This is a genomic window from Branchiibius sp. NY16-3462-2, assembly GCF_001594145.1.
In the GTDB taxonomy this organism is placed as follows: domain Bacteria; phylum Actinomycetota; class Actinomycetes; order Actinomycetales; family Dermatophilaceae; genus Branchiibius.
Window position 1 is genome coordinate 112,988 of the sequence record NZ_LVCF01000040.1, and the last position, 111,772, is coordinate 224,759.

The 111,772-nt window shown below is 67.4% G+C and carries 121 protein-coding genes and 2 tRNA genes (2 of these 123 cut by a window edge); 48 read left to right on the forward strand and 75 right to left on the reverse strand.

What is annotated here, in order from left to right:
- From AZH51_RS13965 to AZH51_RS13980, 4 genes are all read left to right on the forward strand, one after another.
- Positions 1–580, forward strand: the final stretch of a protein-coding gene (locus AZH51_RS13965) for a hemolysin family protein (RefSeq protein ID WP_291525314.1). 770 nt of this gene lie to the left of the window's left edge; the window shows 580 of its 1,350 coding nt (coding positions 771–1,350); the start codon falls outside the window, past its left edge; it ends in the stop codon at positions 578–580.
- Positions 577–1,599 carry a hemolysin family protein gene (locus AZH51_RS13970; protein ID WP_291525316.1) on the forward strand — a complete coding sequence of 341 codons (1,023 nt, stop codon included), beginning with the start codon at positions 577–579 and terminating at the stop codon, positions 1,597–1,599. The genes AZH51_RS13965 and AZH51_RS13970 overlap by 4 nt, the downstream gene beginning before the upstream one ends.
- Positions 1,600–1,675: 76 nt before the next feature.
- Entirely contained in the window at positions 1,676–1,834 is a 159-nt protein-coding gene (locus tag AZH51_RS13975) for a hypothetical protein (protein WP_291525318.1), read from the forward strand.
- Positions 1,831–2,682, forward strand: coding sequence for an oxaloacetate decarboxylase (locus tag AZH51_RS13980; RefSeq protein WP_291525320.1), 852 nt, complete (start codon positions 1,831–1,833; stop codon positions 2,680–2,682). Before AZH51_RS13975 ends, AZH51_RS13980 begins: the two co-directional genes overlap by 4 nt.
- Positions 2,683–2,740: 58 nt before the next feature.
- Here the strand turns inward: AZH51_RS13980 and AZH51_RS13985 are convergent, their stop codons facing one another.
- Positions 2,741–3,853: an FAD-dependent oxidoreductase gene (locus AZH51_RS13985; RefSeq protein WP_291525323.1), complete on the reverse strand. Its 1,113-nt coding sequence runs from the start codon at positions 3,851–3,853 to the stop codon at positions 2,741–2,743.
- A 75-nt stretch (positions 3,854–3,928) separates the two neighbouring features.
- Between AZH51_RS13985 and AZH51_RS13990 the strand changes: the two genes are divergently transcribed.
- Positions 3,929–4,390 carry a MarR family winged helix-turn-helix transcriptional regulator gene (locus AZH51_RS13990; protein WP_291525324.1) on the forward strand — a complete coding sequence of 154 codons (462 nt, stop codon included), beginning with the start codon at positions 3,929–3,931 and terminating at the stop codon, positions 4,388–4,390.
- 67 nt (positions 4,391–4,457) lie between these two features.
- Here AZH51_RS13990 and AZH51_RS13995 read toward each other — a convergent pair.
- The 8 genes from AZH51_RS13995 to AZH51_RS14030 all read right to left on the reverse strand — a co-directional run bounded on the left by AZH51_RS13995 (position 4,458) and on the right by AZH51_RS14030 (position 10,598).
- Positions 4,458–4,530 (reverse strand) — tRNA-Asn (locus AZH51_RS13995).
- A gap of 65 nt (positions 4,531–4,595) precedes the next feature.
- Positions 4,596–5,117 carry a hypothetical protein gene (locus AZH51_RS14000; RefSeq protein WP_291525326.1) on the reverse strand — a complete coding sequence of 174 codons (522 nt, stop codon included), beginning with the start codon at positions 5,115–5,117 and terminating at the stop codon, positions 4,596–4,598.
- Positions 5,114–6,985: a DNA primase gene (dnaG, locus tag AZH51_RS14005; RefSeq protein WP_291525328.1), complete on the reverse strand. Its 1,872-nt coding sequence runs from the start codon at positions 6,983–6,985 to the stop codon at positions 5,114–5,116. Before dnaG ends, AZH51_RS14000 begins: the two co-directional genes overlap by 4 nt.
- 4 nt (positions 6,986–6,989) lie before the next feature.
- Entirely contained in the window at positions 6,990–8,069 is a 1,080-nt protein-coding gene (locus tag AZH51_RS14010; protein WP_291525329.1) for a nitronate monooxygenase, read from the reverse strand.
- On the reverse strand, positions 8,066–9,295 hold the full coding sequence (locus AZH51_RS14015; RefSeq protein WP_291525330.1) for a deoxyguanosinetriphosphate triphosphohydrolase: 1,230 nt from the start codon (positions 9,293–9,295) through the stop codon (positions 8,066–8,068). Before AZH51_RS14015 ends, AZH51_RS14010 begins: the two co-directional genes overlap by 4 nt.
- Positions 9,292–9,738, reverse strand: a complete 447-nt coding sequence (locus tag AZH51_RS14020) for a hypothetical protein (RefSeq protein ID WP_291525332.1) — start codon at positions 9,736–9,738, stop codon at positions 9,292–9,294. Before AZH51_RS14020 ends, AZH51_RS14015 begins: the two co-directional genes overlap by 4 nt.
- The gene (locus AZH51_RS14025; protein ID WP_291525334.1) at positions 9,738–10,010 is read right to left on the reverse strand and encodes a DUF2277 domain-containing protein; all 273 of its coding nucleotides are present in this window, start codon (positions 10,008–10,010) and stop codon (positions 9,738–9,740) included. The genes AZH51_RS14020 and AZH51_RS14025 overlap by 1 nt, the downstream gene beginning before the upstream one ends.
- An 18-nt stretch (positions 10,011–10,028) precedes the next feature.
- Positions 10,029–10,598 (reverse strand): DoxX family protein, encoded by a 570-nt coding sequence (locus tag AZH51_RS14030; RefSeq protein WP_291525335.1) that lies wholly within the window; start codon positions 10,596–10,598, stop codon positions 10,029–10,031.
- Positions 10,599–10,712: 114 nt separating this feature from the next.
- Here AZH51_RS14030 and AZH51_RS14035 point away from each other — a divergent pair, with 114 nt between their 5' ends.
- Entirely contained in the window at positions 10,713–11,546 is an 834-nt protein-coding gene (locus tag AZH51_RS14035; RefSeq protein ID WP_291525337.1) for a sulfurtransferase, read from the forward strand.
- On the opposite strand, the gene dusB is transcribed toward AZH51_RS14035, so the two are convergent.
- The 7 genes from dusB to AZH51_RS14070 form a co-directional block, all read right to left on the reverse strand.
- Positions 11,543–12,709, reverse strand: a complete 1,167-nt coding sequence (gene dusB, locus AZH51_RS14040; protein ID WP_291525339.1) for a tRNA dihydrouridine synthase DusB — start codon at positions 12,707–12,709, stop codon at positions 11,543–11,545. The genes AZH51_RS14035 and dusB overlap by 4 nt on opposite strands.
- A gap of 10 nt (positions 12,710–12,719) precedes the next feature.
- Entirely contained in the window at positions 12,720–13,379 is a 660-nt protein-coding gene (locus tag AZH51_RS14045; RefSeq protein WP_291525340.1) for a CE1759 family FMN reductase, read from the reverse strand.
- Complete coding sequence (locus tag AZH51_RS14050) at positions 13,376–14,509, reverse strand: LLM class flavin-dependent oxidoreductase (RefSeq protein WP_291525342.1); 1,134 nt, start codon at positions 14,507–14,509, stop codon at positions 13,376–13,378. The genes AZH51_RS14045 and AZH51_RS14050 overlap by 4 nt, the downstream gene beginning before the upstream one ends.
- A 208-nt stretch (positions 14,510–14,717) precedes the next feature.
- Positions 14,718–15,323 carry a response regulator transcription factor gene (locus tag AZH51_RS14055; protein WP_291525343.1) on the reverse strand — a complete coding sequence of 202 codons (606 nt, stop codon included), beginning with the start codon at positions 15,321–15,323 and terminating at the stop codon, positions 14,718–14,720.
- On the reverse strand, positions 15,320–16,510 hold the full coding sequence (locus AZH51_RS14060; protein WP_291525345.1) for a sensor histidine kinase: 1,191 nt from the start codon (positions 16,508–16,510) through the stop codon (positions 15,320–15,322). The genes AZH51_RS14055 and AZH51_RS14060 overlap by 4 nt, the downstream gene beginning before the upstream one ends.
- Positions 16,511–16,522: 12 nt before the next feature.
- Positions 16,523–17,320: an ABC transporter permease gene (locus tag AZH51_RS14065; protein WP_291525346.1), complete on the reverse strand. Its 798-nt coding sequence runs from the start codon at positions 17,318–17,320 to the stop codon at positions 16,523–16,525.
- On the reverse strand, positions 17,317–18,264 hold the full coding sequence (locus AZH51_RS14070) for an ABC transporter ATP-binding protein (protein WP_291525348.1): 948 nt from the start codon (positions 18,262–18,264) through the stop codon (positions 17,317–17,319). The genes AZH51_RS14065 and AZH51_RS14070 overlap by 4 nt, the downstream gene beginning before the upstream one ends.
- A 97-nt stretch (positions 18,265–18,361) precedes the next feature.
- Here AZH51_RS14070 and AZH51_RS14075 point away from each other — a divergent pair, with 97 nt between their 5' ends.
- Positions 18,362–18,679 (forward strand): DUF6703 family protein, encoded by a 318-nt coding sequence (locus AZH51_RS14075; protein ID WP_291525349.1) that lies wholly within the window; start codon positions 18,362–18,364, stop codon positions 18,677–18,679.
- Here AZH51_RS14075 and AZH51_RS14080 read toward each other — a convergent pair.
- From AZH51_RS14080 to AZH51_RS14115, 8 genes are all read right to left on the reverse strand, one after another.
- Positions 18,676–19,479, reverse strand: coding sequence for an ABC transporter permease (locus AZH51_RS14080; RefSeq protein WP_291525581.1), 804 nt, complete (start codon positions 19,477–19,479; stop codon positions 18,676–18,678). The genes AZH51_RS14075 and AZH51_RS14080 overlap by 4 nt on opposite strands.
- A gap of 50 nt (positions 19,480–19,529) precedes the next feature.
- The gene (locus AZH51_RS14085) at positions 19,530–20,441 is read right to left on the reverse strand and encodes an ABC transporter permease (RefSeq protein ID WP_291525350.1); all 912 of its coding nucleotides are present in this window, start codon (positions 20,439–20,441) and stop codon (positions 19,530–19,532) included.
- Complete coding sequence (locus AZH51_RS14090; protein ID WP_291525351.1) at positions 20,438–21,607, reverse strand: ABC transporter ATP-binding protein; 1,170 nt, start codon at positions 21,605–21,607, stop codon at positions 20,438–20,440. The genes AZH51_RS14085 and AZH51_RS14090 overlap by 4 nt, the downstream gene beginning before the upstream one ends.
- Positions 21,607–22,848 (reverse strand): PotD/PotF family extracellular solute-binding protein, encoded by a 1,242-nt coding sequence (locus tag AZH51_RS14095; RefSeq protein ID WP_291525352.1) that lies wholly within the window; start codon positions 22,846–22,848, stop codon positions 21,607–21,609. The genes AZH51_RS14090 and AZH51_RS14095 overlap by 1 nt, the downstream gene beginning before the upstream one ends.
- Positions 22,849–22,987: 139 nt before the next feature.
- On the reverse strand, positions 22,988–23,791 hold the full coding sequence (locus AZH51_RS14100; protein WP_291525354.1) for an isoprenyl transferase: 804 nt from the start codon (positions 23,789–23,791) through the stop codon (positions 22,988–22,990).
- Positions 23,788–24,519 (reverse strand): DNA repair protein RecO, encoded by a 732-nt coding sequence (gene recO / locus AZH51_RS14105; protein WP_291525356.1) that lies wholly within the window; start codon positions 24,517–24,519, stop codon positions 23,788–23,790. Before recO ends, AZH51_RS14100 begins: the two co-directional genes overlap by 4 nt.
- A gap of 146 nt (positions 24,520–24,665) precedes the next feature.
- Positions 24,666–25,373, reverse strand: coding sequence for a VOC family protein (locus AZH51_RS14110; protein WP_291525358.1), 708 nt, complete (start codon positions 25,371–25,373; stop codon positions 24,666–24,668).
- Positions 25,374–25,744: 371 nt separating this feature from the next.
- The gene (locus tag AZH51_RS14115; protein WP_291525359.1) at positions 25,745–26,665 is read right to left on the reverse strand and encodes a phosphotransferase; all 921 of its coding nucleotides are present in this window, start codon (positions 26,663–26,665) and stop codon (positions 25,745–25,747) included.
- A 99-nt stretch (positions 26,666–26,764) separates the two neighbouring features.
- Here AZH51_RS14115 and AZH51_RS14120 point away from each other — a divergent pair, with 99 nt between their 5' ends.
- Positions 26,765–28,297: an NAD(P)/FAD-dependent oxidoreductase gene (locus tag AZH51_RS14120; RefSeq protein ID WP_291525360.1), complete on the forward strand. Its 1,533-nt coding sequence runs from the start codon at positions 26,765–26,767 to the stop codon at positions 28,295–28,297.
- An 11-nt stretch (positions 28,298–28,308) separates the two neighbouring features.
- Here AZH51_RS14120 and AZH51_RS14125 read toward each other — a convergent pair whose 3' ends face one another.
- Positions 28,309–28,680, reverse strand: coding sequence for a TraR/DksA family transcriptional regulator (locus AZH51_RS14125; protein ID WP_291525361.1), 372 nt, complete (start codon positions 28,678–28,680; stop codon positions 28,309–28,311).
- Between the two features lie 54 nt (positions 28,681–28,734).
- On the opposite strand from AZH51_RS14125, the gene AZH51_RS14130 reads away from it, so the two are divergent.
- Positions 28,735–29,352 (forward strand): DUF5701 family protein, encoded by a 618-nt coding sequence (locus AZH51_RS14130; RefSeq protein WP_291525362.1) that lies wholly within the window; start codon positions 28,735–28,737, stop codon positions 29,350–29,352.
- A 46-nt stretch (positions 29,353–29,398) separates the two neighbouring features.
- Here AZH51_RS14130 and AZH51_RS14135 read toward each other — a convergent pair whose 3' ends face one another.
- Positions 29,399–30,010, reverse strand: a complete 612-nt coding sequence (locus tag AZH51_RS14135; protein WP_291525363.1) for a LysE family translocator — start codon at positions 30,008–30,010, stop codon at positions 29,399–29,401.
- A gap of 1,576 nt (positions 30,011–31,586) precedes the next feature.
- Between AZH51_RS14135 and AZH51_RS14140 the strand changes: the two genes are divergently transcribed.
- The 4 genes from AZH51_RS14140 (at position 31,587) to AZH51_RS14155 (ending at position 35,012) form a co-directional block, all read left to right on the forward strand.
- Positions 31,587–32,381, forward strand: coding sequence for a trans-aconitate 2-methyltransferase (locus AZH51_RS14140; RefSeq protein ID WP_291525365.1), 795 nt, complete (start codon positions 31,587–31,589; stop codon positions 32,379–32,381).
- Positions 32,382–32,509: 128 nt separating this feature from the next.
- Positions 32,510–33,139 (forward strand): alpha-ketoglutarate-dependent dioxygenase AlkB, encoded by a 630-nt coding sequence (locus AZH51_RS14145; RefSeq protein ID WP_291525367.1) that lies wholly within the window; start codon positions 32,510–32,512, stop codon positions 33,137–33,139.
- Between the two features lie 18 nt (positions 33,140–33,157).
- Positions 33,158–34,396, forward strand: a complete 1,239-nt coding sequence (locus AZH51_RS14150) for a chloride channel protein (protein WP_291525369.1) — start codon at positions 33,158–33,160, stop codon at positions 34,394–34,396.
- 1 nt (position 34,397) lies between these two features.
- On the forward strand, positions 34,398–35,012 hold the full coding sequence (locus AZH51_RS14155; RefSeq protein ID WP_291525371.1) for a class I SAM-dependent methyltransferase: 615 nt from the start codon (positions 34,398–34,400) through the stop codon (positions 35,010–35,012).
- Between the two features lie 43 nt (positions 35,013–35,055).
- Here the strand turns inward: AZH51_RS14155 and AZH51_RS14160 are convergent, their stop codons facing one another.
- The 5 genes from AZH51_RS14160 to AZH51_RS14180 form a co-directional block, all read right to left on the reverse strand.
- Positions 35,056–35,682: a response regulator transcription factor gene (locus tag AZH51_RS14160; protein WP_291525373.1), complete on the reverse strand. Its 627-nt coding sequence runs from the start codon at positions 35,680–35,682 to the stop codon at positions 35,056–35,058.
- Entirely contained in the window at positions 35,679–36,401 is a 723-nt protein-coding gene (locus AZH51_RS18755) for a sensor histidine kinase (RefSeq protein ID WP_367188055.1), read from the reverse strand. Before AZH51_RS18755 ends, AZH51_RS14160 begins: the two co-directional genes overlap by 4 nt.
- A gap of 487 nt (positions 36,402–36,888) precedes the next feature.
- The gene (locus tag AZH51_RS14170) at positions 36,889–37,626 is read right to left on the reverse strand and encodes an ABC transporter permease (protein ID WP_291525377.1); all 738 of its coding nucleotides are present in this window, start codon (positions 37,624–37,626) and stop codon (positions 36,889–36,891) included.
- Entirely contained in the window at positions 37,623–38,537 is a 915-nt protein-coding gene (locus AZH51_RS14175) for an ABC transporter ATP-binding protein (RefSeq protein ID WP_291525379.1), read from the reverse strand. The genes AZH51_RS14170 and AZH51_RS14175 overlap by 4 nt, the downstream gene beginning before the upstream one ends.
- A 34-nt stretch (positions 38,538–38,571) precedes the next feature.
- Positions 38,572–39,819, reverse strand: coding sequence for an aminotransferase class III-fold pyridoxal phosphate-dependent enzyme (locus AZH51_RS14180; RefSeq protein ID WP_291525381.1), 1,248 nt, complete (start codon positions 39,817–39,819; stop codon positions 38,572–38,574).
- A gap of 44 nt (positions 39,820–39,863) precedes the next feature.
- Between AZH51_RS14180 and AZH51_RS14185 the strand changes: the two genes are divergently transcribed.
- A complete protein-coding gene (locus AZH51_RS14185; protein WP_291525383.1) occupies positions 39,864–40,664 on the forward strand; it encodes a maleylpyruvate isomerase family mycothiol-dependent enzyme in 801 nt (266 codons plus the stop codon).
- 36 nt (positions 40,665–40,700) lie between these two features.
- Positions 40,701–41,978: a hydroxyacid-oxoacid transhydrogenase gene (locus AZH51_RS14190; protein WP_291525385.1), complete on the forward strand. Its 1,278-nt coding sequence runs from the start codon at positions 40,701–40,703 to the stop codon at positions 41,976–41,978.
- 53 nt (positions 41,979–42,031) lie between these two features.
- On the opposite strand, the gene leuA is transcribed toward AZH51_RS14190, so the two are convergent.
- Positions 42,032–43,771, reverse strand: a complete 1,740-nt coding sequence (leuA, locus tag AZH51_RS14195) for a 2-isopropylmalate synthase (protein ID WP_291525387.1) — start codon at positions 43,769–43,771, stop codon at positions 42,032–42,034.
- A gap of 201 nt (positions 43,772–43,972) precedes the next feature.
- Between leuA and AZH51_RS14200 the strand changes: the two genes are divergently transcribed.
- From AZH51_RS14200 to AZH51_RS14215, 4 genes are all read left to right on the forward strand, one after another.
- Complete coding sequence (locus AZH51_RS14200) at positions 43,973–45,109, forward strand: MauE/DoxX family redox-associated membrane protein (protein ID WP_291525389.1); 1,137 nt, start codon at positions 43,973–43,975, stop codon at positions 45,107–45,109.
- A 36-nt stretch (positions 45,110–45,145) separates the two neighbouring features.
- Positions 45,146–46,279 (forward strand): M4 family metallopeptidase, encoded by a 1,134-nt coding sequence (locus AZH51_RS14205; protein ID WP_291525391.1) that lies wholly within the window; start codon positions 45,146–45,148, stop codon positions 46,277–46,279.
- Between the two features lie 2 nt (positions 46,280–46,281).
- Positions 46,282–46,848 (forward strand): dihydrofolate reductase family protein, encoded by a 567-nt coding sequence (locus AZH51_RS14210; protein ID WP_291525393.1) that lies wholly within the window; start codon positions 46,282–46,284, stop codon positions 46,846–46,848.
- Positions 46,849–47,010: 162 nt separating this feature from the next.
- The gene (locus AZH51_RS14215; protein ID WP_291525395.1) at positions 47,011–47,136 is read left to right on the forward strand and encodes a hypothetical protein; all 126 of its coding nucleotides are present in this window, start codon (positions 47,011–47,013) and stop codon (positions 47,134–47,136) included.
- 36 nt (positions 47,137–47,172) lie between these two features.
- On the opposite strand, the gene pyrE is transcribed toward AZH51_RS14215, so the two are convergent.
- The 12 genes from pyrE to hrcA form a co-directional block, all read right to left on the reverse strand.
- Positions 47,173–47,706, reverse strand: a complete 534-nt coding sequence (pyrE, locus tag AZH51_RS14220) for an orotate phosphoribosyltransferase (protein WP_291525397.1) — start codon at positions 47,704–47,706, stop codon at positions 47,173–47,175.
- Between the two features lie 92 nt (positions 47,707–47,798).
- Entirely contained in the window at positions 47,799–48,227 is a 429-nt protein-coding gene (locus AZH51_RS14225) for a type II toxin-antitoxin system VapC family toxin (protein WP_291525399.1), read from the reverse strand.
- Positions 48,224–48,460: a CopG family ribbon-helix-helix protein gene (locus AZH51_RS14230; RefSeq protein WP_291525401.1), complete on the reverse strand. Its 237-nt coding sequence runs from the start codon at positions 48,458–48,460 to the stop codon at positions 48,224–48,226. The genes AZH51_RS14225 and AZH51_RS14230 overlap by 4 nt, the downstream gene beginning before the upstream one ends.
- Before the next feature lie 28 nt (positions 48,461–48,488).
- On the reverse strand, positions 48,489–49,337 hold the full coding sequence (locus AZH51_RS14235) for an aldo/keto reductase (protein ID WP_291525403.1): 849 nt from the start codon (positions 49,335–49,337) through the stop codon (positions 48,489–48,491).
- Positions 49,338–49,360: 23 nt separating this feature from the next.
- Positions 49,361–50,119 (reverse strand): class I SAM-dependent methyltransferase, encoded by a 759-nt coding sequence (locus AZH51_RS14240; protein WP_291525404.1) that lies wholly within the window; start codon positions 50,117–50,119, stop codon positions 49,361–49,363.
- Positions 50,119–51,033: a GTPase Era gene (gene era, locus AZH51_RS14245; RefSeq protein WP_291525406.1), complete on the reverse strand. Its 915-nt coding sequence runs from the start codon at positions 51,031–51,033 to the stop codon at positions 50,119–50,121. The genes AZH51_RS14240 and era overlap by 1 nt, the downstream gene beginning before the upstream one ends.
- Positions 51,030–52,325 carry a hemolysin family protein gene (locus AZH51_RS14250; RefSeq protein ID WP_291525408.1) on the reverse strand — a complete coding sequence of 432 codons (1,296 nt, stop codon included), beginning with the start codon at positions 52,323–52,325 and terminating at the stop codon, positions 51,030–51,032. The genes era and AZH51_RS14250 overlap by 4 nt, the downstream gene beginning before the upstream one ends.
- Before the next feature lie 7 nt (positions 52,326–52,332).
- Positions 52,333–52,827, reverse strand: coding sequence for an rRNA maturation RNase YbeY (ybeY, locus tag AZH51_RS14255; RefSeq protein ID WP_291525410.1), 495 nt, complete (start codon positions 52,825–52,827; stop codon positions 52,333–52,335).
- Positions 52,824–53,840 carry a PhoH family protein gene (locus AZH51_RS14260; protein WP_291525412.1) on the reverse strand — a complete coding sequence of 339 codons (1,017 nt, stop codon included), beginning with the start codon at positions 53,838–53,840 and terminating at the stop codon, positions 52,824–52,826. The genes ybeY and AZH51_RS14260 overlap by 4 nt, the downstream gene beginning before the upstream one ends.
- 7 nt (positions 53,841–53,847) lie before the next feature.
- On the reverse strand, positions 53,848–54,603 hold the full coding sequence (locus AZH51_RS14265) for a 16S rRNA (uracil(1498)-N(3))-methyltransferase (RefSeq protein WP_291525415.1): 756 nt from the start codon (positions 54,601–54,603) through the stop codon (positions 53,848–53,850).
- Between the two features lie 4 nt (positions 54,604–54,607).
- Entirely contained in the window at positions 54,608–55,735 is a 1,128-nt protein-coding gene (dnaJ, locus tag AZH51_RS14270) for a molecular chaperone DnaJ (protein ID WP_291525583.1), read from the reverse strand.
- Between the two features lie 5 nt (positions 55,736–55,740).
- Complete coding sequence (hrcA, locus tag AZH51_RS14275; RefSeq protein WP_291525417.1) at positions 55,741–56,760, reverse strand: heat-inducible transcriptional repressor HrcA; 1,020 nt, start codon at positions 56,758–56,760, stop codon at positions 55,741–55,743.
- Positions 56,761–56,855: 95 nt separating this feature from the next.
- Here hrcA and AZH51_RS14280 point away from each other — a divergent pair, with 95 nt between their 5' ends.
- The 5 genes from AZH51_RS14280 to nadC all read left to right on the forward strand — a co-directional run bounded on the left by AZH51_RS14280 (position 56,856) and on the right by nadC (position 62,105).
- Complete coding sequence (locus tag AZH51_RS14280; RefSeq protein ID WP_291525419.1) at positions 56,856–57,719, forward strand: DUF3097 domain-containing protein; 864 nt, start codon at positions 56,856–56,858, stop codon at positions 57,717–57,719.
- Positions 57,712–58,641, forward strand: coding sequence for a hypothetical protein (locus AZH51_RS14285; RefSeq protein WP_291525421.1), 930 nt, complete (start codon positions 57,712–57,714; stop codon positions 58,639–58,641). The genes AZH51_RS14280 and AZH51_RS14285 overlap by 8 nt, the downstream gene beginning before the upstream one ends.
- Positions 58,642–58,738: 97 nt before the next feature.
- Complete coding sequence (nadA, locus tag AZH51_RS14290; RefSeq protein ID WP_291525422.1) at positions 58,739–59,698, forward strand: quinolinate synthase NadA; 960 nt, start codon at positions 58,739–58,741, stop codon at positions 59,696–59,698.
- 74 nt (positions 59,699–59,772) lie between these two features.
- A complete protein-coding gene (locus AZH51_RS14295; protein WP_291525424.1) occupies positions 59,773–61,206 on the forward strand; it encodes an FAD-binding protein in 1,434 nt (477 codons plus the stop codon).
- Complete coding sequence (gene nadC, locus AZH51_RS14300; RefSeq protein ID WP_291525425.1) at positions 61,203–62,105, forward strand: carboxylating nicotinate-nucleotide diphosphorylase; 903 nt, start codon at positions 61,203–61,205, stop codon at positions 62,103–62,105. The genes AZH51_RS14295 and nadC overlap by 4 nt, the downstream gene beginning before the upstream one ends.
- On the opposite strand, the gene AZH51_RS14305 is transcribed toward nadC, so the two are convergent.
- From AZH51_RS14305 to lepA, 5 genes are read right to left on the reverse strand one after another with little or no spacing between them, the layout of a single operon-like run.
- A complete protein-coding gene (locus AZH51_RS14305; RefSeq protein WP_291525428.1) occupies positions 62,086–62,541 on the reverse strand; it encodes a GNAT family N-acetyltransferase in 456 nt (151 codons plus the stop codon). The two genes, nadC and AZH51_RS14305, sit on opposite strands and share 20 nt — an antisense overlap.
- Positions 62,542–62,550: 9 nt before the next feature.
- A complete protein-coding gene (hemW, locus tag AZH51_RS14310) occupies positions 62,551–63,771 on the reverse strand; it encodes a radical SAM family heme chaperone HemW (protein ID WP_291525429.1) in 1,221 nt (406 codons plus the stop codon).
- Positions 63,771–64,265: a hotdog fold domain-containing protein gene (locus AZH51_RS14315; RefSeq protein ID WP_291525431.1), complete on the reverse strand. Its 495-nt coding sequence runs from the start codon at positions 64,263–64,265 to the stop codon at positions 63,771–63,773. The genes hemW and AZH51_RS14315 overlap by 1 nt, the downstream gene beginning before the upstream one ends.
- Entirely contained in the window at positions 64,262–65,053 is a 792-nt protein-coding gene (gene trmB, locus AZH51_RS14320; RefSeq protein WP_291525433.1) for a tRNA (guanosine(46)-N7)-methyltransferase TrmB, read from the reverse strand. The genes AZH51_RS14315 and trmB overlap by 4 nt, the downstream gene beginning before the upstream one ends.
- A 3-nt stretch (positions 65,054–65,056) precedes the next feature.
- Positions 65,057–66,916, reverse strand: coding sequence for a translation elongation factor 4 (gene lepA / locus AZH51_RS14325; protein ID WP_291525435.1), 1,860 nt, complete (start codon positions 66,914–66,916; stop codon positions 65,057–65,059).
- A gap of 221 nt (positions 66,917–67,137) precedes the next feature.
- Between lepA and AZH51_RS14330 the strand changes: the two genes are divergently transcribed.
- The gene (locus AZH51_RS14330; RefSeq protein WP_291525438.1) at positions 67,138–67,791 is read left to right on the forward strand and encodes a hypothetical protein; all 654 of its coding nucleotides are present in this window, start codon (positions 67,138–67,140) and stop codon (positions 67,789–67,791) included.
- A 186-nt stretch (positions 67,792–67,977) separates the two neighbouring features.
- Positions 67,978–68,634, forward strand: coding sequence for a hypothetical protein (locus AZH51_RS14335; protein WP_291525440.1), 657 nt, complete (start codon positions 67,978–67,980; stop codon positions 68,632–68,634).
- 14 nt (positions 68,635–68,648) lie between these two features.
- Here AZH51_RS14335 and AZH51_RS14340 read toward each other — a convergent pair whose 3' ends face one another.
- Positions 68,649–70,079: an aromatic amino acid lyase gene (locus AZH51_RS14340; RefSeq protein ID WP_291525442.1), complete on the reverse strand. Its 1,431-nt coding sequence runs from the start codon at positions 70,077–70,079 to the stop codon at positions 68,649–68,651.
- 60 nt (positions 70,080–70,139) lie between these two features.
- On the opposite strand from AZH51_RS14340, the gene AZH51_RS14345 reads away from it, so the two are divergent.
- From AZH51_RS14345 to AZH51_RS14360, 4 genes are read left to right on the forward strand one after another with little or no spacing between them, the layout of a single operon-like run.
- The gene (locus AZH51_RS14345) at positions 70,140–71,231 is read left to right on the forward strand and encodes an ABC transporter ATP-binding protein (RefSeq protein ID WP_291525444.1); all 1,092 of its coding nucleotides are present in this window, start codon (positions 70,140–70,142) and stop codon (positions 71,229–71,231) included.
- Positions 71,231–71,902 carry an ABC transporter permease gene (locus AZH51_RS14350; protein WP_291525446.1) on the forward strand — a complete coding sequence of 224 codons (672 nt, stop codon included), beginning with the start codon at positions 71,231–71,233 and terminating at the stop codon, positions 71,900–71,902. Before AZH51_RS14345 ends, AZH51_RS14350 begins: the two co-directional genes overlap by 1 nt.
- Positions 71,899–72,660 (forward strand): ABC transporter permease, encoded by a 762-nt coding sequence (locus AZH51_RS14355; protein ID WP_291525448.1) that lies wholly within the window; start codon positions 71,899–71,901, stop codon positions 72,658–72,660. The genes AZH51_RS14350 and AZH51_RS14355 overlap by 4 nt, the downstream gene beginning before the upstream one ends.
- Positions 72,657–73,610 (forward strand): glycine betaine ABC transporter substrate-binding protein, encoded by a 954-nt coding sequence (locus AZH51_RS14360; protein WP_291525450.1) that lies wholly within the window; start codon positions 72,657–72,659, stop codon positions 73,608–73,610. The genes AZH51_RS14355 and AZH51_RS14360 overlap by 4 nt, the downstream gene beginning before the upstream one ends.
- 37 nt (positions 73,611–73,647) lie before the next feature.
- On the opposite strand, the gene AZH51_RS14365 is transcribed toward AZH51_RS14360, so the two are convergent.
- A complete protein-coding gene (locus AZH51_RS14365) occupies positions 73,648–74,202 on the reverse strand; it encodes a type II toxin-antitoxin system PemK/MazF family toxin (RefSeq protein WP_291525452.1) in 555 nt (184 codons plus the stop codon).
- Between the two features lie 139 nt (positions 74,203–74,341).
- Here AZH51_RS14365 and AZH51_RS14370 point away from each other — a divergent pair, with 139 nt between their 5' ends.
- The 3 genes from AZH51_RS14370 (at position 74,342) to AZH51_RS14380 (ending at position 78,465) form a co-directional block, all read left to right on the forward strand.
- Entirely contained in the window at positions 74,342–75,673 is a 1,332-nt protein-coding gene (locus AZH51_RS14370) for an acyl-CoA dehydrogenase family protein (RefSeq protein WP_291525454.1), read from the forward strand.
- Positions 75,674–75,700: 27 nt separating this feature from the next.
- Positions 75,701–76,927, forward strand: coding sequence for an acyl-CoA dehydrogenase family protein (locus AZH51_RS14375; protein ID WP_291525456.1), 1,227 nt, complete (start codon positions 75,701–75,703; stop codon positions 76,925–76,927).
- A 209-nt stretch (positions 76,928–77,136) separates the two neighbouring features.
- On the forward strand, positions 77,137–78,465 hold the full coding sequence (locus AZH51_RS14380) for a sugar ABC transporter substrate-binding protein (RefSeq protein WP_291525457.1): 1,329 nt from the start codon (positions 77,137–77,139) through the stop codon (positions 78,463–78,465).
- Positions 78,466–78,514: 49 nt separating this feature from the next.
- On the opposite strand, the gene AZH51_RS18760 is transcribed toward AZH51_RS14380, so the two are convergent.
- Both AZH51_RS18760 and AZH51_RS14385 read right to left on the reverse strand, forming a co-directional pair.
- Entirely contained in the window at positions 78,515–78,808 is a 294-nt protein-coding gene (locus AZH51_RS18760) for a serine hydrolase (protein ID WP_367188056.1), read from the reverse strand.
- 23 nt (positions 78,809–78,831) lie between these two features.
- The gene (locus AZH51_RS14385; protein ID WP_291525459.1) at positions 78,832–79,788 is read right to left on the reverse strand and encodes a serine hydrolase; all 957 of its coding nucleotides are present in this window, start codon (positions 79,786–79,788) and stop codon (positions 78,832–78,834) included.
- A gap of 207 nt (positions 79,789–79,995) precedes the next feature.
- On the opposite strand from AZH51_RS14385, the gene AZH51_RS14390 reads away from it, so the two are divergent.
- From AZH51_RS14390 to AZH51_RS14405, 4 genes are read left to right on the forward strand one after another with little or no spacing between them, the layout of a single operon-like run.
- The gene (locus AZH51_RS14390) at positions 79,996–81,153 is read left to right on the forward strand and encodes a sugar ABC transporter substrate-binding protein (protein ID WP_291525461.1); all 1,158 of its coding nucleotides are present in this window, start codon (positions 79,996–79,998) and stop codon (positions 81,151–81,153) included.
- A 1-nt stretch (position 81,154) separates the two neighbouring features.
- Entirely contained in the window at positions 81,155–82,069 is a 915-nt protein-coding gene (locus AZH51_RS14395) for a carbohydrate ABC transporter permease (protein ID WP_291525463.1), read from the forward strand.
- Positions 82,066–82,893, forward strand: coding sequence for a carbohydrate ABC transporter permease (locus AZH51_RS14400; protein WP_291525465.1), 828 nt, complete (start codon positions 82,066–82,068; stop codon positions 82,891–82,893). The genes AZH51_RS14395 and AZH51_RS14400 overlap by 4 nt, the downstream gene beginning before the upstream one ends.
- The gene (locus AZH51_RS14405) at positions 82,890–84,398 is read left to right on the forward strand and encodes a glycoside hydrolase family 3 N-terminal domain-containing protein (RefSeq protein ID WP_291525467.1); all 1,509 of its coding nucleotides are present in this window, start codon (positions 82,890–82,892) and stop codon (positions 84,396–84,398) included. The genes AZH51_RS14400 and AZH51_RS14405 overlap by 4 nt, the downstream gene beginning before the upstream one ends.
- A gap of 4 nt (positions 84,399–84,402) precedes the next feature.
- Here the strand turns inward: AZH51_RS14405 and AZH51_RS14410 are convergent, their stop codons facing one another.
- The 3 genes from AZH51_RS14410 to AZH51_RS14420 all read right to left on the reverse strand — a co-directional run bounded on the left by AZH51_RS14410 (position 84,403) and on the right by AZH51_RS14420 (position 86,100).
- Positions 84,403–84,549 (reverse strand): hypothetical protein, encoded by a 147-nt coding sequence (locus AZH51_RS14410; protein ID WP_291525469.1) that lies wholly within the window; start codon positions 84,547–84,549, stop codon positions 84,403–84,405.
- Between the two features lie 113 nt (positions 84,550–84,662).
- Positions 84,663–84,950 (reverse strand): GNAT family N-acetyltransferase, encoded by a 288-nt coding sequence (locus tag AZH51_RS14415; protein WP_291525471.1) that lies wholly within the window; start codon positions 84,948–84,950, stop codon positions 84,663–84,665.
- 7 nt (positions 84,951–84,957) lie between these two features.
- On the reverse strand, positions 84,958–86,100 hold the full coding sequence (locus AZH51_RS14420; protein WP_291525473.1) for an ROK family protein: 1,143 nt from the start codon (positions 86,098–86,100) through the stop codon (positions 84,958–84,960).
- 34 nt (positions 86,101–86,134) lie between these two features.
- Between AZH51_RS14420 and AZH51_RS14425 the strand changes: the two genes are divergently transcribed.
- The 5 genes from AZH51_RS14425 (at position 86,135) to AZH51_RS14445 (ending at position 89,915) form a co-directional block, all read left to right on the forward strand.
- On the forward strand, positions 86,135–87,352 hold the full coding sequence (locus tag AZH51_RS14425) for an MFS transporter (RefSeq protein ID WP_291525475.1): 1,218 nt from the start codon (positions 86,135–86,137) through the stop codon (positions 87,350–87,352).
- 105 nt (positions 87,353–87,457) lie between these two features.
- Positions 87,458–87,820 carry a metalloregulator ArsR/SmtB family transcription factor gene (locus AZH51_RS14430; RefSeq protein WP_291525477.1) on the forward strand — a complete coding sequence of 121 codons (363 nt, stop codon included), beginning with the start codon at positions 87,458–87,460 and terminating at the stop codon, positions 87,818–87,820.
- Positions 87,817–88,293, forward strand: a complete 477-nt coding sequence (locus AZH51_RS14435; protein ID WP_291525478.1) for an SRPBCC family protein — start codon at positions 87,817–87,819, stop codon at positions 88,291–88,293. The genes AZH51_RS14430 and AZH51_RS14435 overlap by 4 nt, the downstream gene beginning before the upstream one ends.
- Complete coding sequence (locus tag AZH51_RS14440; RefSeq protein WP_291525479.1) at positions 88,286–88,843, forward strand: maleylpyruvate isomerase family mycothiol-dependent enzyme; 558 nt, start codon at positions 88,286–88,288, stop codon at positions 88,841–88,843. The genes AZH51_RS14435 and AZH51_RS14440 overlap by 8 nt, the downstream gene beginning before the upstream one ends.
- 19 nt (positions 88,844–88,862) lie before the next feature.
- Positions 88,863–89,915: a PQQ-dependent sugar dehydrogenase gene (locus AZH51_RS14445; RefSeq protein WP_291525480.1), complete on the forward strand. Its 1,053-nt coding sequence runs from the start codon at positions 88,863–88,865 to the stop codon at positions 89,913–89,915.
- Here the strand turns inward: AZH51_RS14445 and AZH51_RS14450 are convergent, their stop codons facing one another.
- Positions 89,916–91,493 (reverse strand): Na+/H+ antiporter, encoded by a 1,578-nt coding sequence (locus AZH51_RS14450; protein WP_291525481.1) that lies wholly within the window; start codon positions 91,491–91,493, stop codon positions 89,916–89,918. It lies immediately after the preceding gene.
- Positions 91,494–91,571: 78 nt separating this feature from the next.
- Here AZH51_RS14450 and AZH51_RS14455 point away from each other — a divergent pair, with 78 nt between their 5' ends.
- Together AZH51_RS14455 and AZH51_RS14460 are read left to right on the forward strand one after the other, a co-directional pair.
- Positions 91,572–92,897 (forward strand): NAD(P)/FAD-dependent oxidoreductase, encoded by a 1,326-nt coding sequence (locus AZH51_RS14455; RefSeq protein WP_291525585.1) that lies wholly within the window; start codon positions 91,572–91,574, stop codon positions 92,895–92,897.
- A 107-nt stretch (positions 92,898–93,004) separates the two neighbouring features.
- Positions 93,005–94,483: a PQQ-dependent sugar dehydrogenase gene (locus AZH51_RS14460; protein ID WP_291525483.1), complete on the forward strand. Its 1,479-nt coding sequence runs from the start codon at positions 93,005–93,007 to the stop codon at positions 94,481–94,483.
- On the opposite strand, the gene AZH51_RS14465 is transcribed toward AZH51_RS14460, so the two are convergent.
- Positions 94,461–95,078 (reverse strand): 1-acyl-sn-glycerol-3-phosphate acyltransferase, encoded by a 618-nt coding sequence (locus AZH51_RS14465; protein WP_291525485.1) that lies wholly within the window; start codon positions 95,076–95,078, stop codon positions 94,461–94,463. The genes AZH51_RS14460 and AZH51_RS14465 overlap by 23 nt on opposite strands.
- A 35-nt stretch (positions 95,079–95,113) precedes the next feature.
- Here AZH51_RS14465 and AZH51_RS14470 point away from each other — a divergent pair, with 35 nt between their 5' ends.
- A complete protein-coding gene (locus tag AZH51_RS14470; protein WP_291525486.1) occupies positions 95,114–95,638 on the forward strand; it encodes an XdhC family protein in 525 nt (174 codons plus the stop codon).
- On the opposite strand, the gene AZH51_RS14475 is transcribed toward AZH51_RS14470, so the two are convergent.
- Positions 95,608–96,054, reverse strand: coding sequence for a DUF4234 domain-containing protein (locus AZH51_RS14475; protein ID WP_291525488.1), 447 nt, complete (start codon positions 96,052–96,054; stop codon positions 95,608–95,610). The genes AZH51_RS14470 and AZH51_RS14475 overlap by 31 nt on opposite strands.
- Positions 96,055–96,097: 43 nt before the next feature.
- Between AZH51_RS14475 and AZH51_RS14480 the strand changes: the two genes are divergently transcribed.
- On the forward strand, positions 96,098–96,421 hold the full coding sequence (locus AZH51_RS14480; RefSeq protein ID WP_291525490.1) for a cupin domain-containing protein: 324 nt from the start codon (positions 96,098–96,100) through the stop codon (positions 96,419–96,421).
- 25 nt (positions 96,422–96,446) lie between these two features.
- On the opposite strand, the gene AZH51_RS14485 is transcribed toward AZH51_RS14480, so the two are convergent.
- The 6 genes from AZH51_RS14485 to AZH51_RS14510 all read right to left on the reverse strand — a co-directional run bounded on the left by AZH51_RS14485 (position 96,447) and on the right by AZH51_RS14510 (position 98,906).
- Positions 96,447–96,522: transfer RNA gene (locus AZH51_RS14485), tRNA-Ala, on the reverse strand.
- A gap of 85 nt (positions 96,523–96,607) precedes the next feature.
- The gene (locus AZH51_RS14490; RefSeq protein WP_291525492.1) at positions 96,608–97,108 is read right to left on the reverse strand and encodes a DUF4442 domain-containing protein; all 501 of its coding nucleotides are present in this window, start codon (positions 97,106–97,108) and stop codon (positions 96,608–96,610) included.
- Positions 97,105–97,728: a histidine phosphatase family protein gene (locus AZH51_RS14495; protein WP_291525494.1), complete on the reverse strand. Its 624-nt coding sequence runs from the start codon at positions 97,726–97,728 to the stop codon at positions 97,105–97,107. Before AZH51_RS14495 ends, AZH51_RS14490 begins: the two co-directional genes overlap by 4 nt.
- Positions 97,725–98,081: a ribosome silencing factor gene (gene rsfS / locus AZH51_RS14500; RefSeq protein ID WP_291525496.1), complete on the reverse strand. Its 357-nt coding sequence runs from the start codon at positions 98,079–98,081 to the stop codon at positions 97,725–97,727. Before rsfS ends, AZH51_RS14495 begins: the two co-directional genes overlap by 4 nt.
- 28 nt (positions 98,082–98,109) lie before the next feature.
- On the reverse strand, positions 98,110–98,715 hold the full coding sequence (nadD, locus tag AZH51_RS14505; RefSeq protein ID WP_291525587.1) for a nicotinate-nucleotide adenylyltransferase: 606 nt from the start codon (positions 98,713–98,715) through the stop codon (positions 98,110–98,112).
- 2 nt (positions 98,716–98,717) lie between these two features.
- Complete coding sequence (locus AZH51_RS14510) at positions 98,718–98,906, reverse strand: hypothetical protein (RefSeq protein ID WP_291525497.1); 189 nt, start codon at positions 98,904–98,906, stop codon at positions 98,718–98,720.
- A gap of 88 nt (positions 98,907–98,994) precedes the next feature.
- Here AZH51_RS14510 and AZH51_RS14515 point away from each other — a divergent pair, with 88 nt between their 5' ends.
- Positions 98,995–100,029, forward strand: coding sequence for a glycosyltransferase family 2 protein (locus tag AZH51_RS14515; RefSeq protein ID WP_291525499.1), 1,035 nt, complete (start codon positions 98,995–98,997; stop codon positions 100,027–100,029).
- Here the strand turns inward: AZH51_RS14515 and AZH51_RS14520 are convergent.
- From AZH51_RS14520 to AZH51_RS14550, 7 genes are all read right to left on the reverse strand, one after another.
- Positions 100,014–101,315 (reverse strand): glutamate-5-semialdehyde dehydrogenase, encoded by a 1,302-nt coding sequence (locus AZH51_RS14520; RefSeq protein WP_291525500.1) that lies wholly within the window; start codon positions 101,313–101,315, stop codon positions 100,014–100,016. The genes AZH51_RS14515 and AZH51_RS14520 overlap by 16 nt on opposite strands.
- Before the next feature lie 3 nt (positions 101,316–101,318).
- On the reverse strand, positions 101,319–102,137 hold the full coding sequence (locus tag AZH51_RS14525) for a VTT domain-containing protein (RefSeq protein ID WP_291525502.1): 819 nt from the start codon (positions 102,135–102,137) through the stop codon (positions 101,319–101,321).
- Positions 102,138–102,167: 30 nt separating this feature from the next.
- Positions 102,168–103,319: a glutamate 5-kinase gene (proB, locus tag AZH51_RS14530; protein ID WP_291525504.1), complete on the reverse strand. Its 1,152-nt coding sequence runs from the start codon at positions 103,317–103,319 to the stop codon at positions 102,168–102,170.
- Positions 103,306–104,865, reverse strand: coding sequence for a GTPase ObgE (gene obgE / locus AZH51_RS14535; RefSeq protein ID WP_291525506.1), 1,560 nt, complete (start codon positions 104,863–104,865; stop codon positions 103,306–103,308). Before obgE ends, proB begins: the two co-directional genes overlap by 14 nt.
- Positions 104,866–104,975: 110 nt before the next feature.
- Positions 104,976–105,248 carry a 50S ribosomal protein L27 gene (gene rpmA, locus AZH51_RS14540; protein ID WP_291525508.1) on the reverse strand — a complete coding sequence of 91 codons (273 nt, stop codon included), beginning with the start codon at positions 105,246–105,248 and terminating at the stop codon, positions 104,976–104,978.
- 38 nt (positions 105,249–105,286) lie between these two features.
- Positions 105,287–105,595: a 50S ribosomal protein L21 gene (gene rplU / locus AZH51_RS14545; protein WP_291525510.1), complete on the reverse strand. Its 309-nt coding sequence runs from the start codon at positions 105,593–105,595 to the stop codon at positions 105,287–105,289.
- A gap of 119 nt (positions 105,596–105,714) precedes the next feature.
- The gene (locus tag AZH51_RS14550) at positions 105,715–108,312 is read right to left on the reverse strand and encodes an Rne/Rng family ribonuclease (protein ID WP_291525512.1); all 2,598 of its coding nucleotides are present in this window, start codon (positions 108,310–108,312) and stop codon (positions 105,715–105,717) included.
- Positions 108,313–108,689: 377 nt separating this feature from the next.
- Here AZH51_RS14550 and AZH51_RS14555 point away from each other — a divergent pair, with 377 nt between their 5' ends.
- A complete protein-coding gene (locus tag AZH51_RS14555; RefSeq protein WP_291525514.1) occupies positions 108,690–109,397 on the forward strand; it encodes a TIGR03936 family radical SAM-associated protein in 708 nt (235 codons plus the stop codon).
- On the opposite strand, the gene AZH51_RS14560 is transcribed toward AZH51_RS14555, so the two are convergent.
- The 3 genes in view from AZH51_RS14560 to AZH51_RS14570 are tightly spaced (at most 13 nt apart) and all read right to left on the reverse strand, a layout consistent with a single transcriptional unit that may run on beyond the window.
- Positions 109,394–110,113 carry a 3-keto-5-aminohexanoate cleavage protein gene (locus tag AZH51_RS14560; RefSeq protein ID WP_291525515.1) on the reverse strand — a complete coding sequence of 240 codons (720 nt, stop codon included), beginning with the start codon at positions 110,111–110,113 and terminating at the stop codon, positions 109,394–109,396. The two genes, AZH51_RS14555 and AZH51_RS14560, sit on opposite strands and share 4 nt — an antisense overlap.
- Before the next feature lie 4 nt (positions 110,114–110,117).
- Positions 110,118–110,597: a MarR family winged helix-turn-helix transcriptional regulator gene (locus AZH51_RS14565; protein ID WP_291525517.1), complete on the reverse strand. Its 480-nt coding sequence runs from the start codon at positions 110,595–110,597 to the stop codon at positions 110,118–110,120.
- A gap of 13 nt (positions 110,598–110,610) precedes the next feature.
- On the reverse strand, positions 110,611–111,772 hold the 3' portion of the coding sequence (locus tag AZH51_RS14570) for an NAD-dependent malic enzyme (protein WP_291525520.1). It continues 635 nt past the right edge of the window; the window shows 1,162 of its 1,797 coding nt (coding positions 636–1,797); the start codon falls outside the window, past its right edge — the gene reads right to left on this strand; the stop codon is at positions 110,611–110,613.

The window sequence follows — 111,772 nt, forward strand, 5'->3', positions numbered from 1 at the left end:
TGTTGACGACGTCCTGGGCGTGATCGGCATCCACCAGGTCCTGGCGGTGCCCGTCGCTGAGCGTGCCACCCGGCATGCCCGCGAAGTCGCCATCGAAGTGGTCCGGGTGCCGGACAGTCTGCCGGTCCCGGAGGTCCTCGAGCGGCTGCGGGCCGCGCATCAGCAACTAGCGGTGGTGATCGACGAGTACGGCGGCTTCGCCGGCATCGTCAGCCTCGAGGACATCGTCGAAGAAGTGGTCGGCGACATCGAGGATGAAAGCGACAGGGGGTTGCGCGGGCCGCGCACCCCCGTCGCGCGTGGGTGGCGGATGTCGGCGCGGCTGCGCCTGGATGAGGTCGAGGACGAAACCGGCGTCGCGCTGCCCGAGTCCGAGCACTACGACACCGTGAGCGGTCTGGTGCTGGCGCGTCTGGGACGTACGGCGACCGCGGGCGACGAGGTAATCCTCGAGTGGCGCCCGGACCAGGAATCGGCCGTGCGACACGTGTCGCTCGTGGTCGAGGAGGCGCGACGGCACGTGCCCCGGATCATCCGGTTGACCGACCTGGGTCCGATCGAGCAGGAGGTGAATCGATGAGCATCCCGGTAGCACTAGGCATTTCACTGCTGCTGCTGGTGGCCAACGCGTTCTTCGTCGCTGCGGAGTTTGCGGTCATTGCCGCTAAACAGTCCCGCCTGCAGACCCGCGCGGAAGCCGGCAGTTCCGCGGCCAAGGCGGCGCTGGCGAACTCCCGGGAGCTCAGCCTGATGCTGGCCAGTGCGCAGTTGGGCATCACCATCTGCACTCTTGGGCTGGGTGCGTTGGCCAAGCCGGCGGTGAAAGACCTTCTGGCGCCGCTGTTCTCAGGGGTTGGTGTGCCGGACAGCGTCGCGTCCGCGATCTCCCTCCTGTTGGCCGTAGCCGTGGTGGTCTTCTTGCACATGGTCGTCGGGGAGATGGCGCCGAAGTCGTGGGCGATCTCCCATCCCGAGCAGTCCGCTCTGCTCCTGGCCCGGCCGTTCCGCTGGTTCACGAACTCGTTCCGATGGGCGCTGCGGGGGTTGAACGCCGCGGCCAACGCTCTGGTGCGGCTGGCCGGTGTCGATCCGGTGGACTCGGTCGGAAATGCCCAGGGGCCGGTCGAATTGCAGCGGCTGATCTCGAAGTCGCGCGAGCACGGTTCACTCGAAGAGGGTCAGCACAGCTTGTTGGCTGGTGCGCTGCGCCTTGAGCACGAGACGCTGCGTGACGTGATGGTGCCGTGGGATCAGGTGGTCACGGTTCCGCTGTCCGGATCGGCCGGCGACGCGGAGCGGATCAGCAGCGACACCGGCCGCTCCCGGCTGGTCGTCCTCGACCATGGTGCCGCCGCCGGTCTGGTGCACATCCGCGAGGTCCTGGTCACTGGTGACCCGGTGCGGGAGGTCGTGCACCCCATCGAGACCATCGACGCCGACCAGCACCTGATCGACGCGCTCACCGAAATGCGTGCGCGACGAGCTCATCTCGCGCTCGTCAGTTCCGATGGCGCCATCGTGGGGATCGCCGCGCTGGAGGATCTGGTCGAGGAAGTCGTCGGCCGGTTCGACGATGAAAGCGACCGCGTGGCCTCGTAGTCGCCACAGCCGATGACCCTGCGAGAACGATCGAGTACTGCTTCAGCAGGATCCCGCCCGGCCCTACGGTAGTTACGTGGCCCAAAACGTGCTCTTGAAGATCAGCTACCCAGCCGAGTTCCACTCGCAGACAGCGGTCGAGGCGGCGTTGCTGCTCCGTGCCCAATTCGCCACAGCCGGTCGGAGCACCGGTGAGCCCGAATTCGTCGACCTCGTGGTGCGTGAGGGAAAGTGAGCCTGCGCGAGCTGGCCGATCGGCGTACGGGCACGGTGGTCCCTGGTGCGTTCAACGCGCTGTCGGCGGCGGTCATCGCCGACCTAGGGTTCGATGCCATCTACGTCTCCGGGGCAGGCGTCACGAACATGTCGCTGGGGCTGCCTGACCAGGGGTTCATGGGGTTGGCGGACATCGCGGAACACACGGCCTGGATCCGCGACGTCGTCGACCTTCCGTTGATCGTCGACGCCGACACCGGCTTCGGCAACGCACTGAACGTGCGACACACGGTGCGCACGCTCGAGCGAGCGGGCGCCAACGCCATACAGCTGGAAGATCAGGTCAGCCCCAAACGGTGTGGTCACTTCGACGGCAAGTCGGTCATCCCGACGCAGGAGGCGGTGCAGAAGATCCGCGCGGCGGCCGACGCCCGGATCAGCGAGGAGCTGCTGATCGTCGCGCGCACCGATGCGGCAGCAGTCGAGGGGTTCGACGGTGCCGTAGACCGTGCGGGCCGCTATGCCGAGGCGGGGGCGGACATCCTCTTCGTCGAGGCAATCACGGACCGGGACCAGTTGCTCACCCTGCCGTCGCTGATCGACCGGCCGCTCATCGCCAACCTGGTCATCGGCGGCAAGACCCCGCTGGTGTCAGCGCAGGACCTGGCACAGGCCGGATACGGAATCGTGCTCTACGCGAATGCGGCGCTGCAAGGTGCCGTCCACGGGATGCAGCGCGCGCTGACCGCACTGCGGGACAACGGAATCGTGACCGAGGAGGACGACCTGGTGGTGCCGTTCGCGGAGCGGCAGCGCCTGGTGGGCAAACCCCATTGGGACGCCTTGGACGACAAGTACAGCAGCTGAGCCACTTCCGGCTTCCGATCCAGATCCGTCCGCGCCTCATTAAGGATCGACCAGTTCATCACGTGGTTGAGGGCTGGTGGAATCGTTGCGCAAAGCGGGACGTGAACAAGTCCCGGCCCTTGCGGTCGATGACTACGTGCACCGGCGCGAGGATCGGCGCGCCGTCGGGGCCGGGGATCTGGCCGACGCCGCCGGTGGAACCCAGCGGCAGGAAGATTCGGCGCGTGTCCGCGGTGACCGGTGTATAGGTGTGGTCGCCGGGTTTGCCGTGAAGCTGAGCTGTGAGGTTCTCGACGACGACGCCGGCCTGGGTTTGCGCCCAGGTCGCCATCTTCGGGTCGGGGAGGTTCGTGATGTCTCCGACGGCGTAGATGTTGTCGTAACCCACCACGGTGAGGGTGTCGGTGACGGGCACCATGCCGTGATCGAGGGTGATCAGGTGGCCGTCCTCGAGGTAGCTGGTGTTCACGCGGGAGCCGAAGCTGCGGAACCAGATGTCGGCGCTGATCTCCTGGCCGCTGTCCGTAGTGACCGTGAACTCGCCGGTCTCGCCCTCCGGAGTCGGGGGCAATCCGTCGAGCTTGGTGCCCAGGCGTACGTCGATGTTCAGGGCCGCAAGCTGCTGGCTGAGTTCCTCACGGACCTCGGGGAGGAATCCGCTCAGCAGCTCGTGGCCGGGATCGACGATCGTGATGTGTTTATGGGGCCAGACTTCGCGGATCTCGCCGGCCAGTTCCAGACCAACCGGACCGGCCCCGAGGATCAGGACCCGGCCTGCCGCCTGAAGTTCTTCATTCGTGTGCTGAAGATCCTCCAGCGCCTCGGCGGCGCCCGAGTCGTGCTTCCGCGGGCGCGCCGGATACGCGTACGTCGATCCGGTGGCGAGGACGATGTAGTCGGCATCGAGGCGCGCGCCGCTGGTCAGCAGTACACCGTCGGCATCCACAGAAGCGGCGAAGTCCCGCACGTGCGTGCCGTTGGAGAGCAATGACGCATACGGGAAAAACGCGTTGGGTGCCCAGTCGGGGCGGGGCGGCGCTCGAAGCGACGCGGAGACGTTGACGAAGGCGTCCCGGGGATCGATGAGGACCACCTCAGCAACGGGGTCGAGTGCTTCGGCGATGAGGGTGCCGGCGAAGCCGCCGCCGACGATGGCGATCGTGTTTGTCACGCTGAGTCCTTCTCCATATGCTTGTTCGGGTCCCGAACCTAGCAGTTCGGGACCCGAACAAGCAAGGAGAGCACGGTGGATTCGAAGGGCGGCCGCGTCCACATCGTCACTGCGTTGGTGAGAGTGGCGTTTCTGGTGAACGCGGCCTACGCAGAATCAGGGCGCGAATACGGCGTCACACCCCAGCAGGGGCAGCTGTTGTGTCTCCTGCGCCCGAAGTCGTACGGGATGGGAGAGCTTCGCACCAAGCTCGGCCTCGCGAAGTCGACCACGACAGGGCTGGTCGAAGTGCTCGAACGCGACGGCCTCGTGCAGCGCCAAGCCGGGTGGCCCACGCCGCAGTCCGTCCAGGTCAGCCTGACGGAGGCGGGGCGGACCCTCGCGGACAGGTTCTACCACGCAACGCACGACCGTGTGGCCGAGCTGCTCGAACCGCTCGGCCCCGACCGCCGCGACGCGCTCGAAGCCATCATGGAAGACGTCGTCCGGCGCGACGATGTCTCCATGATCTTTCCCGACAGCCCCGCAGCAGGCTGAACGACTGGCAGGCTGCGTCAAAAGGCCCGTGACCTGCGTTTTCGCAGATCACGGGCCTTTTGGGAAGCTCCCCCGGTTGGACTCGAACCAACAACCTGCCGGTTAACAGCCGGCTGCTCTGCCAATTGAGCTACAGGGGATCATGCTGCCGTGGCAGCCCCGCAACCTTAGCAAAAACCCCCGCGGATCCTAAAACCGAATCGGCTTACAGACCGACCTCGTCGCGCAGGCCCGCGCTGACCCGTTCGATGGCTGCTCCGACCGCAGGATCCGAGGTGTCGACGCGCCTGCCGAGCACCGTCTGGAGGAACAGTTCCCCGGTCGCCAGGTCTCGACGTACGACGACCCGACCCATGCCGTTCGGGCCGCTCAGTCCCAGCGGTTCGGAGCGCACGACGCTGGCCTGCACCCGCTCGTGGAAGGTCTCGGCAACCATCCCGGTCTGGTCGCGGAAGGTCCACTGACCCGGCCGGGATCCGTCCACCCAGGTGACCGACAGCGTCCAGGCGTCCGGCGACCAGGCCCCGGCGTCGACCTCGTGCCACGGTCGGCGCAGCACCTGCGCCTGCGGCGTGGCGACGACCAGATGAGTGGTCGTGACGGCGACGTAAGCCCCGGTGTTGTCGTCCTGTCCCTGCGCGAGCACCCGCTCCTTACGCTCCAACCCCAGGTTGGCCCGCACCTCGGCCGGCAACTCGATGACCTTGCCCTTGCGGCGCCACTTCACGGCTCGGCCCGTTCCTTGAGTGCGGACAACTCCTGCTGCAACGCCGCCAGACGTACGGCGATCGCCCGGCTGGCGCTCGGATCCTCAGTGCGTCGTAGCCGGCTCATCGCTTCGTCGATCTGGCGCTTCAAGGAGGCTTCGTGCAGCCCGATCACCAGGGACTGCACGTAACGCCAATCGGGTTCGCCGTTGGTGCCCAACCGGATCGGCAGCGGTGCGACCGCCAGGTCGGCGACCAACGGCTGCAGGTGCGGCGCCCGGTCGATCACCGACTGCACCCATGCTGCACCCGACAAACCCGTGGGATCGCCGGCCGCGCCCCACACCATCGCGTGGGCTGGCGCTGCGAAATCCTGCGGCCCGACCTCAGCCCGCTGCTCCACCGTCAGTACCGCCGGGAACTGCAGAAGCACTTGCAGCAGTTGGCGTTCCAGCTGCACGGCCGGATTCCGCAGATCGGGTGCCGGAGTGCCTGGCGCCTGGGCAACCTCCTCCGGCGGTGGCTCGCTCGCGGGTTCTGCCGCTGACTGCCGACTGGCGATCCGTCCGGCTTTGGTCACCTCAGCGGCCAACGGTTCGATGTCGACACCCAGCCAGCCGGCGGCGGCGCGGACGTACTCCGGCCGCAGTGCCGCATCGCGGATCCCGGCGAGGATCGGTGCGACGGCGCGCATCGCCGCCACCCGGTCCTGGGCGGCGGACAGATCGAACCGGGCGATCGTCGTACGCACAGCGAACTCGAACAGCGGCACCGCATCCTCGACCAGCCCGCGCACCGCGCCGTCGCCAGCGGACAGGCGCAACTCGCACGGGTCCTGACCTTCGGGCGCGACCGCCACGTAGGACTGCGCCGCCCACTGCTGGTCCAACTCGAAGGCCTTCATCGCGGCCTTCTGACCGGCCGCGTCCCCGTCGAAGGTGAAGATGATCCGCGCGGGCGCCTGGTCGGCCTCGTCGCGCACGATCCGCCGCAGCGTCTTGAGGTGATCGGCCCCGAACGCCGTGCCACACGTTGCGACCGCCTGCTCGACACCGGCGAGATGGCACGCCATCACGTCGGTGTAGCCCTCGACGATGACCGCCCGCCGGGTCGACGCCATCGACTTCTTGGCCAGGTCCAGCCCGTAGAGCACGGTCGCCTTCTTGTAGATCGGCGTCTCAGCGGTGTTCAGGTACTTGGCCTGGATCCGGTCGTCGTCGAAGATCTTGCGCGCGCCGAATCCGATCGTGTCGCCCGTCGTGTCCCGGATCGGCCACATCAACCGGCCGCGGAACCGGTCGTAGAGGCCGCGCCCCTGCGAGGCCAGGCCCGCGGTCGTGAGCTCCTCCTCGGTGAACCCGCGGCGGCGCAGGTCGCGCACCAGCGCCGAGCCGTCCCGCGGAGAGAAGCCGACGCCGAACGGTGCGCACGCGGCCGCGTCGAATCCGCGCGACAGCAGGAAGTCGCGGGCCGGTTGGGCTTCGGGTGACCGCAGCGCCGCGATGTAGAACTCCGCCGCCGCCCGGTGCGCCTCGACCAGCCGGATGCGCCGGATCCCACCGGTCTCCTCGCGCGCGCCACCCTCTTCGTACCGCAGGATGATGTTGGCCTTGGCCGCCAGCCGCTCGACCGACTCACTGAACGACAGGTGGTCCATCTCCTGCACGAAGGTGATGACGTCGCCGCTCTTGCCGCAGCCGAAACAGTGGTAGTAGCCGTTCTGCGGCCGCACGTTGAACGACGGCGACTTCTCGTCGTGGAAAGGGCACAGACCCTTCAGGGAGCCACTGCCGGCGGGCCGCAGCGTGACGTGCTCGCTCACCACACTCTCCAGGGAGGTGCGCTCTTTGACGAGCTCGATGTCCTCGGCTCGGATCCGCCCCGGCACCGCCTCAGTCTAGGTCAGCGCCGTCGTCCGGGCCGACCGGCTGTGGACGAACCAGCCGCGCGGGGTGCAAGACCTCCACGACCGCCGCCGCCGGACCGGTGCGGGCCGATTCCCACCCGGTGCCCGCCCACAGCGAGAGCCACTGGTAGTTCCCGTCGGCCGCGGCGGCCGCGCGTATCGGCTTGGTGATCTGGTCAACGACCGGGTAGACCGGCGGCGCGAACTCATCGAACTGCTCGATGAATTCATTACGTACGCCGCGTGCGGGCCGGCCGCTGAACGCCCGGGTGACCACGGACCGGGTGAGAGCCCTGTCGGTCAGGCCCTCTCGTGCAGCGGCCGATGTCCCTGCCTCGTCGGTCAGCAGGAACGCAGTGCCGCACTGCACCGCAACGGCACCGGACTGCAGGGCGAACTCGACCTGCGCGCGCGTCATGATCCCGCCGCACACAATCAACGGCAGGGCGGCGACGCTGCGGCACCGGCGCAGCAGTTCGGTCCACGAGTCCTCGTTGGGGATGGCGGCCGCATCGTGCGTGCTGCGGTGACCGCCTGCCGCGACGCCCTGGATGCACAGCGCGTCGGCACCAGCCCGGGCCGCAGCCAGCGCCTCGTCGGGGTCGGTCACGGTGATCACGACCTCCGTGCCACACCCGTGCAACGCCTCGATCACGTGCTCGGGCGGCAACCCGAAGGTGAAGGAGACAACGGGCACCGGGTCATCCAGCAGCAAGGTGACCTTGTCCTCGAAGTGGTCCCGGTCGTGCCAGTCGACGCGACCCAGCTTCGCGCCCAGGCGACGGGCTCCGAACCGCAACTGATCGGCGTACTCCTGGACTGCGGCCAGGTCACGGTCACGGTCCAAGTCAGCCGGGACGAACAGATTGACCCCGAAGGCCGCGTCGGTCAGGTCGCGGGTCTGCTCTATCCGCTCGACCAGCTGGTCCGGGCTCAGGTAGCCGCCGGCGAGGAAACCGAGCCCGCCCACATCGCCGACAGCGGCGACGAGTTCCGGTGTCGATGGGCCGCCGGCCATGGGTGCGGCGACGATCGGTCGTCCGAGGGTCCGCAGCAGTGAGGTCACAACCACTCCCCCGCCAACAGATGCGCTCGTACGTCGGTGAGTGAGGCCACCTGGTCGACGATCACCCGCAGCGCTTCGCCATCGCTGTTTGCACTCGAAAAGGCTTCTGCCTGCATCGGATCCAGGCGGGCCGGATCCTTCTCGTATGCCTCGACCAACCCGGCCACGATCTCCTGCTGTTTGCTCAACAGGGCGGCCCGCACATCCGAAAGCATCACGAAGAGTAGGGCAGTCGTCTTCAACATCGCGCACTCGGCCCGCACCAGATCGGGCACGACGACGTTCGCGTCGTACCGCGTGAGTTGACCCTGGCCGTAGGTCTCGCGGGTGGCCGCGACCGCCGACCCGACGAAGTGCCCGATCAACCGGCTGGTCATGTCCTTCAACCGCGCCTGGGACGACCGTGTCCCGTCGTAGGACGCTGGGATCACTCCACTGGCCAGCAGCTGACTCCAACCCTCGCGCAACACCTCGCCGGGTAGGTCCGGCGCGTAGTGCTGTTGGGCCATCGGGACCAACTGATCGACCAGCCCGGGATCGCGCAGCGCCACCAGGTCGATGTGCTCCGCAGCGACACCGTCCTCCACGTCGTGGACGGAGTAGGCCACGTCGTCCGACCAGTCCATCACCTGCGCTTCGAGCGAAGCGCGGCCGATCGGCGCGAGGCTGCGCACCCAGTCGAAGACATCGCGATCGTCCTCATAGACACCGAACTTGGCTGCACCCGAGGGATTCTCACCGATCCCCCATGGGTACTTGGTGGCCGCGTCCAGACTCGCGCGCGTCAGGTTCAGCCCCACACTGCGCCCATCCGGCAGGCTCCGTTTGGGCTCCAACCGGGTCAGGATCCGCAACGTCTGGGCGTTCCCCTCGAACCCACCGATATCCGCAGCCAGCCGGGCGAGAGCGTCCTCCCCGTTGTGCCCGAACGGCGGGTGACCCAGATCGTGCGCCAGACACGCGGTGTCGACGACGTCGCCGTTGCAACCGAGGGCCGCCCCGAACTCGCGCCCGATCTGAGCGACCTCCAATGAATGGGTCAACCGGTTGCGGATGAAATCATCGCTACCGGGTTGCAGCACTTGGGTTTTCGCTGCCAACCGGCGTAATGCGGCCGAGTGCAGTACGCGCGCCCGGTCGCGGGCGAAGTCGTCCCGGTCGCCGCTCTTCTGAGCCGGGTCCTCGCCGAGGAAGCGCTCGCGGTCGGCGGGCAGGTACCCGCTCATACGGCCCGCCGGAAGATGGGTCGGACCGCCGCCTCGTGATAGCCGCCGTCAAGAAGGCCCGCGCCCCGTTCGAACACGTTGCGCGAGGCCACATCACCGGTCCGCAACCACGACCACCCACTGGCCAACACGTAGAGGGGCAGGTACAGCAGGCCGCCGCACACGGCGTACTGCGTTGTGTGTTTCTCCTCGTGCACCAGCAGTTGTGGCCGGTACTCGTTCAACAAATCCCAGTCGTAACGCGCCACGATCACGTTGCCCACGGTGAACGCGGGCGCCGGGGGCAGCGGCAACCGGTACCCCTGCGCCAGGATCAGACCGCGCGGCCCGCGACGCAGGGCCGCGCGGCCGGCGACGGCGACCAGCAACCCGGCCACCGTCGAGCCATTGACGACGTTGACGACTGCCCGGATGCGCTGGCCCGCGGTGAGCGGGACGCCCATCAGGCGGCGCCGTAGCGGGCCTGGGCCCGAGCCTTTGCCTTGATTGCCTCGGTCTCCCGGTCCTTCGGCGGCGCCGTGGTCACCAGGGCGTCCACCAGTTCCCGGGTGGCGGCAGCGATCACCTCGACGGCGTGGTCGTACGCCGCCTGGTTGGCTGCTGAGGGGTGGGTGGAACCACCGACCTTGCGGACGTACTGCAAAGCCGCCGCCGCGATCTCGTCATCTGTCGCGGGGGGTGCGAAGTTGTTCAGCGGGCGGATGTTGCGACACATGTGACCAGCGTTCCACATCTACACCGGGAGTTTGTCGGCTACGGCGGACTGTGCGTCCGCGATCGCCTCCTGCGCCGAGTGCGCGAACTCGCTGACGCTGTCACTGGCGGACTGCGTCAGGTCACCGATGCTGCTCTTGGCCGAATCGACCGCGTGCCCGGTGCGCCACGCCAGACCCGGCTGACCCTTCGTGTCGACCGCAGTGACGATCAGACCGCCGAAGATCGCCAGGTTTTTCAGGAACTGGGTGCGCTGGGCGCCCTGCTGGTCCTTGGGCGCCGACCAGAACGCGTGGCCGGCGATGGTGGTGGGCACCAAGGACGCCGCGAGCGCGAGGGCGCTGATCCGCGGGAACTTGCCGATAGCCAGCAGGCTGCCGGCGACCAGCTGCACGCCGCCGTTGAGACGCACCAGTTGCTCCGGGGAGCTGGGCAGCGGGTTCGACACCGCGTCCGGTGCCGCCTTGACCGCCTTCTCCAGGAACGGACCGGCCATTTGCGCCCGGCCGCCGGGGTTCTTCACCGCGTCGAAGCCGCTGAGGATGAAGATGGCGCCCTGGGCGGCGTAGGCGAGACGTCGTACGAGCATGCTGGGAACTCCTTGGTTCGGCGTTGTGTCCCCGCCACGCTATCGGGACGCTCTGTCCCGCGGGGACCTCCCAAGGCGTTGCGCGCGTTCGCTGGGCCCGGGAGACTGACCCGCGTGACCGCCGTACCCACCCCGTTGATCCAGCCGGCAGCCCTGGCCGCCTGGACGGACGAACCGCCCGTGCTGCTGGATGCGCGCTGGCAACTCGGCGGTCCGGACCAGCGTCCGGTCTACGAGCAGGGCCACCTGCCCGGCGCGGCGTACGTCGATCTGGAGACTGCGCTGGCCGGCCCACCCGGTGAGGGTGGGCGGCACCCAATGCCCTCGACCGAGGCGTTCCAGGACGCGATGCGTGCAGCGGGCGTCTCGGGCGACAGCTCGGTGGTCGTCTACGACGCGGGCAACTCCCTGGCCGCTTCCCGGTGCTGGTGGTTGTTGCGGTTCTTCGGGCACCAGGACGTGCGGGTGCTCGATGGCGGGTACGCCGCGTGGTCGGCTGCCGGGCTCCCGACCGAGACCGGCCCCTCACCCGAGCGGTCGGGTGACTTCGTCGCGTCGCCGGGCGCGGAGGTGTTGCTGACGGCCGACGACGCCGCCGAACTGGCCCGCACCGGGCTGCTGCTCGACGGCCGACCCGCGCCGCGGTTCCACGGTCGCGAAGAAACCATTGACCCGGTGGCGGGACACATTCCGGGCGCGGTGAGTGCGCCGGCGCTGGCCAACCTGACACCCGACGGCCGCTTCCTGGACGCCGATGACCTCGCGCTGCGGTTCACCGCGCTGGGCGTTGAGACGCACGAACAGGTCGGCGTCTATTGCGGATCCGGGGTGCAGGCGGCCCATCTGGCACTCGCGTTGGAAGCCAGTGGGGTGCAGTCGCCGGTCGGGGTCTACATCGGCTCCTGGTCTGACTGGATCACCGACCCGGACCGACCGGTGGAGACCTAACCGCCGGAGTTGTGTTCTTCCGCAGCAGCCACGTCGGCCTGCTGCTTCGGCGACAGGTCGCGGTTGTCCAGCCAGCCTTCAGGCAGCACGACGTGTCGCTCCGAGCCTGCGCGCCCACGCGGACCGTCGGCGGCCTCCCCCGGCCACGGTTGGTCCAGGTCGAGGGTGGCGATCAGATCGTCTAGTGCCGCAAGCGAATTGACCAGAGCCAACTGGTTGCGCAGCGAGGAGCCGACCCGGAAGCCCTTGAGGTACCACGCGATGTGCTTGCGGATGTCCCGGCAGCCCTTGATCTCATCGCCATAGAACTCCACGAGGTACGCCGCGTGCCGACGCAGCGTGTCCGTCACCTCGCGCAGGGTCGGGCTCACGCGCTCGTCGCTACCGGTGAACGCAGCGGCAAGGTCCGCGAACAGCCAGGGTCGCCCGAGGCAGCCGCGGCCGACCACGACTCCGTCGCAACCGGTTTCGGCGACCATGCGCAACGCATCGTCGGCGGACCAGATGTCGCCGTTGCCGAGCACCGGGATCGAGGTGACCGCTTCCTTCAGCCGGGCGATCGCGGACCAGTCGGCGGTACCCGAGTAGGCCTGGGACGCCGTACGCGCGTGCAGGGCAACGGAAGCCGCTCCTTCAGCCTCGGCGATCCGGCCAGCATCCAGGTAGGTGTGGTGCTCGGCGTCGATGCCGACGCGCATCTTGACCGTGACGGGGATGTCGTAGGGCGACGCCTCCCGGACGGCGGCCGCGACGATCGCGCGGAACCACTCGGTCTTCCAGGGCAGCGCCGACCCGCCACCCTTGCGCGTGACCTTGGGCACGGGACAGCCGAAGTTGAGATCGATGTGATCGCAACGGTCTTCGCTGGCCAGGATGTGCGCGGCCTTGGCGGTGGTGAGCGGGTCGGTGCTGTACAGCTGGATGGAGCGCGGCGACTCGTCCGGGTCGTGCTCGATCAGCTTCATCGTGATCGGGGTGCGCTCGACGAGGGCACGCGAGGTGATCATCTCGCTGACGTAGAGGCTGTCGGCACCGCCGGACTGCCGGCACAGCCGCCGGAACGCCCGGTTGGTGATCCCCGCCATCGGCGCGAGCACCACAGGTGTCGCGATGGTGAGGTCACGCAGGCGCAGCGGCGGCGCGACGGCAGGAGCAAGAGTCACGGGCGCGATTCTACTGAGCGATCTGCTCGCCGAGTAATGCTCGGAAGTCGGGCACCGCGTCGTAGGGCGTGCTGGCCGGTGCACCGGGCACATCGGCGATCGCCGGGCCGGTGTCGACCGACCAAGAGTTCACCCGTGCCCGCGGTGCCTCGACGGCGAGCGCCCGCGCCAACTCCGCTGCGGCCCGGTCGATCCGGCGCGCCAGCGCATCGTCGGCGAAGTCGTCGGCCGCGGCGAACACTGCGGTCGGCAGCACCTGCGCCCGCAGGTAGCTGAACAGCGGCCGCAGCGCGTACTCCGTGACCAGCGAATGCCGGGACGTGCCCGCGGTCGCGGCGATCAGCACCGGAACTTCGTGCAGCGCCTCCTTGTCGATCAGGTCGACGAAGGACTTGAACAGGCCGGAGTACGACGCGGTGAACACCGGAGTGACGGCGATCAACGCGTCCGCGCTGGCGACCGCATCCAACGCGGCGCCGAGGCGCTGGGACGGAAAGCCGGTCAGCAGGTGCGAAGTGATGTCGGTCGCGAGATCGCGGACCTCGATCACCTGCACCTCGACTCCGTCACCCGCCTGCCGCTGCACCGACGCGACGATCCGGTCGGTGAGCAGGCGGGTCGAGCTCGGCTGGGACAGCCCGGCCGTGATGGCAACGATGCGACGGCTCACTTGGTGGCCTCCTGCTCCTGACGGGCCGGCAGCACGTGCGCGTTCGGGCTGTCCTGGCCAGCCACGACCAACGAAGCGTGGGTGGGCGGGTCAGACGGCACGTGGGCGGGCCGGTGGGACTCGGCCTCCTTGCGCAGCGCAGGAACGACCTCCGAGCCCAGGATCTCGATCTGCTCCAGCACGGTCTCCATCGGCAGACCCGCGTGGTCGATCAGGAACAGCTGGCGCTGGTAGTCACCCACCTGCTCGCGGAAGCCGGCGTAGCGCTCGATGACCTGCTGCGGTGAACCCACCGTCAGCGGGGTCTCGCGGGCGAACTCCTCCAGCGACGGGCCGTACCCGTAGACCGGCGCGACGTCGAAGTAGGGGCGGAACTCCTTGACCGCGTCCTGGCTGTTCTTGCGCATGAAGACCTGACCACCCAAGCCGACGATGGCCGTGTCGGCGGGACCGTGGCCGTGGAATTCGAAGCGACGGCGGTAGAGCTGGACCATCTGCCGCGTGTGCGACATCGGCCAGAAGATGTTGTTGTGGAAGAAGCCGTCACCGTAGAACGCGGCCTGCTCGGCGATCTCCGGGCTGCGGATCGACCCGTGCCAGACGAACGGCGGCACGCCATCCAGCGGACGCGGGGTGGAGGTGAAGCCCTGCAGCGGGGTGCGGAACTTGCCCGACCAGTCCACGAAATCCTCGCGCCACAGGCGGCGCAGCAGGTGGTAGTTCTCGACGGCCAGGTTGATGCCCTCGCGGATGTCCTTGCCGAACCACGGGTAGACCGGGCCGGTGTTGCCGCGGCCCATCATCAGGTCCAGGCGGCCGTCGGCGAGGTGCTGCGCGTAGGCGTAGTCCTCGGCGATCCGCACCGGGTCGTTGGTCGTGATCAGGGTCGTCGCCGTCGACAACTGCAGGTTCGTGGTCTTGGCGGCCAGGTAGGCCAGCAGCACCGGCGGGTTGGCCGGCGCGACGAACGGCGGGTTGTGGTGCTCGCCGGTCGCGAAGACGTCGAGGCCGACCTCTTCGGCCTTCTGCGCGAGCTTGACCGTGTTCATGATCCGCTCGTGCTCGGTCGGCACGCGACCGGTCAGCGGGTCAGGAGTGATGTCACCGATGGTGAAGATTCCGAACTGCATGGTGCATGCCTTTCGCTGTAGTGATCGCCCGGCCGGCAGGTCGTTGCGATTTCAACTACTTCAACCATAGCGCGCTCCCCCGCATTCCCGTGGGCCGCGCCCCCGCTACACGGCCGTGGTCGAGACGTCACATGTTGCGGCCCGCCGACGCTTCCACCGCGATAGTCGTGGCCGACACGTCACAAATGGCTGCTCAGGGCAGCACCGCTTAGAGCCAGCCGTTGTTGTCGGCGATCTGCACTGCTTCGGCGCGGGTCCGGGCGCCCGTCTTCCCAATCGCTGACGACAGGTGGTTGCGCACCGTGCCCTCCGACAGGAAGAGCGTGCCGGCCAGGTCGGCGACCGTGCCGCCCGAGCGGGCCGTCCGCAGCACCTCGGTCTCCCGCTGGGTGAGCGGGGACTCCCCCGCGACGAGCGAGTCTGTGGCCAACGCGGGGTCCACGACGCGCAGGCCCTGGTGCACTCGGCGTACGGCGTCCGCCAACTCCCGCGCGGGCGTGTCCTTCACGACGAATCCGGCAGCGCCCGCTTGCAGCCCGCGGCGCAGGAAGCCCGGACGGCCAAAAGTCGTCACGATCAGCACCCGAACGGACGGCAGCGCCGTCCGCAGCGCGGCGGTCGCCTCGATGCCGTCCATACCGGGCATCTCGACGTCCATCAGGACCACGTCGGGAGCGGCTGACCGGGCTGCGGCCACGACCTCGTCGCCGCGACCGACCTCGCCGACCACTTGCAGGTCGGACTCCAACTCCAGCAGGGCCGCGAGCGCACCCCGCACCAGCGCCTGGTCGTCGACCAGCATCACTTTGATCACGAGGCCTCGCTCATCACCGTCGACGGCACGTGATCAGCGGCTTGCGGGGTGGCCATGACCAACTCGAATCCGTGCGGTCTCGCCGCGCGGGTGATCAGCACGGCACCGGCCGCGGCCGCACGCTCCTGCAGGCCGCGCAGGCCGTTGCCGCTTCCCGAGGCCGCCATGCCGCGTCCGTCATCGGACACTACGACGGCCTGCGAGTTGACCGTGATCCGGCAGATGGACGCGCCGCTGTGCCGGATGACGTTGGTGACGGCCTCCCGCACCGCCCACGCGAACGGTTCGCGTAGATCCTCCGGCACCTCATCGACGGTGTTCGGCAGCACGGGCTTGATCCCGGCAGCAGTCAACGACTCACGGGCACGGGCCAGTTCACCGGCCAGGGAGATCTCGCGGTATCCCTCGACCGCGCGGCGTACGTCACCCAGCGCCGTGCGCGACAACCTCTCCAGATCCGCCAGTTCGGCCTTGGCGCGATCCAGATCGACGTCGATCAGCCGGCCGGCGAGTTCCGCCTTGACCGTGATCACAGTCAGGGAGTGCCCGAGGATGTCGTGCAGGTCCCGCGCCATCCGGTTGCGCTCCTCGCGCACCCGCAGGTCGGCGTTCTCGAGCCGGCTACGCTGCAGCGCCTCCTGGCGCTGACTGGCCAGGCGACCGAAACCAACTGCGATACAACCGAATCCGAGTCCGACCAGGGTCCCTCGGTCGTACGTCCAGCCGGACACATGCGTGGACGCGAACACGTAGATGGCACCGGTGAGGATCGCTACACCGATCGCAACCGGGACGCGGAAGGTCCACATGGCGACGATTCCCACGAACGCCACCGTCGCAGAGGCAGCTTGACCCAGCGTCCAACAGGACACCACCGCCAGGATCACCAGACCGGCGTAGCGCAGCAGGTTCCCGGTGTTGGTGCGGATCGGTGGACTGTCCGGGCCGAAGGCCGCGCTGTTGCACATGAAGTGGACGACGTGCAGCACCATGAAGGCCAGGACCGCCGCGGCCCCCAACCACGCGGCGGGCTGGTCGCGGTGGTGCCACCACTGCACGTACGCGGGCACCAGCCAGAACAGCCAGATGCACGACCAGAACAACCCGACCCACCGGCCGAATCGGTCTTCGCGCACACCGACACCCCGGCGGTCGGCCGGGGTGGCGGTGTTCTTGTGCGATTGCATGAGGCCAGCGTCTCAGACGCGCTTGGTGTCCCGTCGGAAGAAGTACGTCGCCCCCAGGAAGAACGCGCCGATCCAGCCCACCAGGCTGACCAGCCAACCGATCTCGAAGGATCCACCCATCAGCGGCCAGCGCGCGATCTCACCGGCTCCCCACATCGGCGTGAACCGGGCGACGGTCTGCATCGTGGAGCCCAGGAGGTCGTACGGCACGAACAGGCCACCGCCGAAGGCCAGGAGGGCCAGCATCGGACCGAGGATCTGCATGGCGTTCTCGGTGGGCACGACGTACCCAACGAAGAGGCCGAGCGAGGCGAACAGTCCGCCCATCAACCAGGTCAGCAGGAACGAGCTGACCCAGGCGTCGGTCGGCAGACTGGCGTGCCGCAGCGCTCCGGCGATGAACAGGATCACGACCGGCGCAAGACTGCCGACCAGCGCGGTCAGCAACTTGGTGGCGATGTAGGCACGCCCGGTCAGCGGGGTCAGGCGCAGTTGCCGGCTCCACCCCTGCGCCCGCTCGATCGAGACGCTGGCGCCGATGGCGCACGCGGCGACCAGAGCGCCGTACAGCGCGAAGTTGATCATCGTGTAGGCGTTGTAGTCCCCGCGGCCGATCCGGGAGGAAGACCCACCGGAGAACAGCACGAAGAACAGCAGCGGCATCAACGTCGCGAAGATGATGGTGCGCCGGTTGCGCATGAGTCGCCGGATCTCGATCCGGATCATCCGCAGGTTCAGGCCACCGTGCGCGGGGACCCGGCGCTCCAGTGCGATGGGGGTGTCGTCGGGGGTGATGGCTGCCGTGCTCATGCCGATGCTCCTTCGAAGTCGTCGCCGGTCAGCGCGATGAACGCCGCTTCCAGGCCTTGGCTGGTGATTTCCAGGTCGTACGCCGGGGTGTGGGTCAGCAGGTGGCGCGCCAACGCGTCGGAGTCCTTGGTGCCGAAGGTGACCACGTCTCCGCGCACGTCCACACTCTCGACCCCTGGAATTGCCTGCAGGGCAGCGGCATTCGCCTCCGGCAGAGTGGCTTTGACGACCCGTCCGGCGGCGAGGGCCTTGATCTCAGCGCTCGTGCCGTCAGCCACGATCTGCCCGTGGCGCACGAGGACGACGCGATCGGCGTACTGGTCGGCTTCTTCCAGGTAGTGCGTCGCGAACAGGACGGTGCGCCCGCGCTGGGCGTCGGAGTGGATCGCCGACCAGAAGTCCCGGCGGCCGGTCACGTCCATGCCGGTCGTGGGCTCGTCCAGGATGATCAGCGCCGGGTCGCTGACCAGCGCCATCGCGAAGCGCAGCCGCTGCTGCTGACCGCCGGAACACTTGCCCACGAGGCGATCGGCGATGTCCCCGATCCCCGCGCGCTGCAGGCATTCGGTCGTCGAGCGGGTCTGGGCGAACAGGCTGGCGGTGAGGTCGACCGTCTCGCCAACGGTCAGGTCCTTCAGAAGCCCACCGGTCTGCATCACGGCCGCGACCAGGCCGCGTTCGATGGCCGCCCGCGGCTCCATCCCGAACACCTCGACCCGGCCCTGGTCGGGCTGGGACAGGCCGGTGAGCATGTCGATGGTGGTGGTCTTGCCCGCGCCGTTGGGGCCGAGGAAGGCCACGACCTCGCCGGGGGCGACGTGCAGGTCGATGCCGCGCACGGCGTGGACGTCACCAAAGCTCTTGGTGACACCGTCCAGGCTGATGGCATCCGGAGGCGCCGTGGCGCCCGCCTTGTGCAGTGGGGTGACAGTGGAGGAGTTCATGGCAACCAGCGTGTCGCCGTACGCCGATCCGGCCCTGACGGGAACGTCATCACCTGGGCATGACAAACCACATACCCTGACCCATTACGCTGCTTCGGTGTCCACACCGTCGCATGATCCCCAGCCCGAGGTCCGGGTCTCGCCGCTGCGCGCCCGGCTGGAGCACCTGGCCGCACCCATCGTCGAACGCACGATGCAGACCCCGGCTATCCCGCTGATCGTGGTGGGCGGGCTGCTGGTCATCGGGGTCCTGACCCGGCACGTCATCGGCGCGATCGCGTTCGGCATCATCGCGCTGCTGCTGGTGTGCGTGCTGTACCTCGGATGGCCGCGACTAACTCCGCTGGAGAAGCTGATGCGGTTCGCGGTGCTGCTGCTCACCGTGGCAGTGGCCCTCGTGATGGCGGCCGATTAGCTCTTTCGCCGGCTGCTGATCGTCTGACCCAGGATCACCAGGATCACGGCCAGCAGGAACATCGAGAAGCCGATCACATTGGCCTGCGCAGGGATTCCGCGCAGATACGACACGTAGACGAACTTCGGGAAGGTCGTCTCATCACCGGACACGAAGTTGGTGATGATGAAGTCGTCGAACGACAACGAGAAGCTCAGCAGCGCCGCGCCCACGATTCCGGGCAGCACCAGCGGGAAGGTGACCCGCCAGAAGGAAGCTGCCGGTCCGGCATATAGATCGGCCGCTGCCTCCTCCAACCGCGGATCGAGGCTCTGCAGTCTGGCTTTGACTGTGACGACCACGAAACTGATGCAGAACATGATGTGCGCGATGGTGATCGTCCAGAAGCCCAGGTCCAACCCGAACCGGCTGAAGCCCTGCACGAAGATCGTGAGCAGGCTTGCACCCAGGACGATTTCGGGCGTGGCCATCGGGATGAAGACCAGCGTGCTGGCCGCTGCACGACCGCGCCACACGTGCCGCACCAACGCGAACGCGAGCATGGTGCCAAGGACGGTAGCCGCGAGCGTGGCGATGGCCCCGACCTTCAGGGAGGTCACCAACGCGTCGCACACGCCGGGGGCACCGCACGGGTTCTGCCAGTGCTTCAGCGTCGGACTGCCCTCGGGCACCCAGGTGATGTTCGACTTGCGATAGTTGTTGAACGAGAAGACGAACGTGTAGGCCACCGGCACGAAGAGGTAGACCAGCACGACGATCGCGGCGATGATCGCGAAGTGGTCGGCCAACCAGTTCTTGATCCGTCGCCCGCGCGAGACTCCCGTGCGAGGGGCCGGGACAACTGCAGCCGTCACACCAAGTCCTCCGTTCCGAACTTGCGCACATAGAAGAACACCAGCAACAGGATCAACGCCATCAGCGTGAAGGAAAGCGCTGCGGCCGTGGGGAATCCGCCCGGCACCTTGAAGAACTGCGACTCGATCACGTTGCCGACCATCTTGGTGCTGCGGTCCGAGCCCAACAGGTCGGCGTTGACGTAGTCACCTGCGGCCGGGATGAAGGTCAGCAGCGTCCCGGCCAGCACCCCCGGCATGCTCATCGGCAGCGTCACGGTGCGGAACGTGGTGAATCCGTTGGCGTAGAGGTCTCCCCCGGCCTCGATGACCCGTGGATCGGCCCGTTCCAACGAGGCGTAGATCGGCAGCACCATGAACGGCAGGAAGTTGTAGGTCAGTCCCGCCACGACCGCGATCCAGGTCTCAGTGATCCGGCCGTCGGGCAGCATCCAGGTCAGATGGGCGTGGTTGGCAGCCCACATCACCGGTCCACCGTCGGCCAGGATCTGCCGCCAGGCGATCGTGCGCAGGATGAACGAGGTGAAGAACGGTGCGATGACGCAGATCAGCATCACGTTGCGCCACCGGCCGGCCTTGAACGCCATCGCATACGCCAACGGGTAGGCCAGCACGAACGCGAAAAACGTTGCCAGACCAGCGAAGAGCAGCGAACGCACGAAGTGCGGCCAGTACTGCGTGAACGCGGTCAGGTAGTTGCCGAAGTTCAGATCCCGGTAGTAGTAGCCCGGGTTGCCGGGATACCCGCTCTGCAGCGACACCGTGAACAGCTGGATCAGCGGCACCACGAAGAACACGATCAGCCAGATCGTGGCCGGCAGCAGAAGCAGATAAGCAGCCCAGGACCGCTTGCGCTTGGGCGGATCGCCCACGGGCGCCGTACCGCCCGCATGCGCGAGGGCGGTCACTCTTCGTCCTCGACGACCGGGCCCTTGGTTGCGGCGATGGCGTCGTCGTCGACCGGCACCCCGAACGCGTGCGCGGACTGCCAGCGCAACCACACCTCGCTGCCCGGACGCAGGGTCTCCGGCTCGACGTCCAGGTTCTGCGCGTAGACGCTCCAGGTCGAGCCGCTGGCGGTGGTCACCAGGTACTGCGTGGCGACCCCGATGAAGGAGACGTCGACGACCGTGGCGCGCACGTCGTCCCCGGCCCCCTCGGGCTGCTTGCCGTGGATCGTGACCTTCTCCGGACGTACGCCGAGTGCGACCTTCCCGTCCTGAACCGAGCTGCGGGACTTGGGGATCCGCACGCTTGTGCCGGCGATGTCCGCGACCAGATAGTCACCGTCGGTGCCGGTGATGTCGCCGATCCCCATGTTGGTCTGCCCCACGAAGTTGGCCACGAACGCGGTCTTGGGCAGGTCGTAGAGCGCGACGGGATCGTCCATCTGCTCGATACGACCGGCGTTCATCACGGCCACGGTGTCGGCCATCGTCATGGCCTCTTCCTGGTCGTGGGTGACGTGGATGAAGGTGAGCCCGACCTCGGACTGGATGCGCTTGAGTTCGACCTGCATCTGGCGGCGCAGTTTCAGGTCGAGCGCGCCCAGCGGTTCGTCCAGCAGCAGCACTTCCGGCTTGTTGACGATGGCTCGTGCCACCGCGACGCGCTGCTGCTGACCACCGGACAGCTGGGCCGGTTTGCGCCCCGCGAGGTGGGTCAGCTGCACCAGCTCCAGAGCTTGGTCGGCCTGGGCCATCGCGTCCTTCTCGCCGCGCCGCTTCGGTCCGAAGGCGACGTTCTCGCGGACGGTCAGGTGCGGGAAGAGTGCGTAACTCTGGAAGACCGTGTTGACCGGTCGCTGATACGGCCGCGACCCGGTCAGTTCGGTGTCGCCGATGAGAATGCTTCCGCTGGTGGGCTGTTCGAGGCCGGCCACCATGCGCAAGGTGGTCGTCTTGCCACAACCGGACGGTCCGAGCAGCGCGAAGAACGAGCCGCGCGGCACGCGAAGGTTGAGGTCGTCGACCGCGGTGAAGTCACCGAACGCCTTGGTCACCTGCTCCAGTCGCAGGTCGCCTTGCGCGCCGCGCAAACCGGGCTCCGCCTTCTGCGCTGTGAAGAGGCTCATCAGTTGCCCACCACCTTTGCCCACTGCGCGCTGTAGTCAGCGTCTTCGGTCGGCGACAGTGCCCGGAAGCCCTTGATCTTCTTCTCCTGGATCCATTCGGCGGAGGGGAAGATCAGCGGTGACTCCGCGAGATCCTTGTCGATCTTCTCCATCTCCTTCTGCGCACCGACCACGGGACACACGTAGTTCACGTAGGCGGCGACCTGCGCAGCGACGGCCGGGTCGTAGTAGTAGTTCATCAGCGTCATCGCGTTGCGCCGGTGGGTGGAGGTGATCGGGATCATCATGTTGTCGCTCCACAACGTGCCACCCGACTCCGGGATCACGAACTCCCAGTCGTCGTCCTCGGTCTCGGCGCGGAGCACGAAAAGGTCACCGCTCCAGACGATCCCGGCGATCGCGTTACCCGACTTGAGGTCCTCGAGGTAGGCGTTGCCCTTGACCCGGCGGATGTTGCCGTCGTTGATCCGCTTGTTGACCTCATCCAGTGCGGCCTCGAACTGGGCTTTGGTGAACTGCCCGGACGGGTCGACGCCCTGCCGCTGCATGACCAACCCGAGCGTGTCGCGGAACTCCGACAGCACGACGATCTTGCCCTTGAGGTCATCGGCCCACAGGTCATCCAGGCTCTTCAGCTCCCGGCCGACCTTCTTCTTGTGGTAGCCGATGCCCGCGAAACCGGACTGCCAGGTCAGCGAGTGCGTACGACCCGGGTCGAAGCTGACGTCCTTCAAGGTGTCCAGCAGGTTGCTGGCGTTCGGCATCCGGATCAGCTCCAGCGGCTGCACCAGTTGCTCGCGGACGATCCGGTTGGCCATCCAGTCGGTGAAGACGAAAACATCGCGGTCGATGTCCTGCGGCGGGTCAGCCCGCAGCTGCGGCGCGATCTTGTTGAAGTAGCTGTCGTTGTCGTCGATGTCTTCGGAGTAGGTCGCCGTGATGCCGTACTTCTTCTCAAAGGCCTCAAGCGTCGGGTAGGTCTTGGTCTTGTCGTCGTAGTCCAGGTAGGCGGTCCAGTTCGCCCAGCGCACGATCTTCTCCTTGGCGGAGACGTCGGTGGGCAGCGTCTGGGCGCTGGCGGTGCCGCCGGAACTGGGTGGGGTCGGCGGTGCACAGGCGGCGAGCCCGGCAGCCAGCGCGGCCGCTCCGCCCCCGAGCAGGGTACGGCGGCTGAGGTTCCCGCGCGCTGCTTCCAGAACGGCGCGAACCTGGGGATCCGCCGGCGGACGGGAACGCAACATGGATGACCCTTCAATCAGACTGGTGGTGTCCGCCCAGCCTGACTCACCGACTCAGGGTTTTGCCAGAAATCGACCCACTCGCAACAAATCCGTAACCAATTCAGCCGTCGACACCACGGAAAGCGTTGTTAATCTGGTCTCAGACAGCGGATTCCGTACGCACGGGCTCGGCAGGTGCCGCGCGATCAACGGCACCTCCGAACCGGCGGTCGCGCTCGGCGTACGTCTGGATGGCCTGCCACAGGTGGGTGCGGTCGAAGTCCGGCCACAGCGTGTCCAGGAAGACCATTTCGGCGTAGGCGGACTGCCAGACCAGGAAGTTGCTGGTGCGCTGCTCGCCCGAGGACCGCACGAACAAGTCGACGTCGGGCATGTCGGGCCAGGTGAGGTTGCGCGCGATCGTCTTCTCATCGATCCGGCTGGCTTTGAGCTCACCGCGCTGCACCTGCTCGGCGATCCGGCGCGCCGCCTGGGCGATCTCGGCCCGGCCGCCGTAGTTGACGCACATCTGCAAGGTCATGACCGTGTTGCCTGCGGTCAGTTCCTCGGCGCGCTGCAACTCCCGCTGCACCGAGCGCCACAGCCGCGGGCGTTCGCCGTTCCAGCGGCAGCGCACTCCCCAGGAGTGCAGCAGGTCCACGCGGCGGCGGATCACGTCGCGGTTGAAGCCCATGAGGAAGCGGACCTCGTCCGGCGAACGCCGCCAGTTCTCGGTGGAGAACATGTAGGCGGAAAGGTTTGGGACGCCGATCTCGATGGCGCCGGCAATGACGTCGATCAGTTGCGCCTCGCCGGCCTCGTGGCCCTTGGTGCGCGGCAGACCCCGTTGGTTGGCCCAGCGGCCGTTGCCGTCCATGACCATGGCGACGTGCCGCGGTATCAACCGCGCCGGGATCTGCGGCGGCGTCGCGCCGCTGACGTGCGGGAATGGTTTGTTCGTCATCCTGTTTCCACCAGGCGCAAGGATCGCACACCGCGTTCGAGATGCCATTGCACGTACGCCGCGACCAGACCCCGCGCCTCACGTCGCTCCGGCTCGTCGCTGGCGTCCGCCGCCTGCCAGTCACCGGTCTGCAGCGCCGCCAACAGTGCGAATGTCTCGGTGCGCGGTGCGGCCGAACCGGGGGCGCGGCATTGCACGCAGACCGCTCCCCCGCTGGCCAGGTTGAACGCCCGGTGCGGTCCGGTCTGACCACAGCCGGCGCAGTCGGTGAAGCTGGCCGCCCAACCGCCGATGGCCAGGGCGCGCAACAGGTAGGAGTCCAGCACCAGCCCCGCAGGATGCTCGCCCCGCGCGAGGGCCGCGAGCGCTCCGGTGAGCAGCGTGAACTGGGGGCGGCTGGTCTCGCGTTCCTCCGTCAACCGGTCCGCGGTTTCGAGGACGGCACTGGCCGCCGTATAGGCGCCGTAGTCGCGGGCGATGTGATCGCCGTACGCCGCATGGATCGCGGTTTCCTTGACCGTGTCCAGGTTGGTCTTGCCGGTGTAGCACTGCACGTCGGCGAGCATCGCCGGTTCCAAGCGGGCGCCAGCACGCGAACGGGTCTTGCGGGCACCGTGCTGCACCGCGCGGATCTTGCCGTGATCGCGGGTCAGCATCGTGATGATGCGGTCGCTCTCGCGCAGTTTGTGGGTCCGCAGGACGATTGCGGCATCGCGGTACAGGGGCATGGTCTGTCCATTGTCGCGCGTCGCACTGACAACGGCCGCCACCGACGTGCGCTGGCAGCGAAATCTGATTCACCTGCAACTTCTGGCGATGTCGTCACAAATCGCGGTGTCGCGGCCGTTTGACCCAGCAACTCGTGGTGATCTCGTCACTTATCGCTTCCCGAGATCAGGGTGAACTCGTTGCCGTCCGGATCCCGCCACGTTCCATCATCATTCTGGGTCCCGCCGAGGCCCAGCAACCACTCGATGGCGGCTTCTTTCGACTCATCCTGCACGGAGACCACGAGGCGAAGCCGGTCCCGGTCATAGCGCGGGAGGTAGGGCGGTCCGCTCCAGGTGATCTTCGAGCCGCCGTTGGGTGACTGGATCGCGGTTTCCTCGTCCTGGTCCCAGACCAGCGGCCATCCCAGTGCTTCGCTCCAGAAGTAACCGAGCGCCTGCGATCCGTCACAGTTGATTCCGCCGATGGCACCGGTGTCCGCGAGGAACTGATTGCCCGGCGCGATGATGCACAGTTCGTTGCCTTCGGGATCGGCCAGGACTTCGTGCTTGACCTCTCCCTGGCCGATGTCGATCCGCTGACCGCCCGCGGCCAGGGCCCGCTCGATGCTGGCGGTCATTGCCTCGGGCGAATCGCTGGTGAGATCGAAGTGGATCTTGTTCGGCCCCGGTTTCGGGGTATCCGCCGGTTCGATCCGGATCACGTACGGCGGGTCCTCGGTTGACAGGATGGAGACCGCCCCGTCCGGGCCGGGTTGCGCTGGCCAACCCAGGACCGAGCTCCAGAAGTTGCCGACCAACGCTGGATCCGCCGCGTCGAGCGAGATGCCGTGGAATCCCAGGTTGAGTGCCATCTCTCCATCATCGGCACCGCGGCGCCGTTATCAACAGATTTTCCTGCCGCAAGCGCGTTAGTGCTGCCCTTCGAAGCGGAGCAAGGGATCGCCGTTTGCAGCCCGCCAGACACGGCCGGTCCACTGCAGATCGCGAACCGCGGGCGGTCGGCCCGCCACCAGTCGAGGTGCTATGTCGTTCCATGCATCGAGTGCTTCCGTCCCGGCGAACCAGCGCAGACCCTCGGGATAGACGTTCGTGACGACAGGGGCACCTGCCCGGACGAGCTCTCGGCCAGCCCGCCGGCTCACCCGCTCCGGCGTGCGCCGGTACACAACCCCGGCGGGACCCTGCAGCGAGCCATCCGGTAACTCGATCAGTTCACCCACCATCAATCTCCTTCGATCGCGGCCTGCGCCATCACGAGGCGGTCTGCACACCGTCTGGGCATCGTCGCGCCGTAGTAGGGGAAGGTGAGGAAGGCAATCAGCAGCGCCCACCCTCTCGACACCGCGATCTGTGCGTCGTCGACATCGAGGGCATTCCAGAAGGCGAGTCGCGCAGATCGGTCCAGTGCCTCCCACGCAACGATGAGGTCGATGGTCGGGTCACCCACTCCCAGACCGCCGAAGTCGAGAACACCGGCCAACTCCCCCTGCTCATCGACCAGCAGGTTCTCGACCAGCAAATCCCCGTGATACCAAGTCTTTTCAGCGGTCCGGGTTGCCGCAGCAGCGACCGCCTCTGACCAGACAGCAAGCGCCCGATCGATGTCGAGCGCGATCGGCAGGGTGCGGCACGCGGCAGCGGCTTCCTGGAAGTCCTCGTCGAGCGTCGTGAGCGAATCACCGCGATACCAACGCAATCGCTCGTCGGTGGTGGCTGCGGCCGGGACCGTGGTTGCGCGTAGCTGCGACACAAACTCAGCCAGATCCTCTGCCAGGCGCAGCCCACCCAGCCCGTCAGCGCGACGACCGTGCAGCCACGACATGATCGACCACGCCTCCGGATAACCCAATCCCGGCTCGCCGACGCCGACGACGGCCGGCGTCGGGACGGCGAGATGGTCGCCGACCCAGGGCAGCCAGTCCGCCTCTTTGTGCACCGTGGCGCTGCCGCCGGGCTGGCGGGGCATCCGGATCACAAGGCGCTCGGACCCGTCAGCCCGGTCCAACGCAAAAAGCACGTGGGACGAGCCGAAGTCCGCCAGCCTGGACACCCTCCAGGACGCGTACTGCGGGAACTGCGACCGGAGCAATGCCTGCACCAACGGCACATCAGCAGCCAGTTCGTCGGCATGCAGGCGCTCCACAGGGACATCATGCCTGCCACGCCGCACGGCCGCTGTGTTCCCGCCGGAGGCTCCGCAGTCGAGCACGATGCCACAACGCCGACGTCATACCGTGTGACCATGACCAACGACAGGTACGACGCGATCATCGTCGGCGGCGGGCACAACGGGCTGACCGCTGCTGCTTATCTTGGTCGCGCCGGAAAGCGAGTGCTGCTGCTCGAAGCGCAGGACTACCTCGGCGGTGCCAGCGTGTCGCAACGACCGTTCAACGGGCGCGACGCTCGCCTGTCCCGGTACTCCTACCTGGTCAGCCTGCTGCCCCAACAGATCATCGACGACCTGGGCTTGCGAATCACGTTGCGGCGCAGGCGCTTTTCCTCCTACACCCCGCTTCCCGGCACCGACCGGGGGCTACTCATCGACCACGGTGACGCCGACGCGACCACCGCCTCGTTCGCGGCGGTCGGTGCCGAAGACGACATCGACGGCTGGCGCTCCTTCTACGACCGGGTCAGCACCCTGGGACGTGCCCTGTGGCCAACCGTCACCGGCCCACTTCCGTCTCGCAGCGACGTACGCCGATTGGTCGCCGATGACTCCATCGTCACCGACTTCCTGGAGCGCCCCCTGGGCGAGGTCATCGAACGGTCCGTGCAGGACGACCTCGTCCGCGGGGTGATCCTGACCGACGGATTGATCGGGACGTTCGCCTCGGCGTACGAGCCGGATCTTCGGCAGAACATCTGCTTCCTCTACCACGTCATGGGCGGGGGCACCGGCGACTGGGACGTGCCCGTCGGCGGTATGGGCACCGTCAGCGGCGAACTCGAACGCGCCGCGCGTGAAGCCGGCGCAGATCTGCGCACCGGCGCCCGGGTCGAGTCGATCAGCGGCGGCACCGTCACCTGGGACGGCGGCCAGGCACACGCCGACACCGTCTTGTGGGCAGCCGCACCCGCCGTCCTCGACCAGGTCATGGGTAGCGAACCACCCCTCGTCGAGGGCGCCCAGGTCAAGGTCAACCTGTTGCTGGAACGGCTGCCGCAGCTGCGCGACGGCGTCGATCCGAAGGCCGCCTTCGGTGGGACGTTCCACATCAACGAGTCGTTCGCGCAGCTCGAATCCGCCTATGCCGCAGCGAGTTCCGGACGCACCCCGTCGCCGGTCCCCGCAGAGATCTACTGTCACTCGCTGACGGACCCAAGCATCCTGTCCCCCGAACTACAGGAGTCCGGCGCGCAGACGCTGACGATTTTCGCGCTGCACACGCCGCACCGGTTGCTCGCCGACCGCAACCCGGACGTGGTGCGTGCCGAGTTCGAGCGGCGGGTACTCGACTCGCTCTCGAGTGTGCTCGCCGAGCCGATCGAGGAGGTCCTCATGCGCGAGCCCGACGGCCGGTTGTGTGTCGAGGCGAAAACCACTGGTGACCTTCAGGATTCGCTCGGTATGCCCGGTGGCAACATCTTCCATGCGCCGCTCACCTGGCCGTTCGCAGAGGACGACGAGGATCTGGGTACGTCCGCCGCGCGCTGGGGGGTCACCTCGCCGTACGACGGGGTGCTCATCGCCGGTGCCGGGTCACGCCGGGGTGGTGGAGTGTCGGGACTCGGCGGTTACCACGCGGCGATGGCGACCCTCGGCCGCTGACCGCCTCGCCTTCAGCGTTCCGCGCGGGACTGGCAATCGACACACAGGCTCGCAGTGGGACGCGCTTCGAGCCGCCCGGCACTGATCCGTCGGCCACACGACGCACAGGTGCCATAGGTGCCCTGTTCGACCCGTTCGAGTGCCGCGCCGATCTCCGCTAGCTGCCGTCGTGCGTCCCCGGCGAGCGCCGCAGTCTGGGCGTGGTCGAACGCGATCGTGGAGCCTTCGGGGTCGTGTTCGTCGTCGACGTTGGAGTCGCGTCGGGCTTCGGCAATCTCGTCGGCCTGGGCTTCGAGGGACCGTAGCCGTTCCAGGGCGTCGGCCCTGAGCTGGTCGAGCGCACGCCGGACCTGGTTGCTGTCGGACCCGGGGTCGGTGCTCATCGGTCGAGCGTAGGCGTGCCGGAACCTGAGGGCTCATCGAGTCGTTGATTCTCCGTGGCTCTTACCGATGATCTCGACCGTCTGATCGCACTCGGCCTGCCGATACTGGCCGACCTGACCGATGACCAATTCCGTTCTCTCGCCGACGGTCTGCCCGATCGCGAAGGCGGCACGCTCATGCTGCACCCGGACTTCATCCCCGCCGAGCGGCTGGTTCCTCTGTTGCGCGGAGCGAGCGGTCAGCCTGGTTTCATCGTCGAGGATCTGACCGACCTCGCCTCGTTCGTGACCCGGCCCGAGGTGACTCTTCCGGACCGGTCGCTCTACATGGCGGTCGATCCGCAGCGTGGCGACGAACTACGCAACCAGTCACCGGACGAGGCCTGGCCCGCACTGGTCGGTGCCGGACGCAGCCCCATGACCGTGCACGAAGGCATCAGCTGGTTGCTGCACCGCCCGGAACTGCTGGAGCCCAACTACTGCTTTATGACCATCGGCACCCGACGGCCTAAGACGAATGGCTGGGATGCCCGCACTCCCGCGTTGTGGATCAGCGGCGGCACCGGTCGCGACGGCCGTGAACGCACGGGCGCGCCGAAGCTCGGTTGGTGCTGGGCGGGCAACCGGCACACCTGGCTCGGCTTCGGATCCGTCGCCGACCGCGTCGGCTAGCGGAGTTGCGATCTCACCCCGACGCGTATGGCGAGGAGCAAAGAGGTCAGCGCGCTTGGACCGCGAGGCGTCCAGCAAGCAGGACGTACGTGCCGGCGAACGTCCGACGCATCCAGCGCATCACATTGGGCCTGCCGAGCACCTTCGTGCGCATCGTCGCAGCGAACGCCGCATAGACAGCAAAGACCGCGAACGTCACCGTCATGAACACCAGGCTCAACCAGACCATATGCCAGGCGCCATTGGGTTCAGCCGCGGGCACGAACTGCGGGAGGAAGGCGTAGAAGAAGATCGTCAGCTTGGGGTTGAGCAGATTGATCAGGATTGCCGTGCGGATCACCTTCCACGGCGAGACCGGAGTCGCGCTTTCGTCCACCTCCAGCACAGAACTGTCATGAACCGTCTGCCATGCCAGATAGAGCAGATAGGCAACGCCAAGCCATTTGATCGATTGGAACGCCACCGCGGAGGCGTTCAGGATGGCCGCGAGTCCCGCGATCGCCGCGATCATGTGCGGCAGGATGCCCAGGGTGCAACCGAACGCGGCGATCACCCCACCTCGAAGTCCGCGCGCCAAGCCCTCGGCGATGGAGAACACCGCACCTGTGCCCGGGGTGGCCACCACCACCAACGTCGTCAGAACGAACGCAAGGCTCATGCAGGTGACACTACGGTTCGAACCGGCCCCTCCACAGCACCTGTGATCCCCGAAATTCGAGATATGTGATGTCTCAGGACATTGCCACCGAGGTTTGCCCGCTGGAGCGTTCCATTAACCGGCAGCAACTAGGCACCTGGCTCGTCCCCATCCTCTCGCAATGGACGAGACAACTGCCCCAATATGGCTGGGGCGGTGATGATCAGGGCCACAGTGATCGATCCCTTCAGTCCACCGCTCAGGTAGCCGATAGTGCAGGCGAACACCAGCACCACGCTCAGAAGCGCTATCCATTGGCGCCACGGGCGTCGGCTCCGCGTGTGGCGAATAGTGTGACCACGGGTGCCCCTCACCTCTTAACTTGGCTTCCTGGTCCGAAGACGCCGGATGGCTCACGTCGTTAACTACGTGGCCCGAACGTACCGAAAAGCTTCGGACCCGACTCTGGGCAACGCCGTAGCCTCTCGTACCGTCGTGGCCGTGTCGCAAGCCACCGCCCGGGCAGCCATTGGTGCGGGCGCTCAGTGTTGTAGATGATCGGACTCGTCCAGGACGAGAACGATCCACTCATCGCCGGGTCCGTTGCGACGGGCGAAATGCCCAGGCGCGAGGGTTGCTAATGCGTGCACTGACCTGTCCTGGGCAAGTACATGGGACAGGTGCGCGGCTACGGCCCCGCCGGGCTGGTTCGGGTCGTTCACGCCGTCAGCGACGGACCAGGAACCGTCCGAGTAGTGCGCCACCTCGCGCGCGGGCTCATGGCCATCAAGGACCGTACGTTGAACGACAGCGCCTAACCGCTCTGGAAAGATCCCACCGGGGAACGGAAACGGCAGCGATCGGTACATCTCAGGGCACGGCTCTTCCACGGGCTGAGTATCGCGCGAGTCCGGTGGATAAGGTGACAATCATGTTCGGTCGCGTCATGGGGAAGTCCGCTTGGCGGGCAACGCTCCAATACTTGGGCGTGGTCAAAGTGGTACCCAAACCCGGCTTCTCGATTCCCAATAAAACCTGGCCCGCGCACCAAGTCTGTGACGTCTGCGCCGCGGTAGTGCCACCCTCCGGCCAAGACCAGCATGCTGCGTGGCACGCCAATCAGCAGTCTTGAATAACGTTCGGATCTGCCGATGAGCTCGCGACCACGAAGCCATGAGCCGTGGGGGTCGGTGGCCGGTGCGACCATTCGTGCATTCTCGGCGTGGCCTGGTCACACCCGGTGATCAGGAATGATCAAGTTGTGCCGGTTGCGTACTTTTCGAGACGGCCGGTTCCCCGCCGGGCAAGCGGGCGAAGTCCGATCATGCTGCGGTTCCAACACCGCCGGGCCATCGGTGAGCGCACGTTTTCGTAGCAGACAGAACGACTTTCGTAAGACTCCGTGCTTGGCGCAGAACGTTGACACCGCGCCGCGCGGCGCGTCGTCGGGCCACTGCGAGATCGCCAGGCGAACACGAGGATCAATGGGTTCAGTGGTAGGCACCCCCGCATCCTGAAATCAGAAGGGTCACCACCAAGCCCGTCCGAAGCGTTACCAATGTCCTGTTGGGCGACCCGTCGTGGCAGTCTCGGTCGTGTGGATCCCTCCGAGTTGCTAAGCCGTTCCAGGTCATTCGAGCAGGGCGCTACTGCCTACGAGGAGTATCGGCCGGAATTTCCAGATGAACTGTTCGAGATGCTCAGCACGGTCAGCGGCAATCGCCTCAGCCAACGGGTTCTTGAGATTGGCGCCGGAACCGGAAAGGCCACGCTGCCCCTGGTTGTCCGTGGAGCCCTGGTCGATGTTGTCGAACCTTCGGCGGAAATGGTGGGCGTCCTACGCCAAAGACTGGAAGCGACCGGGCTCAGCGATCGCGTGCACCTTCGCGCAGAGCGTTTTGAGGACGTGGACCCTTCTGAGAACTACGACGTGGTGGTCGCAGCGCAGTCGTTTCATTGGGCGGATCCGGTCAGCCGCTGGTCTCGGCTCGCGTCTTTGCTCCGACCCGACGGCAGAGCGTTCTTGTTCTGGAATGGCTGGGCACTGAACCCGGCCGAGCTCGACCTCGCGGCGGTGGCCGCGGCGTACGACCGTTGGGCACCGGCCCTTGATCCCGACATTGAGGATCACCGGGGCAAGGTCGGCTGGGCGGAGCAGGAGGTCGCGGCCGTGGCGGACCTAGAACTCGAACGTGTAGAACGCTTTTCGTGGCCGTGGCATCTCACCACTGAGGACTATCTATCGCTCCTGGCAACGACATCGCAGTACGCCGTCGCACCACCGACAGTGAGGAACGGCCTGTTTGATGCCCTTCGGGAAGTGCTTGGTGAACGTGTGCTCCTCGACGGCCGCACGTTGTTCTTGGTTGTCGTACCGGTGTTGCCCCGCTAAGCATTCGCGGCGCCGAAGTCTCCGGACCGGAAGTGTCGCCATCAAGACCGTCAGAACTGTCACCGATGTTCTAGAGATAACAACGTCGCGATCTGGTCAGATCCACAGTTCGTACATATGATCGATTCATGCACGCGCTGCAGGGCTCGCTCTGGGACCAGGTCGACGAGGTCGGGCTCCGCTCGCTCGACGGCGCTGTGCAGCGGATCGAACTCACCGACGGCGCGTGGCTGGACCTGCGTCCCGGCTGGGTGACGGGCGCCGACACCCTCTTCGAACGTCTCAACGCGGGCGGCAGTGCTGGTGTCGAGTGGCGCGGCGAACGACGGGTCATGTGGGACAAGGAGCTTCCCACCCCGCGACTTCTGCGCTTCTACCGCGAACGCGAGCAGCTCCCCGACCCGGTGATCGAGCAGGCCCGCGTCGCTCTCACGAAGCACTACAACGCCGAACCGTTCGCGACCGTGGGTATGTGCCTCTACCGCGACCACCGGGACTCCGTCGCCTGGCACGGCGACCGCTTCGGCCGGGGCGCCACCCACGACACCATGGTCGCGATCGTGTCCATCGGTGCGCCGCGCGCACTGCTGCTGCGTCCAGCGGGCGGCGGAACCTCGCGTCGCTTCGTTCTCGGCCACGGAGACCTGATCGTGATGGGCGGCAGCTGCCAGCGAACGTGGGACCACGCCGTACCCAAATCGAGTACGCCGACCGGTCCCCGGATCAGCATCCAGTTCCGTCCCGCCGGGGTCAGGTAGTCACGACATAATTCCCCCGTGCGTGCCCTCGCCCGGATGACCGCGATCGTCGCGGTCCTCGGGGTCGCCTCCGGCCTGGTCGGCGGACTGCTGGTCATCTTGTTGCACGCGGTTCAGCACGTGGCGTTCGGCTACTCCGAGGGGCTGTTCCTCTACGGGTCGGAACAAGCCCGTGCATGGCGTCGGTTGCTGTGCCTCATGGCCGCCGGCCTCATCGCTGGCGTCGGGTGGTGGGCGGTCTACCGCTGGTTCAAACCGCTGGTGTCGATCGGGGCGGCCCTCGGCCGGGAGGACACCGAAGGTAAGCGAATGCCGTTCTGGCCCACGGTCGTTCACGGTTTACTGCAGATCGTCACCGTCGCCCTCGGCTCACCCCTCGGCCGCGAAGTCGCACCCCGTGAGATCTCTGCCGCGGTCGCCGACCGCATCACCGACTGGGTAGGTGTCCTCGGGCATCCACGACGCGTCCTGATCGCGAGCTCGGCCGGTGCCGGTCTAGCGGCGGTGTACGGCGTGCCACTAGGTGGCGCCGTCTTCACCCTTGAGGTGCTGCTGGTGTCGTTCGCGTTGTCCGCAGTGATCCCGGCTCTGGCGTGCAGCGCGATCGCCGCTGGGGTGGCCGCGGTCATCGTGCCGGACGACCTGCAGTACACCGTTGGCCATACCCCGGTCACGACATCGGTCTGGTTCTGGGCGGTCGTCTTCGGCCCGCTGTGTGGACTGGCCGCCTGGGGTTTTCGCTGGCTGACCCTGCGCTGTGCGCAGGCCGCCCCACGGGACTGGCAGCTGATCCCCCGCGCATTCGCCGCCTTCACCACGGTCGGTCTCATCTCGATGGTGCTGCCGCAGATCCTGGGCAACGGCAAAGCCGCCGCGCAGGTCGGCTTCGATCATTCCGTGGGCTTCTGGACGCTGCTGGCCCTGCTCGCGGCACGGGTGGTTGCCGTCGCGCTGGCACTGCTCGGTGGCGGCCAGGGCGGATTGCTCACCCCGTCCATCGCGAACGGTTCGCTGCTGGGCGCACTGGTCGGGACGTTGTGGAGCGGTCTCAACCCCGGGACGGTCATCACGACGTACGCCCTGATCGGCGCCGCGGCGTTCCTCGCAGCGGCCCAGCGGATGCCAGCCACCGCGATCCTGCTGGTCTTCGAACTCACCCGGATGGATGCCGCCCTGCTCGGCCCCACGATGGTGGCCGCCGCCGGATCGGCGGCCATCGAGCGGGCCATCGACAACCGCCGGTCGGTAGCCTCCTGAGGTGGGCTTCTACGAACGGCACGTCCTGCCGCGACTGGTGGATCTCACCTGCGGCTCGGCGGCGCTGCTTCCGATCCGGACCTGGGCGTGCGAAGGCCTCACGGGGCACGTCATCGAGATCGGCTTCGGCTCGGGGACGAACGTGGCCGCCTACCCCGCGGCCGTCACCCAGGTCACCGCGATCGAACCGTCCGACACCGCCTGGGACATGGCCGCCGATAACGTACGCCGATCGCGCGTCCCGATCACCCGCGCTGGCCTGGACGCTGGGCGACTTCCGTTCGACGACAACGCTTTTGATACCGCGCTGTCCACCTTCACGTTATGCACCGTGCCCGATCTGGATATGGCGTTATCCGAACTACGCAGGGTGCTCAAACCAGGCGGATCGCTGCACTTCCTCGAGCATGGGCTGGCTCCCGATGAGAACGTCCGGCGCTGGCAGCGCCGCCTGGACCCGCTGGAGCAACGCCTCGCAGGTGGTTGTCACCTGACCCGCGACATATCCAGCGAAATCACCGGAGCCGGACTGACCCTCACGGCGAGCAAAGAGTTCTACGGCGCGCGGCCCAAGTCCTTCGGCGCGCTGACCGTCGGCGTCGCCTCGGCCGACTAACCTGCGGGAGCATCCGAAGCACCTTGGGGGCGAGCGTCGTCGACTACAGCAGACCTCGCTCGAAGGCGACCCGCACCGCCGCAGCCCGGTCGCCGACCCCGAGCTTGCTGTAGACGTGCAGCAGGTGGGTCTTGACCGTGGCCTCACTGACGAAGAGTTGTTGCGCCACAGTGCGATTCGTCCCACCATCGGCAATCGCGCGGAGAACCTCGATCTCCCGCTCGCTCAACTGGTCCTCCCGACGGCGAGCCACCAGGCGTTGGGCGGCGACCGGCGCCAGGACCGTGCGGCCGGCGGCGGCACCCAGAACCGCCTCGATCAGTTCTTCGCGGCCCAGCGCCTTGAGCAGGTAGCCGTTGGCCCCGGCGTCCATGGCGGCCGTGATGTCCCGATCCGTCTCGTACGTCGTGAGCACCAGGATCGCGGGCCGGCACGAGTCTGCCGCGCGTAACGCCCGGATCGCATCGACACCGTCTCCCTCAGGCATCCGCAGATCCATCAGCACCACGTCGGGCTCGTGCCGCCGTACCAGAGCCACCGCCTCCGGTCCGCTGCCCGCCTCGGCGAGAACCTGCAGCCGCTGATGTCCGTCGAGCATCCCCCGGATGCCGTTGCGCACGACCGGGTGGTCGTCGGCGATCAGCACCGTCACTACCGGCGGGGAGGTCACGCGGGGGCCGCCACGTCGATCAAACACCCTGCGCCTGCTGAAGATTCGACATCAAGCGAACCACCCACCGCCTCGACCCGCTCGCGCATGTTCCGTAGGCCGTGGCCTGCCCCGCCCTGCGACGGCTCGAACCCGCGACCGTCGTCGCGGACCTGGAGCAACAAACCGTCCTGGGTGTACTGCAGCTGGACCACCACGGATGTAGCCCCGGAGTGACGCGCCACGTTGGACAACGCCTCCTGACACACGCGCACGAGCATCTGGTCCTGCTCGGTTCGCGTGGGCGCACCTTCGACGTCGAGGTGAGCCCGGATCCGGTGACGGGCAGACCACTCATCCAACAGGGCGCGCACGGCATCGGCCGCCGACGCGTCATCCAGCAGCGGTGACCGCAGCGCGTTCACCGCCCGGCGGGCTTCACCGAGACCGTCCCGGGCTAGATCCTTCGCAGCATCGACCCGGGACCGCCAATCGCCCTCGCCGTCAATGGCTTCCAGTTGGCTGACGATCGCGACCAGATCCTGCGCGACGGTGTCGTGGATCTCCCTCGACAAGCGCTCGCGCTCCTGCAGGATGCCCTGCTCGTGAGCCCTCTCCAGCAGTTGATCGTGCAACTCCTGGTTGCGCTGGCTGACCTCGGCTGACTGCCGCGCCGCCGCCTCTCGCTCCTGCACCTCACGGGCGCGTTGCTCTCCGAAGTGCACGATGACCGCGACCACCCCAGCATTGACGAAGCTCAAGGCCAGGAACGCGTGCCAGTCCGAGACCGCCTGCCCGAACCCGCCTACCTGCGCGGCAGCCATGACCAGAGCGTTGAGACCCAGGGCCACGACGAGAGCGCGCCCGTGGAAGAGCAGCATCGCGATCACGTAGCCGAAGAAGCCGAAGATCCCGTAGAACGGCGAGATGGCGATCATCACCGCCGCCATCGCCAGGTGTGCCGTGAAAATCGCGACGCGCAACGGCATCGACAAGGAAGTCCGCCGCATCCACCAGGCCGCCAGCAGGATGCTCGCCGCAGACAACACGATGAGCAGCAGATATCCGACCCTGCCGGAGGCGACGGGCACCACCACCGCGCACAGCAACGACCCGGCCAGAAGCGCGACAGGAGCCCAACGGACCGCCGCGACCGGGCCGTCGACCCGGTCCCAGTACGGACCCTGCACCGAGGACTCTTGCCGTGTCATAACCTCCATCGTGACATCACTCCCAGCGGAACAACCGCACCGAGAGCAGGGTCAACACACCGGTCCACACCAGCATCACCAGCAGGTGCGACCACCCCGGCCAGCCACCACCGAGCGAATCCTGCAGCGCCCCAACGGCTGCGCCGGCCGGGCTGAGGTCGGAGATGGTCTGCATCCAGCCGGGCATCGTCTCCCGCGGCCACCACAGTCCCCCGAGAAAGGAGAGCACGAAGAACAGCACGGTGCCGGCGGCAGCAGCCACCTTGTTGCGGGTGAAAACGCTGGCCACCACCATCCCGATCGACAACAGACATACCGTCATGACCACGAACGCGACCAGCACACCCACCGGGTTACCCGGCCAACCAGCACCGAGCAGGGCGGGCACCACCACGATCAACAGCCCGACCGCCAGCGACACACCGGCCGTCAGCAGGAACTGGGCGCCGAGCAGCGCTGCGGGCGAGGCGGGAGTCGCGCGCAGCCGCTTGAGCACACCCTGCTCGCGATACCTGGTCAGCACATCGGGTAGCGCCTGGATCGCTAACAGCGAGAGCGCGAAGAACAGCAGGATCGGCTGGTAGGTCGAGAACCAACTCAGCCCGGCCAGGTCCTCCGTCGGGTCCCGGGTCGCTGGAATCGCACCGAGAACGATCGCCGCCACCAGCGGCAGGACCACCACCCACAACACCACAGAGGGGTTGCGCCGCAACAGAATTGCCTCACTGCGCAGCAGCGCTCGCAGGCCGATCATCGCCGTACCTCCAACTTCTCCATCAACGCCACGAAGGCGTCCTCCAGGTTCGATTGGTCCACCCGCAGGTCACGCGCGCGGGTACCCGCTGCGTCCAACGCGAGAATGACGTCGGTGACGACGTCGGCGTCCCCTTCGATACGCAAGGCCCCGTCCTCCGAACGCACCACGCGCACGGAGGGCAGGGCTTGCAGTACGTCGATCGGCGGGGTCACGTCGAGCGTGAAACTCATCCGCTGGCCGGCTTCGAGCGTCGCGGCCAGGCGAGCCGGCGTGTCCAGCGCCACGACCCGGCCCGCGTCGATGACGACGACGCGATCGCACAGTCGTTGCGCTTCCTCCATGAAGTGCGAGACCAGCAGGAACGTCGTCCCGGTGTCTCTTAGTTGTTCGAGGATGGACCACACCTCGCGGCGCGCCTGCGGGTCAAGGCCGGTCGTCAGTTCATCAAGGATCGCCACCTTGGGTCGACCGACCAGGGCCAGGGCGACGGACAGCCGCTGTTGCTGTCCACCACTCAGCCGCCCGAAGTAGCTACCACGGACCTCGGTCAGTCCCAGCCGGTCGCGCAACTCCTCGATCGGCGCCGGGTCGTCGTAGAACGAGGCGTACAGGTTGAGCGCTTCATCGACGGTCAGCTTCTCCGGGAGGGCAGCATCCTGCAGTTGGACCCCGAGGACTCTTCGCAGAGCGGGTTCGTCGACCGCGGGGTCGATCCCGCACACGCTCACCTGGCCGGCGTCACGGTCCCGCAGACCCGCGATGCACTCGACGGTCGTCAACTTTCCGGCTCCGTTGCGACCGAGCACCCCGAAGATCTCACCCTCGGCCACGTCGAACGAGACGTCCTGCACGCCGCGGCCACCGGGATACTCCTTGCGCAGTCCACGCACTGTGATGGCTGGTTCCATACCTCCAGCGTGGTGCGCCAACCGTCACACGGCGTCAACCAGTCGGTTGATCCGAGTCCAGTGCAGCGCTGATCGCTGCGACGAGCTCACCGACTTGCTCGTCGGTCATCGTGAAGGCGGGTGAGATCTGGATCGCTCCGGCACCAGCCGCACGCGTCGCGACACCAAAGCGCCGCAACTTGGTGGCGAACGCCATCGCCGCCGGCGCATCCGCGAGCTGAACTGCCGCGACCGCGCCTGTGCCGGAACGGATTTCGACCACATCGGGGTGGGATGCCAACGGAGCAAATGCTGCGTGCAGCGTCTGCTCCAGACGGGCCGCTTCCTCCAGCAAACCCTCGCGATCGATGATGTCCAGGTTGGCCAGCGCCACCGCCGAAGCGACCGCGTGGCCGGAGTAGGTGTAGCCGTGCCGGAACCACCGCCCCGCACCGGGCTCGAAGAACGGGTCGGCGACTTTCGGCGAGACGAACACCGCACCCATCGGCAGATACCCGGACGTGAGACCTTTGGCGGTCGTGATCATGTCCGGTTCCAGCCCGAATCGCCCTGAGGCGAACCATGATCCGCCGATCCGGCCGAACCCGGTGACCACTTCGTCCGCGACGAACAGCACGTCGTACTCGGTGCAGATCTTGCGCACCTCGGTCAAGTAGTCCGCCGGCGGCGGGTACACACCGCCGGCGCCGATGACCGGCTCGCAGAAGAACGCCGCGACGTTCTCCTCCCCCAGTTGCTCGATGGTCGCGCGCAGGTCCTGCGGGTCGTCCCAGACGACATGCGCCTGGTCGGCGACCAGCGTGCCGTAACCCTCGATGTTGCCCGGGATGCCGGCCAATGACGTTCCGGCGTAATGCATTCCGTGGTAGGCCTTGGTCCGGCCCACGATGTAGCGACGATCGGGCTGACCCATCTCCACCCAATAGCGCCGGGCCAGCTTGGCAGCCGTCTCCACCGAGTCCGAGCCCCCGGAGGTGAAGAAGATCCTGGACCCGGGCACCGGGGCGATCCCCGCCAACCGGTCGGCGAGTTCCAGGGTCACGTCGGGGACGTAGTCGCCGAAGGTGCTGTAGTGCCCGAGGCGCTTCATCTGTTGCGCGGCGGCCTCGGCCAGCTCGACGCGGCCATGCCCCACGTTCGTGAACCACAGGCCGGCCGTCGCGTCGAGGTACTTGTTGCCGTCGGCGTCCCACACGTGGACGCCCTCACCGTGACTGATGACGAACTCGCCGTTCGCCTCGACCGCTGCCATGTCCGAGAAGGGGTGCCAGAAGTTGCCCATGTTAGGACGTTATCGGTCGCCGTCGATGGGGCAGAGTGGTGCCCATGGCGATCGACTACGTGGCCACCATCCGGGAGCAGTCCGCGCGGTTCCTGTCCGTCCTGCGCGGTACCGCCTCGAGCGCCCAGGTCCCGAGTTGTCCGGACTGGGATGCAGCGGACCTGGTGTGGCACCTGGGTGAAGTTCAGACCTTCTGGGAGAACGTCGTACGCCGGGACATCACCGACGAGAGCCAGCTCGACGACGTCGAGCGAAGCGACCGCCCCTCGGACTACGCGGGTCTGCTCGCGTACTCCGAGGAGGCCAGCGCCCAGCTCGTCCGCACGGTGGGCCGCTACCCGGAGCAGACGAAGCGCTACATGTGGGCGCACGATCCGGCCCTGCACACCGTCGGCTACATCAGCCGCCGCCAAGCTCTCGAGGCACTGATCCACCGGGTCGATGCCGAACTGACGGCCGCCGTGCCACTGGCCACGATCGACCCGGCGCTGGCCGTGGACGGGATCGATGAAGTGGTCGACGTGATCCGCGGTGGCGCGATCCCCGACTGGGCCTCGTTCACCCCGGCTGACGACCGGATCGTCGAGTTGGCCGCGACGGACGTGTCCCACCGTTGGACCTTGCAGCTGGGCCGGTTCGGCGGGGTCACTCCGGATGGGGTGGAGGTCAACGAGCACGGTTTCCAGCGGATCGATGTCGGACCTCCCGTCAGCGCGACCGTCAGCGGGATGAGCGCGGACCTGCTGCTGTGGCTGTGGAACCGGCCGGCCGGGCCGGTGGAGTCGTCGGGCGACCCGGACGCCCTGAGAAGCCTTGATTACGCTGTCAGCGAGGACATCGATTAGTGACCTCGACCACAGGACATCGGCGAAGGAGTCAGGATGAGCCAGGGCACCGAGACCGTCTTCACCTGGGGAGCGCCGCCACTGAAATTCGGCGCGGGCGCCCTCGATGAGGTGGGTTACGACATCAGCACCCACGGCGCCAAGCGGGTCCTGGTCGTCACCGACCCGGGGGTGGCGCACCTCGGCATCGCCGACCGCGTCGTGGCCTCACTGCGCCGGTACGGCATCGAAACCGAAGTCTTCACCCACAGCCACGTTGAACCGACCGACAAGTCGATGGGCGAGGCAGTCGACTTCGCCAAGGACAAGGGGCCGTTCGACGGCTACGTCGCTGTCGGTGGTGGGTCCTCGATCGACACCGCCAAGGCGGTCAACCTCCTGCTCACCGACGGTGGCGAACTCACCGAGTACCTCAACAAACCAGTCGGGGACGGCCGGGCGCCCAGTGGCCCCCTCATGCCGCTCATCGCCGTACCCACCACTGCGGGAACGGGATCGGAGAGCACCGGGACCTGCGTGATGGACGTGTTGTCCCTCCGCGTGAAGACCGGGATCGGTCACTGGCGCTTGCGCCCGACCATGGCGGTCATTGACCCGACGGTCACGCTCAGCCTGCCCGCGGGCGTCACCGCGTCCTCCGGCATGGACATCGTGTGCCACGCGCTGGAGTCGTTCACCGCACGGCCGTTCCAGGACTACCCGGCCAAGAAAGCCGAGGAGCGGGTGCCCTACTGCGGGTCCAACCCGGTCGCCGACCTGTGGTGCGAGAAGGCACTGTCGCTGATCTCGCGGTCGTTCCGCACGGCGGTGCGCGAGGGGGCCAACGTCGACGCGCGCTCGGACATGATGCTGGCCGCCACCTGCGCCGGGATGGGCTTCGGCAACGCCGGCGTGCACATCCCGCACGCGAACGCCTACCCGATCGCCGGCATGGTCAAGGACTTCCACCCGGTGGACTACCCGCAGGACGAGGCGATGGTGCCGCACGGCATGTCCGTCTCGCTGACCGCACCGGCGGCGTTCCGCTTCACCTACTCCAGCGCTCCGGAGCGCCACGTACAGGCCGCGTTGATGCTGCAGCCCGACCTCGACAGCAACATCCCCGATGAGGAGAAGCTGCCGACCGCGCTGATCAACCTGATGCGCGACATCGGTATCCCCAACGGCATCTCGGGCGTCGGCTTCGAAGCCTCCGACATTGCGGAGCTGGTGCCGGGGACCATGAAACAGCAACGGCTGCTGGCTATTTCGCCGCGCGAGGTCACGGAGGACGACATCGCCGCGATCTTCGAGGAGTCGCTCACCAACTGGTGACCACATGAAAGAAGGGGCCTGCCGATCGGCAGGCCCCTTCTTCATGGGTGGACTCAGTGCGCGTCGCGGTCGGCGCGGTTCACCGCCGACAGGATCGCGGTCAGCGATGCCTTCACGATCGAGCTGGACATCCCGACACCCCACAGGACACGGTCACCGACCGCACACTCGAGGTAGGCCGCCGCGGCGGAGTCGCCACCGGAGGTCAGGGCGTGCTCGTTGTAGTCCAGGATGCGTACGTCGACCCCGACGGAGTGCAGCGCATCGATGAACGCGGCCAGCGGTCCGTTGCCCTCGCCGGTGATCACCTTCTCCTCGCCGCGGTCGGTCAGGGTGGCCACGATCCGGTCGCGCTCGTCGTCGATCGACTCGACGCGGTGGTTGATCGGTGCGAACCGGCCCCACGCAGCATCGCCCACGCCGGTGCCGGGCAGGTACTCGTCGCTGAACGCCTGCCACAGCTGCTCCGGCGACACCTCGCCGCCCGCTTCGTCGGTGCGTCGCTGTACGACACCGCTGAACTCGATCTGCAGGCGGCGCGGCAGGTCCAGCTGGTGCTCGGTCTTGAGGATGTAGGCCATCCCGCCCTTGCCGGACTGGGAGTTGACCCGGACCACGGCCTCGTAGGAACGACCGACGTCGTGCGGGTCGATCGGCAGGTAGGGCACGCCCCACGTCAGCTCGTCGATCGACTTGCCCGTCGCCACGGACTGCCGCTCCATGTCCTCGAAGCCCTTCTTGATGGCGTCCTGGTGGGAGCCGGAGAAGGCCGTGAAGACCAGGTCGCCGCCGTACGGGTGCCGCTCGGGCACCGGCAACTGGTTGCAGTACTCGACCGTGCGGCGGATCTCGTCGATGTCGGAGAAGTCGATCTGCGGGTCGATGCCCTGTCCGAACAGGTTCAGGCCCAGGGTCACCAGGCAGACGTTGCCGGTGCGCTCGCCGTTGCCGAACAAGCAGCCCTCGATCCGGTCCGCGCCGGCCTGGTAGCCCAGCTCGGCGGCCGCCACCCCGGTGCCCCGGTCGTTGTGCGGGTGCAGCGACAAGATGATCGACTCGCGGCGGTCCAGGTTGCGCGACATCCACTCGATGGAGTCGGCGTACACGTTCGGAGTGGCCATCTCGACGGTGGCCGGCAGGTTAATGACCATCGGGTGGTCCGGGGTCGGGTCGATGATCTCGATAACCGCGTTACAGATGCGGGCCGCGAACTCCAGTTCGGTGCCGGTGTAAGACTCCGGGGAGTACTCGTAATAGACCGTGGTCTCCGGGACGGTCTCTTCCAGTTTGCGCACCAGCCGCGCCGCCTGGGTGGCGATGTCGATGATGCCGTCCTGGTCCTTGCCGAACACCACGCGGCGCTGCAGGACGGAGGTGGAGTTGTAGAAGTGCACGATGGCCTGGGGGGCGCCCGCGATGGCTTCGAAGGTGCGCTCGATCAGCTCGTCACGGCACTGGGTCAGCACCTGGATGGTGACGTCGTCGGGGATGTGGTTGCCGTCGATCAACTCACGCACGAAGTCGAAGTCGGTCTGGCTGGCGGAGGGGAATCCGACCTCGATCTCCTTGTAGCCCATCCGGACCAGGAGCTTGAACATCCGCAGTTTGCGCTCGGAGTTCATCGGGTCGATCAGGGCCTGGTTGCCGTCACGCAGATCGACGGCGCACCACCGCGGAGCCTTGTCGATGATCTTGTCCGGCCAGGTGCGGTCCGGCAGGTCGACCTTGATCTGCTCGTGGAAGGGAACGTACTTGCCGATCGGCATGGTGGTGTTCTGCTGGGGATGGATCACGGGTGAATCGCCTTTGAACGAAGAAGGGGGCGCCCGGTCCGTACCGTTACTCACTCGCGCAACGGAAACCTCCGCGGCGAGGATGACCGAGTCGAACTAGGCCTCGCCGCGGCAGTCAAGGAGGAGAAAGTACGCCGCACGCACACAACAAGCCTAGCGCACCGACCGCCGTGCGTGGCCGCCGTCACTTATTCTGGTGCGATGGACATCCTGGGGGCCATCCTCGCGTGGGCCGTTGCCGCAGTGCTGATCGCCAGCGGAGCGCTCAAACTCGGCCGACACCGCGAGTTCTTCAAGAGCATGCAGACCCTGGGTCTGCCCGCCTCGCTGCTGCGCGACTACACCTTCGCCAAGGCATTCCCGTTCATCGAGATCGGCCTCGGCGCGCTGATCGTGCTGCTACCCAAGCCGTGGCAACTGATCCCGGTGGCGCTGGCGACCGGGCTCTTCGTGGCGTTCCTGGTGGTCATCGTGCGGGCGGCGCGCTCCGCCGTACCTGCTTCCTGTAACTGCTTCGGCGGCCTGGGCGCTGACGAGGTCGGCCCGCGCACGGTCGCCCGGAATGTCGGCTTCGTGGTGCTTTCTCTCCTGGCCCTGATCCTGCATGCCGCTCCTGCGTCGGTGGCGGCCGAACGGCTCGGCGGCTGGGCCTACGTGCTGCCGGCGCTCCTCGCGGCGGGCGTTGCGGGCGGATTGGTGCTCTATCGCAACAACGCCGAGCAGCGCACCGAGCGCGACCTCATCACCAACCTGACGTTGCAGAACCGGGACGGCGAGCACCTGCCGATCCGTGAATTGCAGGACCCCCCGTCATACGTCGTGTTCTTCTCGGCCGGATGCGGTGCGTGCTCGCAGACCGTGGAGGAGTTCCGTTGGTGGCCGCACGCGATGGCCGATGGCTACGACCTCGTCCCGGTGTTCACCGGCAGTCCCGAACAGTTCGCGATGTTCCCGGAGTTCGAGGCGCTACTGGATCACGCCTGGTACGACCCACAGATGACGTTCTACAAGGCGATCGGCGGCAACGGCACGCCGGCCGGCACGCTCATCGACAAGGATCACCCGCTGGGCAACGGCGCCGTCTCCGGCCGCGACGAGCTACGCGCACTCATCTGGACCGAGGAGTTCACCCGGGAACGCAAGCGCGAAGTCGAGTCCGGCCGCGACGACCGGGCCCGGGAGATGGCCCGTCAGGCGCTGATCGACGGCGGCTGGGACCCGGCCTGGGTCGACTTCGCCGAGATCAAACTGACCAACGACGACGGCCGCGAGATCGTCGTCAACCCCGCCGCCCCGGTCGTCGAAGACGCGGCTGACGAGGAACCCGCGTCGCGCTGACCCCAAGGTGTCGGTGGTCTGGTTCATGCTCGAGCTATGACCACGCACCAGCCCCACGGCATCGTCCCCCCGCACCTGCTGCAGCACCTGGCCGACTCGGCTGACACCGATGTCGCCGAGGCCGCGCGGCGCACTCTTGAGCTCAGCGTGGACATCTCAGTGCAGCGCGAATATCGCGCGGCCCGCGCTGACCAGTCCGGGCTGATCCCGCCCCAGTTGCGTGACCGGGCCCGATCGCATCGCACGACGGGGACGGAACTGCGCGATGTCACCGCTCCGTCGGCGCCGGGTGAGCCAGGCCCGCAGCGCACCATCTATACGGCTAACCAGGGCACCACTCTGCCGGGCACGAAGGTGCGCGCCGAGGGCCAGAGTCCCGTTGCAGATGAGTCGGCCAACGAAGCGTACGACGGTCTCGGCGACACGTTTGCGCTGTATTGGCAAGCGTTCCAACGCAATTCGCTGGATAACAAGGGCCTGCCGCTGATCGCGACCGTGCACTACGACAAGCAGTTCGACAATGCCTACTGGGATGGCCAGCAGATGGTCTTCGGGGACGGCGACGGGGTCTACTTCAGCTCTTTCACCGATTCCGTCGACGTGATCGGCCACGAGTTGACCCACGGCGTGACGCAGTACACCGCAGGCCTGACCTATGTCGCCCAGCCCGGTGCGTTGAACGAGTCGATGTCGGACTGCTTCGGGTCGATGGTGAAGCAGTGGGTCAAGGGCCAGACCGCGCAGCAGGCTGACTGGTTGATCGGCGAGGGCCTGTTCACCGCGAAGGTGAACGGCGTCGCGTTGCGCTCGATGAAAGCCCCCGGGACGGCGTACGACGACCCGCACCTTGGCAAGGACCCGCAGCCGGCCGATATGACCGGCTACCAGGATCTGCCGCACGACTCCGCTCACGACAACGGCGGCGTGCACATCAACTCCGGCATCCCCAACCGCGCGTTCTACCTGGCAGCCACGGGTATTGGCGGCAGCAGCTGGGAAGGCGCCGGGCGCGTCTGGTACGCCGTCCTAACCGGCGGCAAACTGGCCAAAGACGTTGACTTCAAAGGGTTTGCGCAGGCCACCATCGACACCGCGGGTCAACTCTTCGGTGCCAGCAGCAGCCAGCGCGACGCGGTCAGCGAGGCCTGGACGACGGTGAAGGTGCTGTAACCATGGGCGCATTGATCTACGCGGCCAATGTCTCCCTCGATGGTTTCCTCGAGGATGCCACGGGCGCCTTCGACTGGTCGGTGCCGGACGAAGCGGTGCACGCGTTCTGGAACGATCACGAGCGGAGGATCGGGACCTCGCTGTATGGCCGGCGCATGTACGAGACGATGCGCGTGTGGGAGGAGGACGAGTGGCTGGTGGACGAGCCTGAGGTCGTGCGCGAGTACGCCGACATCTGGCGCGACACCGACAAGATCGTCTACTCGACGTCACTCACCGAGGCGTCGACCGCCCGCACCACCCTCGAGCACCGTTTTGACCCGGAGGCGGTGCGCCGGCTGAAGGACTTTTCCGATGTCGATGTCAGCATCGGGGGCGCGACGATCGCGGCGGAAGCGTTCCGGCACGGCCTCGTCGACGAGTGCGTCCTGCTGCTGTGCCCGGTGACCGTCGGCGGCGGCAAACCTGCACTGCCCCGCGATCTACGTCTCGACCTGGAGTTGCTCGAGCAAGGGCACTTCGACAACGGGGTCGTATCCGTCCGCTACGCGGTGCGGCACCGCGTCTGATCCTGACCCGGACACCGCAAGACAGCTGACGAGGTCGGTCCCGCAGAATGCGACCATGGCCCTCATCTCGCCGTTCGCCCGGTTCTGGGCGGCCGACGGGACGGGTGAACGCGACGGGCCGGTCGGTGAATCGGACCATGGCGGCCGTGGGCGCTCTGCTCGGTGGGGTGGCAGTTTGCCGCGTCCGGCGAGCGCGCGGTGCTCGGCGTCGTCGTTCTGTTGTTCGCGATCGCGGCGGCGCTGGCCGCCACCGAGCCGGTCCGGACCGCCGTTACGGACATCCGGTGACCGACGTGGCATTGCCACCACGTCCTGCGGGCGTGGCTATCTCCTCGCGGCGTCCAGATCAGCTTTCGTCAGTACGGCGTACGTGGTCACGCCGATCTCCGACAGGGTGTTGCCGCCCGGCTCCGATCGATCGATAGCGCACACCACCGTGTGAACAGTCGCCTCTCGTTCACGCAGCGCGATCGCAGCATCGCGTACTGCGCCTCCTGTGGTGATGATGTCCTCCACGAGCGTGACGGTCTGCCCCGCGAAGTCGCCACCTTCAGCGAGTCGACACGTGCCGTACGTCTTGGCCTTCTTGCGCACGAAGATCGCCGGCAGCCCGGTGATGGCACTCAAGATGGTCGCGATGGGCACACCGCCCAGTTCGAGGCCGCCCAGAACCTCGGTATCCGCAGGGAGCAACGGCACCATGTGTTCAGCGACGCGACGAAGTAGCTCGGGATCTCCCTCGAAGCGGTACTTGTCGAAGTACTCATCGGTGACGATGCCGCTGCGGAGCGTGAACTTCCCACGGATGCGACACGCGGAATCGATCAAGCCAGCGAGGTCAGCAATGTCCGTCGGCATGGCCGCCATGATGCCACCGCCTGGTTTGCCACCGAGCCAGTCCGGACTGCCGTTCCTGACACCCGGTGAGCTCACATGGTCCGCGCTCTCTGTTAGGTGAGCAGCCGCTCCGCCGCCGAGGTCGGATTCAACGCCAGGCCGGACGCAATCAGCTTCCGATCCGCGCTCACTAGCGGGATACCCAGTTCCTGGCCGCAGGCAGCCCAGCTGGCGTCGTAAAACGACAATCGATGCTGCTCCGAGATGGCGGCTGCAGTCCGCAACCACGACGGGTCCATCGACACCGGCGGACCCACGATCGCAAGCAGATCGAGTAACTGGTCGTGAATTCGCTGCCCGGCCCAGCCAAGAGCACGGGCTAGCACGTTGCCGACCTCGTAGACCGCAAGGTCGAGCACATACGCGTCCAGCGCGCCCGCAGCGTGCGCGTCGCGGAGTGCGCGTGCGGCCGCAACTTCCTGCTCACCCTCCTCGTGGAACCACTTGATGAGGACCGACGTGTCAACCAGCACGCTGGTCATCGAAGCCGATCACGGTCGTTGCGGACCAGATCTGCGGACTCGAAGGCACCCGCCTCCGCAAAGCGCCGTTGCGACCGAGTGATCGCCGCGTCGAGAGCGATGGGATCGCGACGGCCAAGTTCTCGACGAGCGGCAGCAGCGAGAAACGCGCTGCGGCTAGTTGACCGGCGGCGTACCTCGGCATCAACCTCAGCTAAGAGTTCGTCGGGAAGTGAGACAAGCACCTTGGACATACTTTCAGTATATCCGGGCGGATAGCCGTCAGAACTCTTCGTGGGTGCGGGAATCCCAGGCGGCGTCCTCGCCGAGATCCAGCCCCGTCAACCGCTCCATCTGCGAGTCGGTCAATTCGAAGTCGAAGACGTCGGCGTTCTCCCGCTGCCGCTCCGGATCGCCCGACTTCGGGATGGCGATGATGCCCTGCTGCACGTGCCAGCGCAGAATCACCTGGCCGACCGAGCGCCCGGTCTCCTCGGCGATCTCGCCTACGACGGGCGATGAAGGCAGCTTCTCCCGCAGACCCAACGGCCCCCACGCTTCGGTGAGGATCCCCCGGTCAGTCATGAAGCCGCGCAGGTGGGTGCGGGCCAGCATCGGGCTGCACTGGATCTGATTGATCGCCGGCCACACCCCCGTGGCGTCGTAGAGAGCAGCGAGCTGCTCCTGCACGAAGTTGCTGGTGCCGACCGACCGGATCAGACCCTCGGACTGCAGGTCCATCATGGTCGCGAAGGACTCGACGTACTTGCCCTGGCTGGGGTTGGGCCAGTGGATCAGGTACAGGTCCAGGTAGTCCAGACCCAGCGCGGTCAAGCTCTTCTCCAACCCGCGTCGCACGGAGTCGGTGCCATGGTCACTCCCCCGCAATTTGCTTGTCACGATGAGGGTTTCGCGATCAACGCCACTGTCCCGGATGCCCTGCCCGACACCGTCCTCGTTGCCGTACTGCGCCGCCGTATCGATCAACCGGTAGCCGACCCCGATGGCCGACGAGACGGCGTCCGCGCACTCCTGACCCTTCAACGGGTAGGTGCCCAGACCGATCAACGGCAGGTCACGCGAACTGTCCGCGGTGGCAAGAGAGGTGGTCGCGATGAAGGAGTAGGCCATGCGGCCAGTCTGCTCCGAAACGATCAGCGGCGAAGGTCCGGGGCCCTCCGAACGGCGACGTACCGCTCGTCCAATTCCTCGATACTGAACCGGCCGATCGGGATCTCGCCGAGCACGGTCTCCTCGGCCAGACCCTGCGGCGTGATCCGGGTGACGACCTCGCGCACCTGCTCACCGTCACGCAGCACCCGGTAGGTGTTGGTGATCTCCACCCGGTCCTCCCGTGAGCGCTGATCGAAGAACGGCCGCGCCGCGAACCAGCGCTGGTACTCCTGCCGCCCGATGGTCGCCTTGCGCAACAACGTCATCGGGACCTCGGTGACCGGGACGCCGCCGTAGGAGCGGCTGAGCAGGATCGGCGCACCCGGGACCATCACCTGCGACATGCGCTCCCAGAACGCCTCGCGGGCCGGTTCGGACAGGAAGTAGATGACGTTGAACAGCAGCGCCCCACCAGACTCCGGGGGCAACCAGCACTCGGTGATCGGCTCGGGCACCACCGTCACGCGGTCGCGCAACAGGTCGTCGTCGGCGACCCGCCGCATCAGCAGCGAGCGCATCAGCGGGTCGGGCTCGACGGCCACCACATCGGTGCCGGTGAAGCGGTGCGCCAGCACCTGGGTCGTCAACCCACTACCGCAGCCGATGTCCAGCAACGGCCGGGAGGTGTCGAAACCGGCTGTGTCCCAAGGGACATGGTCGATGTAGTCCTCGGACGACTCGGGCTGCCGCAGGAACTCACCGAATTCCGCCCACGCCAGGGTGTCTGGATCCTCTCCCATCAGAACCCCAACTTAGACAACTGGTTGGGGTCGCGCTGCCAGTCCTTGGCGATCTTCACGTGCAGGTCCAGATAGACGCGCTGACCGAGCAACTCCTCGATCGCCGTACGCGCATTGGTCCCCACCTCGCGCAGGCGCGAACCCCCGCGGCCGATGATGATCGCCTTCTGGCTGGACCGCTCGACAAAGACATTCACCCGTACGTCGAGGAGCGGCTTATCGGCCGGCCGGCCTTCTCGTGGGGTGATCTCCTCGACCACCACCGCAAGACTGTGCGGCAGCTCATCGCGTACGCCTTCGAGGGCGGCCTCCCGGACCAGCTCGGCGATCATCACCGCGTCCGGCTCGTCGGTGTGCACATCGGAGGGGTACAGCTGCGGTGACACCGGCAGGTGCGACATCAGTACCTCGGCCACCGTGTCGACCTGGTCCCCGCGGGTCGCCGAGCAGGGCACGATGTCGTCCCAGTCGCCCAGTCCATCGATGGCCACGAGATGCTCCGCGAGCCGGTCCTTGTCCACCCGGTCGCTCTTGGTCGCGATCGCCACCACCGGACGGCGGCGGCCCTGGCGGATCTCGGCGAGTTCGCGGGCGATGAAGGTGTCCCCCGGACCGATCCGCTGGTCAGCGGGCAGGCAGAAGCCGATGACGTCCACGTCGAGCAACGTTTCGCGGACCACGTCGTTGAGGCGCTGACCCAACAGGGTGCGTGGTTTGTGCAGACCGGGGGTGTCGACCAGCACCAGTTGCGCGTGCTCGGTGGTCAGGATGCCGCGCACGGTGTGCCGGGTGGTCTGCGGCTTGCTGGAGGTGATGGCGACCTTCTGCCCCACCAGGGCGTTGGTCAGCGTCGACTTGCCGGCATTGGGCCGACCCACCAGGCAGGCGAATCCAGCGTGGAAAGCCTCACTCACGGCGCTGCCACCTCCTCGTGTTCGACGGACGGCTCATCGTCAGGAACCACCCGTGACACCAGAATGGTCGCAATCTGGTGCCGGCGTCCGGCCATCTCATCAGCAGTCAGTTGCAGACCCGCGATCTGTGCGGTCGCACCCGGGATGGGCACCCGCCCGATCAGCTTGGCCAACAGTCCCCCGACCGTGTCGACGTCGTCGTCCTCCAGCGTCACGTCCATCAACTCCGCCAGGTCGTCGACCGGCATCCGGGCCGGGATCCGGATGACACCGTCGGGCAGTTCCTCCACCCCGGGGGCGACCCGGTCGTACTCGTCGTCGATCTCGCCGACGACCTCTTCGATGATGTCCTCCAGTGTGATCAGCCCGGCCGTGCCGCCGTACTCATCGATCACCACCGCGAAGTGCTGCCGGCTGGTCTGCATCTCCCGCAGCAGGTCATCGATCGGTTTGCTGTCCGGGATGAAGGCCACCTCACGCGCGACCTCGGTGACCGGCAGCGACGCACTGTCCGGGTTGAGCGTCAACCGGCGCGCGACGTCCTTGAGGAAGACCAGGCCCTCGATATCGTCGGGGCCGTCATCGACGACCGGGACGCGGGAGAACCCGGAGCGCAGGAAGAGGGACATCGCCGAGCGCAACGACTTGGTCTTGTCGATCACGACCATGTCGGTACGCGGCACCATCACCTCGCGGGCCACGGTGTCGCCGAGTTCGAAGACCGAATGGATCATCCGGCGCTCGTCAGCCTCGATCAGTTGGGAGTCGGTGGCCATGTCGACGAAGTCGCGCAACTCCTCTTCCGAGGCGAACGGGCCGTCGCGGAAGCCCGGACCGGGCGTGACCGCGTTGCCGACCGCGACCAGTCCACGCGCGACCGGACCGAGCACGGTCAGGAAGAAACTGACGACGGGCGCGCCGAAGAGAGCCATCGCGGTCGCGTGCTGCTGACCGAAGGTCCGCGGCGACACCCCGACCAGGATGAACGACGCCAGCGCCATGACGCCGATCGCGACCAGGAGGGTCACCCAGAAGTCCTCGAAGATCCGGTCGGCGGCCAACGTGACCAGCACCGCCGCGGTCGCCTCGGCGCCGACCCGCAGGAACGCCAGCACCATCGCGGCCGGTCCGCGGTTGTCGACCAACCGCACCAGTTGCACGGCTCCACGCCGGCCGTCCTCGAGGAGCTCGCGAGCCTGGGACTTGCTGATCCGGACCAGCGAACTCTCCATCGCGGCCAGGAAGAACCCGGCGACGACGGAGGCGAACGCGACGACCAGCAGGGCGATCACGGCCCGATCACTCCCCTGACGGCGGTTGGATCCGGGCCGGTTCGCGCCGCTCCTGACTGGCCAGGAAGGTCAGCAGCAGGGTGCGCTGCAACCCGAACATCTCCTGCCGCTCCTGCGGCTCGGCGTGATCGAACCCGAGCAGGTGCAAGATGCCGTGCACCGTCAGCAGCAGCAGTTCCTCCTCGGTGCTGTGCCCCGCCTCCGCGGCTTGTTTGGCGGCCACGCTCGGGCACAGGACCAGGTCGCCCAGGATGCCGGGCTCAGGGTCTTCCCCGTCGCGCCCGGGCCGCAACTCATCCATCGGGAAGCTCATCACGTCGGTCGGCCCGGGCAGGTCCATCCACTGCACGTGCAGGGTCTCCATGGCCGGTTCGTCCACGACCCGTACGCATAGGTCGGCGTGCGGGTGCACCCGCATCTCGGTCATGACGTACGCCGCGCAGTCCCGCAGTTCTTCCAGGTCCACCTCGACGTCGGTCTCGTTGAGGACGTCGATGCTCACGAGCGCTTCCCGGCGGGACGCAACGACGCGGGCGGGTGGTGCGCGTCCCAGGAGCCATAGGCCTCGACGATCGCACTGACCAAGCGGTGCCGCACGACGTCCTGGGCGCTGAGGTAGGCGAAGTGGATGTCATCGACGTCGCTGAGGATGTCCTGGATGATCCGCAGACCGGAGGTCGTGCCACCGGGCAGGTCGACCTGGGTGACGTCACCGGTGATGACCATCTTGGAGCCGAATCCCAGACGGGTGAGGAACATCTTCATCTGCTCGGCCGAGGTGTTCTGCGCCTCGTCGAGGATGATGAACGCGTCGTTGAGGGTGCGACCGCGCATGTAGGCCAGCGGGGCCACCTCGATCGTGCCGGAGGCCATCAGCCGCGGGATCGACTCGGGATCGACCATGTCGTGCAGCGCGTCGTACAGCGGCCGCAGGTAGGGATCGATCTTGTCGTTGAGCGTGCCGGGCAGGAAGCCCAACCGCTCACCGGCCTCGACCGCCGGACGGGTCAGGATGATCCGGTTGACCTGCTTGGCCTGCAACGCCGCGACCGCCTTGGCCATCGCCAGGTAGGTCTTTCCGGTGCCGGCCGGGCCGATCCCGAAGATGATCGTGTTGGCGTCGATCGCGTCGACGTATTCCTTCTGCCCCAACGTTTTCGGCCGGATCGTGCGTCCTCGGCTGGAGACGATGTTCATCGTGAGTACGTCGGCCGGCCGCTCGCGGGTCTGCCCCCGCAGCATCTGGATCGAGCGCTCGACCGCGTCGCGGTTCAGCGGCTGACCGGCGTCGACGATCTCAACCAGCTCGTCGATGAGTTCCTCGACGAGGGCCATGTCGGCGCTGTCGCCTTCCAACCGGAAAGCGTTGCCGCGCACGTGGATCTGCAAGCCGGGGAAGGCGCGCTCCATGGTCCGCAGCAACTCATCGCGGGGGCCGAGGAGGGCGACCATGGAGACACCGGCCGGGATCTCGACGGTGTGGGTGGGTGTTTTCGGTTGGTCCTGATCGGTCATCGTCTGCTCATTCTATGGGTTCTGGCGCATTCCACCGGGTCCGCGCGAGCAGCACGGCCAGGGCTGCCGGACCGGCGCTGGAGGAGCGCAGCACGGTGTCACCGAGCCGGACGCTGGTCGCGCCGGCATCGATCAGTGCCTGCACTTCGGTGGGCGAGATGCCGCCTTCGGGTCCGACGACGACCAGCACCTCACCGTCGGCAGGTAGGTCCACGGACGAGATGGGGGTGGTCGCCTCTTCGTGCAGGACGAGCGTGAGCCGGCCCATCGACGTACGCCGAGCCAGGCCTTTGGAGTCCAGCGGAGCCTCCACGACGGGGATGGTCGCGCGACGCGACTGCTTCGCCGCAGCACGCACCACACCCCGCCACTTGGCCAGCGCCCGGTCGCCGCGGGGGCCGCGCCACTGCACGATGCTGCGGTCGGCCTGCCACGGCACGATCGCATCGACGCCCAGTTCGGTGGCGGCTTCGATCGCCTGGTCGTCGCGGTCACCCTTGGCCAACGCCTGCACCAGGGTGAACGCGGGCGCGGAGGCGGGCTCGCGGCGTACCTGCGCAATGCGCACCTGCAAACTCGGCCCGTCGACGGTCTCGACCAGCCCGGCTACCACCAGCCCGGACCCGTCAGCCAGCTGGATCGGCTCACCGACCCCCAGCCGGCGCACGATCGCGGCGTGCCGGCCCTCGTCCCCCACCAGCCGCACCAGGTCATCGACCCGGGCACCGGCGAGGTCGTCGGTGAAGAACAGCGGTGCGGTCACCGGGCTACTTCCAGGCGTCCTTCAACCGCCCGAACAGGCCCTTGTCGGCGCGCTGGAACACCGGCTCGGGGCGCTCCTCGTCGCGTGCCTTGGCCAGTTGCCGCAGCAGTTCCTCCTGCTCGGGGTCCAGTTTGGTGGGCGTGCGCACGTTCAGATGCACCATGAGGTCACCACGGTTGCTGGTGCGCAGGTGGGTCACACCGAGCCCGGCGAGGGTCACCACGTCCCCGGCCTGGGTGCCGGGTTTGACCGCGACGTCCCGCGGCCCGTCCAGGGTGTCCAGGTTGAGCGTGGTGCCCAGCGCGGCCGCGGTCATCGGCAGATCGACACTGCAGTGCAGGTCGTCGCGCCGCCGCTCGAAGGTGGGGTGCTTGGCGACCCGGATCTCGACGTACAGATCACCGGCCGGTCCCCCGCCCGGCCCGACCTCGCCGTGCCCGGACAACTGGATCCGGGTCCCGGTGTCGACGCCGGCCGGCACCTTGATCGAGATCGTCTTGCGATCGCGGACCCGGCCCTCGCCGGAGCAGTCGAAGCACGGGTCGGTGATGACCTCGCCGTACCCCCGGCAGGCCTGGCACGCCCGCGCGGTCATGACCTGCCCGAGGAAGGTGCGCTGCACCTGTTGGACCTGCCCGGCCCCCTTGCAGACGTCGCAGGTACGCCGACCGGTGCCGGGCCGCGAACCGTCACCGTGGCAGGTCTGGCAGACCACCGCGGTGTCGTAGGTCAGGTCCTCGGCACCACCGAAGACTGCGACCTTGAGGTCAATGTCCAACGGCAGCAAGGCATCCTGGCCACGCTGCACCCGCGAGCGCGGGCCGGTTGCGCCGGCCGCGCCCGCGCCACCGAAGAAGGCGTCCATGACGTCAGAGAAGGAGAAACCGGCGCCGAAGCCAGCCGGTCCGCCGCCACCGGCCGCGAACGGGTCGGCTCCCATGTCGTAGGACTGGCGCTTCTCGGGGTCGGACAACACCTCGTAGGCCTGCGAGACCTTCTTGAACTGCTCGGCGGCATCCTGACCGGGATTCACATCCGGGTGCAGTTTGCGGGCCAGGCGCCGGTAGGCACGCTTGATCTCCTCCGGCGAAGCGTCCCGTGAGACGCCCAGGTCGCCGTAGTAGTCGTTCACTGATGTCACTCCAGGATCTCTGAGACGTAACGGGCGACCGCACGGACGGCGGCCATCGTGGCGGGGTAGTCCATGCGCGTCGGACCGACGACGCCCAGACCACCCGTTTGGTAGGTCGTGCTGATCACCGAGGTGCTCTGCAGGTCGGCGACGTCGTTCTCGGCGCCGATGCGCACCATCACCAGGTTGTCGCCGTCGCCCTCGAGGTGACCAAGCAGTTTCAGCAGGATGACGTGCTGCTCGAGCGCCTCCAGCACCGGGGCCAGGGTGCGCACGTCGGTCGCGGACTTGGCCAGATTAGCCCGGCCCGCCATGACCACCCGCTCGTCCCCCAGGATCTGCAGGGCAGAGGTGACTTCGGCGAGGATCTGACCGAGCATGCCCTGATCGGCCTGCGGCAACTGCTCAGCCAACGGCGCGGCAAGGTCGTTGATCGCGCTGACGGCTTCGGTGCGCCGGCGGCCGACGACGGCTTCGTTGACGCGGGTGCGCAGTTGGGCCAGCAGGTCGATCTCATCGCTCAGATCCGAGGGCACTGGCACGACTCGCTGCTCGACGCGGCCGGTCGAGAGGATCAGCACCACCAGCAACCTATTGCCGGCCATCGGCACGAGTTCGACGTGCCGCACGGAGGCGGAGGTGACCGAGGGGTACTGCATCACGGCGACCTGGTTGGTCAGCGACGCCAGCAGCCGGGTACTGCGGTCGACCACGTCGTCCAGGTCGACCGACTGGGCCAGGAAGGTCTGGATCGCGGACTTCTCCGCCCGGCTGAGCGGTTTGACGGTGCTGAGGCGGTCCACGAACAACCGGTACCCCGCGTCGGTCGGGATCCGGCCTGCGGAGGTGTGCGGGGCGCTGATCAGCCCCTCGTCCTCCAGGGCGGCCATGTCACCGCGCACCGTGGCCGCGCTGACCCCTAGTTGGTGACGCTCCAACAACGCTTTGGAGCCCACCGGCTCCGAGGTGGCCACGTAGTCCTGGACGATGGCCCGCAACACTTCGAGACGGCGTTCCTCGCTCACGGCATCCTCCTTCGCCCGTTGCTGGTTGGCACTCGTGTGCTTCGAGTGCCAAGTCTACGTCCGAATAACTCCTGGGTTGCTCTACCGTTGCCGTCGTGACCTCCGATCGGTACGGCGCAGACGTTCTCTCCGGCGATTGGCGCGCCCACGGGCGGACCCGTTCCACCGAAATGGCCGCCGAGACCGGCCTGGTGGTCGAGGACCTGGAGACCGGGTGGTGCGGCGCCGTTGTCCGGGTCGAGAAGGCCGGCGGGATGCACGTGGTGCACCTGGAGGACCGGCACGGGCGCACCCGCGCGTTCCGGCTCGGGCCGGGCTTCCTGGTCGAGGGCCAACCCGTCGTGTTGACCGCGCCCCGCGCGTCCACCCCTGCCCCTGCCCGCCCATCACGTACGGCGAGTGGCTCGGTGGCCGTCGACACCTCCGCCCGCGTGGCCGTGGGCTCGCGGATCTTCGTCGAAGGCCGCCACGATGCCGAACTGGTCGAGAAGGTGTGGGGTGACGACCTGCGCGTCGAGGGCGTGGTCGTCGAGCTCCTCGAAGGGGTCGATCATCTCGACGAGGTCATCGCCAGCTTCGGGCCCGGCCCTGGCCGGCGGATGGGCGTGCTGGTCGACCACTTGGTGACCGGTAGCAAGGAGGACCGTCTGGTGCGGTCGGCGCTGGCGTCCTACCCCGGCGACGACGTTCTGGTCGTCGGGCACCCGTTCGTGGACGTCTGGCAGTCGGTCCGCCCCGAACGCCTCGGCTGGTCGCAGTGGCCGGTGATCCCTCGCTCGATGGAGTGGAAGAAGGGTGTGTTGGCGCAGCTGGGCTGGCCCAACTCCACCCAGGCCGACGTGGCCACCGGCTGGAAGAAGATCCTGGGCACGGTCCGTAGCTACGCCGACCTCGAGCCGGAACTTCTCGGCCGGGTGGAGGAACTGATCGACTTCGTCACCGACCCCGGCCATGGCTGAGGAGCCGCGGGGTATGGACGCAGCGGCCGGCATCCGCGCCGAACTGGTTGCAGTGGTCGTGGCCGTCACCGGCGGCACAACGGGTGCCGCATTCCCCCGGGTCCTGGCCGGCGGCCGACCACCCGCCCTGCCGTCCGGTCCGCTGCGCACCGATCACGACTCGCTGCAGGAGGGCGCCCGGGCGTTCGTGCGCGATCAGACCGGAGCGACGCTGGGCTACGTGGAGCAGCTCTACACCTTCGCCGACCTGGGCCGCACTGACGACGCAGTGCGGGAGATCTCGATCAGCTACCTGGGGCTGACCCGCGCCGACGATGAGCAGGACGGCTGGGCCAGCATCTACGACCTGCTGCCCTGGGAGGACCGACGTCACCTGGCGGATGACGCACCTGCCGACCGGTTGACCCAGGAGATCCACACCGCGCTCGGCCGGTGGGCAGGGCCCGACGTGGCCCGGCAGGAGCGCGTGGCCTACCAGTTCGGCCTGGGTGGTGCCGGCTGGCGCAGCGAACTGGCCCTCCAACGCTACGAGTTGTTGTGGGAGGCAGGACTTGTCCTCGAATCGCCCTGTGGCACAGGCGCTTTGAGTCTGACCGGGCCAGCCATGAAGGGTGACCACCGGCGCATCCTGGCGACGGCGCTATCCCGGCTCCGGTCGCGGTTGCAGTACCGCCCGCTGGTTTTCGAGTTGATGGACGCCGACTTCACCCTCGGCCAGCTGCAGGAGGTCGTGGAGGCCATCGGCGGCGTACGGGTGCACAAGCAGAACTTCCGCCGAGCCATCGCCACCCAGGAACTCGTCGAGCCCACCGGTAGGTCCACCCGGTCCACCGGCGGCCGGCCGGCAGCGCTCTACCGCTTCCGGCGCGACGTGCTCACCGAGCGCGAGCAGGCGGGCACCAAACTCCCGCTGCCCCGCTGAGCGTCACACCCCCCCGGATTGGCCCACCCTCCGCGCTCGCGTTATGCTCACTTGTAGCAAATGCTCATACTGAGCACATGCCGCCGAGGAGGGCGCAATGTCGATCGCTACGTACGACAAGGTCCGCAGTCACATCCCACCCGTCGAATGGGCCATGGTCGAGCCGGAGATCCGCGCAATCGAAGCGCTCAAGCGCGAGCACGACGCGGTGATCCTGGCGCACAACTACATGACCCCCGAGGTCTTCCACGGCGTCGCGGATATCGTCGGTGACTCCCTGGCTCTGGCCCGCGAGGCGCAGACTGTCGAGGCCGGGACCATCGTGCTGGCCGGTGTGCACTTCATGGCCGAGACGGCCAAACTGCTGAACCCCAGCAAGCGGGTGCTCCTGCCGGACCTGCGCTCCGGGTGTTCGCTGGCCGAATCCATTACTCCCGCAGACATTGCCGAGCTTCGCCGCCAGCACCCTGGCGTCCCGGTCGTGACCTACGTGAACACCTCGGCCGCCGTGAAGGCCGCCAGCGACATCTGCTGCACGTCCGGCAACGCGGTGGAGGTGATCGAGTCCCTCGGGGTCGACAAAGTCATCATGATCCCCGACCAATACCTGGCCCGGAACATCGCGGCGCGCACGGGTGTCGAAGTCATCACCCACCCCGGTGCGTGCGAGGTGCACGAGCGCTTCACGCCCGCCGACATCCGCCAGATCCGCGACGACTTCCCCGGCGTGACCGTGCTGGCGCACCCCGAATGCCCGCCGCCGGTGGTTGCCGAGGCCGACTACGCCGGATCGACCGCGCAGATGCAGGACTTCGTGGTGCGCAACCAGCCGCGCCGCGTCGCCCTGATCACCGAGTGCTCGATGAGCGACAACGTCGCCGCGGACAACCCGGACGTCGAGTTCGTGCGGCCGTGCAACCTGTGCCCGCACATGAAGCGCAACACCCTGACCGCGATCCGGCGCAGCCTGGAACTGGGTCAGCACGAGATCACCCTGGACCCCGCGCTGGAGGTTCCGGCGCGTCGGGCCATCGAGCGGATGCTGGAGGTGAAATGAGCGCCGACCGAGGTGAGGAAACGAGCGCAGCGAGGCCCGGAGCCGAGGCCAGAGGCGCGACCATTCAGCACAGAATGGAGCCTGTTGTCATCGTCGGTTCCGGGCTGGCCGGACTGACCACCGCGTGGGCGCTGGCGCCGCGGCCTTGCGTCCTGCTCACCAGCGGCCCGCTGACCGGTGGTGCTGCGTCGATGTGGGCCCAGGGCGGGGTTGCTGCTGCCCTCAGTTCGGAGGACCGGCCGACGCTGCATGCGCAGGACACCTTCGTAGCCGGTGCGCGCTACGGCGACCGTCAGGTAATCGACCGCATCACGGCCGCCGCGCCGGAGGTTGTGCGCGAATTGGCCCGGCTGGGAGTGCCATTCGACCGTACGTCGAGTGGTGACTTCGATCTGGCGCTCGAGGGAGGCCATGGCCGGCACCGCGTTGCCCACGCCGGCGACCACAGTGGCGCGACCATCACCACCGTCATGGCCGGCCTCGTCGCCAACCTCCCGTCGGTGACCGTCCGCGAGTTCAGCACCGCAGTCGCGCTGTCCACCAACGCCGGTCGGATCGACGGTATCGACGTGCGCGACGAGCGGACCGGTCTGGTAGAGCACCTGCGCACCGACCGGGTCGTGTTGGCCACCGGCGGCGTCGGCGGACTCTGGGCGCACACCACGAACCCGGTCACCGCTACCGGAAAGGGCGTGGCGCTCGCTGCGCGCATCGGGGCGCACACCAGCGACCTGCACCTGGTGCAGTTCCATCCCACCGCGCTGGACGTCGGCGCCGATCCGATGCCGTTGCTCACCGAGGCGCTGCGCGGTGCTGGGGCGGTCCTGTTGGCCAATGGCCGACGGTTCGTCGACGAGCTGCAGCCCCGGGACATCGTCGCCGCCGCCGTCTGGGAGCAGCTGACCGCAGGCCGGCGCGTGGTGCTGGATGCTCGCGAAATCCCCTCTGTCCGTGATCGATTCCCGTCGGTCACGGCACTCACGGCCGAGCACGGTCTCGACATCACAACCGATCTGCTACCCGTCCGACCGGCGCTGCACTTCAGCATGGGCGGCATCACCACCGACGCGGATGCCCGCACCAGCGTGCCCGGGTTGTGGGCGGTGGGCGAATGCAGCCGCACCGGCCTGCACGGCGCGAACCGGTTGGCGTCCAACTCGTTGCTGGAAGCAGTCGTGACCGGGAAAGCCGCAGCCGCCTCGGCCGCCGCCTTCGACGACGCGTGGCCGGTGCGCAATGGCGCCGATCCGGAATCCGTTGCGGCGCGCAGTGATTCGGGCGACGACGCGGACGCACTAGCACTCGTGCGCAAGGTACTCGACACCCACTGCGGTGTCCTGCGTAACGCCGAAGGACTGCAACTCGCGGTCGACGAACTGGCGCCGTTGACCGCGACGAGCGACGCGGCGTACGTCGGGTGGTTGATTGCCCGGTCAGCCCTCGCCCATCCGCACAGCGTCGGTGCGCATCGGCGAACCGACGAACCAATCTTGGCGGTGAGTGCATGAGCGCCGAACTTCAGCGGGTGGTGCGCACTGCGCTGGCGGAGGACCTGGGACTGGTCGGCGATCTAACGAGTCAGGTGACAGTTCCTGCCGAGGCGCACGGGACGGCGTACGTCGTGGCGCGGGAGCCGGGTGTCCTGGCGGGCACGGCCGCGGGCGACGCGACGTTCGCGGAGGTCGATCCTTCGGTCGTTGTCGATTGGCAACTGCACGACGGGGATCGGTTCGAGGCAGGAACCGTCATCGGATCGTTCACCGGCAGCGCTCGCTCGATCCTCACCGGCGAGCGGACCGCTCTCAACCTGCTTGGCCACCTGACCGGAATCGCCACGCGCACAGCGGGATTCGTCGACCTTGTCGCTGGAACGCGCGCGGTGATCGCCGACACCCGCAAGACCACGCCGGGGCTACGAGCGCTGGAGAAGGCGGCGGTCGTCTCCGGTGGCGGCGTCAATCACCGGTTCGGTCTGCATGACGCCATCCTGGTGAAGGACAATCACATCGGGCTCGGTGGTGGGTTGGTGCCGGTGCTGGACCGCCTGGCAGAGCACGCTTCGCACCTGGTGCGGGTCGAGGTGGAGGTCGACACGCTCGACCAGCTGGCGACCCTGCTGAAGTACGACGGCCAGCGTGTTGCCGACGGCCGGCCGCCAGTGGTGCATGCCGTACTGCTGGACAACATGGGACCGGACGAACTCGCTGAAGGCGTCGCGATGGTGCGTGCGCATGCGGCACCGTTGGTGGTGGAGGCGTCCGGCGGCGTCCGCGAGGAGACGGTACGCGGTCTGGCGCAGGCCGGGGTCGATGTCATCTCGGTCGGGGCGCTCACCCACAGCGTGCGCTGCCTGGATCTGGGCCTGGACCTGCGCGACCTCGGGCCGGTCAGAGGCGCAGCGTCATGAAGATGCTGTTCGGGTCCTCGCTGTAGGACCCGAACGGCGGGCACTCGACAAACCCAGCCTTGCGGTAGAGCGCGTGAGCAGGTGCGAAGAACTCCATACTGCCGGTCTCGAGCGAAACCTGCTGGATGCCACGGGAGCGGGCATCCGTCAGCGCGTGGTGCAGTAGCTGCGTCCCGACGCCCGAACCGCGACGCTGCGGCTCCGTTCGCATGCTCTTCAACTCCTCGTGGACGGGCGTCAGTCGTGCCAACGCGACCGTCCCGATGATCTGGCTGGCATCCTGCGCGACCCACAACCGCACCTCCGGGGACTGTAACGCGGTGAAATCCAGGGCGTGACGGCTCTCGGGCGGTGCGGTGGGGGCCATGTCGTCAAGGTGCGCTTGCAGGAACGTCCTCAGGCCCGGATCAGCAAAGTCCGCCTCGATGATGGTCACCACACTGGCTCACCATCCCAGGAGGCGGCGCACGACGGTGTCGGCGAGCAGGCGACCGCGAACGGTGAGGACCACCCGCCCTGGTCTCCGGAGCGCCGGACCGGGCACCACCAGCCCGTCCGAGATCAACTCTGCGACTGCCGAACGCGCCGTCGGATCAAGAGAGTCCAGGGCCAGTCCGTCGACCCGACGGATGCCGAGCAGGATCCGTTCGTGCTCCTGTTGCGGCTCGTCGAGAATCTCGCGGGCCGCCCCCGGGCTGCGTCCGTCAGCAAGTCCGGCCGCGTAGCGAGCCGGGTGTTTGACGTTCCACCAGCGCACCCCGCCAACGTGACTGTGGGCGCCCGGACCGATACCCCACCAGTTCCCGCCGGACCAGTACGCCTCGTTGTGACGGCACCGCGTCGCCACCGAGCGGGACCAGTTGCTGATCTCGTACCAACCGAAACCCGCTGCCGCGAGCACTGATTCGGCCAGTTCGTACTTATCGGCCTCATCGTCACCGGTCGGCATCGGCAGTTCGCCGCGGCGGACTTTGCGAGCAAGAGCCGTTCCGTCTTCCACAGTCAGCGCATAGGCGCTGAGGTGATCGGGCGCCAGGTCGACCGCTGTCTGCAGGCTCGTGCGCCAGTCGGCCAACGACTCCCCCGGCGTGCCGTAGATGAGGTCGAGACTGACCTGAAGACCTGCGTCCCTGGCGGCAGCCACTGCCCGCCCGACGCCTTCCGGGTCATGGGTGCGATCCAGCGTCGCCAGGACCTGTGGCACGGCGGACTGCATCCCGAGACTCACCCGGGTGAAGCCGCCGTCGGCCAACTCCTGCAGACTCCGTGGCGTCACCGAGTCCGGGTTGGCCTCGGTCGTCACCTCGACGTCATCGGCGAGACCGAACTGCTCGCGCACACCATCCAGCAGCCGCACCAGGTCACCCGACGAGAGCATCGTCGGCGTGCCACCGCCGACGAATACCGTTGACACCGAGGGTGTTTGGCCCAGCACGCGGCCAGCTAGCCGGATCTCGGAAAGGGCTGAATCGGCGTACGACGAGATCGAGGCCCCCGGACCCAACTCACCCAGCGTGTAGGTGTTGAAGTCGCAGTACCCACACCGCACCGAGCAGAACGGCACGTGCAGGTAGATCCCGAAGGTGCGCTGGGACAGGGTCTCGAGCGCTTCGGTGGGCAGCGAGCCGTCGGCCGGTACCGGCTCGCCGTCGGGCAGTGTCGGCATCAGGCGAGCTGGGCGACTTTCACGGGCGCCTGCTTGAGCGCCGAGACATAGATCGGGATGACACCGCGGACGACCTCGGTCCCATCGGCCAAGGTGCCGCTCACCCGCACCGAGACATCGAACGGAGGTTCCTTCGCCCAATCCTCCGGCGCTGTCTCGGCCACGCAGGTGACGTCACCGGCGGTCTTGGCCAGGTATTCGAGTTCGATGCCGCGCGGCAGCCAGCGCATCCCGGGAGCGACCGTGGCCTCGGCGAGCAAACCCATCGCCGCCTCCATCCCGTTGGCCACCGCGATGGCGTGCACGGTGCCGATGTGGTTCTGCACCCGCCAGCGCTTCTTGATCGTGACCTCGGCGCGATGCGGGGACATCTGCCGGATCTGCGGCCGGACCGTCGAGAAGTACGGCGCCTTCACCATGTAGACCAGCGAAAAGAGCTGCCGACCAAACGGTTTCGCCGCGACCTTCTGGTAGGCGTGATAGGTGGCGGTCACTGGGTTCCCTCTCGTGGGATGCGACGTACGTGGAGATCGCGGATGATGCGATCCCCCTTCAGGCCCTTGCGCTCGAACCGGGTCATCCCTCGCCCCTCGAAGCGGGGCGCGAACCCGCCGTGGTCGCCGCGGGGGTCGACCTCGGCGTCGCCGGGATCGGCGAGTCGACCCGGATACACATTCTCGAACGCCGGGTCTGCTTCCACGACGTCCCGGATCTGCCAGGCATAGTCGGTCCAGTCACTGGCCAGCCGCCAGCTGCCACCGTCGACCAGGGCCGCCGCGACGACGGTCGTGAACTCCGGCTGGACCAGCCGTCGCTTGTGATGTTTGGTCTTCGGCCACGGGTCGGGGAAGAACGTCCACACCTCCTGGGCGCTGGCCTCCGGCAGGAAGTCGCGCACGGCGGGCAACGCGTCGGCAGGCAGGAGCCGCAGATTGCGGACGCCTCCGTGCGCTGCCTTCGCGATGGTCTGGGCCAGGCCCGGACGCCAGACCTCGATCCCGAGGTAGTCGCGATCCGGATCACCGGCCGCCGCTGCGACGATGCAGTCCCCGGCGCCCCCACCGATCTCCACTACCAGCGGAGCAACCCGTCCAAAGGCGGCCACCGGGTCGAACTGCACATCGTCAGCGACCGTCGTACCGTCCATGGGTACGTCGAGAAGATAGGTGGCCGAATGGTTTTCGAGCGCGCGATGGTGGCGCTGCGGCATCCGGCCACCACGGCGGGTGTACGAACGAGTCGGCGCCGGCGGGTGCGACTCAACCTGCGGTTGACCCGGCATCGGCTACTTCTTGGCCTTGTCGCCGGCCGATCCACCGTCCTGGGACAGGGCCGCGATGAACGCTTCCTGGGGCACCTCCACGGAGCCGACCATCTTCATCCGCTTCTTGCCCTCCTTCTGCTTCTCCAGAAGTTTGCGCTTGCGGGTGATGTCACCGCCGTAGCACTTGGCCAGCACGTCCTTGCGGATGGCTCGGATGGTCTCGCGGGCGATCACCCGGGCACCGATGGCCGCCTGGATCGGCACCTCGAACTGCTGGCGCGGGATCAGGTCCTTCAGTTTGTTGGCCATCATGACGCCGTAGGAATAGGCCTTGTCCCGGTGCACGATCGTGCTGAACGCATCGACGGTGTCGCCCTGCAGCAGCACGTCGACCTTCACCAGGTCGGCCTCCTGCGATCCGTCGTTCTCGTAGTCCAGCGACGCATAGCCCTTGGTCCGCGACTTCAGCGCATCGAAGAAGTCGAAGACGATCTCCGCCAGCGGGAGGGTGTAGCGCATCTCCACGCGTTCGGGTGACAGGTAGTCCATCCCGCGCAGCGTTCCGCGCCGCGACTGGCACAACTCCATGATCGTGCCGATGAACTCAGCCGGGGCCAGGATGGTCGCCCGGACGATGGGTTCGGTGATGGAGGCGATTTTCCCGTCGGGGAACTCGCTGGGGTTGGTCACCGTGACCGTGGTGCCGTCGTCCAGTTTCACCTCGTAGACCACGCTGGGCAGCGTCGAGATCAGGTCGAGGTCGAACTCGCGCTCGAGCCGCTCGCGGACGATCTCCAGGTGCAGCATGCCCAGGAAGCCGACCCGGAACCCGAAACCGAGCGCGGCACTGGTCTCGGGCTCGTAGACCAGGGCAGCGTCGTTGAGTTTCAGCTTGTCCAACGCGTCGCGCAGCAGTGGGTAGTCCGAGCCATCGATCGGGTAGAGGCCGGAGAAGACCATCGGCTTGGGGTCGCGATAGCCACCGAGTGCCTCGGTCGCAGGCTTGGCAGCATTGGTCACCGTGTCACCGACCCGCGACTGACGCACGTCCTTCACACCGGTGATCAGGTAGCCGACCTCGCCGACCCCCAGGCCCTTGGACGGCACCGGCTCCGGAGAAATCACGCCGATCTCCAGCAGCTCGTGCGTGGCCTTGGTCGACATCATCGCGATGCGCTCACGCGGGGTGAGCGCGCCGTCGACAACCCGGACGTAGGTGACCACGCCGCGGTAACTGTCGTAGACCGAGTCAAAGATCATCGCCCGAGCCGGAGCGTTCGGATCGCCCTGCGGCGCAGGGATATCCGCCACGATCTGGTCCAGCAGAGCCTCGACGCCCACACCGGTCTTGCCGGACACCTGCAGGCAGTCGCTGGGCTCGCAACCGATCAGACCCGCCAACTCCTCGGCGTACTTCTCCGGCTGCGCGGCGGGCAGGTCGATCTTGTTCAGCACCGGGATGATCGCCAGGTCGTTCTCCATGGCCAGGTAGAGGTTGGCCAGGGTCTGGGCTTCGATCCCTTGGGCGGCGTCGACCAGCAGGACAGCGCCCTCACACGCGGCCAGGGATCGGGAGACCTCGTAGGTGAAGTCGACGTGTCCCGGAGTGTCGATCATGTTCAGGCAGTACGTCGATCCGGCCACTTCCCAGGGCATCCGGACGGCCTGGCTCTTGATGGTGATCCCGCGCTCCCGCTCAATGTCCATCCGGTCGAGGTACTGGGCGCGCATGGCCCGGTCGTCCACGACACCGGTCAGTTGCAGCATCCGGTCCGCAAGCGTCGACTTGCCGTGGTCGATGTGGGCGATGATGCAGAAGTTCCGGATCGCCTCCGGCGGCGTCGCCGCGGGAGGAAGAGAGTGACGGGCGGACGGGGACAACAAACACCTCGGGACGACTCGGTCAGTAAGGCTCCATCGTCCCATGCCTGATCCACGCCGGAGTACACACCGGGTGCGCCGGACGGCGCGACCGTCTCGACCCGCCGACGTCACCACCAACAGTTTCGAACAACCCTTGTGAGAGGTGACCGACGTCACATATGGTGCGAAGGCTGGTTACCAATCCGTAACTAAGCTTTCGACCGAAGGAGTTCTCCCTCATGGCTCGTACCACCCTGACCGGACGCCGGGCAGCCGTCGTCGGCGCCGGCGCGGTTGCCGCCGTCGCCTCGGCCGTGGCGTTCTCGCCCGGCGCCGACGCTGCCACGCTGACGCTGAAGCACACCGGCACCATCACCACCCACCTGGCCTCCCAGAACCAGGACATCGTCTTCCAGACCTCCGAGGTGACGAAGATCGACGCCAACACCTTCGCCGTCTCCTCTACCATCACCCCGAGCGATGGGAGCGCCTGGTTCAAGCCGGTCGGCCTGAACCTGGCCAAGTTCTGGATCTCCATCCAGCCCACCGGCCCGGCCACCGGCGCGGTCACCTTCAACCCCGACGGCTCCGGCACCGGCACCCTGACGATCAACCAGCCGCTGAACGTCCAGGTCAAGCAGGTCCTGCCGTTCGGTTGGAACGTCAACCTGGTCGGGACCAACTGCAAGACGGCCACCACGACCAACCTGCAGCTGACTGCCCCCATCGGCCTCGACGAGGATGGTGCCACGGACATCTTCGGCCCGCTGACCCTCAAGGGCACGTTGAACATCCCCAAGTTCACCAACTGCAACGGACTCGACGGCCTGGTCAGCTCCATCGCCTCCGGTCCCGGCAATGACGTGACCGTTGCGTTGGGTGCCGCTGCCTAGTCGCTTTTGAGCACTCCGACCTAGTGCCGGGCCCGGGCCAGATCCATGCGACCCGCGCCCGGCACGAGGCCACCCAGGATCGGGGCAGCAGGATCCGCGATTCGGTTGTAAACGTGATCGCCATCACATATGGTGCGAAAGCGAGTTACTGACCCGTAACTAAGCCTCGAACGAAGGAGTTCCCCCATGGCTCGTACCACCCTGACCGGACGCCGGGCAGCCGTCGTCGGCGCCGGCGCGGTTGCCGCCGTCGCCTCGGCCGTGGCGTTCTCGCCCGGTGCCGACGCTGCCACGCTGACGCTGAAGCACACCGGCACCATCACCACCCACCTCAAAACGCTGAACCAGGACCTGGTCTTCCCGACCACCGAGGTGACGAAGGTCGACGCCAACACGTTCGCGGTGAGCTCCACCATCACCCCGGGCACCGCCCGCGGCAGCATCGACCTCGGTGGCGTGGTGCGACTGGTCACCATGCAGGTCGCGATCCTGCCCGACGGCCCGGCCACCGGTGGGGTCACCTTCAACCCCGACGGCACCGGGACCCTCGCGGTCACCCAGAAGCTGAAGATCCAGATCCAGCGCGTCGAGCCGATCGGCATCAAGGAGATCAACCTGGTCCCGAACACCTGCATCAGCAGCAAGCCGGCGTCCCTGAACCTGACGGCACCCATCGGCTTGGATGACGAAGGGGCCTCCGACATCTTTGGCCCGATCAACCTCAAGGGCACGTTGGATATCCCGGCGTTCGCCAACTGTGGTCTGCTGCTCACCCCGCTCCTGAACGCCATCGCGAGCGGCCCGGGCAACGACGTCAGCATCGCCTTGGGCGCTGCCGCCTGAGTCAGTTCCGCCCGCTACGGCGGGGTGGGGGCGGACGCCCCCCCCCCCCCCGCCGTTCGCATGTCGGTAATGCGCGCTGCGAGCGGTGCCAGACATCCCGTGGCCGCAACGACATCCGTAGTCAGGTCGCGATCATGCCGGTCGTCCGCAACTATGCGCAACGGTTCCAGCTCCGGCCAGTCCGGCCAATCTGCTGCATCGGCGAGCGCCCTTGCAGCAGTAACTAATTCAGCGCCGATCAAAGTCCGGAGATCAGTGATCCCCGACAGCATGGCTGCGGCCAGTTGGCTGGTGTAAGGAGCGAACTCCTCGACGCCCGCCGACAGCGGCACCGAGAGGGCGCCGTACGCCGCATCCCACCCCGCCACCTGAGCCGCGGCCGTCGCGGCGAGGAACTCCAGGGGCATCGTGCCGCTGGCCCCGGGAGTGCCATCCGTCAGGAACACCGAACGCCCGGTCACCGCCGGCTGGCCCATCGCCGAGATCCGAGCGGTCGCCGCCCGCGCGGCGTCGGCGAGCGCGTTCGCCACAGCACGCAGCGCCGCCCGCAGATAGTTGGTGTAGAAGCCGCCGTGGTGCACCACCGTCCCGTCGGCGAACAACGGATTCTCGCTGCCGGTGCGGATCGCCTGCTGGACCACGAACGTCGCGTAGTCCAATTCATCGAGTAGCAGCCCGTGCACGTGCGGCACCGTCCGTAAGGAATAGGAGTCCTGGATCCGGGCACCCCGCCGGCCACGGGGCCACAGCGCGGTGAGCACCTCGCAGACCACCGAGACTCCCCGGTACGGTGCGGCCGCTGCTGCGTGCGGACTGAACGCCTCCGGGTTCGCACGGGTGGCGCGGGCACTGAGCGCGCAGACGGCCAGCCAGGCGTCACTCAGTTCCTTGATCTGCTCCAGTCCCAACGCCGCGTCCGCCAGCGACGCAGCGTTGCTGGAGATCAGCGGCAGTGCATCACCCGCCTGCAGAAGGCCGGGCCGGTCGGCGAGCAACCAGACCCCGATCTCGGCGAACACCGCCAGATCGCCGGTGCCGATCGCCGTACCTTCATGGATGACGGGCAGATCGTCGTCCGACAGGGCCTGCACCAATCGGGTCACCACGTCCAGCGGGACACCACCGTGACCACCGGCACATTGGGCGATCCGGATGGCCAGCAACGCCCGGACCCGCTCGCGAGAGCGGGGCGCGCCACTGGTCGTGGCGTGCGAGGTGAGAATGCGGCGCAGTTGCGACTCGTCGTCTGCGACCGCAGCGATGCGCTGCGCCCCGACACCCGTCGTGCGGCCGTAGACGGGGCGCTGCGCGCTGATCCGATCCGCTTCGTCGTGGGCATGCTGGATCGCCACACGATCGGCGTCGGCGAGCTCCAACCTCGCCTCCCGCCGTGCGATCGCAGCGACACCGGGCAGGTCGAGCTCACCCGGGACGAGGGTGCGCATCTCCACCCCTTTCGTTGGTCTGGCGGCGAAGTGTCTGCTCAATACGCAAGACTGCCAGCCATGATCCGCTTCGAGGCAGTGACCAAGAAGTACGACGACGGGACCACCGCGGTCGACCATCTGGACCTGACCGCGCCCACGGGGAAGATCACCGTGCTCGTCGGTCCGTCCGGATGCGGGAAGACGACCAGCCTGCGAATGATCAACCGGATGATCACCCCGACGTCCGGCACGGTCCTGATCGACGACCAGGACACGGCCTCGCTGCCAGCAGCCAAGTTGCGGCGCGGGATCGGCTACGTGATCCAGCACGCCGGGCTGTTCCCGCACCGCACCGTCGTGGACAACATCGCCACGGTGCCGATGCTCAACGGCGTCAGCCGGCGCGAGGCGCGGACCCGGGCGGTGGAGTTGATGGAGCGGGTGGGCCTGTCCCCCGAGTTCGCCAAGCGCTACCCCGCCCAGCTGTCCGGTGGCCAGCAGCAGCGGGTGGGCGTCGCGCGAGCCCTGGCGGCTGATCCGCCGGTCATGCTGATGGACGAACCGTTCTCCGCCGTCGACCCGGTGGTGCGTGACCAGTTGCAGGATGAGTTCCTGCGCCTGCAGGGCGAGTTGGGCAAGACCATCGTCTTCGTCACCCACGACATCGACGAAGCCATCAAGCTCGGCGACCAGATCGCGGTGTTGCGTGTGGGTGGGAAGTTGGCCCAGCTGGCGTCCCCGCATGAGTTGCTGACGCGGCCGGACGACGCGTTCGTTGCCGGTTTCGTGGGTCGGGACCGCGGGTACCGCGCGCTGGGTTTCGCCGACGCCGACCTTCCCGTCTCCGATGAACCCACCGTGCGCCTGGGCCAGGACGTCGGGTCGGGAGCGGACTGGGTGCTCGTCCTCGACCAGGACAGCGCCCCCCAGGGCTGGATCGATCGACGTACGACGAGTGGCCAGGTCACGCCGGACGTCCTGCGACGAGGGGGAACCCTTGCGACACAGGGTGGTTCGCTGCGCAGTGCGCTGGACGCCTGCCTGTCGTCACCGTCCGGTCGCGGAGTAGTCGTCGACGACGCCGGTCGCTTCGTCGGCACCCTCCGCCTGGAGACCGTGATCGAGCGGATCGAGGCGGAACGAGCTGACGCACCGGAGGTGACGGCCTGATGTTCGCCTACTTCCGGGATCACTTCGCAGAAGTGATGAACGAACTGTGGGCACACACCTGGCTGTCCACGGTGCCCGTCGTGATCGGCCTGCTGCTGGCACTGCCTCTGGGGTGGATCGCGCGACGCTACTCGTTCACCTATCCCCCGATCATGACGGTGACCGGCCTGCTCTACACGATCCCCTCGATCGCGTTGTTCGTGCTGATCCCACCGCTGCTCGGGCTGGACCCGCTGACGCCGCTGCAGGTGCCGATCGCGCTGACCATCTACTCGGTGGCGTTGCTGGTGCGGGTGGTTGCGGACGGCCTGGGATCGGTGAGCGAGACGACCACCAACGCCGCAACCGCGATCGGCTACACCGGCCCGCGGCGGTTCTTCGCCGTGGACCTGCCGGTCGCCGTACCTGTCATCAGCGCCGGGGTCCGGGTCGCGGTCGTCTCCAACGTGAGCATCGTCGCCGTTGCCGGCACGATCGGCATGACCAACCTCGGATCGTTGTTCGACCAGGGCTACCAACTGTCGGTGAACGGTCCGTACTACCCGCCGATCCTGCTCGGTCTGGTGCTGTGCATCCTGCTGGCGCTGGTCCTGGACGGGCTGGTCGTGCTCGCGACCCGACTGCTCACCCCGTGGCGTCGGGCCGGCGCCTCCGTCGGAGCGCCCGCATGATCGGCCAGGTCCTGGAGTGGCTGAACGACCCGGCCCATTGGCGCAACATCGGCCCCTACACCGGCATCCGCACCCAGTTGCTGACGCACATCTGGTACTGCCTGATCGCATTGTTCTTCGGAATCCTGATCGCTGTGCCACTGGGGCTGTGGATCGGCCACACCGGCCGCGCGAAGTGGATCGTCACCACCGCCAACGCGCTGCGCGCGATTCCCACGGTCGGGTTGCTGATCCTGCTGGTCGTGATGATCGCGCCGCACTTCACCGGCCGTACGTCGGCGGGCTTCCTGATCCCGACCTTGATCGTGCTGGTCATCCTGGCCATCCCGCCGTTGCTGGCCGGCACCTACTCCGGCATCGACAACGTGGACGACAGCGTGCGCGATGCGGCCTACGGGATGGGGATGACCAGTCGGTCGGTGCTGTGGAAGGTCGAGGTCCCCAACGCCCTTCCGTTGATGTTCTCGGGCTTGCGCTCAGCGGCCCTGCAGGTCATCGCGACAGCGACCATCGCGGCGTACGTCACACTCGGTGGTCTCGGCCGGTTCATCTACGACGGCCTGGCCCAGCAGGATTACCCCCAGATGATCGGTGGTGGTGTCTTGGTGGCTGGGCTAGCGTTGGCGACCGATATTGTCCTTGCCATAATCCAACGTTATGTAGTTTCACCCGGGGTGTCCGGCCGCTTCCGCCGGTCGAGCGCCTCGGACCAGAGGGTGTCGAACGACCCCGCCGAATTAGCCCTGGAGTTGTCATGATCAAACGTTCCCTCGCCGCTGCAACCATCGCCGGACTCGCACTCGGGCTGTCCGGCTGCGGCAAGGACAGCGCCGCCGGCAACTCGGCCTCCCCCGGCGGCACCGGCGGTGCCACGATCGCCTCCCAGATGATCTTCGGTGGCCCCGCCGAGTTCCAGACCCGCGCCGACGGCCTGCCCGGGCTGACCAAGCACTACGGCGTGACGTTCAGCAAGTTCATCACCACCGACACCGGCGGCCCGGTCACGGTCACGGCCCTGAAGAACGGACGGATCGACGCAGCCAACCTCTTCACGACCGACCCCTCGATCAAGGCCAACGACTTCGTCATCCTGACCGACCCGAAGTCCAACTTCGCCGCGCAGAACGTGACGCCGATCGTCAACAAGGCCAAGGCCACCCAGGGCGTCAAGGACGTGCTGAACGCGATCTCCACCAAGCTGACCACCGTGGACCTGGGCAACCTGGTCGGCGCCGTGCAGAACGACAAGAAGGACCCCGAGGTGGTGGCCAAGCAGTGGCTGGCCGACCACCCGCTGGGCACCCCCGCCAACGCGGCATCCGGTGCGACGCTGACCGTCGGCTCGGCCAACTTCCCGGAGAACGTCGTGTTGGCCTGGATCTACGCCGATGCCCTCAAGGCCGCGGGGGCCAACATCTCCACCAAGATGAACATCGGCAGCCGTGAGAAGTACTTCCCGGCGCTGAAGTCCGGTTCCATCGACGTGTTCCCCGAGTACAACGGCGCCCTACTGAGCTACCTCGACAAGAACGCCACGGCGACGACCACCGCGGAAGTCGACGCGGCGCTGGCCAAGGCGCTGCCCAGCAACCTCGAAGCCCTCAAGTCCTCGCCGGCAGAGGACTCCGACGCGATCGTGGTCACCAAGGCGACGGCCGAGAAGTACAACTTGACCTCGATCGCCGACCTGGCCAAGGCGGCTTCCTGATCAACGTCCAGCTCAGTCCCCACCGCGTTCGGGCGGCCTACGACCGGTAGGCCGCCCGAACCGCTTGTTCGACCTGCTCGAACCGATCCTGGGTCAGGGCACATGCCTGTCGACGTACCCGGGCGGGGTCGATCCGCAACGTCCGGTTGACCCGCACCTCGCTGCGACGACCACTGGTGTCCCAGGGCCCGGAGCCGATATCCACCCACAACCGCCCGGCCCGGCGTTCCTGGGCGGCGTCGCGGTCGTGGTCCTTGCTGGTCAGCGGCAGCGCCAGGAGCCACGGTCCGTCGGTTCCGATCAGCAGGACCGGGCGGTCCTTGCCCTGGCTGTAGTCCTCCTCGAAGGGCACCCAGGCCCACACGATCTCGCCGGGGTCGAACTGGTTGTCCGCGTGCGGGGCGTAACTGATCGGCGGCATGCCCTTGAAATCCCCTGGGTAGTCGCTCGACCTCTGGCCTGCGGGGACACTGCCGGGCCGATCTGCCGAGGACCCACTTCTGCGCGTCGCGGAGGACCCACTGCTCTGCGTCGCAGTCCGGACCGCGGACATCACGGACTCGAAGACCGATCGCCAACCTGAGGAAGCCATACCGCCGATGGTAGGGGCTAACTACCTGTAACTCGATGTTCCTAGTACCGCGCGTACCCACTATCGGTTACGCTGTCGTAAGTGCGGACCGAGTACCGGGCACCGTCCGCCACGTTCCCTGCTTCTTGAAAGGCGTGCCATGAGCATCCTGAACACCAAACTGACGCCCGCCGACAAGGCACAGGCCTACGGCATGCGGCTGCTCACCAGAGCCGGTGGCCTGGATGCGATCAAGAACGACACGCTGCGCAAGCGCTTGGAGAAAATCCTCTACACCAGCGCCAAGCAAGGCTTCAAGGCGCAGACGGTGGCGGGCAAGGCCTTCGCCAAGAAGTCCGGCTCCGGCGCTCCGGTACGCGCCACCCCGAGCACGCCGAAGGCCGTCTTCGACCTGAACCCCACCGAGGACCAGGCGATGATCGCCGAGGCCGCCCGGGAGATCGCCGATGAGGTGATCCGGCCGGCCGCCGCCCAGGCCGACACCGAACGGGCGCTGCCGGACAAGGTGCGGGCGCAGGCTGCTGAGATGGGTCTGACCCTGGTGGGCGTCCCCGCCGAACTGGGCGGCATCGCCGAAGAAGCATCCGCCGTCACCGGCGTGCTGGTGTTGGAGCAGCTTTCCCGCGGCGACATGGGCCTGGCCGTCGCGCTGATGTCCAGCGCCGCCGTCGCCGGTGCCATCGCCAACTACGGTGACGCCGCGCAGCAGGCGACCTTCCTGCCGCCGTTCACCGACGAGAAGGACCCGGCCGTCGGCGCGCTGGCCATCCAGGAGCCGCAGCCGCTCTTCAACCCGGCCAAACCCGCGACGACCGCGGTCCGCCAGGGCGACTCCGTGGTGATCAACGGCACCAAGGCGCTGGTCCCCGGCGCCGACAGCAGTGACCTGTTCATCGTGTCCGCGTTGCTGGACGGCGCTGCCCGCCTGATCATCGTCGAGCCGGGCGCCGAGGGTCTGCACTACGACGACAACCCGGCGATGGGCATCCGGGCGGCCAGGACCGGGCAACTGGTCCTTGAGGACGTCACCGTCCCCGCGACCAACGTCCTGGGCACCGAGGCGGACCACGCGGACGCCGTACGCCGGGCCCGTCTGGCCTGGGCCGCCGCCGCGGTGGGTACCGGGACCGCGGTCCTGGACCAGCTCAAGACCTACACCAAGGAGCGCAAAGCGTTCGGTGAGCCGATCGCCTACCGGCAAGCGGTTGCCTTCACCGTCGCCAACATCGCCATCGAGGTCGACGGTCTGCGCCTGGTCGTGCTGCGCGCTGCGTCCTTGCTGGACGCCGGCAAGGATGCCTCCGCCCAGATCGCGCACGCCCGCTCCCTCGCTACCCGCCACCTGACCGAGGTTGGCTCGAACGCGGTGCAGATGCTTGGCGGCCACGGCTTCGTCAAGGAATTCGACAACGAGCGGTGGTACCGCGACCTGCGCGCCACCGGTGTCCTCGAGGGCACCCTCTACGTCTGACCGGCCCACCACTTTCAGGAGCACACCATGATCAATCTCGAGATCCCCCGGAAGTTCGTGCCGCTGGTCAAGCAGGCCGGATCGATGGCCGATGAGGTCTTCCGCCCGATCAGCCGCAAGTACGACCTGGCGGAGCACGACTACCCCGTCGAACTGGACCTGATGTCCGCGCTGATCGACGGCATGTCCGACAGCGGCGCCGCCCAGGGCGCCGGCGCCACCGGGGCGACCAAGGAGGCCGCCGCCAAGGAGAAGAAGGTCGACGACGGCAGCGCCAAGAACGGCGCCAACCTGTCCTCGGTGCTGTCCATCATGGAAACCTGCCGCGGCGACGTGGGCCTGACGCTCTCCCTGCCCCGCCAGGGTCTGGGTAACGCGGCGATCGCCGCCGTCGCCAACGATGAGCAGAAGGCACGGTACGCCGGTCGGTGGGCGGCCATGGCGATCACCGAGCCGGATGTGGGCTCGGACTCGGGGGCGATCCGCACGACCGCCACCAAGGACGGCGATGAGTACGTGCTCAACGGCGAGAAGATCTTCGTGACGTCCGGAGAGCGCGCCGAACTCGTCGTGGTGTGGGCGACCCTAGACCGCAGCCTGGGCAAGAAGGCGATCAAGTCCTTCGTGGTCGAACGCTCCAACCCCGGTCTGAAACTGGTTCGCCTGGAGCACAAGCTGGGGATCCGCGCTTCCGACACCGCCGCGTTCAGCCTGCAGGACTGCCGGGTGCCCGCCGCCGACCTGCTGGGTGACCCGGAGATCAAGACCGAGGGCGGCTTCGGCGGTGCCATGCAGACCTTCGACAACACCCGGCCGCTCGTGGCCGCGATGGCCGTCGGCCTGACCCGGGCCTCCCTGGACCTGGCGACTGAACTGCTCGCGCAGGCCGGGGTCAAGCCGGACCTGGACGCGCCGATCACCACCCAGTCGTACGCCGCGGCCAGCCTGATCGAGATGGAAGCCGACTTCGAGGCTGCCTACCTACTGGCCCTGCGGGCCGCGTGGATGGCCGACAACGGTCAGCCCAACTCGATGGAAGCTTCGATGGCCAAGGCAAAAGCTGGCCGTACCTGCGTCAACGTCTCCCTCAAGTGCGTCGAGTTGTGCGGGGCCACCGGGTACGCCGAGACCGAGTTGCTGGAGAAGTGGGCCCGCGACTCCAAGATCCTGGACATCTTCGAAGGAACCCAGCAGATCCAATTGTTGGTGGTTGCCCGCCGCCTGCTCGAGTTGTCTTCCAGCGAACTCAAGTAGTCACCACCGGCAACGTTGGAACGGCCCACTCCGGATGTCCGGAGTGGGCCGTTCACGTCCCCGCGCGCAACGAGTGGCGACTAATAGACACGGCACGAAAGTTTTTGCCATTCATCTTCACATCACCGGCAGTTCTTTTCGTATGCTCGTGCTCGGCGGGTTCATGACGCGCCGCCTACCTCATCCGGAACAGAGCAGGAGCACCGTCCATGTCACCTCAGCTTCGCACCACCCGCCGGACGCGTACGACGCTCAGCGCCGTCGGCATGATCGCGGTAGCCGGCCTGTTCCTGGCCGGCTGCGGCGACGACGGCTCGAGCACGGGATCCACCGGAGGGGCCAGCGGCGACTCCGGTGGCAAGTCGGTCAGCCTGTGGGTGATGAAGGGCACCAACCCCGATGCCTCTGGGTACTACAGCGCCTTGAAGACCGACTTCAAAGCCAAGACGGGTGCGACGTTGAACATCCAGGAGGTCGAGTGGGCTGACGCGCACGACAAACTGGTGCGGTCTTTCGCCAGTGGTGACGGCCCGGACGTTTCGGAGATCGGCACGACCTGGACGCCGGAGTTCGCCTCCGCCGGTGGCCTGGCCGATCTGTCCAGCAAGATCGCGTCCTCGGGTAAGGGCAATGACCTGCTGCAGGCGCTCAAGGATTCGGCGACCTATGACGGCAAGCAGTACGGCGTGGGCTGGTACGCCGGTACCCGCGGCGTGGTCTACCGCAAGGACATCTTCGCCAAGGACGGCATCAAGGTGCCGACCAACTGGGCCGAACTCGAAGACACCGTGAAAACGCTGAAGCAGAAGGAGCCGGGCATGGCTCCTATGCCGATCGCGGGCGCCTCGTCGTACGCCGCTGCCCCCTTCATCTGGGGAGCGGGCGGTGATTTCGCAACGGAGAGCGGCGGCAAATGGACCGGCACCCTGGACAGCGCAGGCTCCCGCGCGGGGCTGTCCTTCTACACCGGTCTGGCGACCAAGGACGGCTCATCCACGACCGGCGCCTCGACGTGGAAGGAAACCGATCTGCTGGACGCCTTCACCAAGGGCAAGGCCGCCATGGTCATCCAGGGCAACTGGACTCCCAAGGCCGCCGTCCAAGCCGACCCGACCCTGAAGGACAAGATCGGCGCCTTCGCGGTACCCGGTAAGGACGGCGGCATCGCTCCGACCTTCCTAGGTGGTTCCAACCTGGCGGTCATGGCCAAGAGCAAGAACCAGGATCTCGACTGGCAACTGATCGACCTGATGACCTCCGATAAGTTCGCCAAGCAGTGGGCGGACGAGACCGGCTTCTTCCCCAGCACCCAGAGCGCGCTCAAGCCGTACGCGAACAGCACCGATCCCTTGGTGGCCCCCTTCGCGAAGGCCATGCTCGAGGCGGGCCGCAACGTCCCCAACGCTCCGCAGTGGGGCAAGGTCGAGGGCAACAAGACGATCACCCAGATGCTGCAGTCGATCCTGACCGGTACATCGGTGGATGACGCCACGACCAAGGCCAGCCAGGCGATCACGGCAACCCTCAACGCTAACTGACCAAGGAACGCTGGAGCGCTCTCGAACGCAGAGCCTGCGTCGCAGGGCGCTAGATAATCGCGCCGGCCATCGCAATCTGGGTAAGTCGCTGGAGAGGTGGCGGCGGTGTGGACAACGACTGAATGAGGCCGATGTACATAAGGTCCGCCTCGGGGTCTACCCAAAACCAGGTGCCTGCCGCGCCATCCCAGAAATAGGTGCCGGTGCCTACCGGGAGCCCGGCCGAATCTGGGTCGATAACTACAGCACCGTTGTATCCGTATCCCAGCCCGGGCCCGAATCGCATCTGACCGACGCGAAAGGGTTGGGCTAGTAGGTGCTCAGCCAGGTGGTTGGTCATCATGATGCTCACTTGTTCAGCCGAAACTATACGAGTCCCATGCCAACTGCCTTTGTTGAGTAGCAGTTGGGCGAACCGGCATAGTCGTCAACTGTTGAATACAGCCCCATTCCACCCCAAGCGATGGCTGGCCTCTCGGTCCAGTCGTTAAACAATGGGTTTTCCGTAGGAACTAAATGGTCACTTTGGAACCGATACATCTGGGCTACACGATCACGATAACCGGGTGGCACATAGAATCCAGTGCAGTTCATGCCGAGGGGCGAGAAGATCTCGCGCTTCATGAATCGATCGAGACGCTGCCCAGTGAGCCGTTCAACTATTGCTCCCTGTAAGTCAGTTGAGATGCTGTATCTAAACCCTTCTCCTGGGTGCTGGGCGAGCGGAAGATGCGCCACGCGGGTCACAAGATCATCGGCACCGTCTGCACCTAGAACCCCCGCCTGCTGGTAGATCCGGTCGACCGGATCCTCTGTTTGGGTTCCGTACGCAAACCCTGCTGTATGTGTGAGCAGCTCGATCATCAATGGCTGGTGTCGCGCCATTGCCCGACTCACACGCCCAGAGGAATCTACGAATGCCACGTCGCGCTCGGCCAATTCCGGCAGGTAGGTGGAGATTGGCTCCATCGGCTTCCACATACCTCGATCGGCGAGGATCGCCATCGCCAAAGCAGTAACAGGTTTGGTCATTGAGAAGATGCGGAAGATCGTGTCGCGACGCATCCGGCGTCGCTGGAGGTGGTCGTTCATCCCGTACACGCCCACGTTGGCGATCCGTCCGTGCCGCGCAGTCAGAGTCACCGCTCCGGCAACCTCACCCCGATCGACGTAGTCGCGTACGACGGCCTCAACCCGGTCGAGGCCTGCCGGCGAAAGATCCACCTGCCTTGGAAGAGCAGTTCCGAGACCGAGCATCCGACCTGCCTTCACGCTCTGAAAATTGTTACCGTCCGATGCTCCCATGATGAGTAGGATTTTCATAGACTCGAAACGTTCGCGTCCCCATCACGGCATCTGGAGCACACCATGTCCCGACCTACTCGTCGCAAAACCTCGCGTAATCTGACCTGCTTGGTGGGGAGCATCGCTGCCGCGTCCCTGATTCTCGCTGGCTGCGGCGATGACGGGTCGAACCCCGCCGCTACGAGCAACGGTTCTGGTGGAGCGCAGACAGTGAACCTGTGGGTCATGAAAGGGACCAACCCCGACTCATCTGGCTACTACAACGCGCTGAAGAGTGCGTTCAAGAGCAAAACCGGTGCAACCGTCAACATCACCGAGGTTGAGTGGGCAGATGCGCACGACAAACTCGTACGCTCTTTCGCCAGCGGCGACGGCCCGGACGTTGCGGAGATCGGTGCGACCTGGAACCCGGAGTTCGCATCAGCGGGTGGGCTGGCCGACCTCACCGCCAAGATTCAGTCCTCCGGGCTGGGAAACCAGGAACTGCAGGCTCTGAAGGATTCAGCCACCTACGACGGAAAGCAGTACGGGGTCGGCTGGTACGCCGGTACCCGCGGAATCGTCTACCGCAAGGACATCTTCGCCAAGGACGGCATCAAGGTACCGACCAACTGGGCCGAACTCGAGGCCACTGTAAAAACGCTGAAGCAGAAGGAGCCTGGCATGGCTGCCATGCCCATCGCGGGTGCTTCGCAGTACGCTGCTGCCCCCTTCATCTGGGGAGCGGGCGGCGACTTCGCGACGCAAAGTGGCAGTAAGTGGACAGGACACCTGGATAGCGCTGCATCCCGCGCTGGCCTGTCGTTCTACACCGGTCTGGCCACCAAGGATGGCTCATCGACCGCGGGTGCCTCCACGTGGAAGGAAACCGATCTGCTGGACGCCTTCACCAAGGGCAAAGCCGCCATGGTCATCCAGGGCAACTGGACTCCCAAGGCCGCCGTGGAAGCCGATCCGACGTTGAAGGACAAGATTGGCGCCTTCGCGATTCCCGGCAAGGACGGCGGAATCGCTCCGACGCTCGTTGGCGGGTCCAACCTGGCGACGATGGCTAGAAGCAAGAACCAGGACCTCGACTGGCAACTGATCGAATTGATGACCACCGGTGCACTTGCCAAGCAGTTCGCGGAGGAAAGCAGCTTCTTCCCTAGCACCAAGTCCGGCTTGGAGAGCTTTGCAAACAATCCCAATTCGCTGACCGCACCCTTCGCCAAAGCCATGCTCGACGAAGGCCGGGCCCTCCCGAGCGCACCTCAATGGGGTGCGGCAGAGGGTAAGAAGATAATTCCGCAGATGCTGCAGTCCATCCTCACCGGTACCCCGGTCGACAAGGCGACAACTACGGCCAACCAGCAGCTGACGGCCATCTTGAACGAGAGTTGAGATGCGCCGTACCGCTAGCCGCCCGTGGCTGCTTCTGGCCGCGCCACTGCTGGTCATTGCGGCACTGCTGCTCTATCCGATCTACCGAGTCATCTATCTGTCGTTCCACGCGTACGGCCTGAAGGAGATCATCTCCGGGGTCCCACGGTGGATCGGCCTGGACAACTACAAACAGGTGTTCTCGGGCTCCCCCGGGCTGCCGGCGAACTACCTGTGGAGCATCATCCTGCCCAACACCGTCGTCTTCGCGGTGGTGACCGTCGTGGGGACGGTGGTGTTGGGCACGCTGGTCGCGCTGTTGTTGCGTGCGCTGGGTCCGAAATGGCGCAGCGTCATCATCGGCGCAATGCTGATCGCCTGGGCCCTCCCGGCAGTGACGGGGACCTACATCTGGCGCTGGATCTTCGATCCGGACGCCGGCATTGTGCGTCAGGCGCTCCAAGGCCTCGGACTGCTCGGCCCGGAGGGCTACAACTGGTTCCTCGACCGGCTCAGCTTCTACGCCATCGCCGCCCTGAACGTGATCCACCACGGCTACCCGTTCGTGGCGCTGACCATCTACGCCGGCCTGCTCACCGTCCCCGAGGACCTGTACGAAGCAGCGGCGCTGGACGGTGCGAGTGCCTGGAAACGGTTCACCAGCATCACGCTGCCGATCCTGCGACCGGTCTTCGCCGTGGTGACGATTCTGTCGACCATCTGGAACTTCAAGGTCTTTGCGCAGATCTACCTGATGCCCGGCGGTGACGGCAGCAACCCCGACGTCCTCAACATGGGCGTGTGGTCCTACATCACCGGTATCAACCAGACCAACTACGGCCTGGGGTCAGCAATCGCGGTGCTGCTCACGCTGGTGCTGCTGGCGATCACCCTGGTCTACCTGCGACTGCTCTTCCGGGAGGACGACCTGCAATGAACAGCCACTCCACTCCGGCCATGAAGATCGGCAAGTACACCGCAGCGGTCGCCCTCCTGTTGTTCACCCTGTTCCCGATCTACTTCATGCTCACGACGGCCGTCAGCAACACCAATACCTCCGGCGCGGACAGCCTGTTGCCGACGTCGTTCACCTTCCGGCACTTCACCGACGTGATGACCAAAGGGCATTTCAGCACCTATCTGATGAACTCCGCGATCGTCACGGTCATCACGGTTGTCGTATCGGTCTTCCTGGCCCTGCTGGGTTCGGTGGCGATCGCCCGCTTCCGATTCCGTTTCCGCACAACGGTTCTCGTGCTCGTGCTGATCGTGCAGATGTTGCCCGCGGAAGCATTGGTCATCCCGCTCTTCCTACAGATGAAGCAGTGGCACCTGCTGAACTCCCTCATCGGACTGGCCGTCGTCTACATCGCCTTCTCGTTACCGTTCGCCATCTGGAACCTGCGCGGGTTCGTTGCTGCCGTGCCCGTGGAATTGGAGGAAGCGGCCTACCTGGACGGTTGCGGCTGGTGGCGGATGTTCCGCTCGGTGCTGCTGCCGCTGGTCACCCCGGGCCTCATCGCGACCGGAGCGTTCTCCTTCGTCCTGGCCTGGGAGGAGTTCACCTTCGCCCTGACCTTCCTGTCCCGCGACGACCGCCTCACCGTGGGCGTCGGGTTGCAGTCCTTCTTCGGCCAGAACACCAACGACTGGAATGGTCTGATGGCCGCCTCGACCATCGTGACGATCCCGGTCGTGGTCATCTTCGTGCTCGCGCAGAAGCGCATGGGGGCCGGACTGGTGGCTGGGTCTGTCAAGTGAACGAGCTGCGCCGGTTGGCCCTATCGGTGCTGATGCCCGGTTTCGAAGGGCGCATCGCGCCGGACTGGCTGAAGTCCGCGGTTGATGACGGCCTGGGAAGCGTCTGCTACTTCGGGCACAACATCAGTCCCGATCCTGCTGCGACCCGGGCGCTTTCAGACGATCTACACACCCGTGGCCTGTCCGTCGTCGCCGTCGATGAAGAGGGCGGGACCGTCAGCCGCCTGGGCACCCACCATGGCAGCGCTCACCTGGGTGCCGCGGCCCTCGGTGCCCTCGACGACCTGGACGCCACCAGTGCCGTCGCGTCCGCGATCGGCCGGGACGTCCGTGCCGCCGGCATCGATCTGGATTTCGCTCCGGTCGCGGACGTCGACAACAACCCGCTGAACCCGGTCATCGGGATCCGGTCCTTTGGTTCCGAGCCGGATCGGGTTGGCGAACAGGTGGCGGCCTTCGTCGATGGACTGCAGTCGCGGGGAGTCGCCGGTTGCGCGAAACACTTTCCCGGACACGGTGATACCGATGTTGACTCCCACCTGGGGCTACCGCGTATCGACCACGACCGGGCTCGGTTGGACCAGGTCGAGTTGGTGCCGTTCCGGGCAGCCATCTCGGCGGGCGTGCAGGCGATCATGACGGCGCACATCGTCTTCGCCACCGTCGATCCCGATCAGCCGGCGACGACCAGCCCCGCAGCGCTGTCCCTGTTGCGAGAGGGACTCGGGTTCCCGGGCGTCATCGTCACCGATGCCCTGGACATGCGGGCGATCCGGGACGGAATGGGCATGGGCGAAGGCTGCGTGCGCGCGCTGCAGGCGGGCGCCGACGTGATCGCCCTCGGGAACGCCGTCTTCAACGGTGGCCCCGCAGGCCCGGAAGGCATTCTGCAGGAAGCAGTTTCGGCAATCACCGCCGCTGTACACAGCGGCCGCCTGGACCCGACGCGACTGCAGGAGGCCGCCGGTCGACTAGCGCGGCTACGCAATTGGGTCGAAGGGGCCCATCAACCTCGGCCCGGCGCGACCGCCGAGCAGGAGCGCAGGTGGGCCGCGTCCGCGCTGACCGTGCGCGGTCGGTGCGAGGCTCCTGCCGGACCGCTGCGCGTCTTGGACGCCCGTCGCGCGCGAAACATCGCCGCTGGTGCTCTCAACGACGTGCTGCTCAATGAGGTCGTACGCCGACACCCCGGCTCCGTGGTCATCCGCGCCTTCGCGCGTGGCCAGTCAGCGGAGGGCCATGGCGACGACGCCGCACCGGCCAGCGTGGTGCGCGATTCCCCCGCCGTCGACCTGGTACTCACCGGCACGCTCGGGGTCGATCCCGTCCAGGACGACATCGTGAGTGACACGCTCGCAGCCAATCCGGAGGCGATCCTGGTGTGCGCTGCGGGTGACGATCAGTTGCCGTGGTCGCGACAGTGGCCGCGCGTCGTGCGAACCCACGGGCACAGCATCCCGACCGCGGTCGCGCTCGCCGATCTCCTCGAGGAGCCAATCGGCTAGCGGGTCAGTGCCGCTGTTCGGAACGCTGCCACGCCGAGATCAGGTCGTCACGAGCACCCTGGCTCGGCGCCGAGTCGATCGCGCGTCGCACTGCGCGCATCGAGCGGGCGGCATCACGGCGGGCGACGAAGGTGCGGGTCAGGCGGGACATGCTGGTGCTTCTTTCACGATCCGATCGGTGATCCAGACCACAGTAATTGCAGTCCGAACATTTCTATATCGAAATTATATGCCCGTACTGCCCCACCGGCAAAACCCGGGCCGTCAGGCCAGCAGGTCGGCGTACTCCGGGTGTTGATCGATCCAGTGCTGCACATACGGGCACGCGGGAACGACCCGAAAACCCTTGTCCCGCAGGTCATCCAGCGCGAACTGGACGATCACTCCCGCGATCCCCTGGCCCTGGTGGGCGGGGTCGACCTCGGTGTGCGGGATGGACACGATGCCCTCGCCCGCCGGGTAGTAGTCCGCGAGCCCCACGATCGCGTCACCGGACCACCCCTCGTACCGCGACTCGTCGGGGTTGTCGATGACTCGGATCGGGCTGCTCATGCGGCCATCATCGCGCGGCCCACTGCTCCAGAACCGCCGGGGTGGTCAGTTCATCGATCGCCCGGCTGACGGCGCCGGCAACCGGCCCGTCCTGGTGCAGCGCGGCCAGCACCGGCGGCGGATCGCTGCGACGGAAGGCCATCAACCCGTCCTGGTACCCCCGCTCGAAGGAGGTCGCATCCGCCGCCATCAACCCTGGCGCAAGGCCGCCGACGGTCACGACCTGCGGATCGAGTGCGTTAACCAAAGCACCCACGCCGCGACCGAACGCGTGTGCCGCGGTCGCCTCGCCACCCGGGTCCAGCATTGCCACGACCACCTGTCGCGACCAGCAGCCGAACGCGCCGCACGGACACTGCTGCGCCGGGTCGCCGAACGGCAGGTGCCCGAACTCCCCCGCGGCCCCCGTCGCGCCGAGCACGGGCGCGCCGTCGAGGACCATCACCCCGCCGATCCCGCCGGTCAGCAACAGGTGCAGGCAACTGCTGGCACCGCGCGCCGCGCCGGTGCGCGCTTCGGCGAGGCCACCCAGGGTCGCGTCGTTGCCCACCAGCAGCGACGCGTGCGGTGGCAACCCGCGCAGCAGCGGAGCCAGGTCGGCCGGCTGCGGCTGCTCCCCCGCAAACTGCAGGAGACGGTCGCCGGTCACCGTGCCCGCCACGGCGACGGACACGACCGGGACGCGATCGGCGTACGGCGACAGGGCCTTGCCCAGCCGGCGCGCCAGGTGCGGGATGAACCGGGCGGGGGTCGCATCGGCGTACGTGCCCTGCTCGAGGAGCGTGACCTCGCCGGCCAGGTCGGCCACCAGGATCTGCCACGTGGACCCCGCCAGATCGAGTACGCCGATCAATGGGCCCTGCGGCGCGGCCGCCAGGAGGGTGGTGGGCCGGCCGGGTCCCGTTGCGGGAGCGGGGGTTTCGGTCAGTAGGTCGTACTGACGCAGGCGGTCGAACAAGTCGCTGGCACTGGCGCTGGAGATTCCGAGTTGCTCCACGGCGAGGGAGCGGGTGACGCCGGGGGCGGTGTGCAACAGACGCAGGACCTCGCCGCCGACTTCCCAACGGCGTAGCACTGTGCGAGGAATCACCGTGGCGACAGGCCCAGCCAACTTGGCAGAGCCGGTCGTCGCCGAATATTCTCGGATCACGAGAAAATAGTACCCGGTGCCCCCAGGAGAGTCAGTGCAACAACCCACCACGGCCGACCGGTCGCCTTCGGTCGTCGCCGACGGTGACGCGGCGTTCCGCGCTGCCCGCATCGGTCTGGTGACGCTGTCGCTGGCCTCGTTCGGTGCGCTGACCACCGAGATGCTGCCCGTCGGCCTGCTGCCGCAGATCGCTGCGTCCCTCGGCATCGCCGAGGAGCACGCGGGACTGCTGGTCGGTGTCTACGCGCTGATGGTCGCCGTGCTGGCCGTCCCGTTGACGATCCTGACCCGACGCCTGCCGCGCAAACCGTTGTTGTTGGCGACCTTGATCGGTTATGCGGTCAGCAACGTATTGGCAGCCACGGCAAGCGGATTCGCTGTCCTGGCCCTCGCGCGTGGATTGGGCGGCATCGCCCACGCTCTCTTCTTCTCGATCTCCATCGGGTACGCCGCGCGCCTCGCACCGCCCTCGCACACCGGCAAGGCGATGGCGCTGATGTCGGTCGGTGGTTCGGCCGGCTTCGTGCTCGGCGTACCGCTCGGCACAGTCATCGGCACCGCCTGGGGTTGGCGCGCGTCCTTTGCCATCCTCACCGTCGGGGTGCTCGCGATCGCCGCCGTGGCGTGGCGGGGGCTGCCCGGGGGCGGCGCCCCGCCGGTGGGGCAGCGTCGCGTACGTCGCGACCCCCGTCCGCTCATCGTGGTGATCCTCGCCTGCGGGTTGGCCTTCCTGGGCCACTACACCGCCTACACCTACATCGCCTCGCTCCTGCACTCCGCCGGACTGCGCCAGGACTGGGTCGGGCCGGTGCTGCTGGTGTTCGGCGTGGTGGGTCTGATCGGGTTGCGGATCGGTGCCCAGCACCTCGACCGGCGACCGCTGGGCAGTGCCCGGCTGATCCCGGCCCTGCTGGCGGCCGGACTTCTGATCGTTGCGGTGAGCTACCCGGAGCTCGTGCCGGTGCTGATCGGCGTCACCTTGTGGACCGGGTCCTTCGGCTCGATCCCCTCGCTCTTCCAGTCGCTTGCGGTGCGCGCGGGCGTCGCCAGCGCTGACGTCGCGGGTGCCTGGATCAACTCCGCCGCCAACGTCGGGATCGCCGGTGGCGCCGTCGTCGGAGGCTTCGTCCTGGCGCACGCGGGTATCGGGTGGTTGCCGGTGGTAGCTGCCACCCTCCTGCTCACGGTCGGCCTCCTGGCCCTGGCGGCACCGGCCGCCTTTCGCGGGAACGGCGACGCCGCAGCGCACTGAGCCCGCACCGGGGCGCGCCCGGTGCCCGCCGTCTTCAACTGAGTGGTTGATAACACCCTGGCCCCGCGCTACGGTGTATTCAACCAATCAGTTGAGGATCTACCCATGACCGAGCTCGACCCGCTCGACCAAGCCTTTGCCGCCCTCGCGGACCCGCCCCGCCGTGACATCGTCGCCCGCCTCGCCGCCGGAGACGCCACTGTCGGCGAACTGGCCGAGCCCTACGCGGTCAGCGTGCAGGCGATCTCCAAACACCTCAAGGTGCTTGAGCGCGCCGGGCTGGTCACCAAGACGCCCGATGCCCAGCGGCGCTCCGTCCATCTCGAGGCCCAGGTCTTCGACCTGATGACGAAGTGGATCGAGCGGTACCGCCGCGAGGCCGAGGCACGCTACCAGCGCCTCGACGCGGTCCTTGCCGCGATCACCGACGACCCATCGCCCACCGGATCCAAGGAGCAGGTCTCATGACCATCACCACGTCCATCGCCGCCGACGCCGCCGTGCCGGCGATCCACATCACCCGCGACTTCGCCGCGACCCCGGCGCAGTTGCTGCGCGCCCACACCGACCCCGACCTGTTCGCCCAATGGGTCGGGCCGGCCAGTCTGCAGACCCGGATCGTTGCCTGGGACGCCCGCGATGGCGGTGAGTGGCGTTACGTCTCGACACGCGACGGTGAGGAGTTCGCCTTCCGCGGCTGCTTCCACACCGTCGGGCCGGACCGCATCGTCCAGACCTTCACGTTCGAGGGCATGCCGGAGCAAGTGGCGTTGGAGACGCTGCGGTTCGAAGAACTGGGCGACCGCGCCACCCGCCTGCACGCCACGTCGCTGTGCGACAGCTTCGAGGCGCGGGACGCCTGGCTGGCCTCCGGCATGGAGACCGGCGTCGAAGAGGGCTACGCCAAGCTCGACCGACTGCTCGGCGGCAGCGATGACTGATGTGGCCACCCGGCATCGCATCGTCGCCGCCCGGTTCGGGGCGCTGACCCGCGGCGCGAGCGACTGGTCGGCGCCGTCGCCGGTCGACGGCTGGACAGCGGCCGACGTGGTCAGCCATCTCATCGAATGGTTCCCACCGTTCTTGCTCGCCGGTTCGGGCATCGAGTGGACGCCTGCGCTCAAGGGACCCGTTGCGGCGTGGGAGCAGCAGTCTGCCAGCGTGCAGGCACTGCTCGACGACCCGCACAACGTGTCGCGGACGTTCGCGCACCCGATGATCCCATCCTGCCCACTGCCCGAGGCGATCGACCGCTACTACACCACCGATGTGCTGATGCACACGTGGGACCTGGCTCGCGCCACCGGTCAGGATGACGGACTCGACGACGCCGAGTGCGCCGCCCTGCTGGCCGGGATGGAACCACTGGACAAGATGCTGCGCCAATCCGGCCAGTACGGCCCCAAGGTCACCGTCGCCGACGACGCTGGCGGCGTGGCCCGGTTGATGGGCTTCATCGGGCGCGATCCATCGTGGGGGCCGGTGCGGTGACGCCACCTAGGCTTGGCCGATGAGAGGCTTGCCAGCGCTGGTCGTCGCCACTGCCCTGGTGTTGGGCGGCTGCACGTCATCGCCGTCGCCCTCACCCAGCAGCTCCGGCGTCGTGCGGAGTACGCCGACCGAAGTGGTCAGCGGGCTCGAGTCGCCGTGGTCGATGGTCTGGTGGCGTGGCGTGCCTCTGGTCAGCGAGCGCGACACGGGCCGCATCCTTGAACTGGGCTCAGACGGTTCGAAGCGGCCGATCGGAACAGTGGGCGGAGTCGTTCACGGCGGAGAAGGTGGCCTGCTCGGTCTGGCGGTCGACCCGGCTGATCAGCGGCTGTTCGTCTACTCCACCGGTGAGGGCGGCAACCGCGTGCAGTGGTACGACGTGACCGGGTCCGCAGGCGCGCTCCGCCTGGGCGACCCGGTGACGATCCTGTCGGAACTACCGTCCTCCGGAACGCACAACGGCGGCCGTTTGGCCTTCGGACCGGACGGCATGCTCTACGTCAGCGTCGGCGATGCCCAGCAGCGCGAACGGGCCCAGGATCGGGACTATCTGGGTGGCAAGATCCTGCGCATCACCGGCACCGGTGAGGTTCCGGCCGACAACCCGTTCCCGGGATCACCGGTGTGGAGTTACGGCCATCGCAACGTGCAGGGCATGGCCTGGGCAGCGGACGGCACGATGTACGCCTCGGAGTTCGGGCAGAACACCTGGGATGAGCTCAACGTGATCCGCAAGGGCGGCAACTACGGGTGGCCGGTGGTCGAAGGCCGCAGTGACGACGAGCGGTTCGTGAGTCCGGTGCAGCAATGGCCGACGGAGGAAGCCAGTCCCAGCGGGCTCACGATCGCTGGCGGGACCATCTACCTAGCCAACCTGCGCGGAGAGCGGCTACGCGCCGTACCTGTAGCCAATCCCACTCAATCCCAATCGATCTGGACCGGGCAATTCGGCCGGTTGCGGGACGTCGCGGCCGCTCCGGACGGGCGGCTCTGGGTGCTGACCAACAACACCGACGGCCGCGGCGAACCCCGCGAGGGTGATGACCGGATCCTGTCGACGCCGGTGAGTTGATCACTCGGCGGGAGCGGACCGCGACAGGCGCACCTCATCGAGATCCAGGCGCGCCTGCACCTGCCGCAACACGATGTCGTCGATCTGCCGCTCGTCACGCAACTGGATCAGCGTCTCGCGTTCGCGGGCCAGCAACGCCAGCCGCAGCGCGGTGTACTGGTCGTGGTGCTGGACCAGGGCGTCATCGCCGTCATCGGCCGCGGACAGCAGCCGGCGGCGTTTCTCCATCTCGTGTCGCACCCGGTCGATGACGTGCTGGTCGCTGCCGAGGTCGGCTGCGATCTCGTCGATCGCGTCGTACGCCGCGTCGGCAGTGGTGGTCTCGGCCAGCTTGCGCTCCTCTTCCACCGAGGTGTCCTCAGGCAGCCGGGCGACCCGCACGATGAGCGGCAGCAACAGCGCCTGCAGCAGCGTCAGCACGATCACCCCGCAGGTGATGACGATGATCAGGTCCCGCCCGGGGAACGGCTCGCCGGAATCAAGTCGCTCCGGGATGGCGAGGGCCACCGCCAGCGAGACCGCCCCGCGGAAGCCGGCCGTGGCCGTCACCATCCGCTGACGGGCGCCGACCCGCCGGGCCCGCTGGGAGGCGCGCCGGTCGAACAACCGGAGAACGTACGGCGTGGTGTAGGTCCACACCCACCGGGTCCCGATCACGACGCCAGCGACCAGGAGGATGTCGATGACAGCCCCTTCGTAGGACTCGCTGCGCAGGTTGCGGATCGCGGACTGGGCTTGCAGGCCGACCAGAACGAACAGCGCGCTGCTGAGCACGGTGGTGGCCAGGGACCAGAAGCCCATCATCTGCTGGCGGGCCGCCGCACTGGTGATGCGCGGTGAGCTCTGGCTGATCCACAGCCCACAGGTGACCACAGCCAGAACGCCTGAGGCGCCGATCAATTCGGCGAGCAGGAAGGCCGCGAACGGTGTCACCAGCACGGCGATGTTCTCCAGCGTCGGGTCGCTGATCCGTGCGCGGACGGTGCTGCTGAGCCAGCCGATGACCAGGCCGGCCAGGACGCCACCGACGTAGGACAGCGCGACCAGCCAGGTCACATGCGACGGGGCAAACGTCTCTTGCCCGACCGTGACACCGACGGCGACCGCGAAGATCACCAGCGCCGTGCCGTCGTTGACCAGACTCTCGGCCTTGAGCACCGTGACGGTGCGACGCGGCAGCGCCCGGGCCAGCACCCCGACGGCTGTGGCGTCCGTGGGCGCGACGGCCGCACCGAGCACCCACGCGGGACCCCACGGCAGACCGCGCAGGTGCGCGACCCAGGCGACGGCTCCGGCGGTCAGGACGACGAGCGCGGTGCTGAGCAGAGCGACCACCCGCAGGTTGGAGCGGATCTCGCGCAAGGAGGTGGTCAGGCTCTCCCAGTACAGCAGTGCGGGGAGGAAGACCAGCAGCACGACCTCGGGCGGCAGTTGCGCCTCGCGGAACCGCGGCACGAAGCCGATGACGATCCCGGCCAGCAACAGCAGGATGGCGGGGGCGACCGGATACCGCCGGGCCAGGGCACCAGACAGCAGCAGCGCGACGCCGAGAACGACGATCAACTCCAGACCGAACACGGGGCTCCTCTCGCCGCAATTGGGATAAGGCTGGCACGAGCGTCCAGGCCGCAGTCGCTTTGGCACACTGCAGGGGTGATGGACCGTATCGACACCGTCGTGGTGGGGGCAGGCGTCAGCGGCCTGACCACTGCCCGCCTGCTCACGGATGCGGGCCGACGTGTAGTCGTGCTCGAGGCCCGGGACCGGATCGGCGGCCGGCTGCACACGGCTCGCGCTGACGGCCGCATCACCGATCTGGGCGCGTCGTGGATCCACGGTATCGATGACGGTCCGGTCTGGGCGGCGACGCAGGCTCTGGGGATGCGGGCGGCCGAGTTCACCGTCGGCAGCTATCAGGCCGGTGGCCGGCCGATCGCCTACTACGGGCCTGACGGGGACCGGCTCAGCGATGAGCAGGCCGATGCGTTCATCCAAGATGTGAGGACCGTTGACGAGCGGCTGGGGGTCCTGCTTGCGTCGGTGGGCCCCGGATCGTCGTACGCCGATCTGGCCGAGCGCGCGCTCGGCGCCCTGGACTGGGCGCCGGAGCGAGCGGACCGGGTGCGGGAGTTCCTGCAACATCGCACCGAGGAGCAGTACGGCGTGTGGATCGCCGACATGGACGCACACGGTCTGGACGACGACCAGACCAACGGTGACGAGGTGGTCTTTCCGGACGGATACGACCAGCTGGCAACGGGACTGGCGACCGGGCTGGACATCCGGCTCGGACAGGTGGCCACCCGGATCGAGTGGTCAACCTCCGGCGCCCGGGTGATCACGGCAGACCTGAGTCTGGATGCACGGCACGTCGTGGTGACGGTCCCTGTCGGCGTTCTGCAGTCAGGAGCGCTGGCCATATCACCGCCCCTGCCTCCCGAGGTGACGGGCGCGCTGGCGAACCTGGCGATGAACGATTTCGAGAAGGTCTTCCTGCGGTTCGACGACCGTTTCTGGGACCAGGACGTGTACGCCGTACGACGGCAAGGTCCCGCGGCCCGCTGGTGGCACTCCTTCTACGACCTGACCCGGTTGCACGGAGAACCGACGCTGCTGACGTTCGCGGCCGGACCGTGCGCGCAGGCGGTGCGATCGTGGTCGGATGAACAGATCGCCGAGTCGGTGCTGGAGTCGCTGCGGGAGATCTACGGCGACGTCCCGTCGCCCCGGTACGTCGACGTAACCCGTTGGCGTGACGACGAATTCGCGCGCGGCTCGTACGCGTACCTACGGGTGGGCGGCTCCCCTGCCGACCACGACACGTTGGCCACCCCGATCGGGGACGGCGTGCTGCACCTGGCCGGCGAAGCTACCTGGACCGACGACCCGGCCACCGTGACAGCGGCGATGTGCTCGGGGCACCGAGCCGCCGCCAACCTCCTGGGCCGCACCCCGGCGTACAGCGACCTGTGGCGGCCCTGAGCCATTCCCAGGGGGGCTGCCACGGGCGGCCGGGCAGGCTTATCGTCGCGATAACGGAAGGTCGCTGACGACGTCGTGCGGCTCCGCCACCGTCGCCAGGAGTCGCTATGGGCCGCAGCTATCGTCAAGTGTCCGTCGTCGCGGTGCTCGCGGCGCTCGTCCTCTCGCTGCTGGCCGCGTTCCCACCGACGGCGCAGGCGTTGACCGGTAGCGCGATCAAGAGCGCTCAGACCGGGATGTGCCTCGACGTGGGCGGGGCTTCCCGGGCGACCGGTGCCGGGGTGATCATCTACCCATGCCACGGGGGTGCCAACCAGCGCTGGCACCTGACGTCTGCCGGAGACCTGCGCGTGTACGACGACGCGATGTGCCTGACCGCGACCGGCGCCAGCGGCAGTAGACCGGGAGTGGCCAACTGCAACGACAGCGCCGGCCAGAAGTGGTCCCGCGGCAGTAACTCCTCGATCATCAACCGGGCCACCGGCCTGTGCTTGGACGTGCGCGGCGCGGCCACCCGTTCGACGACACCGGTGATCGTCTACCGCTGCCACGGCGCCGCGAATCAATCGTGGAGCGGCGGCACCGTCGCGTGCAGCAACGCCGTGTGCGGCGCCACCGTCATCGCCACCGATCCGGACATCCCGTGGGGTCTGGTGACGCTGCCGGACGGCACGTTGCTCTACAGCCGACGGGACGCCCACCAGATCGTCCGGTTCTCCCCGGCGACCGGTAGTAAGACCGTCGTGGGCACCGTCCCGGGCGCGGTCAGCACCGGAGGTGAGGGCGGTGTCCTCGGCCTCGCGATCGCGTCAGACTTCGCACGGGATCCCTGGGTGTACGTGATGTTCACGTCAGCATCGGATAACCGCGTTGCGCGAATCCGTTTCTCAGGCAACACCTTGAGCACCTCATCGATGCAGACGTTGCTCACCGGGATCAAGCGCAACATCTACCACAATGGTGGCCGGCTGCGGTTCGGCCCGGACGGCATGCTCTACGTCTCTACGGGCGACGCCCTCGATGGGGCCAACGCGCAGCGGTTGACCGGTGCCGGCTCGCTCAACGGCAAGATCCTGCGTATGACCCGCACCGGTGGCATCCCTGCCGGCAATCCGTTCAACAACTACATCTGGAGCTACGGGCACCGCAATCCGCAGGGTCTTGCCTTCGACAGCCAGGGCCGGCTGTGGGAGCAGGAGTTCGGCAACAACGTGATGGACGAGACCAACCTGATCGTGCGGGGCGGCAACTACGGCTGGCCGCAGTGCGAGGGTACGACGGGTAGTTGCGGCGGTTCGTTGATCGCGCCGAAGCGGACGTACCCGACATCGGCGGGCTCCTGCAGTGGCCTGACGATCGTGGGGAACGCGATCTACGTCGCGTGTGCGCGCGGCGAACGGCTCTATCGCGGCGAGATCTCCGGGTCCTCGATGGTGAATGTCCAGCAGTACTTCGTGGGAACCTACGGTCGGCTGCGGACGGTAGAACGCGCTCCGGGCGGCGACCTGTGGTTGACCACCACCAACGACCGCGACAGCACGCCGAACAACAGCAGCGAGAAGCTTATTCGAGTTGACCTGCGCTAGCGCGCTGCTCCGGGAAGCCCGTGAGTTCTTCCCGCAGGCGTGGTTCGGTGCGATTCTCCGGGTGGACTCCGTACTTGTCGGCGTAGAAGGCGCGCACGAAATCCATGTCGGCGGCGACGTCGCCGGTGGGCGTGAAGGTCGGGCCCATGCCGAGGGTGCGGGTCGGCCCGTCGATGAATCCCAGGGTCACCGGCAGCCCGGTCTGCAACGAGATCCGCAGGAAGCCCGGTTTCCAGTACTCCCCTTTGCTGCGGGTGCCCTCCGCTGCGATCACCAGCAGGAACGAGTCGGAGCCCTTGGCCTCCGCCAGCAGCGCACGGATCGTGTCGCCGGGGTTGGCGCGATCCAGCGGGATGCCGCCGGTGCGCCGCAGGATCGCGCCAGCGGGACCGTTGAAATAACTGCTCTTGATGAGCACCTGCGGCCGGCGGGAGCTTGCCCAGGCGATCGCCAGCATCGCGGCCCAGTCCCAGGCTGAGGTATGCGGCGCCCCCACCATGATCCCGGTGTCCGGCATCTCGCCCACCAGGCGCCACCGGGTGGCTTTCAGCAGACCTCGGGTTACGGAACGACGGACCGGCATTGGACGACTCACGTCCTTGACTCTATCCACCGTCCTAGGCTGGAGCGATGGCGCAGAACAACGGTCGCGAACAACCGTGGGTCGACGACGCGGGCACCGACCACCGACTCATCATGCTGACCGAGAACCCCATCTCGACCGCGTTGGTCGGGCTGGCTGAGGTCATCGGTGTAGGGGCCGTCGTCGTCAGTGTCGACGAGGGCGGAGCGGGTACGGCGGCCGTCGAGTCCCTTTCCCCCTCACCTTCCGACGCGGTCGTGTTGTGCGACCACGATGCACCCGACGCCCCACGGGTGTTGCGCGACGCTCTGGCGGCCGGATGCGGGTACGTCGCGATGCTGGCCAGCCGTCAGCGCAGCGCGTCCGTACTCGACGAGTTGCGATCCGAGGGTGTAACCGAGGCCGACCTGGAGCGGCTGCACCTACCGGCCGGACTGAACATCGGCGGGAAAACCCCTGGAGCCATTGCACTTTCGATCCTGGCCGAGGTGGTGGCGACCTGGAACGACCGACCCGGCGGTCCGATGCGGGCAGGCAGCGCTCAGCCGACGGCGCCCAGCGAGCGCCAGTAACGGTTCAAGGCGTCGTTGACCTGGATGAACCAGACGATGTTGCCGATGAGCGGCAGGAACACCCACAGTCCGTAGATTGCGCTGACCGGTCTGCCCAAGCCGCGCTCCGCGCTGGCGTTACCGACCTCGTCCGGAGTCATGAAGTACAGGACGATCGGGAAGAAGATCGCTAGCACCAGAGCCAGACCCCCGCCCAACCCACGGCCGCCGCGCTGGGTCTTCAATTCATCGTGGACGCAGTACCAGTAGTACCAGGAGTAGAAACCCAGGGTCACGACCATCCACAGGAAGCACATTCCTGTCGAGCGGACCTTGCCCGCCACGAACGGTGGCCCCGGCTGGGCTGCCCAACCATAAGGACCAGGTTGCTGAGATGGCGGCGGTGGGTAGTTGGAGTACCCCGAGTAGTCGGTCATAGGGAGAAAACTACGTGATCGATCTTCGGGGACAATCCAGATTGTGAACCACGAACTGGCAGTACCTCAGGCCATACCGCTCGAGCCTCTCGAGGCTGACGACGTCGTCGAGGGCAGTCCCTTGGCGGGATCGGTAGCACTCACCACGCTCGGGGACAACGAAGTCGGCGTTTGGGAGATGACGCCCGGAGTCTGCACCGATGTCGAGACCGATGAGGTCTTCGTGGTGCTGTCCGGATCGGCCAGCGTGCGATTCGAGGACGGTACGACGCTTGAACTTCACCCGGGCTCAGTGGTTCGACTGTACGACGGCGAACACACCACCTGGACCGTCCGCGAGACCCTCCGCAAGATCTACCTGGCATAACAGCGGGCAACCCGCCGCCAGCCTGTGGTGGAGCATAGGGGATTCGAACCCCTGACCTCTTCCATGCCATGGAAGCGCGCTACCAACTGCGCCAATGCCCCGTGTAGGAGTGCCGCCGGTGTGCCCTGGCGACCGCCTTACCTTACTCAGCCGCAGCCGCTCGGACCAAATCGGCGCACGCGGGCATCACGCCGCCACCACCGCGCGCTCCTTCTTCCTGCGGGCGTATACCTGACGCCGCACCGAGGCCACCACCGTGCCGTCCTTCAGCGTCAGATCCGTCTCGAACCAACGCAGCACCTTCTCCCCCGAAGCCGCCGCCGCACGGATCTCCGCAACGGCCGCCGCGGGCATGTCGAAACGACCGAAAACCGTTGCGATACCTGGTGATCGGTAGTCGATGTGCGCCTGCGAGTCCCACACGTTGTATGCCGGCCCGAGCTGACCCATCAGCAGCATCGCGAAGAACGCATCGGACATGGCACCGATGGAGCCACCGAACGCCGTACCTTGCTGATTCTTGTTCCACCGGGTCAGCTTCAGCGCCACCGAGCAGGAGGACCAGTCCGGCTCGATCGACAGCACCCGGATGCCCGCGCCGAGCAGCGGCGGGTACAGGTTCAACCCGATCCGCAGCAGCCGCGGCGAGACCCGCGGCCGGGCGGAGTAGACACCCGCGGTGCTCACCGGGCCCCCGCGTTCCAGGTCTCGATGCGCCAGCCGTGCGCACCCTCGATCACCGAACCCCAATGGCAGTTGGACAGACCGCGGAAGGCCAGCCACGCCTGCTTCTGGGTCAGGCCGACCAGGGCCGCGGTCAGGGCGCGCCCACACATCCCGTGCGTCGCGATCACGGCGGTGCCGCCCTCGGGCAGCGTCGGCAGCAACTCCAACGCCGCCTCCTGGGCGCGCTGCATCACCTGGGTCAACGTCTCGCCGTCGCCGCCGCGGGGCAGGTCCTCGCCTGCTTCGACGCGGACCTGCAGATCGGCGTACTTCTCCTTGACGTCTGCCGCGGTCAGACCCGACCACGACCCGGCGTCGATCTCCCGGAAACGCTTGTCGTAGGCGATCGGCAGGTCCACCAGTTCCGCGAGCGCCTCGGCCGTCGCCGATGCCCGCGACAGGTCCGAGGACCAGATCGCGTCGATGTCGTAGGCGAGCAGCGCCCGGGCACCTGCCCGCGCCTGCTCCTGACCCAACTCGGACAGCGGTACGTCGAGTTGCCCCTGCCAGCGCCCCTCGGCGTTGTACGTCGTCTGCCCGTGCCGCCAGATGATCAGCCGCCGGTTCGATGATGACGTCATGCCGAAAGGTCGATCGTCGGACAGTCCCGCCACAACCGGTCGAGCGCGTAGAACTCTCGCTCCTCCTCGTGCTGCACATGCACCACGATGTCGCCGAAGTCCAGCAGGACCCAGCGATCGTCGCGTTGTCCCTCGCGGCGGATCGGTTTGACGCCCAGCTCGTGCATCCGCTCGATGATGCCGTCGACGATGGCCGAGACCTGGCGCTCGTTGTCGGCCGCGGCCACGACGAACACGTCTGTCAGCGCCAACTGGTCGCTGACGTCGATCGCGATGACACTGCTGGCCACCTTCTCATCGGCGGCGGCTGCTGCGGCCTTGGCCAGATCGATGGCGCGCTGCGTTGCGGCCACTACCCCTCCTGCTGTTGCACGGTGTGGATCAGATGTCGGCGACGGGGTCGGTGTCCCCGGGCCGGTACAGCGAGTGTTTGGCGATGTACTGCACGACGCCGTCCGGCACGAGGTACCAGACGGGGTGTCCGTAGCGGACCCGTTCGCGCACCCCGGTGGAGCTGATCGCCATTGCGGGCACTTCTTTCAACACGACACGGTCGGCGGGCAGGCCGGATCCGGTCAGCTCGTACCCGGGGCGGGTGACACCGATGAACTGCGCCAGGTCCCACAACTGGTCGACGCCCTTCCAGGACACGATCTGCGCCAGCGCGTCCGCGCCGGTGATGAAGAACAGTTCCGCGTCGGGTCGCTGCTCGCGCAGGTCGGTGAGGGTGTCCAGGGTGTACGTCGGTCCAGGCCGATCGATGTCCACCCGGCTGACCGTGAAGCGCGGGTTGGAGGCCGTTGCGATCACGGTCATGAGGTATCGGTGCTCGGCGGGCGCCACCTCGCGCTCGCTCTTCTGCCACGGCTGGCCGGTGGGGACGAACACCACTTCATCGAGGTCCAGGAGCGACTGGACCTCGCTGGCCGCGACCAGGTGACCGTGATGGATGGGGTCGAACGTCCCACCCATCACCCCGAGACGCAGGGTCAGTGCCCTTGCCTGTTGTGGTCCTGCGGAATGCCCTTGCCCACGGTGCGGCGGAAGAACCACAGCACCCCGAGGAGGGCTGCGAAGAACAGGAGCCCGAGGACGCCGTACGCCCAGTGCGGCATCGGCAGTTCGTTCTCTTCGAGTTTGGGCACGGCCTGAGCCAGCGAAACCAGGGACGATGACATGGCCACATCGTATCGGTGACCCGTCACGTACGCGTGGCGCCCGGCATTCGACGTTCTGTAAGCTCCGGCCGCTACTCTTGCGAGCATCATGAGTTCGATGTTCCTGACTGTGGTCGTCCCCGTGTACAACGAGGAAGACGTCCTCCCGCTCCTGGTCGATCGGCTCCGGCCGGTGCTCGATGGACTGGGCCGTACGTATGAGGTCCTGACCGTCGACGACGGCTCCACGGACACCAGTGCCGCCATCCTCGAGCGACTGCGCCGGCAGTGGCCGCAGCTGCGCATTGTTCGATTGCGGGCGAACGCCGGGCACCAGGCTGCGATCTCGGCGGGCCTGGAGCGGGCCCGGGGTGAATGGGTCGTGACGATCGATGCCGACCTGCAGGATCCGCCGGAAACAATCGCCGAGATGATCGACGCTGCGCTGAACCAACACGTGGACGTGGTGTACGGCGTACGTACCGATCGCAGCACCGACTCACCGTTCAAGCGCCACACGGCGGGCCTCTTCTACCGGCTCATGCGGCGGATCTCAGGGGTCGAGGCCCCGTTGGACGCAGGTGACTTCCGGTTGATGTCCCGCGCCACCGTCGATGCGGTGAACACGCTGCCGGAGGCCAACCGGGTGCTGCGCCTGGTCGTGCCCACCCTGGGTTTCCCCGCCACCGAAGTCGGTTACCGCCGCGAGCATCGCGCCGCCGGCGACTCGAAATATCCCCTGTCCAAGATGCTGAAGCTCAGCCTGGATTCGGTCACCGGTTTCTCCATGGCGCCGCTGCGACTGGCGACCTGGTTCGGGATCGGCGGCTTCGTGCTGGCGATGGCCCTGCTGGTCTGGGCGATCATCGGCAAGATCATGGGTGACAACGCACCCGGATGGACCTCCTCTGTCGTGGTGGTCTCGTTGTTCGCCGGAGCGCAGCTGCTGTGCCTGGGCATCCTCGGGGAGTACGTCGGCCGGGTGTATCTCCAGCAACAAGGACGCCCCTCGTACTACATCGGCTACGACTCGTTGAGCTCGGAGTTGCACAAGGGCACGCCGGCCGCAGACACCGCCGACCTACCACTGCCCGAGCACGTCGAACTGCCGATCACCCAGGAGATCCTTCAGGACCGGATCTGACCGTCTCCCTCCAGCACCCACTTGGTGCTGGTGAGCTCCGGCAGGGCCATCGGACCGCGGGCGTGCAGCTTCTGGGTGGAGATGCCGATCTCGGCGCCCATCCCGAACTGGCCGCCGTCGGTGAAGGCTGACGAGGCGTTCACGGCGACAACCGCTGCATCCACCCGAGCGACGAACCGCCTTGCCGCCGCACGGTTTTCGGTGACAATGACCTCGGTGTGCCGGCTGCCGTTGGCGTTGATGTGTTCGATGGCGGCGTCGGCCGAATCCACGACTCCGACAGCGATCTCCGCGTCGAGGTATTCGGTGCGCCAGTCCTCATCCGTCGCCGGCTCATACCCGACACCGGTGTCACGAGCCACGACCCCGGCGCGCTCGTCCAGGTGCAGGCGCACCTCGCGGCCGGCGAAGTCACCGAGGATCGTGGGCAGAAAAGTGGCCGCCACATCGCAATGCACCAGCAGCGTTTCGGCCGCGTTGCAGACGCTGGTGCGCCGCAGCTTGGAGTTGATGACGATCTCGCGGGCCATGACCAGGTCGGCGGCGGAGTCCACGTAGACGTGCACGTTGCCGATCCCGGTCTCGATCACCGGCACGGTCGCGCCCAGCACGACCGTCTGAATCAGACCGGCGCCACCCCGCGGGATCACCAGGTCGACCAGACCACGCGCGGTGATCAATGAGGTCACGTCCTCGCGGCCACCGTCGAGCAGTTGGACGCTGTCCGCGGGCAATCCGTGGGCGGCCAACGCCGACCGCAGCGCCGCCACGATCACCGCGTTGGACTGCGCCGCTGCCGAACCGCCGCGCAGGATCATCGCGTTGCCGCTCTTGACGCCCAGCGCCGCAGCGTCGGCGGTGACGTTGGGCCGCGACTCGTAGATCATCCCGATGACGCCCATCGGCACGCGGACCTGGCGGATCTGCAGACCGTTGGGCAGCGTCGAACCCCGCAGCACCTCACCGGCGGGGTCCGGCAGCGCGATCACCTCGCGCACCGCCCCCGCGATCTGCGCGATCCGCTCAGGGGTCAGGCGCAACCGGTCCTGCAGACCGGCATTCATCCCCTCGGCGCGGCCGCGCTCGAGGTCGGCAGCGTTCGCCGCGACGATCTCCTCGGTGTGGACCACCAGCGCCTGCGCCATCGCCTCCAGCGCCGCGTCCTTGTCCGCCCGGGTGGCGAGCGCCAGGTCCGCCGCCGCGGTCTGGGCGCGCCGCGCCACCTCGTGCACGCGGCGTACCGACTCCTGCTGGGCGTCCGCGGGCGCCTCAGTCACCAATGTCATGCCCTATAGCGTACGGCGATCGCCGGGCTCGTCCTGTCCGTCCCGTTCCGTGCGCAGCCCCTCCCGGACCTCGTCCACGGCGATATCGGAGGCGATGGCGTCCTCGGAGAGGACCTGCGTGCCGCCGCCACCGCGGCTGTTGCGCCACAGCACGGAACCGATCACCAGGACCAGGGCCACGATGCTGATGTAGAAGCTGTACTTGGCCAGCACGCTGACGAAGTCCTTCGCCGGCTGACCGATCCGGAAGCCGAGGTACATCCACAGGCCCCGATAGAGGACCGCCGCAATGAAGTCCAGCAGCAGGAACTTGCGCAGCCGCATCCCCACGTCGCCGACGAACGCGTAGACGATGGCCGAGGGCAGGAACGGCACGAACCAGCAGGCGATCATCGCGAACGAGCCGAACCGCCGGGCCAGGTTCTCGGCGTACCGCCCGGTGCGCGCTGCCCACCGCGAACGGCCACTCATCACCTCGATCAGGTTGTGCCCCCACAACCGGCCGGCCCACCACCAGATCCAGTCGAACTTGATGGAGGTGAGGGCAGCCGCCAGCAGCCCCAGCCACCACCAGTGCGTCTCCCCCAGCGCCGCCTTCGCGCCGATGTCGACCATGGCGATGTTGGACCCGGTCACCGCGGCCAGCGCCCAGGTGTTCAGACCCAGGATGATCGGGCGCAACGGGATCATCACGATGCCGTAGACGCCCACCAACGCGATCGCCGACCAGCACCACAGTTCCTTACGGGTGGGCTTACCGCTCCAGGGCAGTTTCGGGTCGTCCCACCACTCCCGCTTGGCTGCGGGGTTCTCGCTGGTCATGCGGGACCTTCCGGATCGGAACAGATCATGTCAGGGCAGCAGCACGAGGTCATCGCGGTGCACGACCTCGCGGTGGTACTCCGGGCCGAGCGTCGCCGCCAGTTCCTTGGTGCGACGTCCGAGCAGACCCGGCAGTTCCCGGGAATCGTAAGACACCAACCCGCGAGCGACCCGGGTCCCGGCTTCGTCCACCAGATCAACGGGGTCACCGGCCGCGAAGGTTCCCTCGACGGCTTTGATCCCGGCGGGCAGCAGGGACTTGCCGCGCTGCGTCACCGCGGCCACCGCACCAGCATCCAGCACCAACCGGCCCTGGGGGGTGGTCGCGTGCGCGATCCACAACCGTCGCGCCCGGCCGCGCGCCGCGGTCGGCGCGAACGCCGTCCCCACGTCCTGCCCCGTCAGCGCCGCAGCGGCATTGGCCGCACTGGTCAGCAGCGTGGGCACGCCGGCGGACGTCGCGATCGTGGCGGCCTCCACCTTGGTGAGCATGCCGCCGGTGCCGACCCCGGTGCCTACTCCCCCGATGTCGACCCCGGCAATCGCCTCGGGTCCGGGTACGAACGGGATCCGCGCCGTACCGGGTGTCGACGGCGGACCGTCGTAAAGCGCGTCCACGTCGGACAGGAGCACCAACGCCTCCGCGTCGATCAGGTGCGCGACCAGCGCGGCGAGCCGGTCGTTGTCACCGAACCGGATCTCCTGGGTCGCGACCGTGTCGTTCTCGTTGACGATCGGCACCACGCCGAGCGCGAGCAACCGCTCCAGCGTGCGCCGAGCGTTGGTGTAGTGCCCCCGCCGCGTCACGTCGTCCGCGGTCAGCAGCACCTGCCCGGTGATGATCCCATGGGCGGAAAAAGCCCGGTCGTACGCCGCGAGCAGGGCTCCCTGCCCCACGCTGGCGGCCGCCTGCTGGGTCGCCAGATCCCGGGGGCGGCGACGCAGACCCAACGGCGTCATCCCGGTGGCGATCGCTCCGGAGGAAACCAGCACCACGCCAGAGCCGGCAGCGTGCCGCGCCGCGAGCGCCGCGACGAGCGCCTCCAGCTTCTCGGGCAGTAGCCCACCGGTCGCGCGGGTCAGCGAACTCGAGCCGACCTTGACGACCAGCGGCGAGGCACCGGCGATCCGGGCACGGACAGCCGCCGGATCGCCGTACGCCGTGTGCTCAGTCGTCGCCATCGCTCGCGTCGATCTGGGCGTCGACTTCCACGGGGTCACGGTCGGTCCACAGGCCCGCCTTGCGCTCGGCCGCCAACTCCTCGCGGGCTTCGCGTTGGGCGTCCTTGCGACCGTGGAACTGGTCGCGCTTCTCGGCGCGGGTCGGGCGGTGGGTGTCTTCCAGTCGGAGGTCGGTGCCGCGGCGGCCCAGCATCTCGGCGCCGGCCTGCATGGTCGGCTCCCAGTCGAAGACCACGGAGTTGTCCTCCGGGCCGATCAGCACGGTCGAACCGGGCACAGCGCCGGCCTTGAAGAGTTCGTCCTCCACACCGAGCCGGTTGAGCCGGTCGGCGAGGTAGCCCACGGCTTCGTCGTTGCTGAAGTCGGTCTGACGCACCCAGCGGGTGGGGCGCTCGCCAATCACCCGGAACACGTCACCGTCAGCGGTGTGCTCGACCCGGACGCGGAAGCCGGACTCGTCAACAGCCTTGGGCCGCAACACGATTCGCGGCGCGATCGCAACGGCGGATTCGATCTCGGCGCGGGCTTCCCGCACGTGCCGCGCGAGCGCGAAGGTGAGTTCGCGCAGGCCGCGGTGGGCGACGGCACTGACGATGAAGACCTCCAGGCCGCGGGCCTCCAGGTCCGGCTTGACCATCTCGGCCAGATCCAGCGCCTCGGGCACATCGGCCTTGTTGAGCACCACGATGCGGGTCCGCTCCGAGAGTGGTTTGCCCCCGAGGGTGTCGTCCGCGACGTACTCGGACAGCTCGTGCTCGATGGCGTCCAGATCGCTCATCGGGTCCCGGCCGGGTTCAAGGGTCGCGCAGTCGATGACGTGCACCAGCACCGAGCAGCGCTCGACGTGCCGCAGGAACTCCAGGCCCAGGCCCTTGCCCTGGCTGGCGCCCGGGATCAGACCGGGCACGTCGGCGATCGTGAACCGCTCCGAGCCGGCGGTGACCACCCCCAGGTTCGGCACCAGGGTCGTGAAGGGGTAGTCGGCGATCTTCGGCTTGGCCGCCGACAGCACCGACACCAGGGAGGACTTGCCCGCGCTCGGGAAGCCGATCAACGCGACATCGGCCAGAGTCTTGAGTTCCAGGACGACCTCGCGCTCGTCACCGGGCTCCCCCAGCAACGCGAAACCGGGCGCCTTGCGGCGCGGCGAGGCCAGCGCCTTGTTGCCCAGACCGCCACGGCCACCCGCGGCCACGACGTACTCCTGCCCCGGACCGACCAGGTCGGCCAGCACGTCACCACGCGCGTCCTTGACCATCGTGCCCTCGGGCACCGGCAGGATCAGGTCCTCGCCGTCGGCTCCGTTGCGCTCGTCGCCGGCGCCGGGTTTGCCGTTGGGCGCCTTGCGGTGCGGGCTGTGGTGGTAGTCCAGCAGGGTCGTGATCTGCGGGTCGGCGACCAGGATGACGCTGCCGCCCTTGCCGCCGTTGCCGCCGTCGGGACCGCCCAGCGGTTTGAACTTCTCGCGGTGCACGGAGGCAACACCGTGACCACCGCTACCGGCGGCCACGTGCAGGACAACGCGGTCGACGAAGGTGGTGGCCACGGGGATTCCTTGTCTGTAGAAACTCAGTCTGTAGAAACTCTGTAGAAACGACGGACGGGCTCGAAGTCAGCTTCGAGCCCGTCCGGTCACGGTATGCGGTAGTCGCAGGCTCAGGCGTCCTGCGGCTCCAGCGTCGCGGTGACGACGTTGATGGTCTTGCGGCCACGCTTGCTGCCGAACTCGACCGCACCGGCGGTGAGGGCGAACAGCGTGTCGTCCTTGCCACGACCGACGTTCTCGCCGGGGTGGAAGTGGGTCCCGCGCTGGCGGACGATGATCTCGCCGGCCTTGACCTGCTGACCGCCGAAACGCTTCACGCCGAGGCGCTGTGCGTTGGAGTCGCGACCGTTACGGGTGGAGGATGCACCCTTCTTGTGTGCCATAGCTACTCAGCCTTTTCTCGTGTGGTTCGCGTCGGGCCTCAGGCCTCGATCGCGGTGACCTTGACCTGGGTCAGCGGCTGGCGGTGGCCCTGACGCTTGCGGTAACCGGTCTTGTTCTTGTACTTGATGATCGTGATCTTGGGACCCTTGGTCGCCGCGACGACCTCAGCCTTCACGGTCACCTTCGCCAACTTGGCGGCGTCGCTGGTCACCTTGTCACCGTCGACCACCAGCAGCGGCTTGAGGTCGATGGTGTCGCCGGCGGACACCGCGACCTTGTCAATGGTCAGGACGTCGCCCACGGAGACCTTCTCCTGGCGACCGCCTGCGCGAACAATCGCGTACACGTCGAAACTGCCTTTCGGTTCTGGTGCACTCGCTCGGTATGACCGGCCAGTAGCTACCCCTGGTCCTCTGCATGACACAGAGAGGGACACCGGCTCGGTGGGCGCACCGACTATCTAGATTACTGGTGGGTCGCCGGTGCGGCCAAATCGTCCACGGTGCTCACGGTGGCGGCTCCGCTCGGCGGCCCGGCCGGGGCCACAACACGGGGCCGCTTCTTGCGCCGGGTGACCGGTGCGGGCTGGCTGGCGTGGACCGGTTCGGGTACGACGATCGGCTCGGCCGGCGTCGACGCCGCCTCGGGCGTCACCGCACCGGGGTCCTGGTGCTGCGGGGCGTCGATGACCGGAGCCTCGACCGCCACGTCCTGCGCCACGTCCTGCTCCGGGCCGTCTGCCGGGCTGTCACCGGTCTTCTTGGCCGCAGCGGCGTGGGCAGCAGCCGCGATCTGCGCCGCGGACGGACCGTTCGGCTTGGCCGGCTCGGTGTCCTGCTCCTGCCGGTTCTTCTTCGGCCCGTCGGAGCCGCGGCCCTTGCGCTGGCTGCGCGAGCCGTTGCTCATCCCGCCACCGTTGGCGGTGTTGGGTTTGTCGGCCGGGGTGTCGCGGATGATCACGCCACGTCCGCCGCAGTGCTCGCAGTTCTCGGAGAAGATCTCCAGCAGACCGGTGCCGACGCGCTTGCGGGTCATCTGGACCAGACCCAGTGAGGTCACCTCGGCGACCTGGTGCTTGGTGCGGTCGCGGCCCAGGCATTCCAGCAGGCGGCGCACGACCAGGTCGCGGTTGGACTCCAGCACCATGTCGATGAAGTCGACGACGATGATGCCGCCGATGTCGCGCAACCGCAGCTGCCGCACGATCTCTTCAGCAGCCTCGATGTTGTTCTTGGTGACCGTCTCCTCGAGGTTGCCGCCGGAACCGACGAACTTGCCGGTGTTGACGTCGACCACGGTCATGGCCTCGGTGCGGTCGATCACCAGGGAGCCACCAGAGGGCAGCCAGACCTTGCGGTCCAGGGCCTTGGCGAGCTGCTCATCGACCCGGTAGGTGGTGAACAGGTCGACCTCACCGGTCCACTTCTGCGCGCGCTGCGCCAGCTCGGGGGCGACGTCGTTGAGGTAGCCACTGATCCGGTCCCACTCGGTGTCCCCGGCGACGATCAGCTTGGCGAAGTCCTCGTTGAAGACGTCCCGGACCACGCGGATCGTCATGTCCGGCTCGCCGTGCAGCACGGCCGGCGCCGACGCGGTCTTGGCCTTGTGCTGGATGTGCTCCCACTCGGACTTGAGGCGCTCGACATCAGCGCGCAGATCCTCCTCGGAAGCACCCTCGGCGGCGGTCCGCACAATGACGCCAGCGTCCTCGGGCACGATCTCGCGCAGGATCTTCTTCAACCGGGCGCGTTCGACGTCCGGCAGTTTGCGGGAGATCCCCGTCATGGAGTTGCCCGGCACATAGACCAGGAAGCGGCCCGGCAGGGACACCTGCGATGTGAGCCGGGCACCCTTGTGCCCCAACGGGTCCTTGGTGACCTGCACCAGGACGGTCTCACCGGACTTCAAGGCGTGCTCAATGCGCTTGGGCTGCCCGTCCAGGCCGGCGGCGTCCCAGTTGACCTCACCGGCGTAGAGCACACCGTTGCGCCCACGGCCGATGTCCACGAACGCCGCTTCCATGCTGGGCAGCACGTTCTGGATCCGGCCCAGGTAGACGTTGCCGGCCATGGTCGCCTGCTGGGTCTCGCGGGAGACGTAGTGCTCGACCAGGACGTTGTCCTCGATGACCCCGATCTGGGTGATGCCGTCCTTCTCGCGGACCACCATGACGCGCTCGACGCTCTCGCGGCGGGCCAGGAACTCGGCCTCGGTGATCACGGTGCGGCGTCGGGAGTTCTCCCGACCCTCGCGGCGGCGCTGCTTCTTGGCCTCCAACCGGGTCGAGCCCTTGATGGAGGTGACTTCATCGCGCGCGGCGCGCACCTTCACGCCGTCCTCGTCCACCCCGCTGGCGTTGCCCCGGCGGCGACGCCGGGTGCGGCGACGGCTCGAGCCGCTCTCGTCGCCGGACTCCTCCGCGGCCTCGGGCGATTCATCGCCCGACGGCCCGCCGTCGGCCTTGTCGGTGCTCTTGTCGCTCTTGTCGGCGTTCTTGCCAGTCCGCTCGGTCTGGTCGCCCTGCTCGTTCGCCTCGGCCTCGGCGTCCTTGGCCCGGCTCCGGCGACCGCGCCCACCCCGGCGGCGGCGCGGCGTACTCGCCTCCTGGGTGTCCTCGGTCTCGGCGGGTCGGTCGCTCTCGTCCTGCGCTTGCGGAGCGTCGCTCACCGGTTCGGGTTCGGCCTCCTGCGGCTCCGGACGCGGCGGGACGCTGGCGGGGTCGGGGGCCTGGAACAACAGACCGAAGGCCGCTCCGGTGTGGGCGACGACCGGGGGCACGGCCGCCTCCGGCTCCTCGTCGTGGGAGAAGGGTGAGGTGACGGGCTCGACCTCGACGGTGGCGATCTGGATCTCCTCGACCTCGATCACGATCTCGTCGACGACCGCGTCCTCGGGTTCGGGGAGCAGTTCGGCCAGCACTACGTCGGGTTCGACCACGTCGGGTTCGGCGGCCTCAGCCTCTGGAGCGTCCGTGCCCGGCTCAGCCGCGGCGGTCTCAGCCTCGGGAGAGTCGACGACCTGTTCGTCGGACTGGTCAGGATGTTCGGCATCGAAAGGGCCCATTGGCCCTCCTTGTCATTCGGCACAAGGACGGGCCCACACCTTCCAGAGCCTGCGGCTCGCTCGTCCCCGTGGAGCGGGTGTACCCGTCACGCGCCCGAAGGCGCACGACGGAAAAAAGTCGTCTGCTACATCCCGTCAGCCCAGCTCGCGCATTGCGCGGCACCGGGAGACGCGATGCCATGCGGGTTCGCCGCTGCCAGCACCCTCCGTGACACGTCCGGTGAACCGATCGTGACGGGTGGCGGGAACGAAACGCTGCCTGCATGGGCTGCGACCGCGGTGTGGATACGGTCACGTCCGCCGACGATTATCTCACAGTTTGTGCACGCCGCGACTCACCGCGACCTGCCGTGCGCCTCCCAGTAGGGTGCTGCTTCGTGGCCAGACGTGTCCCCGAGGGCCCCGCCCCGGATCCGGCGGTGCAGAAGATGCGTCTGCAGTACGCCAAGCGGGGCCGACTGCGTTTCTCCTCCTCCCGCGACTTCCAGCGGGCCCTCGAGCGCGCGATCCGCCGGGCGGGGTTGCCGATTGCGTTCTCGGCCGGTTTCCATCCGCACCCCAAGATCAGCTACGCCAACGCGGCCCCCACCGGCGCAGCGAGTGAAGCGGAGTATTTCGAGATCGCGCTGACCCGTGAGTGCGACCCTGACCAGGTCCGCACCGATCTCGACGCCGCGCTGCCACCGGGTCTGGACATCGTGCGGGCAGTTACCGCTGGCCCGGGCGGCCTGGCCGACAGGTTGGAGGCCAGCGCATGGCAGCTGGCGTTCGCCGCTGACACCGACCTCGACGCGCTGCGATCAGCAGTGCGAACGCTGTTGGACACCCCGCAGGTCGACGTGACCCGGATGATGAAGGCCGGCCCGAAGACCTTCGACATGCGAGCGGCGCTGGTCGACGCGCAGGTGGGCGATGACGGTCAGCTGGCGATCGTCGTACGTCATCAGGCTCCGTCGATCCGACCCGATGACGTGGTGAAGGCGCTGGAGTCGGTCGCCGGGTTCCGCACGGCGCGGCCGCCCGTGGCCACCCGCCTCGCGCAAGGCCCCCTGGCGGGTACGTCGATCGGTGACCCGCTCGGTTAAGCCGGGGTGAGCAGGTCCTTGACGCAGCGCACCAGCGAAGCGTTGTCGAAAGCCCTTGTGCCATCGGGCATTTCGAGAGTGTCCTCCAGACCGATCCGCACGTCGTACCCACGCTCGATCGCCAGCTCCAGCACCGGCCAGGCGGCGCGTTCCTCCCCGTGCAGCAGCACCGGCACGCCGGGATCCTCACCGATCGCATCGATCAATGCCTGCGCAGCGGCGAGCGCGGCGGCCGCGGGCAGGTCGGCGACGATCTCCAGCAGCACGCGCAAGGATTGGTCGCGGAATGGCCAGTCCTGCCACTGCGCAACGGCTTTCGGCGTCCACAGCCCCGCCTCGATGCCGACCCCGCGCTCGAGCAACTGCTCCGCGAGGGGTACGGAGCGCACCTCGTGCCAGTTGACCGAGACGAAGTCCGGCAGGACGCTCCACTGGGCGACCTGCTGTTCGCGATCGAGCGGGTCGTCGGAGGTCCAGGCACCGGTGGTCAGGCCGATCGGGACGTCGGGCACGGCTTCGCGCAAGGCGGCGACCGTGGCGTCGACGACGTCGGGCGCCAACGTGTCGTGTCCGCGACGGTCCTTGGCGTGCACGTGCAACGCCTCGGCGCCCGCCGCGACGGATTCCTGCGCGGACTGGGCCAACTGCTCCAGAGTCACGGGCAGCTTCCAGTGCTCATGCGGCAACCGGGGACCGTTGAGGCACGCTTTCAGCACGGGCTTAGCGTGACACGTCCGAGGGCTGCTCCGTGCCGTTCAGCACCTTCTGTAACAAGACCGTCAACTGCGTCTGCTCGTCGTGGTCGAGTGCGTCCAGCAAGCGGTCCATCCGGGCGTGGCGCAATTGCCGGATCCGGGCGGCCGTGTGCTCACCCTCGTCGGTCAGCCGCACCACGGTCGCGCGCCGGTCGCTGGGGTCGGGTTCTCGGCGTACCAGACCCTTGTCCTCCAACGCATCCACCACCTCGGTCACCGACCGCGGGGCGATCCGCAACCGCTCGGCCAGCAGGCTGAGCCGGGGAGGTACGTCGATCGCGGGCTCGCCGCGCGCGGCGCCGCCCCGGGCGATGACCTCCAACGCCCGGGCGTGATGCGGTGACAAACCGAGAGGTTCGAGGTCCTCGGCAGTGGTCTTGCGCACAGTGTGCGCGCAACGCAACAGCAACTCACCGACCCGGCTGCTGTCCGATGGCTCGCTCACGGGGAAAGGGTAACTAGATCGCGTCAACGGGCACATATTCCGGCCACCACACGCTGCGCCGGACGGCCTCCACCGGATCGTCGAGGTCGTCGGCCTGGGCGATGCCCTCGGTCTTGGCGACCTGGACCAGCCCTACCGCGACGATGCTGGAGGTGCTGCGCAGGGCATCGTTCGAGGGCAGCAGCGGTGCACCGGGTGAGGCCGGTGGTGCCTGACCAGCGACGGATTCGGCTGCGGCGTGGATCATTTCGTCGCTCACCGTGGAGGCGCGGGCCACGATCGTGCCCAGTCCGAGACCCGGGTAGAGCGCGGCGTTGTTGGCCTGCGCGATCGTGTAGGTGACCCCTTTGTGCGTGACCGGATCGAACGGCGCTCCGGTGGCCACCAGTACCTTCCCCTCGGTCCACTCCAGGAGATGAGCGGGTGTGGCCTCGTGCAATTCCGTCGGATTCGACAGCGGGAAGATGATGGGGTGCTTGGTGTGCGACGCCATGTCCTTGACGATCGCCTCGGTGAACAGCCCCGGCGTCGTGGAGGTTCCGATCAGGATCGTGGGCTTGACCGCGCTCACCACCGTGGCCAGATCGATGATGCCGCCGGCATCAATCGCTTTCTGCCGCAGCGCAGCCATCGCTGGCCAGCGGGTCAGGGTCGCCGCCATCGGCGCGACCTGGGTGCGGCGCAGGTCGCTGACCTCGTCCTCCGGCCGCGCATAGGGCTGCTGGAAGTCCAGCATGTCCTCGGACATGCTCTGCGTCAGCAGGCCGGGCAGATCCACCATCCAGATCCGGCGGGTGGCTTCGTCCTGTGGGACGCCCTCACGGACCATCTGGTCGCGGATCTGGTCGGCGATACCGCACCCGGCGGTGCCCGCGCCCACGATCACCACTCGCTGATCGGCCCAGGTCGAACCACTGCGCGGCACGGCGTTGAGCAATCCGGCCAGCACGATCGCGCCGGTGCCCTGCTGGTCGTCGTTGAAGGTAGGCATCTTGTCGCGGTAGCGGCCCAGGATCCGGCGGGCGTTGGTCGAACCGAAGTCCTCCCAGTGCAGCAGCGCTTTGGGGAAAAGGTCGCGTGCGGCAGTGACATAGGCGTCGATGAAGTCGTCGTACTCCTTACCCCTCACCCGACTGCGGCGCACGCCGACGTAGAGCGGGTCGTTGATCAGGATC

Excerpts from the sequence above, each read along its gene's own strand:
- hemW (WP_291525429.1), bottom strand. The coding sequence starts at position 63,771 with ATGCCGACACTGCCCGACGGCGAGCCGGTACCGGCCGACGGCTCGCTG.
- AZH51_RS14170 (WP_291525377.1), bottom strand. The coding sequence starts at position 37,626 with ATGATCGGCCTGCGAGCGCTGCTGCGCAGTGAGGCAATTCTGTTGCGG.
- nadA (WP_291525422.1), top strand. The coding sequence starts at position 58,739 with ATGTCGATCGCTACGTACGACAAGGTCCGCAGTCACATCCCACCCGTC.
- AZH51_RS14390 (WP_291525461.1), top strand. The coding sequence starts at position 79,996 with ATGAAAGGGACCAACCCCGACTCATCTGGCTACTACAACGCGCTGAAG.
- AZH51_RS14070 (WP_291525348.1), bottom strand. The coding sequence starts at position 18,264 with ATGAACTCCTCCACTGTCACCCCACTGCACAAGGCGGGCGCCACGGCG.
- AZH51_RS14125 (WP_291525361.1), bottom strand. The coding sequence starts at position 28,680 with ATGAGCACCGACCCCGGGTCCGACAGCAACCAGGTCCGGCGTGCGCTC.
- AZH51_RS14210 (WP_291525393.1), top strand. The coding sequence starts at position 46,282 with ATGGGCGCATTGATCTACGCGGCCAATGTCTCCCTCGATGGTTTCCTC.
- AZH51_RS14440 (WP_291525479.1), top strand. The coding sequence starts at position 88,286 with ATGACTGATGTGGCCACCCGGCATCGCATCGTCGCCGCCCGGTTCGGG.
- trmB (WP_291525433.1), bottom strand. The coding sequence starts at position 65,053 with ATGCCGGGTCAACCGCAGGTTGAGTCGCACCCGCCGGCGCCGACTCGT.
- AZH51_RS14240 (WP_291525404.1), bottom strand. The coding sequence starts at position 50,119 with ATGGGAGAGGATCCAGACACCCTGGCGTGGGCGGAATTCGGTGAGTTC.
- AZH51_RS14090 (WP_291525351.1), bottom strand. The coding sequence starts at position 21,607 with ATGAGCCTCTTCACAGCGCAGAAGGCGGAGCCCGGTTTGCGCGGCGCG.
- AZH51_RS14015 (WP_291525330.1), bottom strand. The coding sequence starts at position 9,295 with ATGAGCGGGTACCTGCCCGCCGACCGCGAGCGCTTCCTCGGCGAGGAC.
- AZH51_RS14380 (WP_291525457.1), top strand. The coding sequence starts at position 77,137 with ATGTCACCTCAGCTTCGCACCACCCGCCGGACGCGTACGACGCTCAGC.
- AZH51_RS14395 (WP_291525463.1), top strand. The coding sequence starts at position 81,155 with ATGCGCCGTACCGCTAGCCGCCCGTGGCTGCTTCTGGCCGCGCCACTG.
- AZH51_RS14030 (WP_291525335.1), bottom strand. The coding sequence starts at position 10,598 with ATGCTCGTACGACGTCTCGCCTACGCCGCCCAGGGCGCCATCTTCATC.
- AZH51_RS14470 (WP_291525486.1), top strand. The coding sequence starts at position 95,114 with ATGGCGCAGAACAACGGTCGCGAACAACCGTGGGTCGACGACGCGGGC.
- AZH51_RS14385 (WP_291525459.1), bottom strand. The coding sequence starts at position 79,788 with ATGAAAATCCTACTCATCATGGGAGCATCGGACGGTAACAATTTTCAG.
- AZH51_RS14025 (WP_291525334.1), bottom strand. The coding sequence starts at position 10,010 with ATGTGTCGCAACATCCGCCCGCTGAACAACTTCGCACCCCCCGCGACA.
- AZH51_RS14460 (WP_291525483.1), top strand. The coding sequence starts at position 93,005 with ATGGGCCGCAGCTATCGTCAAGTGTCCGTCGTCGCGGTGCTCGCGGCG.
- AZH51_RS14100 (WP_291525354.1), bottom strand. The coding sequence starts at position 23,791 with ATGACGAACAAACCATTCCCGCACGTCAGCGGCGCGACGCCGCCGCAG.
- AZH51_RS14235 (WP_291525403.1), bottom strand. The coding sequence starts at position 49,337 with ATGGCCTACTCCTTCATCGCGACCACCTCTCTTGCCACCGCGGACAGT.
- AZH51_RS14430 (WP_291525477.1), top strand. The coding sequence starts at position 87,458 with ATGACCGAGCTCGACCCGCTCGACCAAGCCTTTGCCGCCCTCGCGGAC.
- AZH51_RS14415 (WP_291525471.1), bottom strand. The coding sequence starts at position 84,950 with ATGAGCAGCCCGATCCGAGTCATCGACAACCCCGACGAGTCGCGGTAC.
- recO (WP_291525356.1), bottom strand. The coding sequence starts at position 24,519 with ATGCCCCTGTACCGCGATGCCGCAATCGTCCTGCGGACCCACAAACTG.
- AZH51_RS14065 (WP_291525346.1), bottom strand. The coding sequence starts at position 17,320 with ATGAGCACGGCAGCCATCACCCCCGACGACACCCCCATCGCACTGGAG.
- AZH51_RS14175 (WP_291525379.1), bottom strand. The coding sequence starts at position 38,537 with ATGGAACCAGCCATCACAGTGCGTGGACTGCGCAAGGAGTATCCCGGT.
- AZH51_RS14110 (WP_291525358.1), bottom strand. The coding sequence starts at position 25,373 with ATGGCACTCAACCTGGGATTCCACGGCATCTCGCTCGACGCGGCGGAT.
- AZH51_RS14295 (WP_291525424.1), top strand. The coding sequence starts at position 59,773 with ATGGAGCCTGTTGTCATCGTCGGTTCCGGGCTGGCCGGACTGACCACC.
- AZH51_RS14095 (WP_291525352.1), bottom strand. The coding sequence starts at position 22,848 with ATGTTGCGTTCCCGTCCGCCGGCGGATCCCCAGGTTCGCGCCGTTCTG.
- AZH51_RS14350 (WP_291525446.1), top strand. The coding sequence starts at position 71,231 with ATGTTCGCCTACTTCCGGGATCACTTCGCAGAAGTGATGAACGAACTG.
- AZH51_RS14510 (WP_291525497.1), bottom strand. The coding sequence starts at position 98,906 with ATGTCATCGTCCCTGGTTTCGCTGGCTCAGGCCGTGCCCAAACTCGAA.
- AZH51_RS13970 (WP_291525316.1), top strand. The coding sequence starts at position 577 with ATGAGCATCCCGGTAGCACTAGGCATTTCACTGCTGCTGCTGGTGGCC.
- AZH51_RS14190 (WP_291525385.1), top strand. The coding sequence starts at position 40,701 with ATGAGCCAGGGCACCGAGACCGTCTTCACCTGGGGAGCGCCGCCACTG.
- AZH51_RS14205 (WP_291525391.1), top strand. The coding sequence starts at position 45,146 with ATGACCACGCACCAGCCCCACGGCATCGTCCCCCCGCACCTGCTGCAG.
- AZH51_RS14445 (WP_291525480.1), top strand. The coding sequence starts at position 88,863 with ATGAGAGGCTTGCCAGCGCTGGTCGTCGCCACTGCCCTGGTGTTGGGC.
- AZH51_RS14340 (WP_291525442.1), bottom strand. The coding sequence starts at position 70,079 with ATGCGCACCCTCGTCCCGGGTGAGCTCGACCTGCCCGGTGTCGCTGCG.
- AZH51_RS14230 (WP_291525401.1), bottom strand. The coding sequence starts at position 48,460 with ATGTCCAAGGTGCTTGTCTCACTTCCCGACGAACTCTTAGCTGAGGTT.
- AZH51_RS14400 (WP_291525465.1), top strand. The coding sequence starts at position 82,066 with ATGAACAGCCACTCCACTCCGGCCATGAAGATCGGCAAGTACACCGCA.
- AZH51_RS14060 (WP_291525345.1), bottom strand. The coding sequence starts at position 16,510 with ATGCAATCGCACAAGAACACCGCCACCCCGGCCGACCGCCGGGGTGTC.
- AZH51_RS14365 (WP_291525452.1), bottom strand. The coding sequence starts at position 74,202 with ATGGCTTCCTCAGGTTGGCGATCGGTCTTCGAGTCCGTGATGTCCGCG.
- AZH51_RS14475 (WP_291525488.1), bottom strand. The coding sequence starts at position 96,054 with ATGACCGACTACTCGGGGTACTCCAACTACCCACCGCCGCCATCTCAG.
- AZH51_RS14520 (WP_291525500.1), bottom strand. The coding sequence starts at position 101,315 with ATGACATTGGTGACTGAGGCGCCCGCGGACGCCCAGCAGGAGTCGGTA.
- AZH51_RS14020 (WP_291525332.1), bottom strand. The coding sequence starts at position 9,738 with ATGGGCGTCCCGCTCACCGCGGGCCAGCGCATCCGGGCAGTCGTCAAC.
- pyrE (WP_291525397.1), bottom strand. The coding sequence starts at position 47,706 with ATGCCGACGGACATTGCTGACCTCGCTGGCTTGATCGATTCCGCGTGT.
- AZH51_RS14435 (WP_291525478.1), top strand. The coding sequence starts at position 87,817 with ATGACCATCACCACGTCCATCGCCGCCGACGCCGCCGTGCCGGCGATC.
- AZH51_RS14550 (WP_291525512.1), bottom strand. The coding sequence starts at position 108,312 with ATGGGCCCTTTCGATGCCGAACATCCTGACCAGTCCGACGAACAGGTC.
- AZH51_RS14185 (WP_291525383.1), top strand. The coding sequence starts at position 39,864 with ATGGCGATCGACTACGTGGCCACCATCCGGGAGCAGTCCGCGCGGTTC.
- AZH51_RS14345 (WP_291525444.1), top strand. The coding sequence starts at position 70,140 with ATGATCCGCTTCGAGGCAGTGACCAAGAAGTACGACGACGGGACCACC.
- AZH51_RS14200 (WP_291525389.1), top strand. The coding sequence starts at position 43,973 with ATGGACATCCTGGGGGCCATCCTCGCGTGGGCCGTTGCCGCAGTGCTG.
- AZH51_RS14135 (WP_291525363.1), bottom strand. The coding sequence starts at position 30,010 with ATGAGCCTTGCGTTCGTTCTGACGACGTTGGTGGTGGTGGCCACCCCG.
- rpmA (WP_291525508.1), bottom strand. The coding sequence starts at position 105,248 with ATGGCACACAAGAAGGGTGCATCCTCCACCCGTAACGGTCGCGACTCC.
- AZH51_RS14495 (WP_291525494.1), bottom strand. The coding sequence starts at position 97,728 with ATGACGTCATCATCGAACCGGCGGCTGATCATCTGGCGGCACGGGCAG.
- nadC (WP_291525425.1), top strand. The coding sequence starts at position 61,203 with ATGAGCGCCGAACTTCAGCGGGTGGTGCGCACTGCGCTGGCGGAGGAC.
- AZH51_RS14515 (WP_291525499.1), top strand. The coding sequence starts at position 98,995 with ATGAGTTCGATGTTCCTGACTGTGGTCGTCCCCGTGTACAACGAGGAA.
- AZH51_RS14375 (WP_291525456.1), top strand. The coding sequence starts at position 75,701 with ATGATCAATCTCGAGATCCCCCGGAAGTTCGTGCCGCTGGTCAAGCAG.
- AZH51_RS14120 (WP_291525360.1), top strand. The coding sequence starts at position 26,765 with ATGACCAACGACAGGTACGACGCGATCATCGTCGGCGGCGGGCACAAC.
- AZH51_RS14050 (WP_291525342.1), bottom strand. The coding sequence starts at position 14,509 with ATGCAGTTCGGAATCTTCACCATCGGTGACATCACTCCTGACCCGCTG.
- AZH51_RS14360 (WP_291525450.1), top strand. The coding sequence starts at position 72,657 with ATGATCAAACGTTCCCTCGCCGCTGCAACCATCGCCGGACTCGCACTC.
- AZH51_RS14355 (WP_291525448.1), top strand. The coding sequence starts at position 71,899 with ATGATCGGCCAGGTCCTGGAGTGGCTGAACGACCCGGCCCATTGGCGC.
- AZH51_RS14330 (WP_291525438.1), top strand. The coding sequence starts at position 67,138 with ATGGCTCGTACCACCCTGACCGGACGCCGGGCAGCCGTCGTCGGCGCC.
- AZH51_RS14145 (WP_291525367.1), top strand. The coding sequence starts at position 32,510 with ATGCACGCGCTGCAGGGCTCGCTCTGGGACCAGGTCGACGAGGTCGGG.
- AZH51_RS14455 (WP_291525585.1), top strand. The coding sequence starts at position 91,572 with ATGGACCGTATCGACACCGTCGTGGTGGGGGCAGGCGTCAGCGGCCTG.
- AZH51_RS14285 (WP_291525421.1), top strand. The coding sequence starts at position 57,712 with ATGGCTGAGGAGCCGCGGGGTATGGACGCAGCGGCCGGCATCCGCGCC.
- AZH51_RS14225 (WP_291525399.1), bottom strand. The coding sequence starts at position 48,227 with ATGACCAGCGTGCTGGTTGACACGTCGGTCCTCATCAAGTGGTTCCAC.
- AZH51_RS14410 (WP_291525469.1), bottom strand. The coding sequence starts at position 84,549 with ATGTCCCGCCTGACCCGCACCTTCGTCGCCCGCCGTGATGCCGCCCGC.
- AZH51_RS14335 (WP_291525440.1), top strand. The coding sequence starts at position 67,978 with ATGGCTCGTACCACCCTGACCGGACGCCGGGCAGCCGTCGTCGGCGCC.
- AZH51_RS14180 (WP_291525381.1), bottom strand. The coding sequence starts at position 39,819 with ATGGGCAACTTCTGGCACCCCTTCTCGGACATGGCAGCGGTCGAGGCG.
- AZH51_RS14370 (WP_291525454.1), top strand. The coding sequence starts at position 74,342 with ATGAGCATCCTGAACACCAAACTGACGCCCGCCGACAAGGCACAGGCC.
- AZH51_RS18760 (WP_367188056.1), bottom strand. The coding sequence starts at position 78,808 with ATGATGACCAACCACCTGGCTGAGCACCTACTAGCCCAACCCTTTCGC.
- AZH51_RS14525 (WP_291525502.1), bottom strand. The coding sequence starts at position 102,137 with ATGACCAGCGAGAACCCCGCAGCCAAGCGGGAGTGGTGGGACGACCCG.
- AZH51_RS14260 (WP_291525412.1), bottom strand. The coding sequence starts at position 53,840 with ATGACCGATCAGGACCAACCGAAAACACCCACCCACACCGTCGAGATC.
- proB (WP_291525504.1), bottom strand. The coding sequence starts at position 103,319 with ATGGCGACGACTGAGCACACGGCGTACGGCGATCCGGCGGCTGTCCGT.